Annotated in this window: 77 protein-coding genes; 39 read left to right on the plus strand and 38 right to left on the minus strand. The window is 45.0% G+C overall.

Annotated elements, in window-relative coordinates:
* Positions 1-306: 306 nt before the first annotated feature.
* Positions 307-870 (plus strand): NapC/NirT family cytochrome c, encoded by a 564-nt coding sequence (locus KO537_RS16370; RefSeq protein ID WP_105250630.1) that lies wholly within the window; start codon positions 307-309, stop codon positions 868-870.
* A gap of 66 nt (positions 871-936) precedes the next feature.
* Here KO537_RS16370 and KO537_RS16375 read toward each other — a convergent pair whose 3' ends face one another.
* A complete protein-coding gene (locus KO537_RS16375; protein WP_212599513.1) occupies positions 937-1,221 on the minus strand; it encodes a DUF1145 domain-containing protein in 285 nt (94 codons plus the stop codon).
* A complete protein-coding gene (rsmD, locus tag KO537_RS16380) occupies positions 1,196-1,864 on the minus strand; it encodes a 16S rRNA (guanine(966)-N(2))-methyltransferase RsmD (RefSeq protein WP_219234940.1) in 669 nt (222 codons plus the stop codon). The genes KO537_RS16375 and rsmD overlap by 26 nt, the downstream gene beginning before the upstream one ends.
* Positions 1,865-2,077: 213 nt before the next feature.
* Between rsmD and ftsY the strand changes: the two genes are divergently transcribed.
* The 10 genes from ftsY (at position 2,078) to KO537_RS16430 (ending at position 13,980) form a co-directional block, all read left to right on the plus strand.
* Entirely contained in the window at positions 2,078-3,688 is a 1,611-nt protein-coding gene (gene ftsY, locus KO537_RS16385; RefSeq protein ID WP_219234942.1) for a signal recognition particle-docking protein FtsY, read from the plus strand.
* A gap of 3 nt (positions 3,689-3,691) precedes the next feature.
* Complete coding sequence (ftsE, locus tag KO537_RS16390; protein ID WP_105250626.1) at positions 3,692-4,408, plus strand: cell division ATP-binding protein FtsE; 717 nt, start codon at positions 3,692-3,694, stop codon at positions 4,406-4,408.
* The gene (gene ftsX, locus KO537_RS16395; protein WP_113940269.1) at positions 4,405-5,370 is read left to right on the plus strand and encodes a permease-like cell division protein FtsX; all 966 of its coding nucleotides are present in this window, start codon (positions 4,405-4,407) and stop codon (positions 5,368-5,370) included. The genes ftsE and ftsX overlap by 4 nt, the downstream gene beginning before the upstream one ends.
* A 225-nt stretch (positions 5,371-5,595) precedes the next feature.
* On the plus strand, positions 5,596-6,453 hold the full coding sequence (rpoH, locus tag KO537_RS16400) for an RNA polymerase sigma factor RpoH (protein ID WP_006079635.1): 858 nt from the start codon (positions 5,596-5,598) through the stop codon (positions 6,451-6,453).
* 460 nt (positions 6,454-6,913) lie between these two features.
* A complete protein-coding gene (locus KO537_RS16405) occupies positions 6,914-7,294 on the plus strand; it encodes a hypothetical protein (RefSeq protein ID WP_113940270.1) in 381 nt (126 codons plus the stop codon).
* Positions 7,295-7,992: 698 nt separating this feature from the next.
* Positions 7,993-8,523, plus strand: coding sequence for a fimbrial protein (locus KO537_RS16410; RefSeq protein ID WP_131524791.1), 531 nt, complete (start codon positions 7,993-7,995; stop codon positions 8,521-8,523).
* Between the two features lie 68 nt (positions 8,524-8,591).
* Positions 8,592-9,338: a molecular chaperone gene (locus tag KO537_RS16415; protein ID WP_219234944.1), complete on the plus strand. Its 747-nt coding sequence runs from the start codon at positions 8,592-8,594 to the stop codon at positions 9,336-9,338.
* 11 nt (positions 9,339-9,349) lie between these two features.
* Complete coding sequence (locus tag KO537_RS16420) at positions 9,350-11,938, plus strand: fimbria/pilus outer membrane usher protein (RefSeq protein ID WP_251071134.1); 2,589 nt, start codon at positions 9,350-9,352, stop codon at positions 11,936-11,938.
* Positions 11,939-11,948: 10 nt separating this feature from the next.
* Positions 11,949-13,280, plus strand: coding sequence for a fimbrial protein (locus KO537_RS16425; RefSeq protein ID WP_173248190.1), 1,332 nt, complete (start codon positions 11,949-11,951; stop codon positions 13,278-13,280).
* 19 nt (positions 13,281-13,299) lie between these two features.
* Entirely contained in the window at positions 13,300-13,980 is a 681-nt protein-coding gene (locus tag KO537_RS16430) for a molecular chaperone (RefSeq protein WP_173248188.1), read from the plus strand.
* A gap of 76 nt (positions 13,981-14,056) precedes the next feature.
* Here the strand turns inward: KO537_RS16430 and KO537_RS16435 are convergent, their stop codons facing one another.
* Both KO537_RS16435 and KO537_RS16440 read right to left on the minus strand, forming a co-directional pair.
* A complete protein-coding gene (locus tag KO537_RS16435; RefSeq protein ID WP_219234945.1) occupies positions 14,057-17,623 on the minus strand; it encodes a transporter substrate-binding domain-containing protein in 3,567 nt (1,188 codons plus the stop codon).
* Positions 17,620-18,246 carry a response regulator transcription factor gene (locus tag KO537_RS16440; protein ID WP_113940277.1) on the minus strand — a complete coding sequence of 209 codons (627 nt, stop codon included), beginning with the start codon at positions 18,244-18,246 and terminating at the stop codon, positions 17,620-17,622. The genes KO537_RS16435 and KO537_RS16440 overlap by 4 nt, the downstream gene beginning before the upstream one ends.
* A 344-nt stretch (positions 18,247-18,590) precedes the next feature.
* Between KO537_RS16440 and KO537_RS16445 the strand changes: the two genes are divergently transcribed.
* Entirely contained in the window at positions 18,591-19,814 is a 1,224-nt protein-coding gene (locus KO537_RS16445; RefSeq protein ID WP_346729628.1) for an EAL domain-containing response regulator, read from the plus strand.
* 4 nt (positions 19,815-19,818) lie between these two features.
* Here the strand turns inward: KO537_RS16445 and menE are convergent, their stop codons facing one another.
* From menE to KO537_RS16470, 5 genes are all read right to left on the minus strand, one after another.
* Positions 19,819-21,231: an o-succinylbenzoate--CoA ligase gene (menE, locus tag KO537_RS16450; protein WP_219234949.1), complete on the minus strand. Its 1,413-nt coding sequence runs from the start codon at positions 21,229-21,231 to the stop codon at positions 19,819-19,821.
* Complete coding sequence (gene menC / locus KO537_RS16455) at positions 21,224-22,336, minus strand: o-succinylbenzoate synthase (protein WP_219234951.1); 1,113 nt, start codon at positions 22,334-22,336, stop codon at positions 21,224-21,226. Before menC ends, menE begins: the two co-directional genes overlap by 8 nt.
* Before the next feature lie 26 nt (positions 22,337-22,362).
* The gene (gene menH / locus KO537_RS16460) at positions 22,363-23,151 is read right to left on the minus strand and encodes a 2-succinyl-6-hydroxy-2,4-cyclohexadiene-1-carboxylate synthase (RefSeq protein WP_219234953.1); all 789 of its coding nucleotides are present in this window, start codon (positions 23,149-23,151) and stop codon (positions 22,363-22,365) included.
* Positions 23,151-24,872 carry a 2-succinyl-5-enolpyruvyl-6-hydroxy-3-cyclohexene-1-carboxylic-acid synthase gene (menD, locus tag KO537_RS16465; RefSeq protein WP_219234955.1) on the minus strand — a complete coding sequence of 574 codons (1,722 nt, stop codon included), beginning with the start codon at positions 24,870-24,872 and terminating at the stop codon, positions 23,151-23,153. Before menD ends, menH begins: the two co-directional genes overlap by 1 nt.
* A gap of 186 nt (positions 24,873-25,058) precedes the next feature.
* Positions 25,059-26,027: a LysR family transcriptional regulator gene (locus KO537_RS16470; RefSeq protein WP_105250597.1), complete on the minus strand. Its 969-nt coding sequence runs from the start codon at positions 26,025-26,027 to the stop codon at positions 25,059-25,061.
* A 408-nt stretch (positions 26,028-26,435) separates the two neighbouring features.
* Between KO537_RS16470 and KO537_RS16475 the strand changes: the two genes are divergently transcribed.
* From KO537_RS16475 to nrfD, 4 genes are all read left to right on the plus strand, one after another.
* Positions 26,436-26,912, plus strand: a complete 477-nt coding sequence (locus KO537_RS16475; protein ID WP_105250596.1) for a DUF2726 domain-containing protein — start codon at positions 26,436-26,438, stop codon at positions 26,910-26,912.
* 76 nt (positions 26,913-26,988) lie between these two features.
* Positions 26,989-27,453: a cytochrome c3 family protein gene (locus KO537_RS16480; protein WP_173248177.1), complete on the plus strand. Its 465-nt coding sequence runs from the start codon at positions 26,989-26,991 to the stop codon at positions 27,451-27,453.
* A gap of 4 nt (positions 27,454-27,457) precedes the next feature.
* Positions 27,458-28,144 carry a 4Fe-4S dicluster domain-containing protein gene (locus tag KO537_RS16485; RefSeq protein ID WP_105250594.1) on the plus strand — a complete coding sequence of 229 codons (687 nt, stop codon included), beginning with the start codon at positions 27,458-27,460 and terminating at the stop codon, positions 28,142-28,144.
* Positions 28,141-29,082, plus strand: a complete 942-nt coding sequence (gene nrfD / locus KO537_RS16490) for a cytochrome c nitrite reductase subunit NrfD (RefSeq protein WP_105250593.1) — start codon at positions 28,141-28,143, stop codon at positions 29,080-29,082. The genes KO537_RS16485 and nrfD overlap by 4 nt, the downstream gene beginning before the upstream one ends.
* 269 nt (positions 29,083-29,351) lie before the next feature.
* Here the strand turns inward: nrfD and KO537_RS16495 are convergent, their stop codons facing one another.
* Positions 29,352-29,783 (minus strand): Lrp/AsnC family transcriptional regulator, encoded by a 432-nt coding sequence (locus tag KO537_RS16495; RefSeq protein WP_006079646.1) that lies wholly within the window; start codon positions 29,781-29,783, stop codon positions 29,352-29,354.
* A gap of 251 nt (positions 29,784-30,034) precedes the next feature.
* Between KO537_RS16495 and yjeH the strand changes: the two genes are divergently transcribed.
* Both yjeH and KO537_RS16505 read left to right on the plus strand, forming a co-directional pair.
* Positions 30,035-31,297, plus strand: coding sequence for an L-methionine/branched-chain amino acid transporter (gene yjeH / locus KO537_RS16500; protein ID WP_219234957.1), 1,263 nt, complete (start codon positions 30,035-30,037; stop codon positions 31,295-31,297).
* A 288-nt stretch (positions 31,298-31,585) separates the two neighbouring features.
* Positions 31,586-32,410, plus strand: a complete 825-nt coding sequence (locus tag KO537_RS16505) for an HDOD domain-containing protein (protein ID WP_219234959.1) — start codon at positions 31,586-31,588, stop codon at positions 32,408-32,410.
* A gap of 177 nt (positions 32,411-32,587) precedes the next feature.
* Here KO537_RS16505 and KO537_RS16510 read toward each other — a convergent pair whose 3' ends face one another.
* Positions 32,588-33,049, minus strand: coding sequence for a TerB family tellurite resistance protein (locus KO537_RS16510; RefSeq protein WP_219234960.1), 462 nt, complete (start codon positions 33,047-33,049; stop codon positions 32,588-32,590).
* 100 nt (positions 33,050-33,149) lie between these two features.
* Positions 33,150-33,680, minus strand: coding sequence for a DUF2780 domain-containing protein (locus KO537_RS16515; RefSeq protein WP_168827259.1), 531 nt, complete (start codon positions 33,678-33,680; stop codon positions 33,150-33,152).
* 190 nt (positions 33,681-33,870) lie between these two features.
* Here KO537_RS16515 and KO537_RS16520 point away from each other — a divergent pair, with 190 nt between their 5' ends.
* Both KO537_RS16520 and KO537_RS16525 read left to right on the plus strand, forming a co-directional pair.
* On the plus strand, positions 33,871-34,578 hold the full coding sequence (locus tag KO537_RS16520; RefSeq protein ID WP_219234962.1) for a hypothetical protein: 708 nt from the start codon (positions 33,871-33,873) through the stop codon (positions 34,576-34,578).
* A gap of 33 nt (positions 34,579-34,611) precedes the next feature.
* Positions 34,612-36,072 (plus strand): DUF4145 domain-containing protein, encoded by a 1,461-nt coding sequence (locus KO537_RS16525; RefSeq protein WP_219234963.1) that lies wholly within the window; start codon positions 34,612-34,614, stop codon positions 36,070-36,072.
* A gap of 22 nt (positions 36,073-36,094) precedes the next feature.
* On the opposite strand, the gene KO537_RS16530 is transcribed toward KO537_RS16525, so the two are convergent.
* Complete coding sequence (locus tag KO537_RS16530) at positions 36,095-36,442, minus strand: hypothetical protein (RefSeq protein WP_219234965.1); 348 nt, start codon at positions 36,440-36,442, stop codon at positions 36,095-36,097.
* A 376-nt stretch (positions 36,443-36,818) separates the two neighbouring features.
* On the opposite strand from KO537_RS16530, the gene KO537_RS16535 reads away from it, so the two are divergent.
* Positions 36,819-38,690, plus strand: a complete 1,872-nt coding sequence (locus KO537_RS16535; RefSeq protein WP_105250585.1) for a methyl-accepting chemotaxis protein — start codon at positions 36,819-36,821, stop codon at positions 38,688-38,690.
* 402 nt (positions 38,691-39,092) lie between these two features.
* Positions 39,093-40,964 (plus strand): methyl-accepting chemotaxis protein, encoded by a 1,872-nt coding sequence (locus tag KO537_RS16540; protein ID WP_219234967.1) that lies wholly within the window; start codon positions 39,093-39,095, stop codon positions 40,962-40,964.
* An 82-nt stretch (positions 40,965-41,046) separates the two neighbouring features.
* Here the strand turns inward: KO537_RS16540 and KO537_RS16545 are convergent, their stop codons facing one another.
* Positions 41,047-42,018, minus strand: coding sequence for a LysR family transcriptional regulator (locus KO537_RS16545; RefSeq protein WP_113940290.1), 972 nt, complete (start codon positions 42,016-42,018; stop codon positions 41,047-41,049).
* A 113-nt stretch (positions 42,019-42,131) separates the two neighbouring features.
* Here KO537_RS16545 and KO537_RS16550 point away from each other — a divergent pair, with 113 nt between their 5' ends.
* A complete protein-coding gene (locus tag KO537_RS16550) occupies positions 42,132-43,340 on the plus strand; it encodes a multidrug effflux MFS transporter (protein WP_113940291.1) in 1,209 nt (402 codons plus the stop codon).
* A gap of 170 nt (positions 43,341-43,510) precedes the next feature.
* Here KO537_RS16550 and KO537_RS16555 read toward each other — a convergent pair whose 3' ends face one another.
* Positions 43,511-44,344, minus strand: a complete 834-nt coding sequence (locus tag KO537_RS16555) for a hypothetical protein (RefSeq protein ID WP_173497732.1) — start codon at positions 44,342-44,344, stop codon at positions 43,511-43,513.
* Between the two features lie 226 nt (positions 44,345-44,570).
* On the opposite strand from KO537_RS16555, the gene KO537_RS16560 reads away from it, so the two are divergent.
* A complete protein-coding gene (locus KO537_RS16560) occupies positions 44,571-45,191 on the plus strand; it encodes a tRNA-uridine aminocarboxypropyltransferase (RefSeq protein ID WP_173497731.1) in 621 nt (206 codons plus the stop codon).
* An 801-nt stretch (positions 45,192-45,992) separates the two neighbouring features.
* On the opposite strand, the gene KO537_RS16565 is transcribed toward KO537_RS16560, so the two are convergent.
* Positions 45,993-48,113, minus strand: coding sequence for an EAL domain-containing protein (locus KO537_RS16565; RefSeq protein ID WP_173248158.1), 2,121 nt, complete (start codon positions 48,111-48,113; stop codon positions 45,993-45,995).
* Positions 48,114-48,405: 292 nt separating this feature from the next.
* Here KO537_RS16565 and KO537_RS16570 point away from each other — a divergent pair, with 292 nt between their 5' ends.
* Both KO537_RS16570 and KO537_RS16575 read left to right on the plus strand, forming a co-directional pair.
* Complete coding sequence (locus KO537_RS16570; protein WP_219234970.1) at positions 48,406-48,777, plus strand: hypothetical protein; 372 nt, start codon at positions 48,406-48,408, stop codon at positions 48,775-48,777.
* 105 nt (positions 48,778-48,882) lie between these two features.
* Positions 48,883-49,557, plus strand: coding sequence for a class I SAM-dependent methyltransferase (locus KO537_RS16575; protein ID WP_198572373.1), 675 nt, complete (start codon positions 48,883-48,885; stop codon positions 49,555-49,557).
* Positions 49,558-49,753: 196 nt separating this feature from the next.
* Here the strand turns inward: KO537_RS16575 and KO537_RS23190 are convergent, their stop codons facing one another.
* Positions 49,754-49,897 carry a hypothetical protein gene (locus KO537_RS23190; RefSeq protein WP_206766013.1) on the minus strand — a complete coding sequence of 48 codons (144 nt, stop codon included), beginning with the start codon at positions 49,895-49,897 and terminating at the stop codon, positions 49,754-49,756.
* 265 nt (positions 49,898-50,162) lie between these two features.
* Here KO537_RS23190 and KO537_RS16585 point away from each other — a divergent pair, with 265 nt between their 5' ends.
* The 6 genes from KO537_RS16585 to KO537_RS16610 all read left to right on the plus strand — a co-directional run bounded on the left by KO537_RS16585 (position 50,163) and on the right by KO537_RS16610 (position 56,485).
* Positions 50,163-50,714, plus strand: coding sequence for an SMI1/KNR4 family protein (locus tag KO537_RS16585; protein WP_219234972.1), 552 nt, complete (start codon positions 50,163-50,165; stop codon positions 50,712-50,714).
* Positions 50,715-50,725: 11 nt separating this feature from the next.
* Positions 50,726-51,172, plus strand: a complete 447-nt coding sequence (locus KO537_RS16590; RefSeq protein WP_219234974.1) for a hypothetical protein — start codon at positions 50,726-50,728, stop codon at positions 51,170-51,172.
* A 311-nt stretch (positions 51,173-51,483) separates the two neighbouring features.
* Positions 51,484-51,900, plus strand: a complete 417-nt coding sequence (locus KO537_RS16595) for a hypothetical protein (protein WP_113940298.1) — start codon at positions 51,484-51,486, stop codon at positions 51,898-51,900.
* Between the two features lie 258 nt (positions 51,901-52,158).
* Positions 52,159-53,556 carry an amidohydrolase gene (locus KO537_RS16600; RefSeq protein ID WP_219234977.1) on the plus strand — a complete coding sequence of 466 codons (1,398 nt, stop codon included), beginning with the start codon at positions 52,159-52,161 and terminating at the stop codon, positions 53,554-53,556.
* Positions 53,557-53,693: 137 nt separating this feature from the next.
* On the plus strand, positions 53,694-55,025 hold the full coding sequence (locus KO537_RS16605; protein ID WP_219234979.1) for a pitrilysin family protein: 1,332 nt from the start codon (positions 53,694-53,696) through the stop codon (positions 55,023-55,025).
* Positions 55,022-56,485 (plus strand): pitrilysin family protein, encoded by a 1,464-nt coding sequence (locus KO537_RS16610; RefSeq protein ID WP_219234980.1) that lies wholly within the window; start codon positions 55,022-55,024, stop codon positions 56,483-56,485. The genes KO537_RS16605 and KO537_RS16610 overlap by 4 nt, the downstream gene beginning before the upstream one ends.
* Before the next feature lie 88 nt (positions 56,486-56,573).
* Here the strand turns inward: KO537_RS16610 and KO537_RS16615 are convergent, their stop codons facing one another.
* The gene (locus KO537_RS16615) at positions 56,574-58,601 is read right to left on the minus strand and encodes a S9 family peptidase (protein ID WP_219234982.1); all 2,028 of its coding nucleotides are present in this window, start codon (positions 58,599-58,601) and stop codon (positions 56,574-56,576) included.
* A gap of 212 nt (positions 58,602-58,813) precedes the next feature.
* On the opposite strand from KO537_RS16615, the gene KO537_RS16620 reads away from it, so the two are divergent.
* A complete protein-coding gene (locus KO537_RS16620; protein WP_219234984.1) occupies positions 58,814-59,365 on the plus strand; it encodes a hypothetical protein in 552 nt (183 codons plus the stop codon).
* 31 nt (positions 59,366-59,396) lie between these two features.
* Here KO537_RS16620 and trmL read toward each other — a convergent pair whose 3' ends face one another.
* Positions 59,397-59,861 (minus strand): tRNA (uridine(34)/cytosine(34)/5-carboxymethylaminomethyluridine(34)-2'-O)-methyltransferase TrmL, encoded by a 465-nt coding sequence (gene trmL, locus KO537_RS16625; protein WP_219234986.1) that lies wholly within the window; start codon positions 59,859-59,861, stop codon positions 59,397-59,399.
* 193 nt (positions 59,862-60,054) lie between these two features.
* Here trmL and KO537_RS16630 point away from each other — a divergent pair, with 193 nt between their 5' ends.
* Together KO537_RS16630 and KO537_RS16635 are read left to right on the plus strand one after the other, a co-directional pair.
* The gene (locus tag KO537_RS16630; RefSeq protein ID WP_219234987.1) at positions 60,055-60,912 is read left to right on the plus strand and encodes an EamA family transporter; all 858 of its coding nucleotides are present in this window, start codon (positions 60,055-60,057) and stop codon (positions 60,910-60,912) included.
* 28 nt (positions 60,913-60,940) lie between these two features.
* Positions 60,941-61,882, plus strand: a complete 942-nt coding sequence (locus KO537_RS16635) for a LysR family transcriptional regulator (protein ID WP_198572366.1) — start codon at positions 60,941-60,943, stop codon at positions 61,880-61,882.
* Here the strand turns inward: KO537_RS16635 and KO537_RS16640 are convergent.
* Complete coding sequence (locus KO537_RS16640; protein WP_219234989.1) at positions 61,866-62,747, minus strand: patatin family protein; 882 nt, start codon at positions 62,745-62,747, stop codon at positions 61,866-61,868. The two genes, KO537_RS16635 and KO537_RS16640, sit on opposite strands and share 17 nt — an antisense overlap.
* A 77-nt stretch (positions 62,748-62,824) precedes the next feature.
* Positions 62,825-63,838, minus strand: coding sequence for a LysR family transcriptional regulator (locus KO537_RS16645; RefSeq protein ID WP_198572365.1), 1,014 nt, complete (start codon positions 63,836-63,838; stop codon positions 62,825-62,827).
* A 125-nt stretch (positions 63,839-63,963) separates the two neighbouring features.
* Here KO537_RS16645 and KO537_RS16650 point away from each other — a divergent pair, with 125 nt between their 5' ends.
* The gene (locus KO537_RS16650; protein WP_219234991.1) at positions 63,964-65,964 is read left to right on the plus strand and encodes a ligand-gated channel protein; all 2,001 of its coding nucleotides are present in this window, start codon (positions 63,964-63,966) and stop codon (positions 65,962-65,964) included.
* A gap of 53 nt (positions 65,965-66,017) precedes the next feature.
* Here the strand turns inward: KO537_RS16650 and KO537_RS16655 are convergent, their stop codons facing one another.
* The 3 genes from KO537_RS16655 to KO537_RS16665 form a co-directional block, all read right to left on the minus strand.
* Positions 66,018-66,959, minus strand: coding sequence for a DUF4424 domain-containing protein (locus tag KO537_RS16655; RefSeq protein WP_219234993.1), 942 nt, complete (start codon positions 66,957-66,959; stop codon positions 66,018-66,020).
* A gap of 47 nt (positions 66,960-67,006) precedes the next feature.
* Positions 67,007-67,240: a hypothetical protein gene (locus KO537_RS16660; protein ID WP_011787794.1), complete on the minus strand. Its 234-nt coding sequence runs from the start codon at positions 67,238-67,240 to the stop codon at positions 67,007-67,009.
* Between the two features lie 132 nt (positions 67,241-67,372).
* Positions 67,373-68,710: a coproporphyrinogen III oxidase family protein gene (locus KO537_RS16665; protein WP_105250563.1), complete on the minus strand. Its 1,338-nt coding sequence runs from the start codon at positions 68,708-68,710 to the stop codon at positions 67,373-67,375.
* 380 nt (positions 68,711-69,090) lie between these two features.
* On the opposite strand from KO537_RS16665, the gene KO537_RS16670 reads away from it, so the two are divergent.
* On the plus strand, positions 69,091-70,002 hold the full coding sequence (locus tag KO537_RS16670; RefSeq protein ID WP_219234994.1) for a bile acid:sodium symporter family protein: 912 nt from the start codon (positions 69,091-69,093) through the stop codon (positions 70,000-70,002).
* A gap of 347 nt (positions 70,003-70,349) precedes the next feature.
* On the opposite strand, the gene KO537_RS16675 is transcribed toward KO537_RS16670, so the two are convergent.
* From KO537_RS16675 to KO537_RS16740, 14 genes are all read right to left on the minus strand, one after another.
* Positions 70,350-71,741: an SEL1-like repeat protein gene (locus tag KO537_RS16675; protein ID WP_219234996.1), complete on the minus strand. Its 1,392-nt coding sequence runs from the start codon at positions 71,739-71,741 to the stop codon at positions 70,350-70,352.
* Between the two features lie 496 nt (positions 71,742-72,237).
* Entirely contained in the window at positions 72,238-73,821 is a 1,584-nt protein-coding gene (locus KO537_RS16680; RefSeq protein WP_219234998.1) for a methyl-accepting chemotaxis protein, read from the minus strand.
* A 450-nt stretch (positions 73,822-74,271) separates the two neighbouring features.
* Positions 74,272-75,255, minus strand: a complete 984-nt coding sequence (locus tag KO537_RS16685) for a formate dehydrogenase subunit gamma (protein ID WP_105250559.1) — start codon at positions 75,253-75,255, stop codon at positions 74,272-74,274.
* Between the two features lie 79 nt (positions 75,256-75,334).
* Positions 75,335-75,904, minus strand: coding sequence for a formate dehydrogenase FDH3 subunit beta (fdh3B, locus tag KO537_RS16690; RefSeq protein ID WP_105250558.1), 570 nt, complete (start codon positions 75,902-75,904; stop codon positions 75,335-75,337).
* A 29-nt stretch (positions 75,905-75,933) separates the two neighbouring features.
* Positions 75,934-78,786: a molybdopterin-dependent oxidoreductase gene (locus tag KO537_RS16695; protein ID WP_131525790.1), complete on the minus strand. Its 2,853-nt coding sequence runs from the start codon at positions 78,784-78,786 to the stop codon at positions 75,934-75,936.
* Positions 78,787-78,803: 17 nt separating this feature from the next.
* On the minus strand, positions 78,804-79,004 hold the full coding sequence (locus tag KO537_RS16700) for a twin-arginine translocation signal domain-containing protein (RefSeq protein ID WP_105250556.1): 201 nt from the start codon (positions 79,002-79,004) through the stop codon (positions 78,804-78,806).
* A 396-nt stretch (positions 79,005-79,400) separates the two neighbouring features.
* Positions 79,401-80,429: a formate dehydrogenase subunit gamma gene (locus KO537_RS16705; protein ID WP_219235000.1), complete on the minus strand. Its 1,029-nt coding sequence runs from the start codon at positions 80,427-80,429 to the stop codon at positions 79,401-79,403.
* Between the two features lie 49 nt (positions 80,430-80,478).
* Complete coding sequence (gene fdh3B / locus KO537_RS16710) at positions 80,479-81,075, minus strand: formate dehydrogenase FDH3 subunit beta (RefSeq protein ID WP_006083566.1); 597 nt, start codon at positions 81,073-81,075, stop codon at positions 80,479-80,481.
* A 26-nt stretch (positions 81,076-81,101) separates the two neighbouring features.
* Complete coding sequence (locus tag KO537_RS16715; RefSeq protein ID WP_219235014.1) at positions 81,102-83,954, minus strand: formate dehydrogenase subunit alpha; 2,853 nt, start codon at positions 83,952-83,954, stop codon at positions 81,102-81,104.
* A 24-nt stretch (positions 83,955-83,978) separates the two neighbouring features.
* The gene (locus tag KO537_RS16720; protein WP_113940320.1) at positions 83,979-84,170 is read right to left on the minus strand and encodes a twin-arginine translocation signal domain-containing protein; all 192 of its coding nucleotides are present in this window, start codon (positions 84,168-84,170) and stop codon (positions 83,979-83,981) included.
* 177 nt (positions 84,171-84,347) lie between these two features.
* Positions 84,348-85,025 carry a molecular chaperone TorD family protein gene (locus KO537_RS16725; protein ID WP_219235002.1) on the minus strand — a complete coding sequence of 226 codons (678 nt, stop codon included), beginning with the start codon at positions 85,023-85,025 and terminating at the stop codon, positions 84,348-84,350.
* A 10-nt stretch (positions 85,026-85,035) separates the two neighbouring features.
* Positions 85,036-86,697, minus strand: coding sequence for a 4Fe-4S binding protein (locus tag KO537_RS16730; RefSeq protein WP_219235016.1), 1,662 nt, complete (start codon positions 86,695-86,697; stop codon positions 85,036-85,038).
* Between the two features lie 189 nt (positions 86,698-86,886).
* Positions 86,887-87,564 carry a DUF3306 domain-containing protein gene (locus tag KO537_RS16735; RefSeq protein WP_219235003.1) on the minus strand — a complete coding sequence of 226 codons (678 nt, stop codon included), beginning with the start codon at positions 87,562-87,564 and terminating at the stop codon, positions 86,887-86,889.
* Positions 87,564-88,028 carry a DUF3305 domain-containing protein gene (locus KO537_RS16740; protein WP_219235004.1) on the minus strand — a complete coding sequence of 155 codons (465 nt, stop codon included), beginning with the start codon at positions 88,026-88,028 and terminating at the stop codon, positions 87,564-87,566. Before KO537_RS16740 ends, KO537_RS16735 begins: the two co-directional genes overlap by 1 nt.
* A 337-nt stretch (positions 88,029-88,365) precedes the next feature.
* Between KO537_RS16740 and KO537_RS16745 the strand changes: the two genes are divergently transcribed.
* Positions 88,366-89,238 carry a formate dehydrogenase accessory sulfurtransferase FdhD gene (locus KO537_RS16745; RefSeq protein WP_113940335.1) on the plus strand — a complete coding sequence of 291 codons (873 nt, stop codon included), beginning with the start codon at positions 88,366-88,368 and terminating at the stop codon, positions 89,236-89,238.
* A 55-nt stretch (positions 89,239-89,293) separates the two neighbouring features.
* Complete coding sequence (locus KO537_RS16750) at positions 89,294-90,199, plus strand: helix-turn-helix transcriptional regulator (protein ID WP_006083558.1); 906 nt, start codon at positions 89,294-89,296, stop codon at positions 90,197-90,199.
* Positions 90,200-91,123 lie beyond the last annotated feature (924 nt).

Genomic DNA, 91,123 nt, shown 5'->3' on the forward strand with positions numbered 1-91,123 from the left:
GGCGTGATCACATTTCTGTTTTCTAGAAAATAAATTTCTAGTTCTAGATTATCAAGGGGAAACCTAACTATAAAAAATCGGTAACTTGCGATTATCGGGTGATTGCATTAGCTTTAGTTAAAGTGCATCACAGTTCAGCTAGCGGTTTTTACCAAATGACGTCCAAATAGTTAGAGCTAAGTCTCATTTTGCGCTTTTAAGGTTAATTTAATCAGCAAATTTCGGCTTAAAATCAAATTTCTAATAAATGAAAGAGCATAAACTAGTCTTATAAAAACTAATTTTGACAATTTTGGAGATAGAGTGATGAACTGGCGTGCACTATTTAAACCTAGCGCGAAATATTCAATCCTGGCGCTACTGGTCGTCGGTATTGTAGTGGGTGTTGTGGGATACTTTACCACTCAACAAACATTACACGCGACCAGTACAGATGAGTTCTGTATGTCTTGCCATAGCAATCATTCGCTGAAGGATGAAGTGTTGGCTTCTGCCCATGGCGGCGGCAAAGCGGGGATTACGGTTCAGTGTCAAGACTGTCACTTACCCCATGGTCCAGTCGATTATTTGATCAAAAAAATCATCGTATCTAAAGATTTATATGGTTTCATGACAATTGATGGCTTTAACACTCAAGCTTGGTTAGATGAAAATCGTAAAGAACAAGCGGATAAAGCGCTGAATTATTTCCGTGCGAACGATTCTGCTAACTGTCAGCATTGCCACACTCGTATTTACGAGAATCAGCCAGAAACTATGAGTAAAATGGCTGTAAGAATGCACTCAAATAACTTCAAGAAAGAACCTGACGCGAGAAAGACCTGTGTTGACTGCCATAAAGGCGTAGCACACCCATATCCAAAAGGATAAGGTTTAGCGTCTAGTTGACCATTAAAAAGCCCTCTATTGAGGGCTTTTTGCTGTCTGTGTGCTCGGTTAATTCGCTTGAATCATCACCCGTTGCCGATAAGCTAGCAGGCTGAAAATTCCGAAGATAAACACTTGTAGATAATCTTGTTTCGTTAATGGTAGCAAGGTCTTAAACAGCATGTGGAAAATCGCGACTTGGAAGCAATGCATCATGCAGGTAATGGCAAACAGGATATTTAAAGTAATCGCCACATTGCCTTCAAAGGGGATGACTAAGTTGTAGGCCATCATCAACCATGCAATCAGAGTGATGGCTTTACCTAAGTTAATTAATAAGGGCATGGTTTTCATCTTCGATGGGCTCAACAGTGGTTTCTGAGTGATATTGATATAAACGGTAGCTCACTTGCCCTGCATTCTTTTCTTTTAAGGCGTGCCAGCGAGAAGGGATAGCAAGTTGCGGCAATTCAGACTCGATTTCGACATAAATCAGCGCACCATCATTGAGCCAACCTTGAGTATCGAGCAGTTGAATCGTCTTTTCTGCCAATCCCTTACGAAAGGGTGGATCGATAAACACCACATCGAAACCTTGCTCGCAGCCCCTTTGCAGTACCACTAACGTATCAGCATTGAGCACTTCGGCCTTATCGCATTTAAGGGTTTGCAGATTTTCTTTTAATTGCAGGGCTGCGCCGCGTTGCAACTCGATAATTTTGGCGAAACTGGCATAGCGGGACAAGGCTTCGAGAGCTAAAGCGCCGCTACCGCCAAAACAGTCGAGTACACGTGCATTGACTAAATCATTCGCCAGCCAGTTAAAGAGTGTTTCGCGAACCCTGTCTGTCGTTGGGCGTAAACCTTCGAGATCTTGGATAGGTAGACGACGCGAGCGCCATTGGCCTGCGATGATCCGCACTTGTCCACTGCCGGGTTTATTTTTGGCTGTTTGACCCTTGGTCACATTATTTTTGACCGTTCGATGATTAACCAAAGTGCCCCCGTGATTTTGCCTGAAGAAAGAAAGTGGTAGACTGTGCCACCTTAATAAAGGCCGCTATTTTATATCAAAGTCTCACTAAAAGGTGAGAAGGCTAACTGAGCTTAGCTAATTGCCGACTTTTTGGGCGTAATTGCCGAGGCAATCTGGTATAACATCAGGGTCTTATTCAAAATTCAATACTGAAGTAGAGCGCTGGAATCACACATGGCAAAGAAAGGTTTTTTCTCTTGGTTTCGTAAAGATAAGTCACAAGATGAGGTCGTCGCTGAAACGCCAGTTGTTACTCCAACACAAGATACTGATGCAGCACAGCGTGTCGCGCAGGAACAAGTAGACACACAAGGGGTCATCGAGGCCGAAGCTCATGCTGAAAAACAGGCAGCAGAACAGTTAGCGGCCGAACAAACACAGGCAAAAGCCGAAGCCGAGCAATTCGCCCTTGAGCATGCTCGAATTGAATCGTTGCATTTTGCTAATCAGCAAGCTGAAGCGACACGTTTGGCTGCTGAACAACTTAGTGCACAAAAGCATGCTGCAGAGAAGTTAGCCGAAGCACAGTTAGAAGCAGAGCAACGCATTGCAGAACAATTGGCAGAACAGCAGTTAGCGGTTGAGCAAGCCGCCGCAGAGCAATTAGCTCAAGCAGAGGCGGCGCGTGTAGTTGCGGCTCAGCTAGAAGCAGAATTACTCGCAGCGGAACAAGCTGAACTTGCCCGTTTGGCCGACGAACAGCATGCTGCTGAAGCCTTAGCGGAAGAACAACTCGCTGGCGAAGCACTAGCACGTGAGCAAGCAGAGGCTTTAGTTCAGCAACAAGCTGAAACTGAGCAAGCTGTTATAGCCGTTGCTGAATTGCAACCTGAGCCGCAGGCTAGACCCGTTAAGGAAGGGCTCTTTGCTCGCCTGAAACGTGGCTTAATGCGTACCAGCGAGAATATCGGCAGTGGTTTTATCGGCCTATTTCGCGGCAAGAAAATCGATGACGATCTGTTTGAAGAACTCGAAGAACAATTATTAATCGCCGACGTTGGTGTCGAAACCACTACGCGATTAATCAAGAATTTGACAGAGCATGCCTCACGTAAGCAGCTTAAAGATGCCGAAGCTTTATATGAATTGCTGCGGGATGAGTTGCAAAAAACACTCGATCCCGTCGCTATCCCGTTAGTACCAGACAATGCTAATGGCCCATTTGTTATCTTAATGGTTGGCGTTAATGGCGTGGGTAAAACTACCACTATTGGTAAATTGGCCAAACAATATCAGAGCCAAGGTAAGTCAGTCATGTTAGCCGCGGGTGATACCTTCCGTGCTGCAGCGGTTGAGCAGCTACAGGTTTGGGGTCAACGTAATGATATTACAGTGATTGCCCAGCATACAGGTGCTGATAGTGCCTCTGTGTTGTTCGATGCTTTACAAGCGGCCAAGGCGCGTAAAGTGGATGTATTAATTGCCGACACTGCTGGTCGTTTACAGAATAAAGCGCACTTGATGGAAGAATTGAAGAAAGTCGTGCGAGTGATGAAGAAACTCGACCCAGATACGCCACATGAGGTCATGCTGACATTAGATGCGAGCACAGGGCAAAACGCGATTAGCCAAGCACAATTATTCCAGGAAGCCGTAGGTGTAACGGGTATTACCATCAGTAAGTTAGATGGAACGGCTAAGGGCGGCGTGGTATTTGCGATTGCTGATAAGTTTAATATTCCGATCCGTTACATAGGTGTGGGTGAGCAAATTGATGATTTGCGAACCTTCAATTCGAAAGAATTTATCGATGCCTTGTTCACTCAAGAAAAAGCGGATAGCTAATTTATGATTGATTTTCAGCAGGTCAGTAAGATTTATCCTGGCGGCCAAATGGCGCTGGAGGATGTGAATTTTCATCTACAGCAAGGTGAAATGGCATTTTTAACCGGCCACTCGGGGGCGGGTAAAAGTACGCTGTTGAAATTAATCACGGTAATCGAGCGGGCAACAACGGGGCGCGTCGCGATTAACGGTCACGATATTGCCAAAGTCAGCCCTAAACATGTGCCTTATTTGCGCCGCAATATCGGGATGATTTTCCAGAACCATCACCTATTGATGGACCGCAGTGTGTTCGACAATGTGGCTTTACCACTGGTGATTGAGGGATTCTCCCATGGCGAAATCCGTAAGCGTGTTGCGGGTGCCCTCGACATGGTGGGTTTATATGGCAAGGAGCGGCATAACCCAATTATGTTGTCCGGCGGCGAACAGCAACGTGTTGGCATTGCTCGTGCAATTGTGAATAAACCGCCTCTACTGCTCGCCGATGAGCCTACGGGTAACTTAGATCCTAAATTATCTATGGATATTTTGCGTCTGTTTGAAACCTTTAATGATGCGGGAACCAGCGTATTAATCGCCACCCATGATTTAGGTCTTATCGCACGAATGAAATATCGCACATTTACCCTCAAACAGGGCCGTATGTTAGGTGCACAAGAGTTGCATCCTAATGTGCACACTCGCAGTGCACCGACGAATAGAGGTGAAGGGCAATGAGCGATAGCGCAAAATTAACTCGCAGCAAGCTGCCTCTGTCTGGTCGGATTGTGATGTTTTTTATTCGCCATGCGCAGCAAGCAATGGCGAGCATGGGAGAGCTCTGGCGCAACCCAATATCCTCTGTGATGACCATGGCTGTCTTAGGTGTGAGCCTAAGTTTGCCTGCAGCATTGCAAGTGTTAGTTAAAAATGCCGAGACCATTACCAGTTCCTGGAACAGCGCGGCAGAGATCTCCTTGTTTATCGACGATAATCGTAGTGAACAAACGATTCAGAGTCTGCTGACGCGCATTCGGACATATCCCGAAGTGGATAAAGTGCAATATATTGATAAAAATCAAGCGCTAGAAGAATTTCAACGCTTATCTGGGTTTGGTGAGGCCTTGGCCTATTTAGATAAAAATCCTTTGCCCGCGGTCATTACCGTTACGCCTACGCCGCGTTACTCAACACCAGTGGGCGCCCGTGAACTCTTAACTAAACTAGAGCGCGAGCCTGAGATTAGCTTTGGCCGTTTAGATATCGAATGGTTAGAACGGTTACAGGCGGTAGTGCGTCTACTCGAACGTACTGTGATGGCGATTGCCGCGTTACTCGTGCTGGCCGTGGTCTTAGTGATAGGTAATACGATTCGCTTAGCGATTATGAATCGGCGCAGCGAAATTGAAGTGATGAAGCTAGTCGGAGCAACTGAAGCTTTTATCCAGCGCCCATTTCTCTACACAGGGATTTGGTACGGAGTCATTGGCGGCATATTGGCTTGGCTTATCATCAACTTATTAGTGTGGTATCTCGATTCCGCCCTTGCCGAACTTTTAGGCTTGTATGGTAGTCAGCTTGAAATGAAATCACTCACTTTTATTGAACTGCTGCAATTGGTTGGACTTGCCTCATTTTTAGGTTGGTTAGGTTCGTATTTGTCTGTACGCCAGCATTTACGGTCGATTGAACCTTCATAATAATCAGTCGATTAAACTAAAAAAAGTGACGAAAAAAATGCTGAGTAATGAACTTTTGTTCACTTGCAATGTCTACTTCAGCGAGGTAAAAAGGGTATCTGCAAACGAGCTGAGGTTGACATACTCTGTCAATTAGCCGATAGTTCGTGAGCTTATTCTTAGGGTATTTTGTTGTTGAACCTAAGAATGCACTCGTTAAGTAGTCTGATAAATGTAGGAGAGCGAATGACCTTTCAAACGCAATCAATGGCACTGACAGTCCCACAGGGCGCCAGTAGTCTAGAAGCTTATATCCATTCAGTGACTAGCATCAGCATGCTGGACGCTGAGGCTGAGTATGAGTTAGCCAAGCGTTTACAGGAAACTGGTGATCTACAAGCTGCGAAGCAACTGATTATGTCGCACTTACGTTTTGTAGTGCACGTTGCTAAAGGCTATTCAGGCTATGGTTTGCCACAGGCAGACCTGATCCAAGAAGGCAACATAGGCTTGATGAAAGCGGTTAAACGCTTCGATCCCGATGTTGGCGTGCGTCTAGTGTCTTTTGCTGTGCACTGGATCAAAGCTGAAATTCATGAATATGTGCTGAAAAACTGGCGCATTGTTAAAGTCGCGACCACTAAAGCACAACGTAAGTTGTTCTTTAATATCCGTAAAGCGAAAAAACGCTTAGGTTGGTTCAGCGATGCAGAAGTCACTATGGTGGCTGAAAATTTAGGTGTGTCTAAGGCCGATGTGACCGAAATGGAATCACGTATGGCAGCGCAAGATCCGGCATTTGATTTAACCAATGATCAAGACGAGGAGCATGATTTTGCCCCCGTCCATTATTTGGAAGATCATTCATCGGATTTAGCGGAAAATATTGAAAACGACAACTGGGAATCGAATGCTCAAGGTCGTTTATTATCGGCCATCAAAACCCTAGATGAACGTAGCCAGCATATTCTGCGCGCTCGTTGGTTAGATGACGATAAAACCACACTGCAAGAACTTGCAGAGACTTATCAAGTGTCGGCCGAACGTATTCGCCAACTTGAGAAAAATGCCATGAACAAGCTAAAAGCTTGTATGGAAGCCTAAGTTGCGTCACGTGTAAAGTGATTTTAACTTAGCCATAAAAAAACCTGCTGCGGCAGGTTTTTTTTTATGGGAGAAAGAATAGATTTAATCGCGCCATTTAAAGTGAATTTCGCTACAGATATACAACTCAATCGTATTGAAACGTACGCGACTATGGCTGATTTCACCACGAGACATCGGATTTATCCTACATTTAGAGCCGTTATAAATAGTTAATATATCGCTAACTTTTGAGCCTCAATTCGAAAGTTATTTTCGATGCTTATTATCGAACGGTTTGTTCCTCCGCATTTTGAGTATCGCCTTAAGCAAAGTTGATATGGATATTGAGCACGGAAGATTTGGTCGGGTAGCGATGGATTATGTACCAAGGAAAGCTTTTAAGTTAGAAGGGATGCCTGCCAATTTACGATAGATACTCATTATGCGGTTTTTTTAATGCTTACAAAGGTGGGAAGTTATGTTCTCAATGATCACTAAGTTAGCCCTCTCATCAGAATCTGGTTGGGGTACTGCATTTCGTGTCAATGGGGGCGTCGAAGTATGTCAGCAGAGCTTGTTTTGGTTAGTTTGCAAAGGCATCGCTTTTGAACGCGAGGATTTAAAGCTTAGTTATGTATTGGGAGCTGAGGTCATTCTATGTCAATTTGAGACGAGAGTTTTAATTGAGCTGCTTAAAAAAAATAATATTCATTATTTTCAAGACGATAGTCAAGTGCGATGGTTGCTGCCCCGTAATGTATCAACAATCTTCTATGCGCAGTGGAAGAATAGTATAGCGGTTGATCTTAACCAAACCTGTGCTGACTACTGTTTTTTTAAATGCTTATTCTTGCCATGACATTTTTATATGAATGAGTAGTGTTTTAAGCTAGATAAGTGTGATTAGTTAGTTATAAATTTTTAATCTATTAATAAGTACATTTATTGCCAGTAAATATACTTCAGAACATCCATTCTTGGTCGATAGTTAGGAGGTGTCCTACAAATCGAAATGGGTGATGAGATGTTAAAGGTATCGTTATTCGGCGTAACTACAGTCATGTTGAGCGCGGTGATAAGCTGTAACGTGATAGCAAAAACTGAGTTTAAAACTCTTTCTTTTCAAGGTGAGATAGCAGAACCAAGTTGCTACTCCGATCTATCTACCATTTCTTGTTATGACCAGAATCTCAATCAATTTATCTCTCAGACTATAACTCCCCAAGTGTATGCAAATTCTATAGATAGCGACAAAATACTTGTTATATCAACTCAGTTCAAACAAATTAATAATCTAGTTTTTAGCCGAAAAAATGAGAATGAAGTTATTCTTGCTCTTCATTATAATTGATTCACAATTTTGCCATTAATAATGGCGATTTCATTTTTTGAAATCGCTTTTTAATTTTTATCTTTAGTATATTTATTGTCAGAAATTTCCTACAAGATCGCAAGTCTAGTCCTATATGTAATTGTTAGTGTTGTTGCTATTGTGTGCTCAGCTTCGATGAGCCATAACCTTAATATTTCCATATAGTAACAACAGTAGGATGTCTGATGAAAAAATTAACGCTATCTATTTTAGTTTTAGGTGCATTGTTTGGTACTAGTGTTCAAGCGAATAATACTATTACTTTTTTGGGTGAAGTATCGGACCAAACTTGTGAAGTGGCGATTAACGGAAATGCGGCTAATCCCAGTGTCTTGCTACCAACAGTTTCTACGGCTCAACTTGCCACTGCAGGCTCAGTTGCTGGTGAAACACCTTTTACCATTTCAGTCAGTGGTTGTACTGTCAATGCAACGCAAGCTTTACCTATTAAAACCGTATTTTTGGGTAACAATATCACAACCGCAGGTAACTTAGGCAATACTGGTACGGCAACAAATGTAGCATTACAGCTTCTTGATTCAGTTGGTGGAACGAGTATCAATTTAACAGCAGGAAGTGCTGTTGATGGATTAAATGTTGCTGCAGGTGCAGACTCTGCCTCCCATGATTTTGCTGTGCAGTATATTTCTGAAACTGGTAGTGCAACAGCAGGTCGTGTGATTAGCTCTGTCCAATATGCAGTTTCTTATCTTTAATATACGATAAATTATGATTATTCGCTCACCCAGCCCATGGGTGAGCGCTGCTGCTTTTTGGGGCTTCTATGATTTTTTCTAGCTTACTTCTTCGTTTAATATTTTTGACTCTACTCATGATCGGTTTTTCAGTTAATGCGAGTGTGGTCATGACCAATACGCGAGTCATTTATCCTAGTGATGCTAAAGAGCGCAGTGTTCAGTTAACAAATAACGATGCTTTTCCAAATGTTGTTCAGGTCTGGACTGATATTAATAACCCAGAGTCGGCACCTGAGTATGCTGATGGCCCATTTTTGGCCTTACCCGCTATTTTTAGAATAGAGCCTAAGCGAGGGCAGTTAATTCGCTTAATTTATAGCGGCGGTGAGCTGCCAAAAGACCGTGAGAGTGTGTTTTATCTTAATTTTCTACAGATACCTCCATTATCGAAAGAAAATGCTGGTGAAAATCAGATGCTAGTGATGCTCAAAAATAGAGTGAAAATATTTTATCGGCCTGTAGAGATTGAATCTAATCCAGATGATGTGGCAAAAGAGATTGCCTTTGATGTTCAGTATGCTGATGCTGGAATTCACCTTGATGTGAAAAATAATGCGGCTTTTTTTGCCTCTTTTGTTGAGGCAAAACTTAAGTCGGGAAAACAAGAGCTAATCATCCCTATTACTATGCTTGAACCTAAGTCTAATCAGTTGATAGACATTCAGAATAAGCAGTTTGTCATCACATATCCAATGACGATTGAATTCACTTTAGTAAATGATTACGGCGGATTTGTAAAAAGTGAATATGTTATTGCATCTGCACATCATTGATAAGATTGGTTATGAAAAAATCCATGCGTTTGATGAGCCAAATTTACTCTTTACTGCTATTGATTGGTGTGATCTTTTGCATGTCTTCATCGTTGAGGGCCGATGACTTACAGGATTTCACATTTGATGACAGCCTATTACTTGGTGGTGGTTATGGCGATAGTTATCTTTCTCGCTTTAACTCGATTGCAGAAACTATTCCAGGTCAATACCAAGTTGATATCTATATAAATGGTACTTACTTAAATAGGGAAATTATTAATTTTGTTAAGGTTGGCTCCCAAGGAGTTGTGCCTTGTCTCGACCTTAATTTCTGGAACAAGTCGAATGTAGCTGCAATATACATAAACGAAGATGCATTATTGCAGGCTGAATGTGCCGCCCCTGATACTGTGGTCAAGGGGGTATCGACGCAATTTGATGCCGAGAAATTAAGATTAGGGCTTGCGATCCCACAAGCTTATTTACGGCAGATTCCGCGTGGCTATGTTGATCCTTCATCTTGGAGCGAGGGAGAAAATGCTGGATTTATCAGTTACAACAGTAACTACTATCAAACTAATAGCCGCAGTGCTGGTAGCGATATGCGTGTCATTTATACGGGCCTTAATTCAGGTGTCAATTTAGGATTATGGCGCCTGAGAAATCAATCGAGTTATCAGTACAACGATGTTGGCCAAAATACTCAAGAAAGTTTTAATTCTATTAGAACTTATATCACCAGAGCCTTGCCGGATATGCAGAGCGAACTCTTGTTTGGTGATGCCTACACTCGAGGAAATATTTTCGGTAGTTTAGCTTTTACCGGCGTACAGTTGCTGACTGATAATCGTATGTTACCAGAATCCCAGCGTGGTTATGCACCTGTCGTCAGAGGACTCGCTAACTCAACCGCCAGCGTAGTGATTAAGCAAAATGGTGTGAGTATTTATCAAACCACAGTAGCGGCGGGGCCTTTTGTTATTAATGACTTATTTCCCACAAGTTATGAGGGGGATTTATTAGTTGAAATTAGTGAAGCTGATGGGAAGGTCTCTAGTTTTACTGTGCCATTCAGTGCTGTGCCTGGCTCGTTGCGTGAAGGAAGTTTCCAGTACGGGTTATCATTTGGTGAAGTAGATCAAGCAGAGTCTGGTGGGTACTTTGTAGATTTAATTTCTGAATATGGTTTGAGTAATATGCTGACGCTAAATAGCGGTGGGCGTGTCGGAGATGATTATTTTGCTTTGAGTCTAGGGACTGTATTAGGTACAGAATGGGGGGCTCTGGGGTTAACCGCAGTACATTCTATGTCTCGTATTTCTCAGTCTTCAGTATTAAATGAGTGGAAAAATGGCTGGCGCGTTGGACTTAATTATAGCCATTCGTTCGATTCGGGGACATCAGTGGCACTTGCTGGATATCACTACTCTACAGAGTCATTTCGGGAGTTGAATGATGTTTTAGGTTTGAGGAGGGCATTGGAGAGTGGGAATATTTTTGAATCTGAGACCTACCGTCAGCGGTCTGAAATGAGTTTGAGTGTGAATCAGAGTTTAGATGACTTTGGCTTTGTGTATTTGAGTGGTTCTAAACGTCAATACCGTGATGGGCGCGATGATGACGATCAACTACAGTTCGGTTATACGGTGGGTATTGGTCGTGTGAATATAGGGCTCACTTTTTCACGTCAATATACCAGTCAAGTTCCGCTACAGAATGGGTTTGGTGGTCAGCTATTAACTGAAATGAGCGGTTATTCCTCTGATAGGGTGAAGGAAGATCTCGTGAGTCTCACCGTGTCCATTCCATTTGGTAGTCGCCAGTCAAACATGCTTAGCAGTGGGTTTAGTCACTCATCTAGGGGTAATGAACAGTATAATCTAGGACTCGCAGGCACTGTGGACGATGATAATACTTGGACATATGGCCTGAATGCTTCACTACAGCGGCAGGATAGTTCGAGTGAAAGTGTCAGCGTCAATACGCAAAAGCGTTTTAGCCAAGCGACTTTATCGGGTAACTATTCGATTTCTGATACTTATCAGCAGGTTGGCGCTGGGTTGAGTGGTGCAGCAGTGGTGCATTCTGGCGGCGTAACATTAAGCCAAAACCTCAGTGATACTTTTGCGATTGTTCAAGCTGAGGGAGCTTCTGGCGCAAAAGTGACTAATAATTGGGGTACTGAGATTGATGACTTGGGATATGCAATTATCCCATCTTTGACGCCTTATCGCACAAATAGTGTCACGCTTGATACGGGATCTATGTTAAGTGGTACAGAACTTATCGAGACACAACAGCAAGTTGCGCCCTATGCTGGCTCTATCGTTAAGATGAAATTCGAGACTAGACACGGGATAGCCGTCGTCTTCATGACTCAGCAAGCCAACGGCGGCGTTATTCCTATTGGCGCCGAAGTCGTGGACGAAGATGGCCTAGTATTGGGCATGGTTGGACAGGCTGGTATGGCTTATGTCAGAGCTTCTAAACCGAGTGGTCAGTTGACCGTTAATTGGGGAAATAAACCCGATCAGCAATGTCACTTTGACTATACCCTCGAAAGCAGTCGTGATAACACTTTATTAAGAATGCCTGCGCTATGTGAGCGGGTTAATTGAGATAAAAACTATGATTGAGTTCAACCTAGGTCGGCTGTTGGCAGTGGTATCTTTTGTGTTTGCCACTTTAGTTAGTGGTCAAGCTATGGCGACTTGCTACCGTATATCGACGACTACAACAGATCCGGCAAATTTTTATTATGTCTCACCTGCGTATGGTAAAACAGCTATATGGTCTGGTGGTTACGATGCTAATAGGGGCATACTTAATCTGCCTATCATCAATGTTACCGATGAAAGTTTTCAACCCAATGGCACGTTATTGGGATCGAGTGTTGCGCCCTTCAGTACCTATGGACAGACTGGCGGGTATGATCCTGAACAGGTACTTTTTCGTTGCGATGCGGCGGATGAGCACCAACTAAATGAGATCTACTCAGTAAACGCAGATAATGCTTATGGCGGCATGTACGAAGATGGTGTGGCTTATGGTATTAACAAAGGTTATGCCACTTACCATCGAAATGTTGTGCTCAGGGTTAAGAATAATGCCACGGGTCAGTATTTTTCGCGCCTATGGCAATATCGGCCGCTGCGGGGTTTAGACCGTGATGCTCAGGGAAGAATATTAGTGAAGGCGAAAAACTTTACTGATGTCACGATAGAGCTGTTCCAGATTGGCAATATCAGAGGTGTGACTGAGTCTATCGCATACAGTTATAATCAACCTGCAGCTTATATTGCTTTTGGTGGGCCTGGCCTTGCCTATCCTACGGAAGGGGTTGACCATATTAGTCATTATCCAGGCTGGTATGCGAATTGGCCTGGGAATATCAGCTTATATCAACAGTTGTATACGCGAAGGGCTGGAGGTTGTGCGGTAATGAATGTCACACCTTATGTGTTGTTCCCCACTGTGACTATCGCGGAATTAAACAGCGGCGTTACCCGAGAAGCTGACATCCAGATTAATTATCGTTGCCAACAGAAAGCCAATATTAATGGCCCCGCAGTTAATGCGAATGCTATCGCCTTTAAGATTGAGAGTAATAATTACCAGATAGCGAGACAGTTGGGGTTTGCGACTCAGGATGCTGTGACATATCTAGTCAGTAACGGCTATGGTACTAATACGGTTGCTAATGGTGTGGGGGTAAAGCTACAACGCAATGATGGTGTGATTCAACCCTTTTTAAATTTTGATAATAGAACCAGCTTAGACTCACAATATAATGCATGGAAAGACGGTTGGCGGCCATTACAGGGGAATCGGACTGGTATTGTCGGTACGAGTTATCAATATATGGATAATTACAGAGTTGTTTTTGGTAAGTTGCCAGGAATGAGTCCAACGGCAGGAAAATTTTATGCAAAAGCGGAAGTGCTTATTCGGGTTCAGTAGTTTAGTTTTATGGCTCCTAATGTTGCAAACCGCTCTGGCTGGCGTAGTCGCCGATCGTAGTCGAATTATTTTTGCGGCTTCCGATCGGGAGCAAGGGTTGTCACTGGTGAATATTAATGACTACCCTGTGATGGTGCAACTGTGGGTGGATGACGGCGATCCAGACTCTGGCCCTGAAACGGCAAATGCGCCAATTTTGCCCTATCCTGGCTTGTTGCAAATTGCCCCAAAGGAGCGCAAGCACATAAATCTGCTTAATATTGCGGAGCAGGAACCTGAAAAACAAGAACAGTTATACTGGCTGAATGTATACGAAGTTCCACCCACCCCCGCCAAAAATATTGATGAAACTGAGGGGCAACTGTTGATTGTCGCTTTACGTACTCAAATGAAGGTTTTTGTGCGGCCCAATAAGCTCGCTATTGATGTTTTAGACTTAGCAAAGTGGCAGTCATTTATATTGAAAGACAATATGTTATCAATAGAGAATAAGTCACCTTACTATGTGACCTATCAGAACCTCAGTTTGAGTTTTAAAGGGAGGGATTATGCTATTTTTCAAGGAATGCTAGCTCCTTACTCCGCAGAAACTGTGACTATCACTGAGAGCGAGTTAATCGATCAGCTTGGGCTTATCCTAAAGGCCGAGTACATAGACGATGAGGGGAATGCTCAGCCGCTTGCTTTGACAGTGAATTGAACATAAGGCTCTGTTTACAACAGGGCCTTATGTATATGCATTTATACAGCGTGACTTGAAGCTATGGGCTTCGGCATTATTTTGAGGCTGTTTGGGTATAAGAGATCACTTCTGCCTCGAGTGAAGCAATAGCCTGAGATACGGCTTCAACATAAGCATTCAACTGCTGATGGCTCGCATTTTCCAGCATTTCACAGGCAGACATAAGCTTCTGTGCATCGATAATTCTCGCAGCACCTTTGATCTTATGGGCGAGATCTTTGATGGTACTCAAATCATTATTTTCGAGGGCTACATACAGGGACTGCAAGTCGCTTTGATTGCTTTTAAGGAGTTCTTTAAGCAATTTATCGACTAACTCTGCATTATTTCCTGTGAGTTTTTCTACTGCGTCAGCGGCAAAATGTGTGGCGGTTATGGTGATTTTCTCTGGGGTAAACCGTTTAATCATACTTTCTAGCTCCATTAGGCTGATGGGTTTGAATAAACAGTCATCCATCCCTGCAGTTAAACAGGCATCCTTGGCTTCTTTTTGGGCATTAGCGGTATAGCCGATGACGATAGCATGCGTGTGACGTTTGTGTTCGAGTTGGCGAATTTTCTGACAGAGTTCATAACCGTTCATTTCTGGCATATTACAATCGGTGATCACCACAGGGTACTGTTTACTTTCGAACATGTTTAAGGCAATTAAGCCATTTTCTGCTTCATCAACACTATGGCCTAAATATTTAAGCTGCTGGGCTAATAGCAAGCGATTCGCAGGGTGATCGTCAACAATTAAGATATCGAGGGGATTACTCACATGCGATTCTGGAATGGGTTGTGAAGGGTTATGGATTGCTTCGGCTTCAAGCTGGGTGAGGGTTAATTGCATGCTGATCTGAGTTCCTTGATGCAATTTACTTTCAAGGGTTAAACTCCCACCCATCATTTCGCACAGAGAGCGGCTAATCATGAGCCCAAGCCCTGTACCACCATGGGTTGTGTGGGTCCCTTGTGCTTGGCTGAAAGGGGTAAATAGTTTCTGTTGGTCCTCCCCCGAGATGCCAATTCCTGTATCCGTGACAGTAAATAGAATCGTGTGGGTTGTATTGGTGAAACTTTCTGATTGAATTTTCACTTTTACTCCGCCGCTGTCAGTAAATTTAATGGCGTTGCCAATTAAATTTGACAGTATTTGTTTAATCCTCATAGGGTCAACGAGTACATCATTCGCAATAACAGGATCGAAATCCAACTGTAAAGTGATTCCTTTTTGCCTTGCTAGTCCATCAAACACTCTCACGACAGAGGTTGCAATTGTCTTAAGATTGGTTCTCATGGGCGAAAGTGACAGCTGACCCGCTTCAATACGAGCAATATCTAAAATATCACCAATAAGTTCAAGTAAGTCATTAGCGGAATCATAGGCAACTTTAATTGAATTTAAATCAAACTGTTGTGAATTTGTACGTTTTAGTACCAGTTCTAACATTCCTATGATGGCATTCATTGGCGTACGGATTTCATGACTCATAGTTGCTAAGAAAGTACTCTTTGCTTGGCTTGCACTGTCCGCAGCTTCCTTAGCATATTCTAATTCTTCAATAAGCTTGACTCTATCGCTGACATCTATCCAACCACCAATAATCCCTTCTATATTGCCAGCTTCATCGCCATAGGATTTAAACCAATGATAAATATTATATTTATGTCCATTTATATGAAGTTCTCTATCCTTAAATACGGCAAGACCATCCTCTAAGGCTTGCACATATTCTTTATCTACAATAGGAGCCTCTTTAGAGCGACTGGCTCCTTCCATTGTGGTCTTATATAGCAAATCTTCGCGTGAGGCGTTGAAAGTATTAAGGTAACTCTCGTTACACATAGTCAGTTCACGCCGCTTATTTCTTACATAAATAGGATGAGGTATGGCATCAACAATGGACTGCATAAATTGCAGTTGTTGATTAAGTTCTTTTTTGGCTAATAGCCGCTTGCGATAATGAGTTCGAGTGTAAAGAGCCCAAATAATTGAGACTAAAATCATGATCGTTGAGGCAATCACAATAGTGTAAATAGTGTACTTATAATCCTTCCAGCTTTGGCGTGCAGGCAGGGCATTACGGCGCCAGCGATTTTCTGCCATTTGTAATTCATCAGGAGGAATAACAGTTAATGTTTTATTAAGTATACTCTTAAGTAGTTTATTTGAACTCGCCATTCCGAATGCCACAGACGCTCTTGGCATTTCATCTATGATCTTACTTACTTCTAAAGTATCGCTGAAATAACTATTTACATAGAAGTCGGCTAAAGCCAGTGGTACAATAGTGGTATTTGTTGCACCAGTCGCTATATCATTCAATGCCTCAAGATAATTGTCAGCGATTATAATGTCTGCATTAGGATTTATTTTTCTGAGCATGTTATCATTAAAAGTACCATCGGGAACAACTATAGCGTTAATATCTAGGTCTTGTGCATTTTTCTGTGTTACAAAAACATAAGGTGAATTTGAGAATTCTTTAGTAAAAATAATATTTTTATTAAGATCTTCACTCGGTGAGAATATTGTCATCATAGCTTTATGATTGAGGACGGAACTAATCTGTTCTGAAAACCTATTGTTAACAATATAGTCAAACTTTAGCCCTGAATACATTTGTATTAGTTCCAAAACCTCAATGCCAAACCCTTCAGCGTTATGTGTATCGTCAAGGTATGTTAGCGGTGCCGCATACTTATTAATTGCCACTGTTATTTTAGGGTTTTTTTGTAGCCAAGCCGTCTCATCTGCTGTAAAACTGGGGAGTTCTGAGGTAAAAGGAATGGTGCTTCCACCGCCACTCCAGCGTTTTCTAATCAACTTTCTCTGTTCGAGTGAAATATTACTAATAGATTTATTAATTATATCTATTAAGGCCTTATTTTGTTCTGTTGTAGCAAAGGCGCTGCCATAGGAGTTTAGAGACAAGTGAGTGTCTAATTTAAGTTTTCCAGAGAAGTTGTTGTTTATTAAATAGTTGGCGGAGACTTGGTCGACTATCACAGCATCAACTTGCCGAAATGCAGCTGCAGCAACGGCCGCCTGTCTAGAGGAAAATTTGAGTAATTTTCTATTTGGATAAATATCTGTTATCGCTTCATCTGGTAAGTACTCATAGGCCATAGACATTGACTTGATTTGTTCATTATCACCTAAGTTAGCATTTCTGAATATAGAAGGCTTATCAACAGTATAAGGTGTACTTAGTAGCAGACCGTGCATTTGTTCAAATTTATTTGCTGTAGTAATTAGATCTACTTCTCCATTGAGCGCTGCGGTAATTGTTTTTTCCCGAGATGCATAACGTTTTATATTGACTTCAATGTTGAGCATATTAGCAATAATATGTATATAGTCAGCACTAATTCCTTTATAAAACTCTTGTTCACCATTTACTGTCATGTCAAATGGTGGATAGTCAGGCGACGATATGCCAATATTCAGCAATCTATATTTTTTAAGTGTATCAATCTCTTCTAATGATAGCTGGATAGGCAATGCAGCCTTCTCTTGATAGCCGACCAAATGATAATGGGTAAATTTACTTTCATGTGCTAGTGAATAAATTGAATTTAGACTCAATATAAGAATGAAAATAACATTTCTCATATTAAGTTTTGCCTCTTTGCTATTTCAATTATATCTACCAAATTTTTTGCATTTAGTTTATCAAGTAGTCTAGTTTTATATGTGCTAATGGTTTTGTTACTTAACAGCATACGCTCGGCTATTTCTTTATTAGATAAGCCGACTGCTAGCTGCTGCAATACCACCATTTCTCGAGTTGAAAGCTTTTTTACGAGTTCGGCCTCGTCCTGACTCGATTTAGCAATCATGTTGTTATTGCTTATAATCGGAAAATAGGAGTGGCCTGTGAGAATTGCTCTAAGCGCGCCAGTGACTTCATTCATGTCCTTTTGTTTAGAGACAAAACCTGAAGCTCCGGCTTGAATACAACGGGAAACAAAGTGATCAGATGGTTGTGCCGTCAAGACTAAAATTGGCGGGCTCTTTACGAGTTTTCTTGACCTTTCTATCACTTCTAATCCATCTAATTGGGGGATGCCAATATCGAGAATAACAGCATCGGGTGAGAGTTCTTTAATAAGTTTTAATGCATCAACACCATTATTGGTTTCTGCTATCACTTCAAAGCCACTTTGTTCTAAAATGATTTTTAGTGCTAAAACAACAACTGGATGATCATCTACTATTAATATTTTTCTTTTCATTCATGTAACTCCATAACTATTGAGTACAGATTTTATCCTTTGTAAGTCGCTACAGTGAAATAAAACTATGTGATTAAGATTTTTCCTACATATTTTTCAGCAATTTCTTTTAAATAATAGTCGTAAAATATTTGAAGGCAGATGAATTTAATCATAGGCATTCTCATTGTTTTTAATTCATAAACATCTGTATATATTTGTATCTCGAGTTTTGATCCTCTAGTGATTTAAATTATAGCTGACTATCTATATCTCGGTGTTGCAGCTTTTTTGCGGCAAGGGCGTAACAGGCATTTGTCTATTAGTATTTTAATTTTAAAGGGTATTCAATGGGTAAGGTTAGAGTGATTGTCTTAGAAGACCACCCCTTTCAACGTGCAGTACTTGAGCATAATCTTGCATCTCTTAGCAACGTTGAGGTGTTTGCTTTTGGGGCAGCACAAGATGCGCTTGTTTGGCTCGATGAGCATCATAGTGCGGACATAGTGATATGCGATCTCATGATGGCAGGTATTGATGGTCTATCGTTTTTGCGCAAAGCAAAAGCAAAATACGATATAGCTTCAGTTGCATTATTTAGTTGTATTGATAAGGAACTCAGGCGGTCTGTATCGCAGATGATTAAAATGCTTAATTTTGAATATCTTGGTGATTTAAGTAAGTGCCCATCAGTGGATAATTTGCAGCGTATGTTAGATAGATTTACCAACAGTCGCATTCAAAGGAGTCAAATAGCTTCGGGTTTTATCGCAGCTAGGTGCCCCGAAAATTTTGTATTTGAGGATTTTGAACAGGCATTGAAGCAAAGACAGTTCGTGGGGTTTTATCAGCCTAAGTTTGATGTTGCAGGCTTTAGCTTGAAAGGGGCAGAAATGCTCGCACGCTGGCATCATCCTGATTTTGGATTGTTAAATCCCAGTACTTTTATTGACCGGTTAATTTCACATGGCTTACTTGACGATTTATTCTTACAGTTATTCGAGCAAGGCTGCGCTTTACAACAGCGTTTACAACAACATGAAAGCCTAATTTCTCTCGCCTATAATCTCGATATCTCGCAACTCAATTCGACTAAATTAGTGTATCAGATTGTCGATATGGTAAAGAAATTTAACATTCTTCCTCAATGTATTACCCTCGAAATTACTGAGACGGGTTTGTTGGCTGCGCCAGCAGTGAATATGGAGAATTTAATCCGCTTGCGAATGCTAGGATTTGAATTGGCGATTGATGATTTTGGTGCTGCACATTCTTCATTGGCACGTTTATGCGAATTGCCTTTCTCACAAATTAAATTAGATGGTTGTTTTGTGCGTGAACTTAGTGTGGAGCCTAGGTGCCAAGCCGCAATTTCCAGCGTGATAGCGTTATCACAAGCACTTAATATGGAGTTAGTGATAGAAGGTATTGAAACAAATTCCCAATTAGTATTGTTGCAACAGCTTGGCTGTACGATTGGACAGGGCTTTTGTTTTTCTCGTCCTATTGATGAGCAAACATTTATCCAACGTTTTTTCCCTGCGAGTTTACAGCTTAAAGAATTACAGGAGCTTAACCTTGATTTTTAGTAGACTAACTTGTTTTTGTTAGCCCACTGATCAAGGATTTTCGGTTCACTTTCAGTCCTATTTGTTCATTATTTTCTGGCCATGAATAATATTGTCTTGGACGTTTGAAGCGGGCGATTTTGTTGGCAAGGAATAGTTCGAGCGTATTTGCAATCGACTCTGGGTGGTGGGTTAAACTGCCGCGAATGATGGCGGCAGGGAGATTACCAAATTGTACATCTGGTATGGCGAAAACGATTGCATCGTCTATTTGTGGGTGCTGTTTAAGCGCGGCTTCGATTTCTTCTGGCTGGATGTTTTCGCCGCCGCAGATAAACATATTATCGACGCGACCAAGAATGCGCAGATTACCATTTTCGTCCCATTCACCCTTGTCTTTAGTGTAAAACCAGCCTTCTTGGTCGATGCCAGCTTGTATTCCTTTTGGGGTGAGGTAGCCCATAAACAGGCATTCGCCGCGCACCCAAATCACACCGTCTTCGATTTTAAGTTCACGTTTGGGAAGCAATTTGCCACTGCTGCCATCGCTTAATGCGGGACCTGTGGTGATCTGCGAGCCCATTTCTGTCATGCCGTAACTGGTGTAACTGGTGATATTGCGTTGCTTAAGTTGTTGGAGTAAGTCGATTGAGACTGCACCGCCACCAAGTAATAAGGCTTTGATACTTTTAAGCTTGCTCGTATCGGCGAGTAACTTGCTCAGTTGTGTGGGAACGAGAGATATGTGAGTCAACTGATCTTGGTCAATCTGCTGACCAAGGCTAAGCGCTTGATCTGGCATGACAACACTGGCACCGACTAAGGCACAGCGGTTTAATATCGCAAGACCGCCAATATGGAATAAGGGCAAGGAGAGTAGCCAGGCATCACCTTGTTCGAGTGGGATTAAGCTGCGTGCACCTTCGGCATTGGCAATATGATTCGCTAAGCAATGCACCGCCGCTTTGGGAAAGCCACTAGAGCCTGAAGTTAAAATCACATTAGCTGGACGAGTAAAGTCGACAGGCAGAGCCAAGTCACTGCTAACGCGATTGAAATTTATGCGCAAGTGATGACAATTCTGTCGTTCACAAACCTCAGCACTCCAAACATAGCGGATCTGATGTTGATCAATTAAGTCTTGGATCTGCGCGAGGGGAAAACGTGGCGAGATAGGAAAAAAGATTACTCCTATATCGATGCAGGCCCAATAGAGACAAATGATCTCGAGATTATTGCTAGCAATACAGGCGAGCGGCTCACCGTTTGAGATCCCCGCAGCGCTTAGCTGCTGAGCCAGTGCGATAACGCGCTGGCTAAGCTCTGAGTAACTAATGTCTTCCCCCGCCAACTTGATGGCTGTCTGCTGTGGAAACGCAAGCGCAGCTTGGTGCACGGGTGACAGCGCAAGCGGTTTTGATAGGCAGGCATTAGACAAACTCGTTTCCCTCACTTGTAGCTGTATCATCATTTTGTTGCATTGAATCAATGGAGTGCAGTGCAATTGGCTCAAGTTGCGCGAGTGTGAGGCAGTATTTTTTACCCGATGACACGACTAAATCTTGGCTAAAGGCGCTGAGGGTATCGAGCCCAGGGATTTCATCCGGAGTGAGAATCGCGGCTAAATGGACCAGATCATTAATGCCTAAACTGTTCTCTAGACTCGAACTGATAATGCAACGTACGCCATAGCTTTGCGCCGTATCGATTAAATTAGCTAGCTTTTCGATACTGCCGAGCAGCATAGGCTTGATGACAAGCGCAGTCAGGCCATTTTGCATTACAAACTGGTATTCTGGATCGTTGAGCGATTCATCGAGGGCATAGGGTATACCAATTGCTTGATAAAATTCATGATTATCGTGAGGATTCAGGCAAGGTTCCTCAATGTACTCTATGGTATCTAGGGGTAAGCAAGCGGCAAATTCGATTGCTTGCTCAAGTGTAAACCCTCGGTTCGCGTCCAAACGCAATTTGAGATCGGGGCGGGTACGTAAAATGCCATAAATCAGGCTTAGTTCATCTTCGATTGAAGTTTGCGCGACTTTGACTTTAACCGAACGAACATTCCTGCTAAGGGCGGCAATTTTGCTATCGAGCAAGTCTTTGCTGGCATCCGTTGGATGATAAATCAAAGGGACTGTGGCCGTTTGTGGACGGATGGCATCGAGTTTGCCCATTAACTTGGCATGTAACAGACTTAAACCAAAGGCCAAAGAAGGGTAAGGACTTTGCTCGGCGCATTCCAGTAATGTATCAATATGCTGACCGCAGAGTTGGGGTAATAATCCAGTCAAAGCCGTTTGCACTTGAGTGAGTGTTTCACGGCTGAACCCCATCAAGGCTTGTTCATCGACATCTATGCCAGAGAGTGGGGCAATTTCAACTTCGACTTGTCTATGCTCGCCACCAACATTAGCGCTGGCACTTACACTGGCTTGTAGTACTAATCCCGCTCTGTGATCGATACGTTGCTTACCGACGGGCAATAATACGTCGAGCGGTAGTCGATATTGATACAGGTTAAGCGAAGTTAATATCATATATTTCCTACATTTTAATTCTGTTATTACCCTAGCAACTTCACTATTTTTGAGGTTAATGCCTCGGGAGCGGCTTGGTGTATGTTGTGGCCGGCGCCGTGAATACTATGGACGAGGATGGGCGCGTGTAATTGCCACTCTTGGGCGAGGGCGTGGAACTTAGCATCTTGGTTGCCCGCAAAGAAATGGCACTCACAGGTAAGCTGCAAAGGTACATCCCACATCGATGCTTGGTGTGCGAGTGAGGTGGCTATGAATACCTCTTTAAGCCGCTGTTTAGGATGCAGATCTAATGCTGCAGAACGATGCTCTATTAAGGTTTTTCGTTTGGTAGCCGTCATATCGGCAAATACGGGCTGCTGATACCACAAGCTTAAAAAGTCTTTGCTATTCAGATGCAGTAAACGCTCGGTCCACTGGGTATCATTTTTGGTTCTGGCAAGTTTTTCTTGCGGGTCTGTAAGTCCAGGATGGCAGGATTCGAGGTTTAGGCTCAGTAGTCTTTCTGGATAGGCTTTGGCAAGGTGCAGAGCAATACGGCCACCGAGAGAATAACCGTAGAGATGGAATTGACCAATATGAAGGCCATTCAGGTGTGCCAACACATCTTCAACACATTGGTTAAATCCATCTAATTCGGTTGGCTTCAACTCCCTTTGGTTATCTCCATGGCCCGGCAGATCTAAGCAAATACAGTGAAAGTGCTGGCTTAGTGCAGGCATTAACGGCAACCAGTCGGCCTTAGTGCCTAAAAATCCATGCAGTAGCACTAAGGTCGGTAGTGAAGAATTGCCGTAACGGGCCATGGTTGGCATTAGCTTTGTCTCACCCACAAGTTGAGCTCGGCGATTTGGTCGCTGGCTTGTGTTTGACTTATATTGACTTCAATGATCGAAGCCCCCTGAAAATCCAGCGCTTCATTATAGCTATCTTGAAAATCGGCTAAATTATCCACTTGATTATAGGGCAAATTAAACATGGCTGCGGCGTAGCCAAATTCTAAGCCGTGGCTGAGTCGATAATAATCGCTACGGACTTGTTCATTGGGAACGGGCAATAAGTTGAAGATATTACCGCCATCATTATTGAGGATCACGATCACCAGCGGGCTGGTTAAGCCTTTAGCGATGGCCAGTGAGTTAAGATCGTGCAGTTGTGATAAATCACCGATGATTAAACTCGTGGGTTTGCCTTCATGGGCCGCAATACCGCAGGCGGTGGCGAGTAGTCCGTCAATACCCGATGCGCCACGATTAGTATAAGTGGTTGCCGTACAACAACTGACAGGGGCATACATGTCGTACAAGCGTACAGGCAGGCTGTTGCCGATAAAAAGCTGCTGTTCTAGCGGACGTGTATTGGCTATGGCACGCACAACTTGTGCTTCACCAAATTCCCCTTGGTCGATATTGCGCACAAATAAGTTATACAATTCATCGTTATAGGTGATTAGGGTATTCGCCCAGTTTGCCGAGGATGAGCGATACCAATTTAAGGCCGCAAACTGCTGTGCATTCGCGTGCCAAATGTGTTTAGCATTGTGGCTAGGGTCAAGCCTGTCTTGTTCTGGTAAAACCTGCCAGTAGCTGTGCCAATTTTGCTCGGCGAGATAACCTATCAAGCGCTTTGATAATAAACGGCCGCCGAATACGAGTACACGATCCGCTTCCTGCAATAGATTGCGCGCCCTTGGATGTTGCAACAGTTGATCAATATTACCTATCGCCGCGGGATGCTGACGCAGTTGCGACTGGGCATCGGTAAGTAATGGCCAGCCGATTTTTTGCGATAGGGCAATGAGCTGTTGTGGATCTTGTTCAGGCGTGAGAGTACCGACAACGATCACCCCTTTACCGTGGACGAACCGCATAATGGCATCGTCACTTGGGCTGCTCACCTGTTTGCTCTTACCGTATTGGGTATACGGGCGTGCGAGCTGCAGCCAAGTTTGCAATGGTTTGAGGTAAGGTGATTCGGCATCGAGAATCGCGCCACCGAGTTCACTCGGATACAAGGGCTCACGGTACATGCAGTTGATGTGCACTGGGCGAGTTTGATTCGCCACTGCTTCATCCACTGTGGTAAGCAACGCCTGCGGTGCGATATGTGTATCCGGTGTTGGCAAATTCACTTGAGTGGCATAATTCGCAAAAATTCCCGGTTGGACTATGGCTTGATTGGCACCGCAGCCGAGTAATTCTGGCGGACGATCGCCACTTAAGACGATTAAAGGTACATGGGTCAGCCACGCCTCCACAATGGCAGGGTACAAGTTGGCGACTGCTGTGCCTGAGGTCGTAATGATGGCGACTGGTGCGCGGCTGGCTTTTGCTAGACCTAAGGCCATAAAGCCAAGCCCACGTTCGTCGAAATGTAAGTGACGCTGGAGTTTAGTTTGCTGGGCGGCGGCGAGGGTTAGCGGTGTTGAGCGCGAGCCCGGCGCCATACACACATGTTGCACCCCAAGACGTGCTAACTCCTCAAGAATAAGGGCGCCCCAAATAAGATTAAGAGTGGCTGTATTTTCGGTCCGCATAGCTGAATCTATTAGGATAAAGATGGGCTTAGTGTAACGTGTTTATGCTCCAAGATGTATGCTTGGTTTAACAATTCTCGAGTGGATCGTATGGGGGCTGAGGTGGAGCCTAAGCTAAGGCAGAGGATGCCTGTCACCTCGTGTATCGGTGGTTTGTTGTTTGGGTATGTTGAGCTATTTGCTTGGCTAGATAATACGATCGACGATTTTTTTAATCTCTCCGCTTAACCATTTTAAGTCCTCATTGATTGCATTAGGCTGATTTTTTTGCACTAAGAAAATCGTTGGGGTTTCTGTATCTGCATATAAACGTTCTGCTTCATACTGCGATAGTTGACACGTATGCAGTTCAGGAATATCGCTCACCATTTCGTAAACTATCCGATAAGGCAATAGGGAGACTGCATTACTTTCGCCTAGATATTCAAACAAACTTGAAATACTGGTAATGGTAATTTCAGTATTGAGTTTAATGCCATTCGTTATGCAAAACTCTTGGTATGGACTCAATTTGGTGCTGGGATTACCAAGATCCGTATTGACATAGGGGTATTCCGCAATCGTTTCTAGGGTGATTTCCCGTTTAAAAATAGGATGATGCCTGCTAGCAATCAGGTAGAGTTTGTCCATACGTTGCAATTCAGTCGTTAGCAGTTTATCGCCGAAGGCGGCAACATCGGCAGCACTTTTATTGCAACAAATACCTAGGGTTGTATCACCATTAATAATGTCTTGAGTCGTATGCATAGACCAAGGGTTTATATTAATGTGCATGGGTTTTTGCTCTTCTTTAATAGCCTGCATCAAGGCTTTAGGAAAGGTGTAGGCAATTAATCCTGGTGCTGCAATTTCGACATGTGTCTTAACTTGGCGAGTGTTTGCTATTCTGGCTTTTTGAAACTTATCAGTACACTCAATTGCTTCTTTTGCAATTGGATATAAATGAGTAGCAAACTCATTTGGGAATAAGCCATATTTACGACGAATAAATAACTCATCACCAAAAATTTCCCGTAGATTTTTAAGGCTACGGCTGATTTTAGGGGCTGGAATGTCTAGCGCTTTCGATACATAGGTTGCTGACTTGTTCTCATATAATGAAACAAGTATTTTTAAACTCAGAATATCGAGGCCATCCATGTTACTAATGTGCATTTTTTATATTCCTTAATATTGAGCAAATACTTAAATCAATGCCTAATTATGGTGCTAATTAATAATTTTAATGTGAAACTAATCCCAAGTTTTGGATCTAGATTTTATCTATGTGTATCAAAGGTTTTTTGATTTATTTTTAATATTTAAAATGGTTTTTCATAAAATTTAAAATTTCAAAAACTGATATTTACATATTTAAAATGCAAATACTGAATTATCAAGTATCAATATTTGTATTTAAGATTTACATAATTTTGCAATGTGACGCGCAATGTAAATCATTGTTTATATTTAAGTTGTTATTTGCAAGTGTGACATGTGTCAAGAAAAAATAAGTGTTTTCAAATAATACTAAAGTTGCTTTAAAGGAGATAACAAAAAATAAATTAGTTTTTGGAGGCGTGTATGAATACTTCAGTCATTCTCAGCTATGCGTTTATGTACTTCGTACTATTCGTAGCAGTACCATTCGTGTTTGTGATGTTTGTCATGACTTGCATTAAGTTTTTTAAAGCAGGTCCTGATGAAGCCGCACATCATGAGATGAAACTTAAACCAGTATTGTTTGATAAACAAAGTTTCAATTTTTTTAAATCATTAAAAACAGTTGTTGAAGGTAAATACGATGTTTGTTGTAACGTGCCATTGGACACTGTATTTGAGATGGACAAACATGATACGGAATTAAATCATGAATGCCGACTTGATTATGTATTGATCGACCATGATTCATCTGAAGTGAAAATGGTTATCAGTGATTTTGGCAAAGAAACTAACTCACCACTGAAAAAACTGTTTAGCAAGTTCAATATCAGTTTCATTGAAATGAACCAGCATAAACAGTGGGATACTCAGAGTCTTAAGCAAGCCTTGGCTGTGTGATCTTGACCGTCGGGTTCGGAATTATCCGAACTCGACCCCTTCTTTACCTTCCTACGGATAAATGTGAGGACTTCCTATGTCCAAAAGACAATGGCTGTGGTCGTTACGCTTAGGTGCTGCTGCGTTGCTTTTAAGCTTTTCTGCAATGAGTGCTGAGCCAGCCAATCAAATTAACAGTGATGCTTGTATGAAGTGTCACAAGCGTAATGGTCAAATGTTAGGGCATCATGGTCAAGATGCGATGAAAATGAGCTGTTCTTCCTGTCATGGAGAAAAGGGCGACCACCCTAAAAAACCGAATGATATGGTGGTCTTTGGTATGGAAGAATCGTCGGATCTGACGGTTCAGCTGAGAGTGTGTCAGAAGTGTCATACCAAGAAAAAACTCAGTGGAGCAGATTGGACGCATAACGTACATGCTCAAAAAGTGCCTTGTGCCGCCTGCCATAAATTACATAGCCCAACGGATCCAATGGCGGATATGACGCCGAAGATTCGCAGTGAGCTATGTAGCAGTTGCCACACTGGCAAGCAGGAGTAAGGTTATGGAAAATTCAAAAAGAAGATTTCTAAAAGGCACCTGTGCCTTATTTGCTGGCGCTACAGGTGCATCATTACTCGCCACAGTGAATGCATCGGATAGTGTTAAAGCAGAACCTGATGTCAAATATGCACTTATTCATGATGAAACTAAGTGTATAGGTTGCCAAGCGTGTGAGGTGGCTTGTCGTGAAGTGAATAATGTACCCGAAGGTGTGTCTAGGCTTCAAATTAAGCAAGCGGGTCCCTTTGGTGAATACCCTAATCAGTTTTATCACTTTAGTCGCAAGTCTTGTCAGCATTGTGAAGACGCACCCTGTGTAAATGTATGTCCAACTGGAGCTGCATTTATTGATAAAGAAACGGGTATCGTTTCTGTCGATGCATGGAAATGCGTAGGTTGCCAATACTGTATTGCAGCTTGTCCTTATCAAGTCCGTTTTATTAATCCTGTCACCCATGCGGCGGATAAGTGTGATTTCTGCCGAGAAACTAACCTAGCTCAAGGTAAACAACCTGCCTGTGTTGCTGCTTGCCCAACAAAGGCACTCGTGTTCGGTAATTTAAAAGATCCGACTTCTGAGGTTGTTCAAGTTCTGCGGTCTAATCCAACCCAGCGCACTAAGGTTGATCTTGGAACGAGACCTAAATTGTTCCGTATCGTTGCAAAATCAGGGGAGGTGATACTATGAGTGCCCTACATTTTGATACCTTAGTGTGGCATTGGCCGATTGCAATTTACCTGTTTTTAGCGGGTGTATCTGCGGGAGCCATGTTCTTCGCCGTACTGTTGAAACATTTTGTTTTGAAGCAAAACGCCTATCAGTCTGGTTTTGTGCGAGCCGCTTGTATTGTCGCGCCTGTAGCTGTGATGGCCGGGTTAGGGATATTGGTCGCAGACTTAACTAAACCTCTCGATTTTTGGAAGATTTTGGTGTTCTACAACCCTAAATCTGTCATGTCGATGGGCGTGCTTATTCTGCTGATTTACCAAGTATTTATGTTTATGTGGATTGGTTTGACCTTCCGTAAACCTGTTGATGCTTGGTGTGAAACACGCTTTCCTATTGTGCTTAAGTTGACCGCATTATTGGCTCGATTTGAAGCGACAATTACAGGATTGCTCGTGATTCTATCCTTGGCATTGGGCGCGTATACAGGCTTCCTACTCTCGGCCTTGCCAGGCTATCCCATGCTTAAAAACCCTGTGTTACCTCTGCTGTTTTTGGCATCTGGTTTGTCTTCCGGTGCGGCATCATCTTTACTCGGTGGCGTGTTGATGAATGGCAAGCCTAATGACAAAGAGGTGCACTTTATCCACAAGGTTGAAATCCCACTGATTTTAGTCGAAATCGTGCTGATTTTTACCTTCTTTATGGGCTTAGTGCTAACAGGTGGACAGAGTAAAATAGCCGCCTTTAATGCCTTAGGGTATGGCTTCTGGGGATGGATTTTCTGGCTTGGTATTATTGGACTCGGTTTGTCTGGACCATTGGCGATGAATCTGTTTATGACGGCGACATCTAAACGGAAATGGGCCTATGTGGCGGGGACGGCTTGCTTGAGCTTGATCGGGGTATTACTGCTACGTAACTTCATACTCTATACAGGACAAATGACGATCGCTTAAGGCGTACCGTTAATTAATGACGAAAAAATCATAATAATCAATGGAATCGACGGATCGCGGAAACAATGTCAAAGGAAAACATTGTAGATGAGGCCCTTGCGGCGCTGGCTGAGCTCTCAAGGGTTAAGTCTAGCCGCGGTTGGTTGTGTAACAGGGAGGTCGCTGGGCAAGGATGCCATATTTTACACTTCAATATTTTGCCCTGCCTCCAAACGGGCCTCGCCACCTTATTCCTAAGGGTGGCGTTTCTTGTTTTAGGGAGGCACGATTTACTCGCCGAGGTTATTAATCCATTCACTCATTACCACATGGGTTTTGATCTTGATGATGTCAGTGTGAGTGTCGATATACTCACGGATCTCATGCAGGCGGCGCATCGAGGGCGCATGCACGTACACGAGTAAATCCATATCACCAGAAATACCACGGCAGGTAATCACTTCGGGGATCGCTTGGAATACGTGTACCACGTCGGCGCAACGTGGACATTGATGCTGGATTTCGAAATAAGCCGATACTCCTTCTTTTTGCGACTCACTCAAGAGCACTTGATAGCCACGGATCACTCCAGTTTGTTCGAGCTTTTTTATGCGCTCGGCAACCGCACTACGGGATAGATTGACCTGTTCGGCGATATTCGACACGCTCTGGCGCGCATCCTGACGCAAACTATGAATGATGGCCGTATCGAATTTATCCAAGGGTGACTCCTGTGAAAATGGCTATATTGAATCTGTGTGTTATTTTTCCATTGGTTTGAATAACCACAGAATTTGCTGAGTATTTTTGCTTAAAATTTTACCAAAATTTAAGCTGGCCGTCATTTTGATGGAAATAACGTTATTTGCCGCGATTTTGCCGGTATTGGACGTGGAGAACACTGAAATTAACGGCAGATTGTAGGGCGAAATCTCATTATACTGACAGCTCAAAAACCACAGAATATTAACAGATGAATTCAAATAGCGGAACTATAGGTCGTTGGCAAGGTGCGGGTTTAATGGCGACCACTTTGCTCGGTACAGGGGTATTTATTTTGCCTCAGATGACTATTGAAAAAGCGCATTCTGGCGCCTTAGTCGCATGGAGCTTGTTGACCTTGGCCATTATTCCTGTGGCACTGGTCTTTGGTCGTTTAGCGAGTGTATTTCCCCATGCCGCAGGCCCCGCTTACTTTGTCGAAAAAGCCTTTGGTCGCACTGCTGGTCGAACAATTGGACTGATCTTTTTACTGGTTGTGCCCATGGGGGCTCCGGCCGCGATTTTGATGACCTTTCAGTTTGTGAATGCCTTAATCCCGATATCGGGTTGGTCCAAGGTTGGTGTTGAAATACTCGTGATTTTTGGCTTGTTTCTGATTAATTTAAGAGGCATCCAAGTGTCGGCTAAGCTGCAATTTGGCCTGACACTTTGCATCGTCGCCGTTGTTGTGGTCTTGTTTGGTGCGAGTAGTTTTCAGCAAGGTCATCTCACGACACTTGCTAGCCATGGTATGCCTGAAATGCCGACCGTGATGATTGCCGCTGGCATCGCTTTTTGGAGTTTCTTGGGTATAGAAGCTATGACCCATCTTGCCGATGATTTTCGTCGTCCGCAGCAGGATATGATCCCCGCTATGATGATGGGCACAGTGCTGGTGGGCGTGATTTATGTGGCTTGTACACTTTTACTGCTATTAGTGCCAACAGATAAAAGTGTCGCCATGATCGGCGTGTTTGACCAACTACTCGGTGGTTACGGCGCACAAGTGATTGGTGTGTTAGGTATCGCAAGTGGATTGGCAACCGTTAACGTGTATGCGGCCAGTGCGGCACGTCTGGTCTGGAGTTTTAGTTGTGAAGGCATTTTACCGCGCTTCTTTGCCGTTAAGAATGCCCATGGAGTGCCCATTCGCGCACTGGCTGCGCTGTTATCTGTGATGGCAAGCGTGATTGTACTGACTTACCTTACCGGGCAAGAGCTAGAGCACCTTATCGCATGGAGCAACGGCGTATTTGTGGTGATCTATTTGATGGCTATGCTCGCTGCCGCTAAGTTATTACCACAGCACAATTGGCCGCTGGTGGCGCTGGGTTGTGCGTTTTGCTTAGTATTAGGTTTTGCCCTAGGTGCAAGTATGTCCTATGTGCTTGTGTTGATCTTAGTGGTCGCACCATTTTTGTGGTGGCAAAAGACCCATATTAGTCGCAAACAAAGTTTGGCGTTACCTGAGTAATATTCGACCCCTCTGGGGCTAAATCAACATGATGGATTAATTAAGAAAGCCCCGAACTCTTTATTGTCATAAGAGTTTGGGGCTTTTTTGTGTGGCTTAGTGGATTTCGAAACTGGATATGATTGAGTGCGATTAAATTGCATGAAACAAAGAGGTAAACCTTAAGTCTGATGGCCGCCAAGCTTTGTTGCCGAAGGACTGCACATTACTGATATTTAATGTATCTCGGTGAGCGAGGCGATAACTTGTGTTCTATATTTTGATCATTCATACGGAAGGAGAATAAATATGGATTCAGCTGCGTTGCTCAATCGTGTCGATGAGTTACCTAGGTTACCTAAGGCGATCAGTGAATTGTTAGATGCGGTCAATGATGACAATGCGACAGTAAAAAGCATTGCCACTAAAGTTTCACACGATCCCTTAATTAGCGCTAGGGTGTTACGCCTTGCTAACTGTGCCCACTATGGACGTAGTCGAGAGGTTGGCACTATCGATGAAGCTGTTGTGCGTCTTGGGATGCAAACCCTACGAACCTTAGTGCTCGCATCGGCGGTGATTGGTGCAGTCCCTAAGTGTGAAGGAATAGATTTAGCCCAGTTTTGGGGGCAAACCTTTGAGATTGCGCTTTATAGTCAAGAAATGGCAAAGCGTTGTGGTGCAGTCCCAGAAGAGGCTTTTACTTGCGGTATCTTACATCGTATTGGCGATCTATTGATTGCGGCAGTATCGCCTGAAGATGCGGCGAAAATTGCCGAAGCTGTGGCGCAGGGCAAAGATAAGCATCAGTTTGAGCGCGAGTTACTCGGATATGATTCCCCGGATATTGGCGCATTACTAGCGAAAAATTGGAAGTTTACACCAGCGTTAGTGCAAGGCATTTTGTATCAAGACCACCCTAAGGATTCAAACCCATTTTCAAAACTTGCTGCGTTATTATGCTTATCTTATAAAGTTCTAGATGAGTGGGATATGATTGAGGATGAGGAGAAAACCAGTTGGTTATCTCAATTAGCGACTAAGAAAGGATTGAAGATGGAGATGGGCGGGCTAAGGACTAAGTTGACTGAATTACACGGTTCGGGATATGAAATCGGTAAAGCGTTAGCTTAGGAGCTTGTTTAGTTTAGTTTTTTGGTGAGTAGTGCGGCAGTAAAAATATTTTTAGCCAAAGAGCGATATCAATTTAGTCTTAAGAAGACCATCGCGTGAATGGGAAACGGGTGTTTCGCATTCACGCTTTTTTATGGGCTTTTGTTGATTTGCACTTTGACTGAATAGCGGATGTGGCTAGCCAGTTTGTTGGGTTGCAGCTATGGCAAGATTACGCATTTGGATCAACTCGCTGTGTTTGAGGTGCAACAAATCGGCGGTACGTCGAATGATCTGGTCTTCATATTGGGATAGCTGGCCATCGGCGTAGGCCAGTTGCCACATTGCGAGCAACAATTGCTGCTTTTGCGCTAGGCTAAATTCAGCGTTAATGGCTGAGGTGAATTCAAAGAGTGAGGTCGCGCTGCCTTGTACGCTTTTAGCCTCATCAATCAGCATCTTAGCGTCTACTTCTGACATTGATAAGGTATCGGTTAGCAGCTTAGGTAATAAGGCTTCTTCCTCTGCCGTTAAGGTCTCATCGGCAAATACGACTTCAAGTAACATACTCGCTGCGGCCAGTTTAAGTTGATGTGCCTTGTCTTCAGTGGAGACTGCTTGAGTATGAGCTTCAAAAAATCGTCTTAATTTCGCAATCATATTTGGCGGTTCTCATGCTGGAGGGAATATAAAGTAGAGTCGATTGGGAAGTGAAAGTTCACCCTAAACCTTGTATTGCTTAGGGTGAGGTAAGACTGAATTACAGTAGCGAGTTCAGACCTTTCACCAGTAAGTCTGAGGTGCCTTCAGTGCCATTGGTATCTAAGTAAGACTTAGCTATGTTGATCATTGGCATTGCTAGATCTTTAGAAATGCCCAATTTTTCAAAGGCGTCTAAAACCATAGCACTGCCTTGCAGTGATGAACCTAAATCACCCGCTTTGGATAATAAGCCAGAAACACCCGATTTTGAGTCCAATTTAGGCGCGGCGGCGAGCAAACTATCGGCATTAGGAATGCTGGCAGCCAGTTTTGAGTAGTCGGTTGTTCCTAGGCTTGATTGTGCTAAGCCTAATAAACTGCCTAAGCCACCTTCGGCTTGAGTTTGGTTTAAACCCAATTGTGACATGACGCTGCCAACTAAATCATTCGACTGAGTTGCCGCTGCTGTAGTGGTCGCTTTTTCAGTTTTGGCTTGAGTTCCTGCCAAGTTATCTAACCAGCCTGCACTGGCGGGCGCCGCTAAAATACAAGTGCTGAGGAGGATAGAGAAGGTCAGAGTGTGTTTCATATGGAAGCGTCCTTTGATGGTTTGCGCACGAGTTCGCTGGACAGTTTAGCGGGTTTGTCACTTTTGTTGCAGTAGTTTTCTGTGATTTACGGTTCACACTGGTGATTTCTACTGTGCATTGCCAAGGGATTTTCGGTATCCTTAGCGGCAATTCTAAGTGTTAATTCATTTCAATTATTTGGAAAGTCGCATGTCACTATCCGCAATTTTGTCAGAAGCCTATAACTTCTTCCGTAATCATCTGGCGCAACTCGCTATGCTGACGATCCCATTACTCTTGATCCAAGTGGGGATCCAGTTATGGCTTGGTATAGAGATGAGTAAAGTTGATCTAGAAAACCCACAGTTTGGCGCGCCACATATGATCGCCATGATGCTGTTACTACTTACTTTTTCGGTATTAATTGCCGCTTTGACTCTGTTTTTAGAACTGCGCTCACAAGGGCATAGTCCTTCAGCGGGAGTGGTGTTGAAGGCGAGTTTACCTTTTGTTCCACCATTATTATTGGCTGGGGTGTTTTCTGGTCTAGCGATTTTAGCACCAGTGATGCTGTTTGCCGCCTTCGGACCTATGTGGTTGGTTGGATTGGTAATTAGCTTCTATCTCTTTGCGCGTTTAGCCTATGTGAACTTTATGGTTGTGGTTGAGCGCTTAACACCGCTAGAAGCGATTAAGGGTAGTTTTAGTTTTAGTGGTCCTATCGTACTGAAAACCATTGCATTATTGATGTTATATTTACCACTCTCTGTCATAGGTAGCCAGCTTTCTGGGTTAGCGTCCATGGGCGGATTACCTGTGCAAATGTTAGCGGATACTTTTATGTCTTTTATTGGATTATTCGTTAACGTCGCTTTGTTCCGCTTATATATGGTGTCGAAAAAACCAAGCGTCGAATAGTGCAATATCAATTCAGCCTGCAGGGAATCACTCATGGGGACGAAAACAGTCATTAAGGATAGTGAGTTTATCCACGATTTTTCGGTCTCCTTGAGTGATGATTACCTCAAGGCGAAAAGCTATGTGCAGGATGTGCCGACACAGTCGCTACTGCACATTCGCAGTTTTACCCATAAACTTACAGAGTTACTGGGGCAAGATAAGCAAATCGCGTTTTCCAGTCCGAATTTATACGATAGGATCGAACAGCTAAATCAGCGGCGCGTGATTGATGTGAAGACCACTCGTGCCCTGCATCGATTGCGTGCCGACGGTAACCGCGGTGCTCATCCTGAGAAATACCATCTCACCCAAGAACAATTACTCGCGCTAGCGCAAAAATCCATTAAAGATGTCCTGACTTTAGTCGAGCACTTGTATCCTAAGGTTAAAGGTCGAGTTGCCCCTGACTACTGTTATGAAGCGACTGACGCTATGACGGTGAGGGACTTGTGCTACCGCGCTGTGATGGAAGATGACCCGCAAGCGCAGTATTTGGTGGGGATATCGTTTAAGACCAAGGCTTTGATACTGAAAGAGCAAGAACTTGCGGCAGAAGCCGAAGCTATATCAAGCCAAGATTTATCCACAGTTTCACCTCTAAATACCATTTCTCACATTAGCGCAGCTGACAGTTTTGCCCGAGCGGCCTATTGGTTTTCCCTTGCGGCACCTAAGCACATGGAAGCCTTACATGAGCATGGCGTAGCACTGATCCACGGTTATCAAGGCGCGCCAGAAGTGGCTAAAGGTGAACAGATCATTGCCACTGCAGCAGCAGCAGGTGTGGTCAATGCGATGGCGTTATTGGGATATTTTTATCTTGTAGGCAGTGAGTCGTTTCAACCCGACAGCAAGTTAGCACAGCAATATTTACAAGGTGCGGCAGATGGCGAGCAAACCGAAGCGATGGCGAATCTAGGTGTATTGCATTACCAGCAAAAGAACTTAACTCAAGCCTATCATTTTATAAGCAAAGCCGCGCAAGCAGGTTATCCCCATGCCCAGTATCATTTAGGATTAATGCTTGCCAATGGAGATGGTTGTACTCGAGATATGATTGCCAGTGAGCATTGGATGGCCGAAGCTGCCGAGCAAGGACAACTCGATGCTATGCTCACGCGGGCGCAGCATATGCTCAATGATGACAATGCCTTTGGCAGTGATTTGACTCAAGCTGAGGATTATTTGCGCCAAGTGATCAAATATAGCCACAGTGTGCCTGCGATGATTGAGCTGAGTATGGCACTGGCCGACGGTATCTTAGGGCGAATTGATGTCGTTGGATCTGCGGCTTTACTTAAGCTGGCACGGCAAAATGCCAATAAAAAAGAGGCGGATATTATCGAGCCTCTGTGGCGTTCACTGGTATTACAGATTGAAAATGTGCTTGAGGTAACCCAAGATCCCGCCGAAATTCATAGCCTTAAACGCGCCCAGACCTTACTCGCTTGAGCGCAGTTTTGCTTCGATTGAACTAGTGTTCATCCTCTTTATGCTCAAAAGTGCGCCCTTGATGGCGTGTCGCATTAGATTCCCTAACAATAGTGTCAGATCCATAAACCTGACTCTGCGGCTCCTCTGTCGCGTGGGCATGCTGCATTGCGTTTGCCTGAGCCTGATTAAACTTAGCCAACTGACGTGCCATATATAAACGGCTAAATAGGACTAAACAACCGAGCGCAATGGCGCCAAATAAGAGCACGAAGGGCAATAAAAATAGTGATAAACAAATTAGGCTAATGCTAATTGCCATCGCTAACCAAGCCCGTGGGCCAGAAATTCGGGTCTGCAGTGGGCTCTGTTGGAACTGTTGAAAAATCATAAGAACTCCTCGATAGGCAGTGGACATTTAGTGTGCAATAGCGAGTGCGTATAGGTCACGTTAATCTTGATTAATTTACTTTATTTTACTCGGGAGGCCATTTTGGTGTTGCGCATTACTTTGATATGTGATCGCATGTCTATCTATATGTTGTTGCTTGAATGATGGTTGGTTAATTATATGTGTTTGCTAAAATCTTTTTGATGTAAATCTGAGCAATTTCTTTGCTAACTGTACAGAATATGAGAAAATTCAGCTCAAATTTAACTGCAGTTTTAACTCAGTTAGCCGCCTTATTATATTGGTTGTAAATGTTCGTTCGACCCGCTCAAACACCCTCTTGTTTCACTGCTTTGTTAATTAATTAGACGCCAACATGAACTCATATTCGCTCAAGCAAAAAATTCTGTTCTCTGTCGTGGCAGCCCTTTCACTCGTGATTGGTTTGTTGTCATGGCAAAGTTATTCCAGCCAAAAATCCCAGCTGTTACAAAACAGCCTAGAACAAGTGCAGCGCTTAGGTGAACAGCAGGCTGAGCGGATCCAAGAATGGTTGGCTGGCCGCCAAGATATTATGGGAGCCCTGGCGAACAAAGTTGAAGGTGATAGCCTCAATACACTTCAACAAGCACAGGCATCGGGCCGTTTCCAGCTGACCTATTTTGGCTCTCAAGCAGGGCAAATGTTGGATTCTGATCCGAGTATTGATCGTACGGGCTATGATCCTCGCAGCCGCCCTTGGTATCAACAAGCCATCAGTGAGCGCGGTCTTATTTTGACAAAACCTTACGTGGATGTTGCCTATAACATTCTGGTTGTGACTATGGCACAGCCTACCGCACAAGGTGTTGTGGGTGGTGACTTATCTATCGCAAGCCTAGTTGACGGTGTTAATCGGATGAAGTTACCGGCAAACGGTTATGCCATCATGATGCACAAAGACGGCACAGTGATCGCTTATAAAGATCAAGCTAAGACGATGAAACCTATAGGTGAAATCGACAACGAGCTTAATCGCAACTTACCAGAACAGAGCCGTGCAGCGGGTACTCTGTTACCTATGTATTTTGAAAATGAAGGACGCGACAAGTTAGTTTGGAGCGTTGATATTCCTAATACAGATTGGGAATTAGTGTTAGTGCTTGATAAGGAAACGCTAGAAGCGCCACTCTCGAGCCTGTTACTCACCCAACTGGGGCTATCGGCACTTGTATTGCTCTTGAGTGTGTTAGCTATTTCTTGGTTAGTTGGCATGTTACTGGGCCCATTGAGCCGAGTATCGCAGGCACTGGCGCGTATCGCCGATGGTAACGGTGATTTAACTCAGCGTATTTCTGTCGACACTCAAGATGAAGTGGGCGTGCTTGCCGACAGCTTTAACCGCTTTGTGGGCAGTCAACATCAGCTGATCAGCCATATTCGCCAATTAGCGAATGAGTTAGATGCCGATGCTGAACGTAGTCTTGCCACCACGCAAACTTCAGTTGCCGAGTTACAACGTCAGCAGCAAGAAGTCGCTATGGTCGCGACTGCGGTAACTGAAATGGCGAGTGCGACTAATGAGATCGCAGCCAATGCTGAGAACACGGCAACGGCAGCTCAACAGTCTGCAGCGAGCAGTTTACAGGGCAAAGAGTTAGTGAATAAAACTCGTAACTCGATTAATTCACTCGCCGATGAAGTGACTCAAGCAACGGATGTTATTGGCGATTTAAGTCGTCACGCTAAGTCTATCTCGAGTATTCTGGCGACAATTCAAGGGATTGCAGAGCAAACTAACCTGTTGGCGCTTAACGCAGCCATTGAAGCGGCTCGTGCTGGCGAGCAAGGCCGTGGTTTTGCGGTCGTTGCCGATGAAGTTCGAGTACTATCACGTCGTACACAAGATTCGACTCAGGAAGTACACACCACGATTGAAACGCTACAACGCACTACCGCTCGAGCAGTCAGCTTGATGGAAAGCAGCCAAGCCTTAGCGGGTCATAGCGTAGAAGATGCCAATGCGGCGGCGAAAGCCCTTGAAGAAATTACGCAAGCGGTCAACGTGATTTCAGATATGGCAGGCCAAATTGCTACCGCAGCGGAAGAACAGACTCAAGTGACGGGTGAAATAACCCAGAATACGGTTGCGATTAAAGATGTGACTGATGAGATTACCGCATCGGCCATGGCAGATTTGGCACAGGCGAGGGGCTTAAAAGCTCGCGCTAATGACCTGAATGCACAAGTCGCGACATTTATTCTGTAGCCTAAGTTTAAAATAGCGAATGATTTGATCTTGATATAAAAGTGCCATGAAATAAAAATGGCACTTTTATTACTTTTTCATCTAAATGCTTTTATAACTCATTTCTATTTAAGTTGAATTTAATTCGTAACTATTAGCATTAAGATAAGAGTAATTTTAAATTACATGAGATTTATAGTGCATATTTAAATATGCATAAATTAGGCGTCCTATTAAATAAGAGGTCGGTGCTCAGATACATACGTTGATCTATCTTGGATTTGTTGTGAGTTTGTTTATTCTTGCGGTCAAAATAAGTGTATTCGTCGTTATTTTTACGTATCTAAGTAAACTAAGCGCTACTAGGAATAGTTATTATTTTTGGTCAGCATAATTATCCAGTTTTTATTCGTGAAATATATTATGAAATCATATTCATTAAGACAAAAAATCCTTTTTTCCGTAATTCTCGCTCTCTCATCGGTAATTTTACTGTTATCTTGGCAAAGTTATACAAGTCAGAAGAAAGTACTATTAGACGTGAATTTAGAACAGGCTCAACGTCTTGGAGACCAGCAAGCGTTACTGATTGGTGAGTGGCTTGCAAGTCGTCAGAAAATTGTTAAAGGTCTTGCTGGGCAGCGCAATAATGACATTGTGCAAGCAATGAAACAGGCTAAGCAATCGGGAGGGTTTGAATCGACATATTTTGGTGAGTCTAACGGCAATATGAGAGATTCAGAGCCTGCAACTGACTATACAAATTATGATCCTCGTACACGACCTTGGTACCAAGAGGCTATGCGAACTGGTGGAAGTGTATTTACTCGACCTTATCTTGATACTGCTTTTAATATTTTAGTGGTGACTTTGGCCGAGCCTGTTGCAGGCGGAGTTATTGCTGGAGATCTATCGATTAGTAATCTTATCGAAGAGGTCAACCGCATGAAGTTACCGGCAAACGGTTATGCCATCATGATGCACAAAGACGGCACAGTGATCGCTTATAAAGATCAAGCTAAGACGATGAAACCTATAGCTGAAATCGATAACGAGCTTAATCGCAACTTACCAGAACAAAGCCGTGCAGCGGGCACTCTGTTACCTATGTATTTTGAAAATGAAGGACGTGACAAATTAGTCTGGAGCGTTGATATCCCTAATACAGATTGGGAATTAGTGTTAGTGCTTGATAAGGAAACGCTAGAAGCACCATTGTCTAACCTATTACTCACTCAATTGGGTCTCTCTGCACTCGTACTGTTGCTGAGTGTGTTAGCCATTTCTTGGCTAGTAAGTGTCTTGCTGGGTCCTCTGAGTCGAGTATCGCAAGCACTTGCGCGTATTGCCGATGGCAATGGTGATTTAACTCAACGTATTTCTGTTGATACTCAAGATGAAGTGGGCGTGCTTGCCGACAGCTTTAACCGCTTTGTGGGCAGTCAACATCAGCTGATCAGCCATATTCGCCAATTAGCGAATGAGTTGGATGCCGATGCTGAACGTAGTCTTGCCACCACGCAAACTTCAGTTGCGGAGTTACAACGTCAGCAGCAAGAAGTCGCTATGGTCGCGACTGCGGTAACTGAAATGGCGAGTGCGACTAATGAGATCGCAGCCAATGCTGAGAACACGGCAACGGCGGCTCAACAGTCTGCAGCGAGCAGTTTACAGGGCAAAGAGTTAGTGAATAAAACTCGTAACTCGATTAATTCTCTCGCCGATGAAGTGACTCAAGCAACGGATGTTATTGGCGATTTAAGTCGTCACGCTAAGTCTATCTCGAGTATTCTGGCGACAATTCAAGGGATTGCTGAGCAAACTAACCTGTTGGCGCTTAACGCAGCCATTGAAGCGGCTCGTGCTGGCGAGCAAGGCCGTGGTTTTGCGGTCGTTGCCGATGAAGTTCGAGTATTATCGCGCCGCACACAAGATTCGACTCAGGAAGTACATACCACGATTGAAACGCTACAACGCACTACCGCTCGAGCAGTCAGCTTGATGGAAAGCAGCCAAGCCTTAGCGGGTCATAGCGTAGAAGATGCCAATGCGGCGGCGAAAGCCCTTGAAGAAATTACGCAAGCGGTCAACGTGATTTCAGATATGGCAGGCCAAATTGCTACCGCAGCGGAAGAACAGACTCAAGTGACGGGTGAAATAACCCAGAATACGGTTGCGATTAAAGATGTGACCGATGAGATTACCGCATCGGCCATGGCAGATTTGGCACAGGCGAGGGGCTTAAAAGCTCGCGCTAATGACCTGAATGCGCAAGTCGCGACATTTATTCTGTAATCGCTATTCTTAATTGTTTGTCTCGATATTAGCCCGATAAAGCCTTTACTTTGTCGGGCTTTTTACTGGCCGTTTTGTCGTGTTAAAGCATTTCTGTGGGATTGAATAACTTAGCCACACTTTGACAAATGGTTTCTCTAATCCATTTATGCCCTTGATCTTCATCATTTCTTTGATGCCATAACAACACATAGGCCATTGGCATAAATTCGAAAGGCAGTGGCAGTTGTTTGAGCGGATAAAGTTGGCAGGCGTGACGGGCAAAGCTCGACGGCAGAGTGAAGATTAAATTGCTGTGGGCGCAAACGCTGGCGGCACCATAAAAGTCGGGTACAGTCGTGCTGATCCGGCGTCTATGCCCAAGATCGGCAAGAAAGTAATCCAGTGCCCACCAATCACTACCTTCACAACGAACCTGCACATGGGCCATATCGAGGTAAAGGGGTAAATTCCATTGTTCTGAGGTGAGCGCCGCCATCAGCGGGTGATCCTCTCGCACTAAGCAGACTTGTTGATCGGTAAATAATGTTTGATAGGCAATCCCTTCGGGCAAGCGATCCACTTGAAAATCTGACAGTGGATGCAAATCCCGTCCTGAAATGCCAAAGTCGATTTGCCCTTGCTGCAAATCCTGCATCGATTTTTCGGTCCAGACATAGGAGTCGAGTTTGACGTTGGGTGCCGTGGTCAGCATAGGGCCGATAAAATATGGGATTAAGGTTTCATAGGCGCTTTCCACCATGGCAAAAGAAAATTGTCGATTGCTACTGGCAGGATTAAAGGTCGGAGGCTGAGTGAGTTGATACAAGTCTTGCAATATATTCGGCAGTTTTTGCCCAAGAATGAGGGCGTGCGCGGTGGGTTTTAAGCCATGCGCCGTGCGCTGAAATAGGGGATCATCTAAGGTTTCTCTGAGTCGATTTAAGCTCTTACTGAGGGCTGACTGGCTTATATGTAATCGGCTGGCGGCGCGAGTGACACTCTGCTCCTCTAGCAGTACTTTGAGTATGACCAGCAAGTTCAAATCGATTCTGGCTAAGTTGTCGATATTCACAGATATTCCTCAGAGGAAATTTACTTTGGAAATTATACCATTTCTGTTCATACCTTGAGTTAATTAAAATAGCGCCCACTGAAATACCTTTCCCTGATCAACTGAGATTATTTATGCGGCGCAATCTGTTACCTATCCTGATGTCTATGGTGCTGCTCAGCCCATTAGCCATCGATATTTATTTACCTTCAATGCCAACTATGGCGACAGAATTCGCCGTATCTGCCAGTGATGTGCAATCCACGCTCGTATTGTTTTTATTCGCCATGGGCTTAGGCCAAGTGTTGATTGGGCCATTAGCCGACCGTTATGGCCGCCGTCCTGTGGCCATTTTCGGGGTCTTACTCTACGGCGCAAGTAGTCTTCTCGCTGCCGCGGCCATCGAGTTTCATTGGTTACAGATTGCTCGTGTGCTGCAAGGTTTAGCCGCCTGTTCAACTTCTATCGTGGTGTTTAGTGCGGTGCGCGACTGCTACTCACAAAAAGAAGGCGCTAAAATTTACAGTTACTTAAATGGAGCGATTTGCGTGATCCCAGCTTTAGCACCAACCTTAGGTGGCTTGTTAGCGATGCAATTCGGCTGGCGTTCAACCTTCGTTTTCATGACGTTATATGCCATGTTGATGATGCTCGTTGTCGGTTATCGCTTACCTGAGACTCGTCCAGCCAACACTGTTACTACTGGTCCACTTTACCGTTGGGGTAGATTCAAACCTGTACTCGGTAACACCCACTTTTTGTTTTATGCCTTTGCTTGTATGTCTGCTATGGCGGCTATTTTGAGTTATGTGTCTTATGCGCCTGTGTGGTTGATTGGGCATTTAGGGGTTTCTGAGCTGGCGTTTAGTGGTTTATTCGGTCTCAATGCTGTGTTCAATATCGTGGCCTGTTTTGCGGCACCGATCGTCATTCGCAAACTGGGTAATCGTCCAACGGTTATTTTGGCTCTGTCCTTACTCGTTCTGTCTTCAGTGGCGACAGTGGCGGGCCAACAGTTTGGTCCAAATACAGGGATGGCAGCAGCTTTTAACTTCATGTTACCTATGATGTTGTTATGTGTGGGATTTGCCTTCTTACTCGGCCCCGCGACTAGTATGGCGCTGTCAGCTTTCGGTGAGCGAGCGGGGACTGCCGCGGCTATGCTAGGTTTTATTCAGATGAGTGGTGCATCCGTTTTAGCTGGACTTATACAGCAAACGAATTTAACTGCACCTTATGCAGTGGCACTCGTCATGGGCGTGTTTTCTATCGGTTTATTGTTGATGATGGCGCTGAGTCGATTCGACCACTGGCACCAAGAGCAGTTAGTTGGCGAGCATTAGTAGTATTGAGTTCAGGAGCGATAAAGCGGGATTAGACCCATCATATGATCGATTGTGATGACGATGCTTCAAGAGTAAACAGGGCTGTTTGTGAAATCAGTGCTGCTGAGTATATTCTGTAAACCCTTTGCCCGCAGTCTTGCTAACCACAAGCTGCGGGCATTTTTTATTTAAAAGCGGCCGTTGAGACTAAGTGAAATATCAACGCCATCCCAATCGGGTTCAAATGACTTGGCAATACCAGCTCGAGCGGATATTAAGTCTGTAATACGCCAGTGATAAGCAGTATTAATGCTGTAAGGGTCCTTATCGTCTTGAATACTGTAGTTTGCGCCGATAGACCAAGCGCGAGTCATGTACCAATCAGCAGTTAAGTTTACAATTGTACTGTTATTGCTATTGTTATATTGACCGTTAGGGCCGTTAGTTAGCGTATTATCAGACTGGCTGTAGTAGATGTTTGCTTGCAAATCAATACCTGCTGTCGATTGCAAAGGAATAAAACTGCGTATTCCTATGCCGAACGCATCATTGTCAGAATTTCCTTTTGATCCAAATCCAGCATCATAATCACCGTCACTACTGGAGTAGCTAGCATAAACAGCCGAGGTAGCGTTAAAGTAATAACCTAAGTTGATTCCATAAGTATTAGCATTATAGAAATCATTATCTAGATTGAAGTAATTTGCACCAACAAACCATTTAGATGCGAAAACATATTCTCCATTGACAGCATAAGAGTCTAAATCATCATTAAAACTATAATTACCACCAATATTAGATGTTTGTGCTAAAAAGCCACTTATTGCGTAGGGCGCAGAATCTTGACTAACTGGGGTAGAATAGTAGCGATAGTCAGCACTCCAGCCGCCATCACTAAATGCTTCACTTGAGGCGCCATAGTTAATATTGACATCATGTTGGTAGGCTTTGTCTGTGGCTGCAAATGTATTTGTACTCAATAATCCGAATACAACCGCAATACTGATCAGTCTTTTGTCCATTTTATCGTCCTTGTTGTGGGTACTGAAAGCAAGAAAAGTATAATAAATGCTAAGTGTTAGCAGTTTTAACTTATTGACCTTAGCGTTCTTGCTGGTGTCACTATACGATGTTGTCACAAAAGTTCAACAAAAAAACAGCTTGAAAAATAGAGCCTTAAACCGTCTTGCATATTGAATTTGAGTGAGCTGTGTTAGTTTTTAGGCTAAAGTTAAGAGGACTGCGCCTTTGTCGCGTTTTTATTGTTCTATCTGTCGTTATCCGCAAAATGCTTGCTTATGTGCGAGTGTTCAGCCTATCTCTCCAATGACTCAGTTGGTGGTTTTACAGCACCCGAGTGAAGTCGAACATAAGAAGAATAGTGTGCGGGTATTGAGTCTTGCTGTACCTAAAACGCAAGTTTATGTGGGTGAAAGCGAGTCTGACTTCAAAGGTTTACGGGAATATTTAGCGGCGTGTAATAAGCCTATTTATCTCGTCTATCCCTCTGCGTTAAGTGTAAGTGTTGAACAGCAACATATTAATCCTGATTGTATATTGCTGTTGCTCGATGGCACTTGGCGTAAGGCATTCAAAATGCTGCAGCTGAATTCTTGGTTAACCCAGTATCCTGCGGTGCATTTGGCTGAAGGTTATGAATCGCGCTATCGGATCCGTAAATCGAGTCGTAGCGATAGTTTATCGACCTTAGAAGCTTGCGCTTATATGTTAAGCGCCCTCGATCCTACCCTTGATGTTCAGCCGTTAATGATGGCATTTGATGCTATGGTGGAACTGCGGATTAAGGCGATGCCGAGTACAGTGCAGGCTCGTTATCAGAACTCAAATGAATCCAGTGGTAAGGTATAGTTGATGGGGTTAAGGCTATTGAGTCTTAGATGTTTTAGGTATGAATTAGTGCTTTTAAGTTATTGAGTTTTTGAGACTCCGTACGAATTAAAATAGTCAAAATCTTATTCAGATCACGCTAACGTAATGTGAAATACGGTTTAATAACTGGGATTCATTTGCGCAGCAAATGATGAGATAGCTTTGCCAGCCAATTGCTTTGCAGGGGAGTAATTCCATTCATTACTATTAGTAAATGGCGTGCTGGCAGGGCTATCGAGCTTTAAATATGGTTTTTTTTATTGATAATGATGAGAGCGCTTTGCCAGGCCATCATTGGCTTTGCAGGGGAGTAGATTCCATTCATTACTATTAGTAAATGGCGTGCTGGCAGGGCTATCGAGCTTTAAATATGGTGTTTTTATTGAGAATGATGAGAGCGCTTTGCCAGGCCATCACTGGCTTTGCAGGGGAGTGATTCCATTCATTACTATTAGTAAATGGCGTGCTGGCAGGGCTATTGAGCTTTAAATATGGTGTTTTTGTTGATAATGATGAGAGTGCTTTGCCAGGCCATCACTGGCTTTGCAGGGGAGTTATTCCATTCATAACTATTAGTAAATGGTGTGCTGGCAGGGCTATCGAGCTTAAATCATATGTTTTCTGCAAGAAAATCTTTCCCCTTCGTTCGCGACCCATCAAAATATTTCGATAAAACCTTAGCGGAATCTTTCGTTTTCCGTTGTAAACGTTGAGAGCGTTAATTCGGTACGCCGGTCGGATTATCGAGCCGATGCGAACATCGGCAGTCCTAAATCTGTTCTAGGCTAAGCGTTTTTCCGCAAGAAAGGCTTGGGTGAAGTTTTCGACTGAACTCGGGTAGCCAAATAGAAATCCTTGGGCGAAACCTTGGCCCATGTCAGTCATTATGTCTTTTTGTTGTTGAGTTTCAATACCTTCTGCGACGAAGTGAATGTCGAGTGCTTGTGCGAGTTGCACTATAGCATTGCAGAGCTTTTGTCCTGAGACTTCGTTTAAGCGCAAGGCAAACTCGGCATCAATTTTGACGCTGTCTATCGGCAAAGTCCCTAAGCGACTGAGTGACGATAACCCAGTCCCAAAATCATCGATGGCAATGCTGACACCTAACGCTTTAATACGATTGAGTGTGAGTCGTGCTTGCTCCGGTTGTCGTAACAATGCCGATTCGGTAATTTCTAAAATCAGTGCTTCGGCGGGTAACTTCGCCATTTCTAAGGCATTTATCACTTGGTCGATAAAATCTAAGTGTTCTAATTGCAGTGGTGACACATTGACTGAAATTCTAAAGTCGGGTTGATAATGTGCTCGCCAGAGGGCCGCTTGTACACAGGCCTGTTCTAATACCCATTGGCCAATGCTGACAATTAATCCTGTTTCCTCAAGCAATGGCACAAAGTCGGCAGCTTCATAATATTCTGTCGGTGACTTCTGCCAGCGGAGCAGGGCTTCGGCAGCAATAGTTTGATTTGTGTGTAAATCGACTATGGCTTGATAAGCGAGAGTGAATTGTTTTAGGCTATGCGCATGCCTTAGGTTATTGATTAACTGTAATTTTAACTCGGCTGCTAGGCTCATTTCCTTATCGTAAAACACGAGATGCGGTAAGCTCTTTTTAGCGCAATACATGGCAGTATCGGCAAGACTAATCAGCTGTCCCGCTTGGTTACTGTGGGTAGGAAATAGCGCAATGCCTATGCTGGTGCCGAGGAAGAACTTTTGGCCTTCAATTTCAAAGGGGCTCTCAAATAGGCTAAGAATTTGCTCTGCAAACAGCTGAATTTCATCTTTACAGCTACAGTCTTGCAGCACTAAGGTAAATTCATCTCCTCCCATACGGGCTATATCGGCCTTTTCGATACAACCTGCTTCGAGTCTGGCTGCGACCAGTTGTAATACTCTATCGCCCATGGAGTGACCGAAGCTGTCATTGATATTCTTGAAACCATTGAGATCTAAAAACATCAACGCGCCCAGTGCGAGGGGATCTGTTTTAAGTTTTTCGAGGGCACTATTGAGGATCTGCTTGAGATGGAACCTGTTAGGTAATCCAGTCAAGGTATCGTACATAGCTCGAGTTGTTAGCTGGGTTTCTAATAGTTTTTTAGTACTAATATCACTGAAAATATTCACATTATAATGAGCATCATCTTCCGTGACGATTTTACGACTGCTCTGCCAAGCAGGAAAGTTACTGCCATCTGAACGTCTTTTCCACGTTTCGCCCTGCCAAAATCCCCTTTGTTTCAAGGCGATTTGGCATTCGGTTTCTTCCCCCATATTATGGGTTCTTACCTCTAAAAATTCAGGGGTTTTACTGATGAGCTGCTCAGCGCTATAGCCGCAAATACGGCACATGGCTTTATTGACGGCCAAAATTTGATTATCAGTGTCAGTGATATACACAGCTTCGGCACTTTCTTCGAGCGTGGTCGATAAAATTTCTTTGGGAATATGAGCAAAACCATCAGAAATCGTTTCGCGCATTTGATTGCGGCGATTAAGAGCTTGTAATTCAACGAGTACCACGGGCTGTTGTTGCAGATAACAGCGATAGAGATTAATTCGAGTCGGCAGTTCATTGCCTTGTTGGCTCATGTGCAGCCAGTTGAATTCAACATTATTGCCTGCAATGGCTTCGAGGATCATTTCCCGCGCAAATTCAACACTATTGCGGCCTGAAGATTGGATCCTCGGAGAAAAATCATAGGGAGTCGCATTCACAAAAGCATCGTATTCAGTCTCAAAATAACTGAGGGTGGCTTGGTTGGCACTAATAAAGCTAAAGCCTTGAATTAAGGCTAAGGGGGTTTTATGGGGATGTGCTTGCCAGAGAGACAGCTTTTCTTGCAGTACAGGATCATCTGTACTGAGTTTCTTAAGTAAGTGTTGCCATCTGATCATTCAGGATACTCCCTTGTGACGCAAAATAGTCACATCCCATTTTTAGGTCTTCGTTGAACACGAAGTTGCCCAATAGTACATCATTCCAATGGGGTTAAAAATAAACCTAATTGTTGTTTCACTCAAATAGAAACTTAAAAAGTGTAGTTTAAGACTTGTATTCAAGCATATTTTTTAAGAACACCTGCTGCATATTTCAAGCTTAGGCAGATTTTATGCTATGTTTTGCACATCTTGCGTGAATTGGCTTTTATCATTGATTCATTCAATTATCGAATAAAGGAGATAGGAAATGGCGTATTTATTTAAAGTGTTAATCTCTAAAATATTAATATCGCTAGCCCTCATCTTTAATTTTCATCTCGCGTTAGCGCATGCCGCCGAGGCGCCAAAGCCTAGATTGACCCTAGAGCAAAAAGCCGATAAGGCACGCATCGACTCACAGCGATTAGAACAGGCTCAATTAGAAAAGGCCCGTCAAGCCACTAAAGAGACGACAGAGCGGGAAGATAAAATTAAGCAACAATCCCAAACCAACGATTGGGAAGCACAGCAAAAACTTAAGGCACAAAAACAGTTCGACGAAAGAGAAAGTCGCGAGCACAAATATTTACGGGAAGCAAAAGAAGCTGCCGCAAAAGAGCGTAAAATCCCTAAACCTTAATCAAGCCATCGACACAGTCGATTTCAGCTAGTCAGTGCTAGCATTATTTGTGGGCATTACGACTATTCTCATTACTATGCACCTTACTATCCCTAGGAATTGTTGTTGAATATCTGTCCCTTATGCCATGGCGTTGAATTACTCGCTTATCATCAAGATAGGAAGCGTAACTACCAGCAATGCCAAACCTGCCAACTGGTGAGCGTGCCTTCTGAGTTTTATCTTTCGGCCGAGGCAGAAAAAGCCGAGTACGATAAGCACGAGAACCATGCCGATGATCTCGGCTATCAAACATTTTTAAATCGCACACTCGAGCCACTACTTAGCCGTGTTAGCACTTCGGCCCAAGGGCTCGATTTTGGCTGTGGAGAAGGTAAGGCATTGAGTCTAATGGCAAAGGCGCGCGGTTATCAGATAGATAATTACGACCTTTATTACGCTAATAATCCCGAAACGTTAGCCCGCCAATACGACTTTATTACCTTAACCGAAGTCATAGAACACGTGAGTGGTGCCGCAGGGTTACTTGCCCAGCTTGATAGGTTATTAAAACCTAATGGCATTTTGGCTGTTATGACCAAGCGTGTGCAGGATAAAATCGCATTTGCCCGCTGGCACTATAAAAACGATCCCACCCACATCAATTTTTACGCCGAAGCGACCTTTGAGTGGATTGCGCATCACTATGGCTGGCGACTCGAAATTATTGATAAGGACGTAGTCTTCTTGCATAAAGGGAGGCATAAAGAGATGCATAAAGGAATTCATCAGTCGAGTTAATGCTGTTGTCGCTTAAATGTACTTATCATCAATTTGTGACGCTATAGATGCCTGATTTTCTATGGGCTTTGTTGCAATGCCAGTGGCTATTACTAATACCTCAAGCTCTGACTCAAGATTAGGGTTAGCCGTTAGCCCGATAATCACTAGGGCATCGTGGGGGGCGTTGTTTGTTTAGCACGCCTATCTGATTGTATTAACTGAGTTCTATGGTGTTCCTCGCGACGACACTCACAATTGCCGCTAGTGCTTGGTCTATATCATCGAGTAGTGGATGTTGCACCGAACGTTTACTCGTATTCTGCGTGTGGTTTTCAAGACGCTCGACTAATTCATTCACCGATATTTTGCGGGGCGAGCGAGGGATCAAACTGAGTAAGGGTCACTTGACGCTGAAAATTAGGCTGTATATCTAGTTAATAAGGTATGACTGGAATAGCGGCTTAGTAAGTAATAGAAGGCTGCGACAAAATTTGTTGCAGCAATATGAAAATAGAATTTATGTGGTTAATTCGATTAAATAAGTTCGCCAAGTGTATATGTTAGCGGTATAAAGCAAACGGATTAACACTGCGGCCAAGTGTCAAGATGAAGGAATAAATACAATGGATGTTAAGACGTATCTACAAGCATTGAGTGCTATTTACGCCAACATGAATCAAACATTAGAACTGGATCGTGGCTTATCAAACTTAGTCTTAGATGAAGCCGAAAAACAATTAGGTTTTAAATTTGTTTCTCCGTTAAGGGAGCTTTGGGGATATGCCAATGGCGGCAATGAGTGGAGCACAGTATTTGCCCGGAAAGATTACTTTTGCCGGTATGATTTTTTGTCTTTAGCCTCATCTCTTACATATCGTGACCGAATGAAAAAACGGGCCCAGCACTACGCTAATTACCACGAGCCAGAAGTGCGGGATCCCAAAATCCAATCAGGATGGTATCAAGAAGGTTGGCTGCCCTTTGCCCAATTTGGGGGTGGCACATTACTCTTGATTGCAGATCATTCGCCCTCGGCATTAGGTAAAATGGGACAAGTGATCGCATACACCCATGACCCCGATATGATGGACTTTATCAGCCCAGACCTAAGCCAATTTTTTGAGCAATCCTTGGCGCAAATCGCGCTATATCCAGATGAATTAATTGAGGATTAAGGATAACAAAAATGTACGACCCATTACTCAACAAACCGAGTGAACTGATTATTGAAGGTGAGCTTCAGGGCAACGATAAGTTACGCATAAAAATGCTCGAAGACGTTTCTCTGATGACACCAGAAACGAAGCATCAAATTCTAAATGCTATGCTCAAAATGCATAAGTACTTTGAAGATTATTGCGGTGACTTAGAGATTTCTTTAAATACCATCAATGAAATAGCCGCAAATACCCAGCCGTTGTACATTATATTGGATGACACCAGCACAATGGAGACTCGGGCAATTCGTTATCATTACTCCTGCAACTGGGAAACCGATCATGGGGTAGAAGTGATGGTACTCAATGGTAATCAAGTGATTTTTGTGGGCAACTGCGGTTACACTTATGGTGTGTTATTAGCCTCCATTGATAGTGCTTTATCCCTTCAAGATGAAGAGCTTAATTTTCTGTGAGTTGCTGACTAAATTTCATTACCGTTATTCCCGCGCAATACTGTGTTAATCAGAAAGGCAATTTTAGCTAAGCATTTTAGCCAGACATCCATATATGATGGCTCTGGTTCAAGTAATTTTAGCCAGTACAGGTGGTAGAGAAACCGAAAGTGCATTATGTTGTTGATTTAGAATGGGTGGCTAGACTTTGGCTGGTAAACCAAGCTAAGCAGCCAAAACGTAATAAAGCGTTTGAAATTCTTCGCTTTACTCACTGGGAGTTCAAACTGCTGCTTCAGTTTGAAACTCCTTTAACACGGCGTTAACCTCCTATGACACCTGAATATCTAGCCAAACAAGTTGAATTTATTGACTGGCTCTCGGCTGCAAGTCCCATTGAAGGCGTATTGGGTTCTACATATGGATGGGAATGGCTGCCTACAAGCAGAGATCAAGAGGATCCTTTGAATGGTCCGAAAAAATGTGAGGAAACAAAAGACGCGGAGATGCTTGTGTATAAATCGGCGCTCAGATCTCTGAGAAAAATTGGCCGGTCACATCCTTTGCTTGTGTATGGTCCTCATGATTTTACTGAGAGCTTTAGAGGCGGCGCACTCTTTGCCTTCAAAATGGCAGCGAGAGAGGCCGCTCTCAGACAAAAGGGCGTATGGAGTGAGGTGGCTGAGTTGTATAGCCAAGGCCGATGGCCATGTGGTTTTAAAGAAAATCGTGAATTTGTTGTTTTGTGACTAAAGCTAACGATGCCAAGCATTAGGACAGCTTTTCCGTTGCCTTGAGTTTCTTTAACTGAGATCCGCCATCCCTATCTTTTTTCAGGTTGATTTATCTAAAAGTTTGATTCCCGCCCACAAACATTGCGGGAATGACGGTTAAAGACAGCCTTTAATGAAGCACAGTCTCTTTTACCTTTATCATTAAATCTATTAACAATTCTTCCTTGTCCGTGTAGTTTAGATAGCTTATAAAAACAACAATAGGCTATCGCTATGACTTTACCCTCTGTATCACTTGCTGCATCAACATCATTTGAATTTAAGCCCCTAGTAAATAAATCCCATTTTTCCAAGACCTTACTCGCGTCGGCCTTAGCCTTAAGCTTTATGGGCACAGGTTTAACCTCAGTGCAAGCGGCGACCACTGCTATGCCTGATGCGGCTAAGTTGGCGGCGGGTGTGGAGCAAAAGGTGATCGACTGGCGTCGTGATTTGCATCAACACCCTGAGTTGTCTAACCGTGAGTTTCGTACCAGCAAGATTATTGAAAAACATCTGAAATCCTTAGGATTAGAAGTGCAAACGGGTGTTGCACATACGGGCGTGGTGGCCATTTTGAAAGGCGGGAAGCTGAAGGGCGGCAAGCATGGTCCGTTGATTGCGATTCGAGCAGATATGGATGCACTGCCTGTGACTGAAGTGGTCGATGTGCCTTTTGCCTCTAAGGCGACTGACACTTATCGCGATCAAAAAGTGGGTGTGATGCATGCTTGTGGTCACGATACCCATGTGGCTATGTTAATGGGCGTGGCCGAAAACTTGGTTAAAGTGAAAGACAGCCTAGCGGGGGATGTGATGTTTATCTTCCAACCCGCTGAAGAAGGTGCGCCAGAGGGTGAAGAGGGCGGTGCGGAATTGATGCTCAAAGAAGGGCTGTTTGCTCAGCGCAAACCCGAGCAAGTATTTGGTATGCATGTCACCTCGAGTATGCCGAGTGGCATGATTGGCCTGCGCAGTGGTCCAGCAATGGCGAGTGAAGACTCTTTTACTATCAAAGTGAAAGGCAGCCAAACCCATGGTTCGCGTCCTTGGAATGGGGTCGATCCTATTGTCGCTGCGGCACAAATTATCACTAACGTGCAAACGATCGTCAGCCGTCAGGTGGATATCACTAAAGCGCCGGCAGTGGTGAGTTTTGGCGCGGTCAATGGCGGTATTCGCTCTAATATTATTCCCGATGAAGTCGAGCTGATTGGTACAATTCGTACCTTCGACCAACCTATGCGCGCAGATATTAAACTGCGTTTAGCGCAAATGGCCGAGTTATCGGCAAAAACGCTTGGTGCGACTGCGACGACTGAGATCCATCAAGGTTATCCTGTGGTGGTCAATAATCCTGAATTAGTCGCCAGCATGCGGCCTGTGCTTGCGAGCGTGGTGGGCGATAAGATGCTGATTGAACCCGGGTTAATCACAGGTGCCGAAGACTTTGCTTACTATGCCTTAGAAACGCCGGGGATGTTTTTCTTCCTCGGGGTGACGCCAAAGGGAACGGACCCTGAAACGGCGGCCAGCAATCATTCGCCGGCATTTTATGTGGATGAAAGCGCGCTAAAAGTGGGCGTTGAGGCCATGACCAAAGTGGCGTTAACGGCGCTCAAAGCCCAATAAGTGGCTAATGCATTATTCCGTAAGCGCTGCGGTATAACTTGAGCTTACAAAAAATCGGCGCGGGATACGCTTCCTGCGCTTGATTTGTTAAACAATTTACCTCTATATGTGGATATTTACAGCAAGGAGCGAACAAGATGAAGCGCACGCTATCGGCTCTGGTTTTGGCCATGGGACTTTTGACCCCCCTAAGCCAAGCACAGGCCACCACGGCAGAAGACATTAAGAGTTTCACGCTAGATAACGGCATGAAAATCATGGTGCTAGAAGATGCCTCAATTCCCAATGCCAACATGTATTTATTTTGGAAGGTCGGTTCACGTAACGAAGTGCCCGGCATTACCGGTATTTCGCACTTTTTCGAACACATGATGTTCAACGGTTCGAAAAAGTACGGCCCGAAAATGTTCGACCGCACTATGGAGGCCGCTGGTGGCGCGAACAATGCGTATACCACTGAAGACATGACGGTTTATACAGATTGGTTCCCCGCCAATGCGCTCGAAACTATGTTCGATCTCGAAGCTGACCGCATCGCTAACTTAGATATCAACCAAGCCATGGTCGATAGCGAACGTGGCGTAGTGCAGTCGGAGCGTTCCACTGGCTTAGAAAACTCTAACTGGAATGCCCTTGAAGGCGAAATCAAAGGCGTGGCGTTTTTAGCTCACCCTTATTCGTGGTCGGTGATCGGCCATGAGTCGGATATTGCCGCTTGGTCGCTGGAAGATTTAGTTCAGTACCATAAAACCTATTATGCGCCGAACAATGCCGTGGTCGTGATTGCCGGTGATGTAAAGCTTGCCCAAGTAAAAGCCTTGGCAGAAAAGTACTTTGCGCCTATTCCGGCACAGACTCCGCCTAAAGCGATTCGCACTGTCGAACCTGAGCAAAAGGGTGAGCGTCGCACCTTTGTGCAGAAGGCATCGGTCAGCACACCTAACGTAATGTTGGCGTACCATATTCCGGCGGCAACCCATGCGGATTTTTATGCGCTGGACTTATTAAGCTCGATTCTAAGCCAAGGTAATAGCTCGCGTTTATATCAATCATTGGTTGATAAACAAGTGGCCTTAGAAGCGCAAACCTACATGCCGATGTCGGTCGATCCTAACCTCTTCTATGTGATGGGCGTTGCTACACCTGAGGTGAAAGCCTCGACGCTGGAGCATGCGTTGATTGAACAAATCGATGCGATTGCGACAACTGGCGTGACCCAGCAAGAACTGGATAAAGTTAAAAATATTAAGTTGATGGATTTTTATCGTTCGATGGAAACCATTAATGGTAAGGCTAATACCATAGGCACCTATGAGATGTATTTTGGCAGTTACGACAAGTTATTTAATGCACCTGAAGCCTATAACAAGGTGACGCCTGCGGATATTCAACGAGTTGCCCAAACCTACTTACGTAAATCGAATCGCACTGTGGCTGTGCTGGCGGCAACCGAGGAGTCTTCCCTATGAAATCGACAGCAGTGAAATCACTTAAGATGGCATCACTTGGGAAATCGTCTAAGTTAATGGCAGCATTGGCTTTAGGCACAAGCTTAGTCTTAGCGGGCTGCGCGGCGACATCGGCACCAAAGCGGGTCGATACTGGCAGCTTTGCGATGCCAAGTTACGATAAGTTTGTGTTAGATAACGGCTTAACTGTGTACTTAATGCCGCAGCGCGAAGTGCCGTTAATTACCTTAAATGCCGTGGTACGCGCCGGTGCTGTGAATGACACCACCGCAGGCGTGGCACAAATGACGGCAGAAGGCTTGCTGTTAGGTGCGGCGGGGAAATCTAAGGCGGATATCGAGCAGCAAGTGGATTTTCTCGGTGCAAGCTTAGTGGCCGAAGCGGATAAGGAAGGTAGTTATCTGAGTGCTGACTTTATGGCGAAGGACATTGACTTGATGCTGGGCTTATTTAGCGCGGCGATGTTAACGCCTGATTTTGATGCCGCCGAGTTCGATAAACTCAAACAGCGCGCGATTGCTGGGCTGCAGCAGGATAAAGAAAGCCCGCGGGCTGTGATTGGTCGCTACTTCGATAAGCTCGTATTTGGTGCACATCCTTATGGCAATGCGGCTTCGGGTAACAGTGACTCACTGGAGCAAGTGACAGTGTCACAGCTACGCGCCTTCCATAAGAGTTACTATCAACCTTCCAATACCGCGATAACTGTCGTGGGTGACTTTGATGTGGCGTCGATGAAAGCCAAGCTGACGCATGCCTTTGGTCAGTGGCAGGGCAGCGAAAAGCTGGTGCAGCCTGATTTAAACCAAGGTTTGCCTCAGTTGACCGAGGCCAAAGTCTTGTTGGTGGATAAACCCGATGCAATCGAAACTACTTTTGTGATTGGGGGTTTAGGCATTAGTCGTGACAATCCAGACTATGTAGGTTTAACGGTAGTGAACACTATTTTAGGTGGTCGTTTCACCTCTTGGCTTAACGACGAGCTGCGGGTGAACGCAGGCTTAACCTATGGCGCACGCTCAGGTTTTAGCCCTTATACCGATTCGGGCGTATTCACAATCAGCACTTTCACTAAGACGGAAACCACTCAAGAAGCGATGGATTTAGCCTTAAAAACCTATGCACGTTTATGGGAAAAAGGTGTAGATCAAGCGACCTTAGATTCGGCTAAAGCCTACGTTAAGGGTCAGTTCCCGCCTCAGTTTGAAACCTCAGGGCAGCTGGCGGGGCTCTTATCTGGCATGTATCTATACGGTTTCGATGATAAGTTTATCAATGAGTTCCAAGCTAAGGTGGATGGTTTGACCTTAGAAGAAACCCAAAGGTTAGTGAAAACTTACTTCCCGCAAAAAGATCTGCAATTTGTGCTGATTGGCAATGCGGCTAAGATTGCACCTATTGCCGCTAAGTACGGCAAAGTGCAAACCGTCGATATTAAAGCCACGGGATTTGGCCAATAAGCCATCATTGCGAGGCTTGATTCAATAAAGAAAAGGTCTGCATAGTGCAGACCTTTTGCTTTTCTGTTCTTGGTGCTAGATGCAGCGTTTATTGTCCACCCGGCTTAGCATAATGGGTCATCCAATCCTTCACTTGATTATACCAATAGATAGAGTTATTGGGTTTCATAACCCAATGATTTTCATCGGGGAAGTAAATCATCCGTGATTCCACATTGCGAGTTTGCAGGGTGCGGAACAGTTCAAATCCTTGCCCCACAGGTACTCGGTAGTCGAGCTGACCGTGGCTGACTAAGGTCGGAGTGTTAAAGTTAGCTGCAAAGTAATGCGGAGAAATGGCTTTATACAGCTCAGGATTATCCCAGTAGTTGCCAAATCGAGTGCTGTGGACGGCAAAATCCGACGCCATTTGTGAATACATGTCGTAAACCGCAGCGTGGATCAACAAGGCTTTAAAGGGATGTGGTTGACCTAAAATAATTGAGGTCAGATAACCACCGTAACTTGCACCACCCGCCACCATGCGGTCGCTGTCAATCCAGCTTTGCTGTTTAAACCAGTCGGCCGCCTTGAGCACATCTTCGAGGGATTTATTCTTCCAATCTGGGTTAATCGCATCGGCAAACGCTTGTCCGAAGCCGCTAGAACCATGGAAGTTTGGCCAAGCAGTGACATATCCCCAAGAGGCGAAGGTTTGTGCGTTCCAACGGTAATGGAAACCGTCGGTAATGGCGTTATGTGGCCCGCCGTGAACCAGCATAAATAGGGGATATTTTTTACTGCGATCGAATCCGGGGGGATAGTGAACCCACATTTGAATATCTTGATCTTGATATCCCTTGTAGGTCACTGATTCGTAAGTGCCTAAATCAACATCTTTGAGAATATCGTCATTAAAATTCTCTAGGCGTACCGTCTTACCATTGCGGGGATTAATGCTGACCAAGCGCGCTGGGTGCAAAAAGCTCTCGTTGGTGGCAATCAGTTCACCGTCTTTACCTATGGCGGGTTGGCCAAAGTCAGTCGCCTCTGTAATGGCTTTGACTTTACCGTTTTTGGCATCGATATGATAAATGCGGTTAGTGGCGGCATCTTCGATGGTAGCATAAAAGCCTTTACTGTCGGGGGTCCAATTAAATTGGCTGACCGAGCGATCCCAGTCTGGTGTTAGCGTATTAAGTTTGCGGCTATCAATATCCAGTAACATCAGTCTTATGGTATCGGCATAGAAACCGGGGATTTTCTGACGGGTAAAAGCCAGCGTTTTGCCATTGGGACTAAAGCTGGGATCAGCATCTGCGGCTTGATTTTCTGGGGTGATATTCTCTGCTTTACCACTGCCAATCGTCGCAAGGAAAATATCCAGTTTAGGGTCGACACGGTTGTCTGAGCCATAAGTACTGAAGGCAATTAAGCGTTCATTAGGCGAAATATCGTAACTTGAACTGCTTTGGCTCGAGCGTGGTAACTCATGGCCGAGTGCTTGCGTCACGGATTCGACTTCGCCGCCTGAAGCGGGGAGCCTAAATACATGGGCTTGGCGACGTTCATCTAACCAGTGATCAAACTGAGCGTAGGGCAAAGCGTTCCACTGGCGAGCGGAGACCTTATTGTCCTCGTCGGCTTTTAGTTGGGTTTTCATCTCGTCCCATGTTTGATTTGGGAATACATTGCTGATGAAATACAAATGCTTGCCAACCCATTTAATACCATTTACGCCAGTAGGTATGTCGGTTAAGCGTTGCGCTTCACCCGGACCGTCCATAGGCAATAGGTAGATTTGGCCTGCGTCGTCTTCATTTCGCTCACTCACAAAGGCCAAGGTTTTGCCGTCGGGCGAAAACACGGGCTCGCTCACCTTTAACCCTTTGACTGTAATAGCGCGATTATTCTTACCTTCGCCATCAAAACGCCATAACTGGGTCGAACCTTTATCTTCCTTCAGATCATATTCTGTGACTGGCGCAATAATATGCTCACCAGAGGGCGATACGACTGGGCTACCAATACGCTTAAGTTGCCAGAGCAATTCCACCGAGAGCGGTTTACCCTGCTCCGCAAATGCTGAGCCGAATGGCATCAACAGACAGAGCAATAAGATTCCTGTCTTCTTCACTGTGAGTCTCCTTATCATACATATAGTTATAATGATTTTATTTATGGTGCAGATTCGAGAGTATAGAAACCGAGCATGAAAGCAAACTGAGTGATAACCCATAGCGGGACGCTTTGTGTAAGCATCTGTGAATGGTTGTCGGCTAATTGTGATTTGTTGATGACAGAATTACAGGCTAATCTAGGGTGATATTTCGGCTGAGGACTAGGTAGATGCAGAATAAAATCAACCGATTAAGACTATTATGGGGAGTGGCAATTGCACTGAGTGCTGCTATTCCTCTGGCTGCACACGCGGCTAAGGTAAGTTTTAGTGAGTTTTGCCCTCAGTTTACTGGTCAATGGGTGGGCGATGCCGCCAAAGTGGGGGAAGTGCCACGAAAAGTCACAGTCACCGGATTTTGCTCCCATGATAAGCGGCAGCTGTTATTGTCTGTCAGTGTTGGCACGCGTGCGCCCTATAGTGAAACCTGGTGGTTTAGGGAGCAGGGCGAGCAAGTGTTGTTGACCTATTACGATGGCGTGTCCCAAGAGAAGCAGCAGGTCTTTAGCTTATATCGTCAAAATGGCGATTATTCTTTGCTGGGTGAGGGCGTGGTTACTGCTCGGTCTGCGTTAATTCAATTACTGTTCGAGGCAAAGGGGGCGGGTGCTCAAGCTAACGCATGGCAATGGACGCAGAATATTCAATATTTAGACGATGATGTTGATCGCTATCAGCTTTTTCGCGGGATAGAGATGACGCCAGTCGCGCCATCTCCTTAGCCGCAAATCCGCGATTTACCTTCGATAGCGCTTAAAGTGCGCCTTCAAACCCAAGCTGACGCCACGCTTCATAGCTGATAATTGCCACTGCATTAGACAGATTCAAGCTACGGCTGGTGGCCGCCATGGGGATGCGTAGTCTCTGTTCAGTGGGGATGGATTCGATAATCGCCATCGGTAAGCCTCGGGTTTCTGGGCCGAATAGCAGCACATCGTCTTTGGCAAAACTCAGCTCAGTATGCGGGCGACTCCCCTTAGTGGTGCAGGCCATAATGCGCTTGCCAGCCATGGCTTCGAGGAAAGTATCGAAGTCTTTATGGCGAGTCACATTGGTTAAGTCGGCATAGTCCAAACCCGCGCGGCGTAGCTTTTTCTCTTCTAGATCAAAACCTAATGGCTCAATCAAATGCAGCTGGCAGCCATTGTTTGCGCAAAGGCGAATGATATTACCTGTGTTAGGTGCGATTTCTGGCTCATAGAGTGCGATATGGAACATACTGGCCCGCCTGTAGAAAATGACGGCCGATTATACGGCAAACTGTGCCCAAGCGCAGTGTCTGTTGTGGGTGGATTTGGCTAAGTTCATGCAATAGAGGTTGTGATAGGTGGAATTGTTATCTCAAGGCTTGCCTGTTTTATTATCTCAAAGTAATATATCTCAACATCAAGATACTTTTTAGGAAGTCATTATGCCCTTTATTATTGCGTTACTCGCTCCTGTATTTTGGGGGACGACCTATGCGTTAGTGAGTCTCTACTTACATGACATGTCGCCCTACTGGGTAGCCGTGTGGCGTGCCTTGCCTGCGGGGATATTAATGCTGATGCTGCGTCCTCGTTTGCCAACTTTGGTTTGGTCAAAGCTTGGTTTGCTGGCTTTTTGTAATATCGGTGCCTTCTTCACTTTGCTATTTATCGGCGCGTATCGTTTGCCGGGCGCGGTGGCGGGAACCTTAGGGGCTACTCTGCCGCTCATCTTCTTAATACTGGCTTGGCTCATTGATAAAAAACGCCCAGGAATGAAGTGGTTATTATTAGGTTTGATGGGATTAGGTGGGGTCATTTTACTGCTTAACCCTTCGGCGGATCTCGATCCTATCGGCGTACTTTGCATGCTGAGTGCCACGACGTTAATTGCCTTTTCTTCTCGCTGGATGCAAAAGTGGGATGTGGGTGACTTTTTAGTGCTGACCGCGTGGCAGCTATTATTGGGCGGTTTGATGCTGATCCCACTGGCTTGGTTTATGGCAGGGCCACCGCAGCTACCGAGTATGACGCTTGTACCTTCACTGATATGGTTAGTGATTGCCAACACCGCCGTTGCCTATTGGGCTTGGCTGTCGTCTATGAGAAACTTAGGGCCAGAAATCATGGGTATGGTCGCTTTAGTCAACCCTGTGGTTGCCGTATCATTAGGGGTCATGATTGTGGGGGAAACTTTAGATATGCGCCAATGGATGGGAATAGCTGTGATTTTATTGTCACTGTTATTGATGAAGTTGCCGCAGAATTTAAGGTTAAATCCATTTAAAAAAGTGCAACCCTAGTCATTATTTTGGGGTGAATGAGGCATAGATGCTAAAACGTTTGGATCTGAATTTACTGCCCGTACTCGAAATTCTACTTGAGGAGCAAAGCGTGACCGCTGCTGCTGCGCGGTTGCATTTGAGCCAGTCGGCGGTGAGTAAACAGCTGACACGTCTGAGGGAAGTGTTTGATGATCCTTTATTTGAACGTACCGCCTACGGCCTAAAACCGACACCCAAGGCTTTGTCACTCGCGCCTGAGTTGCGCCAATGCTTACAGCAATTGGCGCAATTTACTCGGCCGGACACCTTCGAACCCGCCTTGAGCCAACGACAGTTTAGAATGCATTTGGTCGAAACCACCTATTCACTGACCTTTCCCCATTTTATGCCCATGTTGCTCACTCAAGCGCCCGGTGTGAGTCTCAATTGCCAAACGTGGCGACTCGATACCATGGACAGATTACTGCGCTGCGACATCGACTTAGCCATAGGTTGCCGCGAGTGGGACGAGCGCTCGCCCATGCATGTGAATAATATTCCCGATGACTTATGCCATGTTGAGTTAGTGCAGGATTATCCCGTGTGTTTGATGCGTCGTGATCATCCGGCGTTAACACAAGAGTGGAATTTAGATACCTTCTTGAGTTATCGCCATCTGCAAGTGGCCTTTGGCGGTTTAGAGCATTGGTTGCTGGATGATGTGTTGCAACTCGAGGGCCGTAAACGGGATATTGCCGTGAATATGACCGACTTTCAGAGTGCTCTCACCCTGTGTGAACAGAGCGATTTAATCCTCTGCGCACCTTCGCGCTATGCCTTGGCTGTGATGAAGTCTTTTGAGCTTCAGTCTTTACCATCACCCATCAAGCTGATCCCCGGTGCGTATTTATTGATGTGGCACAAACACTTCGAACACGACTTGAGCCATAAATGGCTGCGAGAGTTGATTATTAGCCAAGTGCTGCGTTCGATTACACTTCAGATTTAGGCCGTTTTGGTGCGGCTAACCAAGTGATTAATGCGGGCAAGATATTTTGCCCATCTGTTAAGCCTTGCTGATAGACAGCGGTTACTTTACCGATATTGCGATCGAGCCGCGATAGATTAAGTGGTTGCGCTGGGCGGATCACAAAGGCTTTATTATTCGCAACGGCTTGGTTTAACTCGACTAATGCTTGATTATAAACACGATGGCGTTCATTTAGCGCATGGGCAACGGCGGGATAGTGTTTATAGGTTTTGCGGGCTAACCAATTCATTTTCATCGCGGATTTTTGATAATGCTCATCTTGAGTCAGGATCACGACTTGGCGTGCGTAACTGTCCTTTCGTGATTGCGCTACTGGTATCGGTTCGCCGATGCCGCCATCGAGGTAAGGATTTTGGTTGATCACGCTGGGTTTAGACATAAAAGGCAGGCTAGAGGAGGCAATGAGCACGTCGAGCAATTTATCGTGTTCATTAAAATCGGCCATCCCAAAGTAATCGGTTTTTCCTGTGTTGCAGTTAAAGGCGCCGACCTTGAATTCGGTATTACTATTTAAAAATGTATCAAAATCAAATGGCAGCAACTCATAAGCCATGCGACGGTAGGTAAAGTCTGTATTGACATAATTACCCGTTGCCAGCCAATGGCGGATGCCCATATAGCGTTTGTCATTGAGATATTGCTGCTGAATGTGGAGATTGCGACCAAATTGGCGGGATACATAGGACGCGGGATAAATGGCACCTGCAGATACCCCAATTACATAGTTGAAGTGAAGTGACTGCTGTAAAAACGCGTCTAATACACCTGCGGTATAAATGGCCCTGAGGCCACCACCTTCCAACACTAAGGCCACATCTTTCATCGAGTTACATCTTTTTATCGGTTTATCACCGCAGAATACCCCAGCTTAGCGCAGAAATGAATGCGTGTAAGGTATCCTCAAGATGCGTGACCAACATCAAGATGATGTGACTTTTTCTTAGTTTTAATTGGTAAGATATTGGTTACGTTATCGTTTACACCATCTTTTTGATGGCCCAGGTTAACATGATAGGCTTGGTGAAAATCTGCCTGACTAAAGTATTGGCTAAGTGCATTGAGTGCTTCTTTCACTTTTGCGGGCTGCTTATCTCGCGCCGACGTTACGCTATAAACACTGTAGGTATTGAGTGACCATTCGGGTAATAGGGTGACCAGTTGGCCGCTTTCGAGGTATTTATGCACTTCAGGTTCGGGCAGAGCGGCAAATCCTAGACCATCGAGTGTGAGTTGAATTAACGCCTGCATATTGTTGACGCTAATTCGCTGGCTTGTCAGTTCAAAACACTCTTGGCTGAAGGCGTGGGTTAAGATATCGCCTTTAGCATAAGTGTGATAGATCCGATTTATTTCAGCTAACTCCGTTGGGTGGCTAAGGTTTTTATGCATTGGCAGATAATTGGGGGAGGCGCACAGTAACATACGCCAATCGGCTAAATGGCGGGCAATTAAGTTGGAATCCGATAAGGGGCCGATGCAAATCGCCAGATCGATACCGTCGTTGACTATATCTATCGGGCCATCTTGCAGCAGTAAATTCAAACTTATCTGTGGATGTGCTGCCAACAGGTAATTAAAAGGTTCGCTTAACAGGCCGCCGCCAAATCCTATAGGCGCGGCAATCTTTAATTCCCCTGATGGAATACCTTTCAAGTTATTAAGTTTCTGCTCTGTGCTTTCGACTATCGCTATGACCTTGCGGCAATTCTCATAGAACAAACTGCCCGCTTCGGTGAGTGTGAGGTTGCGGGTATTGCGGTGGAACAGGCTGATCCCCATGTCCATTTCGAGCTTGGTCACTTGCTGACTTACCGCCGACGAGCTGAGATTTAATTGCTGCGCTGCGGCACTCATTGAGCCCTTTTCTGCGATTGTCGCAAAAACGATCATCCCTTTGATCATGTTTTTATTCATTTTTAAGTAACTCTTACAAGTGAATACCTAAAGTCTAACTTGAGCTGATTGTAACATAGAGATACATTGCCGTATTGAAAATTGTTCTCATTTACAATCTTTGCTCTAATGGAGACTTGTCGGTTATGTTGTTAAGTCGTAAGAAGTACCTCGCTCAAGTGATCACCGCTTTATGTTTGTTGCCCACAGTACCAGTAACAAATGCCCTTGCGGATACCGCGTCAGATAAAGAAAAGATGATGGAAAGAATCGTGGTGACTGCATCGGGATTTGAACAGCAAATTCGTGATGCGCCAGCTTCTATCAGCGTGATCACCCGTGAGGATCTGGATAACCGCTTCTACCGCGACTTAACCGATGCCATGTTAGAAGTGCCCGGCGTAGTGATTACGGGCGGTGCAGACCGTCAGGATATCAGTCTGCGGGGCATGGGTAGCCAATACACGTTAATTTTAGTGGATGGTAAACGCCAATCCTCGCGCGAGACACGGACCAACAGTGACGGCCCAGGCGTTGAAGGCGCTTGGACGCCACCATTGGCTGCTATCGATAGAATTGAGATCGTTCGTGGGCCTATGTCGTCACTTTATGGTTCGGATGCCATTGGTGGGGTAATTAACATTATCACTCGCAAAGTGCCAAACGAGTGGCAGGGTGAGGTACGACTCGACAGCACTTTGCAGGAAAAGTCTGACTCGGGAAATGTGTATCAAGGCAACTTTTTCGTCAACGGTGGTTTGATCAAAGATCTGCTAGGGATGCAACTTTATGGTCAATATACTCAGCGTGAAGAAGATCAAATCTATGGTGGTTACCGAGGTCGCGATGCGACTAACTTGACCGCGAGATTTGCGCTCACACCCAATGAAAATCACGATATCATGTTTGAAGTTGGCACTTCTAACCAAGAACTCGACAGCAGTTTAGGTAAAACAGTCACACCGTTAGCACCGGGCGAAGCCTGTGGTCGTCGCGGTTGCCCTGAATCTTCAACGACAGAATATGAAAACAGCACTTTCTCCCTTTCACATACAGGTCGTTGGGACTTTGGTACTTCGGATAGTTATATCAAGCATGAAGTGTTTGATAATAAATCCCGTAAGATGAAAATCACTAACACGGATGCGCAATCTAGCCTTATCACTACGTTAGGCCAAAGTCATACAGCGACCTTTGGTGCAGCATTCAACCATCAAGATCTAACCGACGAAACAGGTAACCAAGTGAGTGACTTAACTGATATTAGTCGCAAACAATGGTCGGTGTTTTCTGAGGATGAATGGCGCATTGTCGATAACTTTGCTCTGACCATGGGGCTGCGTTTGGATGATGATGAAAACTTTGGTAATCATGTCAGTCCGCGCGTTTATGGCGTGTGGGGATTAACCGACAGCACCACCTTAAAGGGCGGTGTATCAACAGGGTTTAGGGCGCCGAGTTTACGCCAGACAGTGCCCGACTGGGGACAAGTCAGCCGTGGTGGCAACATGTACGGTAATCCAGATTTACAACCTGAAACTTCAGTTAACTACGAGTTAGGTCTGTATTCTGATCTGACCGAGAGCATTACCGCCAGCGCGGGTGCGTTCTATAACGAGTTTAATGACAAGATCACCCGCGTTGCCTGTCCTGCGACTCAATGTACTGATGGTCCAAATCAATTTGGTTCTAATCCAACGACTTATGTGAACGTCGACGAAGCTGTGACCCAAGGGATTGAACTGAGTATCGACTATCGCATTCGCTCAAACTTGAGTTTGACGGGTAACTATACCTATACGGATTCGGAGCAAAAGACAGGTGTTTATAAAGGTAGCCCATTAAATCAATTGCCTAAGCATTTGATCCAAGCGTCTTTCAACTACGAGCCTATTGATAATTTAAGCACTTGGTTGAGGGTGAACTACCGTGGCGAAGAGAGCCAACCGACGACTGGACCTTCATCGAGCAGTTTAATCGCGCCTTCTTATACTCTGCTGGATTTGGGGGCTAACTACCAGTTGAACGATAGCCTGAAATTTAGCGCGGGCATTTATAACGCCTTTGATAAGGAAATTACCCAAGAAGAATACGGTTATATCGAAGATGGCCGCCGTTACTGGTTAGGTATGACCTATAGTTTTTAAATTAAAAATAGCGAGTTATAAAGAAGCCAGCACTTAGCTGGCTTCTTTTTTGATTATTCAAAATTCGGTTTACGAATAAACAGGACGCTGAGATCTTGCTTTGGCGTGAACTGTTTTTGCTGGAACTCAAAGGTGAGTGGGTCAGTTTTTTTAAGCTCGCCATCAAAACACAGGCTAATGAGATCAGTGGGCTGGGATTTTTTCAGGGTGAGTTTGAAGTCCTTAATCGCCCCTTGCCAGTTATTCGCCGTGACCAAAATATAGCTAAGGTGGCTCCATTCCACGCCATATTCAACATCTTCGCCGTCTTGTTTGACAACGAGATTACGCTTCCGAATACCTTGTTTGGCGCTTTCATCTAAACAGGCAAGTTCAGTGTAAGTATCAATAATACTACTGGCAGTATCGGGGATGCCCGTTGAGAGGCTTGGCGTGTAGCTATGGCTGATAGCGACAGATTGGCCCGCGGGAAAGGTTTGTTCCCACACAAAGTAATCACTTAGGGTAAAGGCGATTTGTTGGTCCTCATCCAACCATTGCTTGGGGAGCGCGGGTTTGCCCTCGGGGACTTCGGCATATTCGGCAAAGTAAGCGACTTCATCTACACCCCAGCCAAGCTGTTTCAGCTCGGTTGAAATATCGGTTTTATCGGCAAGTTGGGCAACCAGCCTGTGCTGAGTTGGCTGGGTTTTGCCATTCACTTTAAGGGTGAAGTTATCAATACTGCTGTGATCGGCGGAGCCAAAAAACATTGGTGGCATGGGGAAGGCGATGGGGACGATAAGATCCTGTGAACTGGTGTTGGTAAACACATAATCAACCCTGACTTCGGTCTCGCTGATGAAGAGGGACTCTTTATCCATACTGATATTAGGCTGATATTTCAAGGTAATAGAGCCATTAGCATCGCCAAAACTGCTGTCGTTGGCAGAGGCAGTTTCTCCGTAGACGAGTAAAACTATAGCAAAAAGGGGTATGGCTAAGTGTGCTGACATGAACTTCTTAACTCTAGTTGGATGCTTTAAGTATCAATGGGGAACGATTATTGCGCGCGGGCGAGGTCGATGGCCGCACTTATCGCATTTCGCGCTTGTGGGCTATTTTTCCAGCAAGTGGTGCGCAGCATGCTGGCGACTAAGTTAGCAATATCATCCACTTCGTGTTGGGCGAGTTGTTGCAGCGAGCTGATGCCAATTTCTTCGAAGCGTTTAATTACCGTAGGGCCAACGCCTTTGAGTGCTAATAAGGCTTGTTTTTCTTGTTCATTAAAACCCATAACGAATACTCCTTTATTGTTGGGATTGTGCTCAATTAATAGTACTGGGCAAGATTACCTTTAAACCGAGTTAACAAAAAGGCCCTCGAAGGGCCTGTTTAGTCTTTATGAATCAACAATCATCAATAAGTGTTACATATCGCAGGGTTTGAGTGGCTTACGCAATTGAGCGCGCACGTTGTCCATGCCTGAGTAAAACTCTTTCATCATCAATAGACCCATCATCTTGCCGTTATCGGTGACGATCAGATTGTCTGGATCTGTTGGGTCGTTTTTGATGGCGCCAATCAGTTTCATCGAGGTCATTTCTTTAAATAAGGCGGTATCTAAATTGACGCCAAAGGTTTCGCGGAAATATTTACGCGATAAACGGCCGGAGAACATGCCCAGCAAAAAGCGATATTGCATCACGTCTTTTTTGCTGTAGTTCTTTTGTTGCTCGACACCCATTTGACCCGCTGCGATGCGTTCTTGGTACTTACGTAGCGAGAAAGTGTTCACATAAAGCGTGTCATTTAAGAAACTAAATGAGCCCGAACCTACCCCTAAATATTCGTCGTAATCAATAACGTATTCGTCAAATCCTTCGTCATCGGTTTTACCAAATGCCCATGCAGATAATTGATTATATTGACCATTAAGACTGTTTAATATTTGGCGATATTGGTTTGCCATATCCGCTTGCGGCGCCGCTAATTTGCCTTTAACACTCTTACGGGTTTGATGAGTGATCATCAGCGGATAGGTGGTAATTTGTCTTGGGTCTAAGCGCGATGCCATGTCGAGATCGTGTTGGATCACTTCATCGGTTTGGCCGCGGAAACCAAAAATCAGGTCGACGTTGATAATAGGGAATAACTCTTTGGCACCCATGATCTTGTCGAAGGTTTGCTGACCCGTGCCGAATTTATCGAGTCGGTCGGTCATTTTTAAAATATCATCATTAAAGCTTTGCACGCCGATAGACATGCGATCCACTAAGCCTTTGAGCTGTTTAAAGCCTGGGCTGTCTAAATGCTGTGGATCGGACTCGCAGGAGACTTCTTTAATGCTAGGAAATAGGGTTTTAGCGTGTTCTATGGTACGGGCTAATTCGTCTTCTAATACCGTGGTGGTACCACCACCAATGTACATAGATTCAAAGTCATAGCCGAGGGCCTTGACCATTTCCATCTCTTTACGTAATGAGATGAAGTAGGCACGCGCCTTGTCTTCCTTAAACATAAAACGGTGGAAGGTACAGTAAGAGCACAGGGTATGGCAGAAGGGAATATGTGCGTATAGCATATATTTTTTGCCTTCAACCGGTGCTGGCATCATTTCTGCGGAAAGCGTATCGAGGCGAAGATTCTTATCGACATAGTACTGCATGACCCGTTCCATCGAGCCGAGCATCCAGTTAGGGACGGTAATATTCGCTTGATAAGGCGTTGCGATAGCGCCGCTGAGCGTTTGAATAACTGATGACATAACGATTCCTATCTGAGAGTGCTAACCGTAAACACCGAAATTGCTTTAGGTAATTCACGACCACCTAGCGCAATAAGACTACCTCGTATGTAATTGTTAAAACGTGAACTGGTTATAAGTTACGGTTTCCTAACAAGGAAATCACGGGCTTTTTGTTAAGCAGATCATGTTTTAGCGATTGAGAATGCATTTTTATCATGCATTTTTTAGCGGAATTTATTGTAGATTTGCGGGGTTAGCTTGCCGGGTCAGTCTAAATGCTGAGATTGAAAATCACCATTCTAGGCATTTTGTTGCTGGCGGATTAGCGCTTGTCTATCCAAGGGACGGCTGTCATCATCCGAACGATAAAAATAACCTCTTGATGTAAAGGGCCCACTATGTTGGCAAACGTAAACCGCTTCTTCCCGCTGTTGGCAGTGATAGGCGCAATGACAGCTTATCTGATGCCGAGTTGGTTTACTGAGCTTAAATCCGCCATAGTGCCGCTGTTGGTAGTCATCATGCTATCTATGGGGCTCACTTTAGATCTTCAGGATTTTGCTAATGCATTCAAACAGAAACGTGCTGTACTCGCAGGACTCGTGCTGCAATTTTCTGTCATGCCGCTCAGTGCATTATTGATCAGCCTGTTATTAGGGTTAGATAGGGAACTCACCATAGGCATGGTGTTGGTGGGCAGTGTTGCAGGCGGCACCGCCTCTAATGTGGTCTGTTATTTAGCGAAAGGCGATGTGGCTTTATCGATAACCATGACGGCACTATCAACCTTAGCGGGCGTGGTGTTAACACCACTGATTATTAAGCTGTTGATTGGGGAGATGATCGATATACCCTTCGCCGATATGCTGCTGAGTTTAGTGAAAATTGTGCTGATCCCTGTCAGCGTTGGCGTGATTATCAATCATTTTTTTAAATCGCTGGTGGCTAAAGTCGCTCCTGCATTGCCACTGATTTCTATCTTGGCAATTGTGATGGCGATTACGATTATCGTGGCGTTAAATGCCAATCAGTTTGATAAAGTTGGCCCCATTATTCTGCTTGCCGTGTTCTTACATAATGGTCTTGGTCTCGCTTTAGGCTATTTCTGCTGCCGTTTATTAGGCTTTAACCACACAGTCTGTAAAACTATCTCCATCGAAGTTGGCCTACAAAACTCCGGTCTCGCCACTGCTTTATGTATTAAATTCTTTAGCCCCATTTCTGCCATTCCCAGCGCGATATTCTCGATATGGCATAATTTGTCTGGCGCCATGTTGGCGGGATATTGGGCGAGGGAATCGCAAGATTAATACCAATCGTATTAAATATCTGTTCATTCAGCGGGAGTTCAACGCGCTTTAGACAAGGCGAAGGCTTGAAGGCATAGTGGTGCTCTGTCGAAAGCCTTGAACGCAGTATAAAGCGCTTTGCCATGCAGTTAACATCAGCCGCCCTTCGGGAGCCACACAGGCATCCCACTCCCGTGTTGCATAGACTTAAAAGGGAATAACCATTTCTGCGTCAATGCGCCTTGGATTGAGATGCCTGTGAGGCTCTGAACTGATTAGATATTTAATGTGATTGGTATAATGTTGCTGTCGAAAATAGATAATGTCTGTGGCCTAGCAAGCGCGGCCACAGGCTTAAAATGCTGTGACTAATTAACCGGTAATGGGGTCTCGACAGGCATGAGTGTTAGCTGCAAGATATTTTCTTGCCGGCTTAATGCCAGTGGCAGTGTGTAGTTGGGAAAGCGTAATCCGAATACGGCACCTTGTTGTAACAAGTGATACAGCTGATCTGTCATGGTAATCGTTAAACTGGCGCAGCCATGTTCATCGACTCTGCCTTCTAGTGGTAAGGCGATTTTGTCAGCTAAGGTTAGATACGCCGCCATACGCCAGTGAGAGTTTTCTCCAATATTGTATGTGCTGCCATGCAGTTGGTTGTAGCCTAAACCACAGGCCTGCAAGCTTAATTGGGTTTTGGCCGCTGTTGGCAGCGAAATAATCTGTTGTCGCTGCTGTGCCAGAAACGTGCCCCACGCTATCCGATGAATAACTGAGTCCAGTGAGATGGGAACATACTGTTCTTGCTGTTTTAGTGCATTAAAGCGGGCAATGCCCTGTTCCAATTTCGTGAGATCATTTTCGTATTCTAGTTGTGCATTAAGCAGATTATATGCGGGCGTTTTAGCTTGTTCCATGCCGGCTAACGCTGCTTTCTCGTAGTATGCCAGTGCTCGCACTTTATCGGCTTCTGCGCCCAAACCGCGCTCTTCCATGCTGCCTAAATGATAGTTAGCGATGGCAACTTGATGCTTAGCACCTTGTAAAAATGCGGCTTTCGCACCGCTGTAGTCATTTTCATTTAACAGTAGGGCGCCGTAGTTTGTCCACGCCGTACCGTCATCTGCTGCCATACCCAATTCTAGCCACTTTATGGCTTGCTGGCGTAACTGCGGGATGTTGAGGCTTTCTCTTTCGTTGCCGACACTTTGCATCGCCATTAAATAAGCACGCAGATACTCGCGTGAGGCATTATCCAGATAGAGGTTATCGGGCTGGAGTTCAAAGGCTTGCCCAAAGTAACTCCCCGCTTGCTGCGCCGCAGTGATTGCTTTCGCTAGATAGAACCTTGAGCTGGGATCTGCCGGACTGTGTGCTCGTCCTAGGTTATATAAGGTCGGTAGTTTAAGACCCCGCGCCAGCGCTTCTTCTAACAAGGGGATGGCCTGCATTTTTCGATCATTATCCAGCGCCATGCTGCCTAGATTATGGCTGGCACGGGCCGAACCTAAGGCTCTGGCTTGTTCATAGTATTGGCTGGCGGTGGCATTGTCTTGCGTGACGCCACGGCCGAGATGGTAGGCTTTACCCAGTAAGAATAACGCCTCAGCATTGTTCTCTGCTGCTTGCTGCTGTGCTTGTTGCAAGAAAGCGTTGTATTGTTGTTGCTCAAATAGCTGTTCCAGCGCGGACTTTTCTGCAGTTGCTGCAAAGCTTACGGTCAACAGTAATAGGAGAGTAGCAATAGTGAATATCTTCATAACATCCTTGTCGTTAAGCGGGTACTTGTAAGCGGTAGTGCTAGTGAAGTTGTTTAACGTAGAGGCTTGTTATGCTACAAGCAAGCCTTGTGGTTTACCACTGTGTTATGGACAGGCGGATGAATTGCAGCGGTAGCACTGCCGTGTGTTGGCGTTACATGGAAGCCGACGATAGCTAATCGTTGATTAGCTGAGTCCGAAGTTTTTTAGTGGTATTCAATATTGTGGGAGATGGGCAATACGTATCTTCATTCCTGAACTATAGGCTTCACGCTCTTATTATTGCTTTAGTACAGTTGACACTGAATCAATTTAATCATTTTTTGGTAAATAATTTTTATAAAAATATAGTATTAATAATAATAGATTATTTTTCTTGGCTGCGATTTATATTGCAGGTGTGTGTTTCGCTTTATATCTCATCTAAAAATCTGACAGCCCAATAATTTTTGTTATTAGGCCGCAGATTTAAAAGCTTTTTTTAGGGAGCCTAAACCTAAAGCTTAAAATGCGAGACCACGCCGACGAGTTGTTCCTTTGTCGCGGCCAAAGAGGTTGCGCTATTGAGGGTGGCTTTACCGCTTTGATTCAGTTCATCGACCATTTCACGAATGGTGGCCAGATTACGGTTTATCTCTTCGGTCACAGCGCTTTGCTCTTCTGCTGCGGTGGCGATTTGATTACTGAGCCCATTAATATCGAACACATAAGTGGTCAGGGTATCGAGATTTTCCGTTACCAGATTGGTGGTATCTGCGGCTTGTTGGCAACTGTGTTTAGTTTGCTCCATTGCGGTTACGGCGGCATTGGCACCAAGATAAAGTTGTTCCAGCATCTGGTTGATTTCTGCGGTACTTGCTTGCGTGCGCGCGGCCAGTGAGCGAACTTCATCGGCGACAACAGCAAAGCCTCGACCTTGTTCACCTGCACGGGCGGCTTCGATGGCTGCATTAAGCGCTAGCAGATTGGTTTGATCGGCAATTTCACCTATTACATTCAAAATCGCGGCGATATGACGAGTATTTTCGTTCATATCATTAATCGCATCAGCGGCGACATCGACTTTAGCGACCAAGGCAATCACAGTGTTGGCAGCTTGTTCAACGGCTTTCTTCGATTTATCCGCTTGCGCATTTGCTTGTTGAGTAAACTGGGCTGCAGATGCTGCATCACCCGCGACATTATGGGCCGTGGCGCTCATTTCAGTCATGGCTGTCACGACTTGGTCGGTTTCAACGGCGTGGATTTGCAGTGCATGATTATTGGCATTTGACTGTACATTCAATTGCCCAATTTGGTCGGACATATGATCCGAGGCTTGGGTAATTTCAGACATAATTTCACGTAGATTACCTATCACGCTGTCGAGATCTTCTGCGAGTGAGCAGAGCTCATTTTGTCCTTTAATATTTGTTTTATGAGTTAGGTCGCCATGGGCAAGACGTTCCATTACCCGTTTTATCTCATTGATTATGTGGACGAGTTGTTTACTCATAATGAGGGCGCTGAAGAGTGACGCTACAATCGCGAACAAGATCAATCCCAGTAGGATGCTTTCTGTTGAGGTGACTTTATCTTCAGCTTGTTTGCCTAACTCATGATTTCGCTGAGTGATCAGCGTGACTAATTGGTTGATTTGATTACTGACATTAGGCCCGAGCGCAGCACGCTCAGCGGTTAGCTCAGGTACTGCTCCAGTTTGTTTAGCGAGTGCCAGTTCTTCTTGGTAGAGACGAACATAATGTTCTGTTTGTGGTAAAAGAGTGTGAATAGCTTGAGCATCAGCGCCCATGAAGTCGGTATTAAATTTGGTCAGTTGAGAGACGAGTTGTGCGACCTTATGTTGTTGATCGGCGATAGCTTTACCGTTGTGGACTAAGGTGGCTAAGCGCAGCTCAAAAAAGGATTCTCGTACTGTAGTGAAAGTTTCTGCGAGCTGAGTGTTGTCGACTAGGCTTTTACTGGTCTCACCGAGTTCGTTAAAACTGCGATAGCACGAAATACCTATGATGATCAGTAAGATACTTGTAAACACTGATGGCAATGCCGTCAATGTACTGGTTTTGGCATTTTTAAACATGGTGACCTTCTAGGATAAAAAGCAGCAATGCGTAATTTAATTACGCTTTAGGTAATTTTAGCGTGTGCGTGAGCTAGCCAGCAAGAGAGTATTTTATGGAAATGTCTACTAAGATACTGTTTTTAATTGAATTGTTTTATTGGTGTTGCATCTGGTTGGTTGCTAAGTTACGAAATGTTGTGTTGTTTAAGTTCAATTTTTATCTAGATGATTGTTTTTATTATTAAATAACTATGATACATGCAATTTTTTTACAGTGATTTAGCATTTAAATTGGTCTTTGTGATCTCGTACTCAAATGCTACAAATGATTCAAAATGTAATTCAGACATATACTTAAAGCCGATGACTAATGCTGAAATAAAAGCCCCCGCCAGTAGTGATTGACGGGGGCTCTACGTTTGCTAGTGGCTAAGTATTTTTTGGAATACCTACAACTAGATTCCAGTCTTATTCTTTATATTTAAGCGTGCCGTTGGCTTTGATTTCATCAAACCATAGGTTGTGATGTTGGCTTGCCCAGTTTTCATCACAGTAGCCTGACACCATACATTCCATACCACCTTCTGACATCACAGTTGCCATGAAGATGTGTACGATAGAGAAAGCACAGATCACGATAGCGCTCACTGAATGCAGTACCAGGGCGATCAAGCTTAATGTACGGCTTGGCTCGAACAGGTTAGGGAAGAGTAATAACATGCCCGAGGCCGAAATCACTAATCCAAACAGGGCAAATGCCCAGAACCACATTTTCTCGCCCGCGTTAGCAAAACCTGCATCTGGGTGCTTACCTTTGAACGGACCAAAGTTAATGTAACCGCCTACTACCATGAACCACTTTACGTCGTACATTTTTGGCAGTTGGTTTTTCGCCCATAGGGTGGTCATCAATGCCCAACCTATCATGAAGGGAATCGCCATCACGTCATGGATTTGCTTCGCGCCATAGACGATTGCTTCCCAGATGCCTTCGCCCAACCAAGGTTGGAAGAAGAAGCGACCAGCCAGCAAGGTTAAGCCTGTTAAAATCAACAGTAAGCATGGAATCGCGCCTAACCAGTGGATTGAAACATCAAACTTAGACCAGCGATGCACTAACTTGCCTGAAAAACCATGGTGCAGCTTGGAGATGCCATTCACCTTGATAAATAGGACAAAGATAATGATCATACCGAATAGTGCTGCCATTAAGGCGGGCGCTAACCAGTCGCTACGCAGCTCCAATACCCGTAAATCATAGGTATTGATCGGCTGAGCATGAAACTCACTTTGGGAGGTAGTGTATCCCGTGGCACCATCCTTCAGTTGCGCCCAGATTTGGGCATCAGACTGTTGAACTTGATTCGCCAGTTCATCACCACCATTGGCTATACACACAGCACTAAATAACAGTGCTATGGCTAAACCTATGTGTTTGAACCATTTGTTCATCATACATCCTCTCTCACTTAGTCGCGCCTACCTAGATAGGCGCTAAGCTAAGTCTGTGGACAGATCCTGTTGACCTGAATTAATTCCAAGCCGCGTTTTTAGCACCACGATAAGCCACACGCTCACGGAAGATGCTTGAAACCACTTCGGCATCACCCGCTAACAGTGCTTTAGTCGCGCACAGTTCTGCACACATAGGCAGTTTGCCTTCGGCAATACGGTTTGAACCGTATTTTTGGCGTTCTGCATCTGAGTGGTTTTCTTCTGGGCCACCGGCACAGAAGGTACATTTATCCATCTTACCGCGGCTACCAAAGGCACCTTTTTTCGGGAACTGAGGTGCGCCAAATGGACAGGCGTACAGGCAGTAACCGCAACCAATACAGGCATCTTTGTCGTGTAGCACTATGCCGTCGTCAGTTCTGTAGAAGCAGTTTGCTGGGCAAACCGCCATACAAGGTGCATCTGAGCAATGCATACAGGCGACAGAGATTGAGGCTTCACCACGTTGACCATCGTTGATTGTCACTACGCGGCGGCGTTGGATCCCCCACTCGAGAGCGGAGTCGTTTTCGTTTTTACAGGCAGTGACACAACCGTTACATTCGATGCAGCGCTTGGTATCACACAAAAATTTCATTGTAGCCATAATGGCAATTCTCCTAGCTTAAGCTGCACTTACGCTTTAACAATCTGACAGAGTGATGCCTTGGTTTCCTGCATTTGTGTCACAGGGTCATAACCATAGGTCAGCGCAGTGTTACAAGATTCACCAATAACGTAAGGCACTGTTCCCTCTGGATAATTAGGCGCCAAACTTTCTCCGTGCATCACACCCGCAAAGTGGTATGGCATAAAGGTAACGCCGGGTTTTACCCTTGGGGTAACCATGGCTTGCACCTTAATACGGCCACCTTCGGCGCCTTCTAACCAGACGTCTTCACCGTTACGAATACCGCGATCGGCAGCGTCGGCAGGGCTTATCTCAACGAACATTTCCTGTTGAAGTTCAGCCAGCCAAGGGTTGGAGCGAGATTCTTCACCACCACCTTCGTATTCAACCAGACGACCCGATGTCAGTACCAGCGGGTACTTGCCGCTCATGTCTTTGTCTTGGATAGACTTATACAGCGTAGGGAGACGGTGTACTTGCATGTCGTCATAGGTTGGGTATTTCGCCACTAAGTCACGACGTGCTGTGTATAACGGTTCACGGTGTACAGGGACTTGGTCAGGGAAAGTCCATACAATACAACGAGCTTTAGCATTACCAAAGGGGATACAACCGTGCTTGATCGCCACGCGCACTATGCCGCCTGACAAATCTGTTTTCCAGTTTTTACCTTCGGCTTCCGCTTTTTCCTCTGCCGTCAGATCATCCCACCAACCCAATTGTTTGAGCATATCGGCAGTAAATTCTGGGTAACCGTCTTGAATTTCAGCGCCTTTAGAATAAGTGCCATCGGCTAAAATGCTTTGACCCTTATATTCAACACCGTAACGGGCGCGGAAGTTACCACCGCCGTCTTTAACGTGTTTGGCTTGGTTATAGAGGATTTGAGTGCCAGGGTGCTTAGCTTCTGGCGTGCCCCAACATGGCCAAGGTAAACCGTAGGTTTCGCCTTTAGCTGGGCCACCTGCGGCTTCCAACGTCTTGTTGCTGAAAGTGCCCCAGTTTTGGGTGTGTAACTTGATACGCTCAGGGCTTTGACCTGTCATACCGATAGTCCACATACCGCGGTTGATTTCACGGGTGATTTCTTCAATCACAGGTAAACCATTTTCAATTGCGATGCGTTTAGTGTACTGCTCGGCAATACCCAGTTTTTGGGCTAAACGGTACATGATTTCGATGTCGGTTTTAGACTCGAACAGTGGCTCGATGACTTGCTCACGCCACTGGATAGAACGGCCTGAGTTAGATACTGAACCGTGAGTCTCAAACTGAGTTGCCGCAGGCAGCAGATATACGCCATTCTTACGACGGTGCATAACACCAGCCATCGTTGGGAATGGGTCGACAACGACGACTGTGTCCATCTTGTCTAAGGCATCACGCACTTCACGCTGACGGGTTTCAGTGTTGACCGATTGTCCCCAGAAAAACGCCATACGGATATTATCTTTCTGCGCTAACTTGCTCTTATCTTCTAACACACCATCGTGCCAACGAGAACAAGGGATACCCGGTGTCGTCATTGGATCTTTGCCAAGGTAGGCTGTTTGATCGAAACGACCTTTCACCCATGCCATGTCCAGATCCCAAACATGGGTCCAGTGACTCCATGCTGCAGAGGTCAAACCGTAGTAACCGGGTAAGTTATCAAATAACAAACCTAAGTCAGTTGCGCCTTGTACGTTATCGTGGCCACGGAAAATGTTAGTGCCGCCACCTGAAACGCCCATGTTGCCCAGTGCTAATTGCAGAATACAATAAGCGCGAGTGTTGGCATTACCCACGTGGTGTTGAGTTCCACCCATACACCAAATCACAGTGCCAGGACGGTTATCAGCCATTAATTTAGCCGCTTGATAAACCTCGGCTTCGCTCACGCCAGTGATGTTTTCGACTTCTTTAGGTGGGAATTTCTTCACTTCAGCACGGATACTTTCCATCTCGAATACGCGGTGCTTGATAAAGGTTTTATCTTCCCAACCATTTTCAAAAATGTGCCATAACATACCGTAAATAAACGGAATGTCAGTGCCTGGGCGAATTGCACAATGCAAGTCTGAATGCGCTGCAGTGCGAGAGAAACGTGGGTCAACGACGATGATTTTTGCGTTGTTTCTTTCTTTAGCGATCAGAATATGTTGCATCGAAACAGGATGCGCTTCTGCTGGGTTTGCCCCGATCAGGAAGATGGCATGAGCATTCTGGATATCGTTGAAAGAGTTTGTTTGCGCACCGTAGCCCCAAGTGTTAGCAACACCGGCTACCGTGGTAGAGTGACAAATACGAGCTGAATGGTCGACATTGTTTGTGCCCCACATAGCCGCCAATTTGCGGTACATGTAACAACCTTCGTTAGAAAACTTAGCGCTACCCATGAAGTACACTGAGTCTGGGCCAGATTCTTTACGAATGTTGAGCATTTGGTCGCCCACTTCGTTAATAGCATCTTCCCAAGAGATTTTTTTCCACTTGCCATCAACCAATTTCATTGGATATTTCAGGCGTTTTTCACCATGACCATGTTCACGCAGTGCAGCACCTTTCGCGCAGTGACCGCCAGCGTTAAATGGGTGGTCGAATGCGGGTTCTTGGCCCGTCCACACACCATTTTGTACTTCGGCATACAGGCCACAACCGACGGCGCAGGCACTACAAATAGTACGTTTGATTTCGATTGGCGCATCATGCGGCACTTCTTTGGCTTCGACACGACGCATCATGCCTGTGCCCATCAGAGATGCTGCGGCAATACCACCTGTGGCGATACCTGCGTGCTTCATAAATTGACGACGGCTGATGCCTAACGCCGGTTTGTCTGCCACTGTGGCAACATTGGACTTGCGAGTTAACTTCATCGCTGACTTCTCCTAGATTAGCTGCGCAAGCTATCGTAATAGCTGCTGATATGCGCAGTTTCGTGGTAACCCTTTGACTCTTTAGTGGTTACCTTGCTGCTCTCGCTGACCTGTGCCACGCTCATGCCGGTTGCGGCAATGGCGGCACCCGCTACGCTGCCGACGGTGAGCGCTTTGAGCAAAGATCGGCGAGATAAATCGCTGGGTTGCTGCTTCATGCTGACTCCTGAAATTAGGGTTTAGTTTTTGAGATCGCACGGCTTTTTGTGGGGTTTATCTTGTTATCAAAAAGTGAAGATTAGCGACGGAAAAGATAATGAAATCATCTTGTTTACCATCAATCATCGCGCGTGACGGCAATATAGTAGGAAAGGGTTGAGTAGGAATTGATCTAGAACAGTTTGCAGCCCTGAAATCGGCGGCCGTTCTCTTAAAGCGTTAACTCGCTCATAGTTTAGTGAACTACTGGGGAAGAGGGCGTTGGCGGATTTTTGTATCTCGCTGTTTCAGTTGTTAATTTTTTGTACTATTGAATTAATGCGATGGGTATCAGTGCAAATAAAAAACACCCCGCGATGCGGGGTGTTTTGAGGATGTAAAAGCTGCGGTTTAACTTAGTCTTTATACTTTAAGCTGCCGTTGGCCTTGATTTCGTCATACCAGAGATTATGGTGCTGGATTGCCCAGTTTTCATCACAATAGCCTGACTTCATACACTCCATACCGCCTTCGCTCAATACGGTCGCCATCCAAATATGCACTATAGTAAAGGCAATCAAGATAATGGCGCTGATAGAGTGGATCAGCAGCGCGCCCATAGAGGCTTCGCGGGGTAAATCCAAGCCTGGCAATATCAACATGATGCCAGATACGCTGATGAATAAACCAAACAACATCAGGGTCCAGAACCACATTTTTTCACCGGCGTTAGCGAAACCACTGTCAGGGTGCTTACCTTTGAACGGGCCAAAGTTGATATAACCACCTACCACTAAAAACCATTTCAAATCATACATCTTGAAGGTTTGTAACGGCATCCATTTCACCACACATACAGCCCAAGCCGCGATAAAAATGGGACCTGCCCAATCGTGGATTGTTTTGCTGCCATAGATCAATGGCGCCCAAAGGTCGGGGCCTAACATTGGCTGTATGACATGCTTACCTAACATTATGGTTAGACCGGTAAACATCAGTGCCAGACAGCTGCTCGCCATGACCCAATGGATCCACAGATCCGCCTTGGACCAGCGCGAAACCATCTTGCCTGAAAAGCCATGACTCAGTTTTGATGGACCATTCACCAGATAAAACAATAAGAAAGCACCAAACACACCTACCACGGCTAGCGCCATGACGGGGGTTAAGTATTCATTTCTCAGTTCTTTACCTTGGTTACCGGCAACGTTAATCAACACCCCAGTATCTATCCCTTTCGCAGTGGTATAGCCGGCATCGCCTGCTTTTACCGCTCGCCAAAGATCGGCATCGCTGGTTTGCGCTTTCGCCTGTTGTTGACTCGATTGCTGATCACTTGCGTGTACTGGGTTTGAGCTCATGACTGAACCTAATCCCAATCCCATGACGAGCACCAACAGAGCAAACAGACTGCGCAGTGATTTGTTTAACTGTTTGTTTAACATTTTCACTCCTTGCCAGAGGTTAGGGATTTCTCCCTAACCCTCGCTCTGCTTAGTTAATCTCACCTGTCTTGGGGTTGTAACCCCAAATCACGTTAGGATTGCCTCGAGAGGCCATACGTTGACGGTAAATGTTTGATACCACTTCCGCATCACCTGCGAGCAGCGCTTTAGTAGAACAAAGCTCAGCACACATAGGTAACTTGCCCTCAGCAATACGGTTAGCACCGTATTTTTTACGCTCGGCTTCGGAGAAGGTTTCTTCTGGGCCACCGGCACAGAAAGTACACTTGTCCATCTTGCCACGACTACCGAAGGCAGTCTTTTTCGGGAATTGCGGTGCACCAAATGGACAAGCATAGAAGCAATAACCACAACCGATACAAGTATCTTTGTTGTGTAGCACTATGCCGTCTTCGGTACGGTAGAAACAATCTGCCGGACATACGGCCATGCAGGGAGCGTCAGTACAGTGCATACAAGCCACTGAAATTGAGGCTTCGCCAGGTAGACCATCGTTGATCGTCACCACGCGGCGACGTTGAATTCCCCACTCGAGAGCGGAGTCGTTTTCGTTCTTACATGCAGTGACGCAACCGTTACACTCGATGCAGCGCTTGGTGTCACACAGAAATTTCATGACTGCCATAATGGCTTATCTCCTCATCAAGTAGGTTAGGCTTTGCTGATTTGGCATAGGCTGGACTTAGTTTCTTGCATCTGAGTCACAACGTCGTAGCCATAAGTTAAAATGGTGTTTGCAGATTCGCCTATCACGTAAGGCACAGTGCCTTCTGGATAGTTTTTCGCTAGGCTTTCGCCTTCAAACACCCCTGCAAAGTGGTATGGCATAAAACATTCACCGGCAATAACGCGCGGTGTCACCATAGCCTTAACCGTGATTTTGGCGCCTTCTGGACCATGAACAAAAACATTGTCACCGTCGCGAATACCGCGATCCGCTGCATCAGCAGGGTTCATTTCGATGAACATTTCTTGTTGTAGTTCAGCTAACCAAGGGTTAGAACGGGATTCTTCACCACCACCTTCATATTCCACTAGGCGGCCTGATGTGAGTGCCAATGGGAAGTCTTTAGCAAAATCCTTGTCTTGAATTGACTTATACAGTGTCGGTAAACGTGCAACCATACGATCTTCGTAGGTGGGGTATTTAGCGACTAAGTCACGACGAGGCGTGTAAAGTGGTTCGCGGTGGCGTGGAATATCGTCTGGGAATGTCCATACAATACAACGAGCTTTAGCGTTACCGTAAGGGATACAGCCGTGCTTGATAGCAACACGTTGGATACCGCCGGAAATGTCAGTTTTCCAGTTTTTGCCTTCGGCGTGTTTTTTCTCGTTTTCGGTCAGGTCATCCCACCAACCTAATTGCTTAAGCATATCGGCGGTAAATTCAGGATAGCCATCTTGGATCTCACTGCCTTTAGAGTAAGTACCTTCGGCAAGAATATTATTGCCTTCATGTTCCACACCATAGCGAGCACGGAAGTTACCGCCACCGTCTTTCACATGTTTGGCTTCGTTATACAGAATCTGGGTACCAGGATGTTTCATCTCTGGTGTGCCCCAACAAGGCCAAGGTAAGCCGTAGGTTTCGCCTTTGGCAGGACCACCGGGGGCTTCTAGGCTATCAGCATCAAAAGTACCCCAGTTTTCTTGGTGCATTTTTAAACGCTCTGGGCTTTGTCCGGTATAACCGATAGTCCACATACCTGTGTTAAATTCGCGGGTGATATCTTCAATCAAAGGTTCTTCACCATTGACTTTAATATGCTTGAATAGCTCTTTATCTATACCCACTTTTTTGGCGAGTTTATACATGATCACATGATCAGGCAGGGATTCGAACAAGGGTTCTATGACCTTAGAACGCCATTGTACTGAGCGGTTAGTCGCAGAGATTGAACCGTAGGTTTCAAACTGGGTTGCCGCAGGAAGTAAATAAACCCCATCTTGACGTTGGTGCATAACACCCGCCATGGTTGGGAATGGATCGACAACGACGACGGTGTCCATTTTGTTTAAGGCTTCACGCACTTCACGGCCACGGGTTTCAGTGTTGACCGATTGTCCCCAGAAGAACGCCAGACGAATATTGTCTTTTTGCGCTATCTTGGTTTTATCTTCTAACACGCCATCGTGCCAGCGCGAACAAGGAATACCCGCAGAGGTTTGCGGTTTTTGTCCTAGATATTCGCCTTGATCGAAACGGCTCGCTACCCAATTAGGGTCGAGATCCCACACATTATTCCAATGAGCCCAAGCGCCAGTCGTTAAACCGTAGTAACCCGGTAAGTTATCAAATAACAAACCAAAGTCGGTTGCGCCTTGCACGTTATCATGGCCGCGGAAAATGTTAGTGCCGCCGCCAGGTACACCCATGTTGCCTAAAGCGAGTTGTAACATGCAGTATGAACGGGTGTTAGAGTTACCCACGTGGTGCTGAGTGCCACCCATACACCAAATAATTGTGCCGGGTTTGGTTTCAGCCATCATTTTGGCGACGCGGTACATCTGCGCTTTTGGTACACCCGCAACCAGTTCAACTTCTTCTGGGGGGTATTTTTTCACTTCTTCGCGGATACGATCCATGCCATAGACACGGTGTTTGATAAACTCTTTATCTTCCCAGCCGTTTTCAAATATGTGCCATAACAGGCCATAAATGAAGGGGATGTCTGTGCCAGGACGGATATGCACGTACTCGTCAGATTTCGCTGCAGTACGGGTGAAACGTGGATCAACAACGATGATTTTGGCACCGCGTTCTTTACCAATCAAAATATGCTGCATGGCAACAGGATGCGCTTCACTGGGGTTTGCCCCAATAAACATGATGCACTTAGAGTTGCGAATATCGTTGATTGAGTTGGTTTGCGCACCGTAGCCCCAAGTGTTAGCAACACCGGCTACCGTGGTAGAGTGACAAATACGGGCAGAATGGTCGACGTTGTTCGTACCCCACAATGCCGCAAATTTGCGATATAAATAAGCTTGTTCGTTAGAGAACTTAGCGCTACCCATAAAGTAGACTGAATCTGGGCCTGACTCTTGACGAATTGAAGCCATTTTATCGCCGACTTCATTAATCGCTTGATCCCAAGAGATCTTTTTCCATTTTCCGCCTTCTAACTTCATGGGGTATTTCAGGCGTTTTTCGCCGTGACCATGTTCACGCAGTGCAGCACCTTTCGCGCAGTGACCGCCAGCGTTGAACGGGTGATCGAATGCGGGTTCTTGACCCGTCCATACACCATTTTGTACTTCTGCATACACACCACAACCTACGGCACAGTGAGAACAGATGGTACGTTTGACTTCGGTGGGAACATTATGGCCAATATCTTCTTGGGCCTGTGCTTTACGCATCATGCCTGTGCCCAGCATGGATGCCGCAGCGATCCCTCCTGTGGCAAGACTTGCCGATTTTAAGAACTGACGACGATTGAGACCCAGTGCTGGCGCTTTAGCTTCGACAACCTGGTCTGTTTTGCGGGTTAATCGCATCACACACTCTCCTCTATTTTAGTTTTAAAGCGACGCATAATAGCTACGAATATGGTCGGTTTCGCGGTAGTTCTCACTTTTAGGCTCTGTGGTCGCTGCCGTTTTTGTCGAAGCTAACGCTTGACTACTCACAGTGACCACTGCGCCTGCCGCACTGCCGAGTGCCAATGCTTTAAGCAATTGACGACGGCCCATGTCGGAAGCTGGCTTCTTCATAGTGTCTCCTTGTGTTACTGGATAAGGTGGTACAAACGGCTACCACCTCGGTTATTGTGGAAGCCTAAGCTTCCGTTATTGTTGCTAAGGTGAACATTAATCTCACCTTCGCAGTTTGAACTCATCTCTAACATTTACATTTAGCACGCACATGCCGCGCTATCACTCAGTTTAGTCTTAGTTCATTAACTCTACTGGTTTTGCTAAATCGCTGGTGGCTGGCTGTAAGTCTGCGCTGCCTGGGCAATTGACTGGAATATCTAAGCTTAATTGCTCAAAAGCACTGGCTTCCATTGCAAAAAAAGCTTTTGCTAGCTGTGCAACCGTGGCGTAAAACGCCGCACTTGGCGCTTTGGCTAAATTGTCGCAAAAACGGCCAATCCAGCTGCCGATATGGCGTTGGTAAAAAGCTAATTGGCGATAACTTGGCGCTTCTAAAATCAGGGTTCCCATCACTTCACACAGGGCTGCAATGTGATCTTCGGGTTCCTTGACGTTGTCTTCGCGTTCAAACCCTAGTTGCATTAAGTCTTGGCGTAGCAATGCCAGTGGTTTATCCATCAATGAGCCCGTCATAAACCAGCTGCCGTAGGGCAGGATCTCACCACAACCTACACCGAGGAATAGGGCAAAATACTCGTCTTCTAGTTGTGCGCTGTTGAACTGCTGTGCGGCGAGTTGGAGTGATAACCAAGCTTTAGTCATCTCGTTGTCTTCATTGGCATCAATTTCAAGATTGGCCAAAAAGTGTAGCAGTTCAGGGCTTGGCTGACGGCGCAATAGGGCGGCTAACAGTTGATAGATATCGGCTCTCAACTGATCGTTTTCTGAAACTTGTCTTACTGATTCGGTCATAGCGGATCTCTTATCGCAGTTGCTTTTCAGGATCTTGAAGAATGTCTTCAAACATGTCTTTTACCCGGCAGTCGCCACACATTTTCAAGCGTTCAATATTGGCAGAAAATGCGCTGTGCGCGCCGACCATATCCAGCATCCGATGCACCATAGATTGGGTCGCAAAAGGAGAGCCGCAGCGAATACATTCGAAGGGGGCTTCTTCTTTCAGGGTGTGTTGTTGCTGACGGGCAGCTTTATTAAAGTTAATTTGCGGGGTAAGGCTGATAACCTTTTCAGGACACGCTGCCTCACATAAGCCGCATTGCACGCAGTTTTGCTCGATGAAGTGTAGTGCAGGTTTGTCGCCGCCATCTTGTAATGCCACGGTTGGGCAAATTGCCACGCAGGACATACACATAGTGCACTTTTCGACATTCACACTGACTTTGCCAAAGGGAATATTGCTGAGGCTGAGGCAAGTATCGATTTCACCCGCTTGGCTATTGAGGTGGTCGATCGCTTCAAATAGCGTATTGCGTTTAGTGGTCGACGCAAATGCGGCGGGCACGATCACGGGCCAATCTAAGCTGATATCGAGCATCGAATGTAAATCGGCAAGCATGCTTGGGTCGATGAGGCTGATACGTTGCGGCTGACCCATCTCATCTAAAATACTGTTGGCTAAAGAAAGTTCGCCTTTAAGCATTTGCGTTAGGGTTGGCGCTGTTGCATCGGTGTTGAGGATCAGCACTTGGCGCGCGCCCCAAGCGAGTACTGACAACCAATGATCTACGCTAGCAACGGTAATTTCTTCGAGGGCAACGGGGAGGATGTCGCCTGCTAAATCGTCACTAATAAAGTTGGCGCCGACGGCATTATCGTGGAACAAAATCACCGGTGCGGTTTGTGCTTGCTCGCGGAACCGACTAACAATTTTGTTCAGGTATGAATGCAAAGCTTGCGGCGTAGGTAAATCGTAACTGATAGCACCCGTTGGGCAAGCGCTGGTACAACTGCCTGCGCCGTGGCAAAGATATGGATCGATTTCAATTTTCTTTGCGACACTGCTGATCGCATCTGCTGGGCAGAAGTTGAGGCAACGATTACAACCATTGATGCCATTGCGGTCGTGGGCACAGATATCTGGGTTAATTTTGACGTAGCGCGGCTTATCAAATTGGCCGATGAGATCGGGAATTTGCGCAAGGGCATCTTCGAGTTTTTCAGCGTCTTGGCCTACGTAAAAATAGCCGGGTGGCAGCATTTCTAAGTTCAAACAAGCTGCGCTGCTCAAATCGAGCACGATATCGAAATGGGGTTTACGGATTGACACTAAACTGAGTTCGGCTGCACCATCTTGATGTTCAACACTGACTTGAAATTGGCCTAAAAAGCCTTTTACGCCAATGAGTTTGTTGTAATAGCTTTCGACATCAGTTGCCGCTGCCATAACACGTTCTAGGTGCGCATCATCTTGGCTGGTAATGGCTTCATTGGCTAAAATCACCCTATGGGCCATAGTGGACAATTTGTCCGCGGCAAGGCGAGCCAGATCTTCTGGGCCAATAATAAGAACATTGCCTTCGGTGGTATAGCTGACAGTTGGCGGGATCAGATTCTGCAACATCTGAGTTTGCGTTAATACCTGTTGTCGTGCTTGTTTTAACGCTTCTTGGGTTTGATTGGTCATCAAATAAGTGCTCACATTGCGTTCCTGAACAGTACTTTGGCTGTTTCTTGTTTTACTGTATCTGGGCAGATTTAGGCGGCTGGTAATAAGTAAGTCATTGCCTTTTCTGCTTTTATCTAAGCTTTTTTATATCTTAGTACAGCAATTCACATACCAAAGTTACGGACATTAAAATTAGCTAAACTGACGTTAAACAACTCGGGTATGTACCTGAGCTAAGGGCTCTGGTGCATTTTGGGGTAGGTCATCAGTCTCCCCATCCAAATTGTCCGTTATCGGCTCAGCTGCCCATTCGACTTCGACTTCATTAGTCTCATGAGTTGTTGTTTCGCTTACATCAAGACTCGTGGATGGATTGCTTTCTTCAGTTTGTTTGGCTAAAACAGCTGATTCTTCATCCGAGGTCTCGCTGTCTTCGGCTATGTAACGGAAGACTTTTTGCATCAATTCAGCTGAGACTTCTGCACTGAGTTTCGGTTGATTACTGTAATCGAGTGCATATTCCAAAAGCCCATCTATCTCGTTGAAATGCGGTTGTTTCCACAGTGCACGTAGCGCTGCAGATTTAGCCGCAGGGTCAACATTGGCGCCCATAAAACTTGCAAAGCTGCCGCCTATTTCAATTTCGTCGGGATTGGGTAAATCCGCTGCAGTGAGGATGCGATTAGGATCGTCATGCTCTGCAGTATTAGGTTCAAAGGCTGACTCTGTGGGTTGAAGCTGCTCAACTGCCATAGTGGGCTCGGCTACGATGGTCTCCAGAGGTGTGGTTTCCCCGTCATCTCGCGCTTCCTCTGCTGCAACTTGTTCGCGCCGTTGGTTCCAGCGACTCAGTAGCCCGCCTGTTTTTTGTATGGATTCAGCCATTAGTCCCTCCGTAATGGATCGTGACTCGGGCCTTGATTATTACGGCTATCGACATGTTTACGGCGATGAGCGGCAATTTCGACTTCACCATATTGGGTGATAAAGGCTTCAATCCAACAAGCGATAGCTTTTGGCATCAATAAGTTGAGGACAGGGGTATTGCCCTCAAGACAACCCGCCGCGACATTCTGATCCGCCGATAATGCCGCCGGTATCCAAGTGCCATCGGCCGTTTCATCACATACTAAATACAGCATGGCGTTATCTAAATCGAGATTGAGGCGATAGCTGGCGCGTTCGTCTTTGTGCAGTTCGAGTAGCACTAAGGTTGCATCGTCTGGGGCTTGATGGGTGGCGGGAAGTAGGTGATCAATTTCCCATTGTACTGAGGTCCAGCGGCCAACTTGCTTCTCTACTTTCTTGAGTGAAACGTACATAGGCCAAACACTAGTTGTATGTTGCATTGTCTCTCCGTCTCAGCCGTGTTGATGGACAAACCGTAGAGTGAACGGTTCGGTTTTACCAACAAATTGCGATAAAAGGTCACTGCAATATTGGTGCCAGTAAACATAGTGGATTAGTTTGAGCTAGATCATCAAAAACACCCTATAAATTGGACATTTTGTCCAGTACAGGATTTTGTTTGGGACATAAAAGGGCTAATGAAAAATCAGCATTGCGGCAGATCACGCATTTAACCCCAATTTTTATGTCTAGGTATAAATATTGCTATGCTCTGGCCATGACTCGTTAAGCGGTAACATTATGATCTCTGAAAATATCACTATTCCTGATAACAACATGAGCACAGATAGCGAAATAGCGGCAGCCAATCCTTCTCAAAAAACTCAGCATCAGTGTTCTTTTGTGAGAACTCAAGTGGAAGTACCGCTAACCATTGCTGTAAAAGCAGTGAATGAAGCCGGGGAAGTGTTGGATAAATTTGTCGCCTGCGAACGTCCGCTTACCGTGTATTTGAACTGGCGACCAATAGTGACACTTATGACCCTAGGGGCGAAACCTGAGTCACTGGCGTTAGGTTATCTTAAGAACCAAGGCTTTATTTCGGATGTCAGTCTATTGGACTCGGTTATTGTCGATTGGGATGTGAGTTCTGCAGCCGTGGTTACCCGTGAACAAACCGCCGATCTGGATGAGAAACTCTCCGAAAAAACGGTGACATCAGGCTGTGGTCAAGGCACGGTTTATGGCAGTTTTATGCAAGATTTAGACGGCATCAATTTACCAACGCCAAGTCTTAAGCAAAGCACCCTTTATAGCTTATTGAAAAATATCAACGAATATAATGAAACCTATAAAAATGCGGGTGCTGTGCACGGTTGTGGCTTGTGCGAAGACGATAAAATTATGGCTTTCGTCGAGGATGTTGGCCGTCATAATGCCGTAGATACTTTGGCTGGGGATATGTGGCTGACTCAGGATCGCGGTGATAATAAGATATTTTATACCACTGGCCGCTTAACTTCGGAAATGGTGATTAAAGTCGCCAAAATGGGGATCCCTATTTTGCTATCACGCAGTGGCGTGACTCAGATGGGCTTAGCACTAGCGCAGCAGTTGGGTATTACTATTATTGCACGCGCCAAAGGTCGTCACTTTTTGGTGTACCACGGTAGTGAAAATCTGCAGTTTGATGCCAATACGGCTCCTTAGCCTCAAGTCAGCTAAGACTTACATGCAGTAACGAAGAACAAGACAAGGAAACAAGATGACGTCTGCCAGTGAATTGGTCTACATGAGCGCGAAGCAAGTGGCTGAGTATTTAGATCTTAATGAGAAAAAAGTCTACGCCATGGCTAATGACAGAATTCTCCCTGCCACTAAAATCACCGGTAAATGGCTATTTCCGAAAGTGTTAATCGACCGTTGGGTAATGGATTCTTGTCACAGTGGCATGCTGACCGACCGTTTATTGATCACTGGTAGTGACGATCCACTATTATCTATGCTGGTGGCGCGTTTGATGGCGCAAGTTGGTAGCCGTGAGTTGATAAGCTACAGCGCAACAGGTTCACGCTTAGGGTTAGAGTTGCTTGCTAAAGGTTATGCCGATGTATGCACCTTACACTGGGGTAGCATGGAGGATAGAAATATTCGCCACCCAGCTTTACTTAAAGGTTATAACAACCATCAGCAATGGATAATGGTGCATGGTTACTCCCGTCAGCAAGGGTTGATCATGCGTGCCGATATGCACCACAGATGCCAAGAAGAAGATAAAGTCGTGAACTTGCCTTGGCGTTGGGTGAGTCGTCAGGGGGGCGCAGGTAGCCAACAGCACTTAGAGCATTGGTTGTTAAAGCAAGGTGCTCGCTTAGATCAACTTAATGTCGTGCTAACTGCCTATAGTGAACGCGAGTTGGCGGGTTATATCGCTAGGGGTGATGCCGATATTGGTTTTGGTTGTCAATCTGTGGCTTTGGAAAGTGGTTTAAGTTTCGTGCCACTGATTAAAGAGTCTTTCGATTTCGTTATGCCGCAAAGCATTTACTTCCGTCGTCAGCTTCAACAACTTTTTACTATGTTGGCGAGTGGTCACTCGAGGCAAATGGCGGCACTACTTGGTGGCTATGATCTTACCGACTGCGGACAACTGCTATGGAGTGCGAGCTAATCCACTCAACTCGGTAATGGATTAAGGTGAATAGAGTTGAATGGTCTCTGAATTACTTATTACTGCTACTACATGCTGATATCTAATGTAGCCAGTTACTAACGAATAAGTATCAAAGAGACCCTCTTTATATTGCTGATTACGTTGTTTCGACTTTCTATGGTGGGTTGATGGGAGGCAACTACTATATATAGGTAAAGTATCTTCATCGCCAAATACACTCAGAGTGCCATCTTCTTCTGTTGTTCCCCGTCATTCTCCCATAAACGACTCCATATCAAAGTGGAGGTGAGATATTCCGGTTCGAGCAGCCGTTATTCTCATTTAAATCTGATAGCATTCATGCTCATGATCCCTTTGTCTTGATACTGTACGCTGGCAATCAATTGGGCCAAATTACAGATAAAGCGCTATTTTGTGGATAACTTTGGGGGTAAGTGGTGGGTATCTTGTGGCTAGATTAGATAATTAGAATTAACTGCAAATTTACTGAAAATAGGGGTTGCGCAAAATCTCCTGCTGCCTATAATGCGCATCCACTGACACGGCAGACAGCGAAAGCCAGCTGACGAGTTAAGTTGAATTGATTAGCTTTTAAGCACTTAATTCAAGCGCAGCAAGAAGTTGTAAAAAACTCCTTGACGCGAAACGGGAAATGCGTAAAATGCACGACCCTGAGCTGATGAAGCATCAGCACGACCCGCCGGCAACGGTATGTGGTCAACGCTCTTTAACAAGATAAAACAAGAAATCTGTGTGGACACTCACAGGTGTTGAGTTAATCGAAACTGCTTAACCTTCGGGTTGGCAGTCAAAATTTAAATCAATGTAACAATGAGTGTTCATAGTAATATGTACAGTTTGTTTCTTTTAGCGAGAAACAAAAAATCAGAATTCATTGAGCCGCTGAAGTCGCAAGACGGA

Source organism: Shewanella sp. NKUCC01_JLK (assembly GCF_019345615.1).
Lineage (GTDB): Bacteria > Pseudomonadota > Gammaproteobacteria > Enterobacterales > Shewanellaceae > Shewanella > Shewanella oncorhynchi.

What these genes read in the sequence shown, in the direction of transcription:
- KO537_RS16660 (WP_011787794.1), bottom strand. Translation starts at nt 67,240, where the DNA reads ATGGGTTTTAATGAACAAGAAAAACAAGCCTTATTAGCACTCAAAGGC.
- nrfD (WP_105250593.1), top strand. Translation starts at nt 28,141, where the DNA reads ATGAGTGCCCTACATTTTGATACCTTAGTGTGGCATTGGCCGATTGCA.
- KO537_RS16510 (WP_219234960.1), bottom strand. Translation starts at nt 33,049, where the DNA reads ATGATTGCGAAATTAAGACGATTTTTTGAAGCTCATACTCAAGCAGTC.
- KO537_RS16675 (WP_219234996.1), bottom strand. Translation starts at nt 71,741, where the DNA reads ATGAAGATATTCACTATTGCTACTCTCCTATTACTGTTGACCGTAAGC.
- menD (WP_219234955.1), bottom strand. Translation starts at nt 24,872, where the DNA reads ATGCGGACCGAAAATACAGCCACTCTTAATCTTATTTGGGGCGCCCTT.
- KO537_RS16695 (WP_131525790.1), bottom strand. Translation starts at nt 78,786, where the DNA reads ATGAAGTTAACTCGCAAGTCCAATGTTGCCACAGTGGCAGACAAACCG.
- KO537_RS16745 (WP_113940335.1), top strand. Translation starts at nt 88,366, where the DNA reads ATGAGCACAGATAGCGAAATAGCGGCAGCCAATCCTTCTCAAAAAACT.
- KO537_RS16565 (WP_173248158.1), bottom strand. Translation starts at nt 48,113, where the DNA reads ATGATCAGATGGCAACACTTACTTAAGAAACTCAGTACAGATGATCCT.
- menH (WP_219234953.1), bottom strand. Translation starts at nt 23,151, where the DNA reads ATGCCAACCATGGCCCGTTACGGCAATTCTTCACTACCGACCTTAGTG.
- KO537_RS16415 (WP_219234944.1), top strand. Translation starts at nt 8,592, where the DNA reads ATGATTTTTTCTAGCTTACTTCTTCGTTTAATATTTTTGACTCTACTC.
- KO537_RS16705 (WP_219235000.1), bottom strand. Translation starts at nt 80,429, where the DNA reads ATGTTAAACAAACAGTTAAACAAATCACTGCGCAGTCTGTTTGCTCTG.
- KO537_RS16725 (WP_219235002.1), bottom strand. Translation starts at nt 85,025, where the DNA reads ATGACCGAATCAGTAAGACAAGTTTCAGAAAACGATCAGTTGAGAGCC.
- KO537_RS16405 (WP_113940270.1), top strand. Translation starts at nt 6,914, where the DNA reads ATGTTCTCAATGATCACTAAGTTAGCCCTCTCATCAGAATCTGGTTGG.
- KO537_RS16750 (WP_006083558.1), top strand. Translation starts at nt 89,294, where the DNA reads ATGACGTCTGCCAGTGAATTGGTCTACATGAGCGCGAAGCAAGTGGCT.
- KO537_RS16420 (WP_251071134.1), top strand. Translation starts at nt 9,350, where the DNA reads ATGAAAAAATCCATGCGTTTGATGAGCCAAATTTACTCTTTACTGCTA.
- KO537_RS16610 (WP_219234980.1), top strand. Translation starts at nt 55,022, where the DNA reads ATGAAATCGACAGCAGTGAAATCACTTAAGATGGCATCACTTGGGAAA.
- KO537_RS16435 (WP_219234945.1), bottom strand. Translation starts at nt 17,623, where the DNA reads ATGAGAAATGTTATTTTCATTCTTATATTGAGTCTAAATTCAATTTAT.
- KO537_RS16530 (WP_219234965.1), bottom strand. Translation starts at nt 36,442, where the DNA reads ATGATTTTTCAACAGTTCCAACAGAGCCCACTGCAGACCCGAATTTCT.
- KO537_RS16440 (WP_113940277.1), bottom strand. Translation starts at nt 18,246, where the DNA reads ATGAAAAGAAAAATATTAATAGTAGATGATCATCCAGTTGTTGTTTTA.
- KO537_RS16475 (WP_105250596.1), top strand. Translation starts at nt 26,436, where the DNA reads ATGAATACTTCAGTCATTCTCAGCTATGCGTTTATGTACTTCGTACTA.
- KO537_RS16680 (WP_219234998.1), bottom strand. Translation starts at nt 73,821, where the DNA reads ATGTTTAAAAATGCCAAAACCAGTACATTGACGGCATTGCCATCAGTG.
- KO537_RS16410 (WP_131524791.1), top strand. Translation starts at nt 7,993, where the DNA reads ATGAAAAAATTAACGCTATCTATTTTAGTTTTAGGTGCATTGTTTGGT.
- KO537_RS16635 (WP_198572366.1), top strand. Translation starts at nt 60,941, where the DNA reads ATGCTAAAACGTTTGGATCTGAATTTACTGCCCGTACTCGAAATTCTA.
- KO537_RS16590 (WP_219234974.1), top strand. Translation starts at nt 50,726, where the DNA reads ATGTACGACCCATTACTCAACAAACCGAGTGAACTGATTATTGAAGGT.
- KO537_RS16525 (WP_219234963.1), top strand. Translation starts at nt 34,612, where the DNA reads ATGGGGACGAAAACAGTCATTAAGGATAGTGAGTTTATCCACGATTTT.
- KO537_RS16550 (WP_113940291.1), top strand. Translation starts at nt 42,132, where the DNA reads ATGCGGCGCAATCTGTTACCTATCCTGATGTCTATGGTGCTGCTCAGC.
- KO537_RS16735 (WP_219235003.1), bottom strand. Translation starts at nt 87,564, where the DNA reads ATGGCTGAATCCATACAAAAAACAGGCGGGCTACTGAGTCGCTGGAAC.
- menC (WP_219234951.1), bottom strand. Translation starts at nt 22,336, where the DNA reads ATGATATTAACTTCGCTTAACCTGTATCAATATCGACTACCGCTCGAC.
- KO537_RS16600 (WP_219234977.1), top strand. Translation starts at nt 52,159, where the DNA reads ATGACTTTACCCTCTGTATCACTTGCTGCATCAACATCATTTGAATTT.
- KO537_RS16630 (WP_219234987.1), top strand. Translation starts at nt 60,055, where the DNA reads ATGCCCTTTATTATTGCGTTACTCGCTCCTGTATTTTGGGGGACGACC.
- KO537_RS16485 (WP_105250594.1), top strand. Translation starts at nt 27,458, where the DNA reads ATGGAAAATTCAAAAAGAAGATTTCTAAAAGGCACCTGTGCCTTATTT.
- KO537_RS16685 (WP_105250559.1), bottom strand. Translation starts at nt 75,255, where the DNA reads ATGAACAAATGGTTCAAACACATAGGTTTAGCCATAGCACTGTTATTT.
- KO537_RS16650 (WP_219234991.1), top strand. Translation starts at nt 63,964, where the DNA reads ATGTTGTTAAGTCGTAAGAAGTACCTCGCTCAAGTGATCACCGCTTTA.
- KO537_RS16720 (WP_113940320.1), bottom strand. Translation starts at nt 84,170, where the DNA reads ATGAAGAAGCCAGCTTCCGACATGGGCCGTCGTCAATTGCTTAAAGCA.
- yjeH (WP_219234957.1), top strand. Translation starts at nt 30,035, where the DNA reads ATGAATTCAAATAGCGGAACTATAGGTCGTTGGCAAGGTGCGGGTTTA.
- KO537_RS16470 (WP_105250597.1), bottom strand. Translation starts at nt 26,027, where the DNA reads ATGCACATTAGTAACATGGATGGCCTCGATATTCTGAGTTTAAAAATA.
- ftsY (WP_219234942.1), top strand. Translation starts at nt 2,078, where the DNA reads ATGGCAAAGAAAGGTTTTTTCTCTTGGTTTCGTAAAGATAAGTCACAA.
- KO537_RS16665 (WP_105250563.1), bottom strand. Translation starts at nt 68,710, where the DNA reads ATGTCATCAGTTATTCAAACGCTCAGCGGCGCTATCGCAACGCCTTAT.
- KO537_RS16425 (WP_173248190.1), top strand. Translation starts at nt 11,949, where the DNA reads ATGATTGAGTTCAACCTAGGTCGGCTGTTGGCAGTGGTATCTTTTGTG.
- KO537_RS16505 (WP_219234959.1), top strand. Translation starts at nt 31,586, where the DNA reads ATGGATTCAGCTGCGTTGCTCAATCGTGTCGATGAGTTACCTAGGTTA.
- KO537_RS16655 (WP_219234993.1), bottom strand. Translation starts at nt 66,959, where the DNA reads ATGTCAGCACACTTAGCCATACCCCTTTTTGCTATAGTTTTACTCGTC.
- KO537_RS16595 (WP_113940298.1), top strand. Translation starts at nt 51,484, where the DNA reads ATGACACCTGAATATCTAGCCAAACAAGTTGAATTTATTGACTGGCTC.
- fdh3B (WP_006083566.1), bottom strand. Translation starts at nt 81,075, where the DNA reads ATGGCAGTCATGAAATTTCTGTGTGACACCAAGCGCTGCATCGAGTGT.
- KO537_RS16605 (WP_219234979.1), top strand. Translation starts at nt 53,694, where the DNA reads ATGAAGCGCACGCTATCGGCTCTGGTTTTGGCCATGGGACTTTTGACC.
- KO537_RS16715 (WP_219235014.1), bottom strand. Translation starts at nt 83,954, where the DNA reads ATGCGATTAACCCGCAAAACAGACCAGGTTGTCGAAGCTAAAGCGCCA.
- KO537_RS16480 (WP_173248177.1), top strand. Translation starts at nt 26,989, where the DNA reads ATGTCCAAAAGACAATGGCTGTGGTCGTTACGCTTAGGTGCTGCTGCG.
- fdh3B (WP_105250558.1), bottom strand. Translation starts at nt 75,904, where the DNA reads ATGGCTACAATGAAATTTTTGTGTGATACCAAGCGCTGCATCGAATGT.
- trmL (WP_219234986.1), bottom strand. Translation starts at nt 59,861, where the DNA reads ATGTTCCATATCGCACTCTATGAGCCAGAAATCGCACCTAACACAGGT.
- KO537_RS16700 (WP_105250556.1), bottom strand. Translation starts at nt 79,004, where the DNA reads ATGAAGCAGCAACCCAGCGATTTATCTCGCCGATCTTTGCTCAAAGCG.
- KO537_RS16515 (WP_168827259.1), bottom strand. Translation starts at nt 33,680, where the DNA reads ATGAAACACACTCTGACCTTCTCTATCCTCCTCAGCACTTGTATTTTA.
- ftsX (WP_113940269.1), top strand. Translation starts at nt 4,405, where the DNA reads ATGAGCGATAGCGCAAAATTAACTCGCAGCAAGCTGCCTCTGTCTGGT.
- KO537_RS16620 (WP_219234984.1), top strand. Translation starts at nt 58,814, where the DNA reads ATGCAGAATAAAATCAACCGATTAAGACTATTATGGGGAGTGGCAATT.
- KO537_RS16520 (WP_219234962.1), top strand. Translation starts at nt 33,871, where the DNA reads ATGTCACTATCCGCAATTTTGTCAGAAGCCTATAACTTCTTCCGTAAT.
- KO537_RS16740 (WP_219235004.1), bottom strand. Translation starts at nt 88,028, where the DNA reads ATGCAACATACAACTAGTGTTTGGCCTATGTACGTTTCACTCAAGAAA.
- KO537_RS16730 (WP_219235016.1), bottom strand. Translation starts at nt 86,697, where the DNA reads ATGACCAATCAAACCCAAGAAGCGTTAAAACAAGCACGACAACAGGTA.
- KO537_RS16540 (WP_219234967.1), top strand. Translation starts at nt 39,093, where the DNA reads ATGAAATCATATTCATTAAGACAAAAAATCCTTTTTTCCGTAATTCTC.
- KO537_RS16375 (WP_212599513.1), bottom strand. Translation starts at nt 1,221, where the DNA reads ATGAAAACCATGCCCTTATTAATTAACTTAGGTAAAGCCATCACTCTG.
- KO537_RS16555 (WP_173497732.1), bottom strand. Translation starts at nt 44,344, where the DNA reads ATGGACAAAAGACTGATCAGTATTGCGGTTGTATTCGGATTATTGAGT.
- KO537_RS16585 (WP_219234972.1), top strand. Translation starts at nt 50,163, where the DNA reads ATGGATGTTAAGACGTATCTACAAGCATTGAGTGCTATTTACGCCAAC.
- KO537_RS16535 (WP_105250585.1), top strand. Translation starts at nt 36,819, where the DNA reads ATGAACTCATATTCGCTCAAGCAAAAAATTCTGTTCTCTGTCGTGGCA.
- KO537_RS16570 (WP_219234970.1), top strand. Translation starts at nt 48,406, where the DNA reads ATGGCGTATTTATTTAAAGTGTTAATCTCTAAAATATTAATATCGCTA.
- KO537_RS16370 (WP_105250630.1), top strand. Translation starts at nt 307, where the DNA reads ATGAACTGGCGTGCACTATTTAAACCTAGCGCGAAATATTCAATCCTG.
- KO537_RS16640 (WP_219234989.1), bottom strand. Translation starts at nt 62,747, where the DNA reads ATGAAAGATGTGGCCTTAGTGTTGGAAGGTGGTGGCCTCAGGGCCATT.
- ftsE (WP_105250626.1), top strand. Translation starts at nt 3,692, where the DNA reads ATGATTGATTTTCAGCAGGTCAGTAAGATTTATCCTGGCGGCCAAATG.
- KO537_RS16670 (WP_219234994.1), top strand. Translation starts at nt 69,091, where the DNA reads ATGTTGGCAAACGTAAACCGCTTCTTCCCGCTGTTGGCAGTGATAGGC.
- KO537_RS16645 (WP_198572365.1), bottom strand. Translation starts at nt 63,838, where the DNA reads ATGAATAAAAACATGATCAAAGGGATGATCGTTTTTGCGACAATCGCA.
- rpoH (WP_006079635.1), top strand. Translation starts at nt 5,596, where the DNA reads ATGACCTTTCAAACGCAATCAATGGCACTGACAGTCCCACAGGGCGCC.
- KO537_RS16430 (WP_173248188.1), top strand. Translation starts at nt 13,300, where the DNA reads ATGTTGCAAACCGCTCTGGCTGGCGTAGTCGCCGATCGTAGTCGAATT.